Raw genomic sequence first — 110,414 nt, 5'->3', positions numbered from 1 at the left:
TTGGCCTGCAGCTCGATCTGGCCTCCGAGTATCGGCGTGTCGGGTCGCCAGCGGACGTCGAGCACCGGCAGCGCGATCGGCACTTCTCCCTGCGGCTGATTGAGGCGCAGCGTCTGCGTGGCCCAGCCGGCGAGCGAGAAATAGGTGTTGCTGCCGATCCGCTCGAGCTCGAGCGTGGAGCGCAGACGGTCGTCGCGGCTGATATCGTAGCGGCGCAGGAATGTGCGATCGGTTGCGCGGCGGATCGACCCGGTCAGGCTCCAGTCGGGCGTCAGCTGGAACTTGCCGTTGGCGAATAGGTAGCCGCGAAATTCCTCTTCGCTGGTCGACACGCCCGTCAGGCTGGAAATGCGCTGGCTGTGCGTTGCAAAACCGGTGATCTGGTAGGCGCCCCGCTCTGTCAGGTGACGCCACTGCGCGGCCACCATGGGTGCCGCATCGGTATAGACGTGGGTGGTAACCGTCAGGTCGCGGTTGTCGGCAAAGCGGATGTAATAGCTGCCCGATACCTCCACACCATTACTCTCCGAGACGCGAAGATCAGGAACGAGGAAACCGGAGACCGCGCCCCCATCGGTGCGGACGGTCAGTCCCGGGAGAGGCAGGACGCGCGCACCGAAAATCTCCAGGAAGGCGCCCGAGAATCTGATCCGCCGTTCGTCGGGGCTGTAGATTACGCGTTCGGCGGTGATCCGCCAGCTCGGGTCCCGGGGGCACCCTTCGGGATCGACCACCGAACACCCGCTATAGGCGGCCTTCTCAAGCGCGACCGTCCCGTCGCTTTCGCGAATCCCGCGATTTGCGGCAAGCCTGCCGCCCTGGCGCAGCGCAAGCAGGAGGTTGTCCATTGCGCCCGCTTCGAACTCGTCGGTCAGCTCGATCCGTTCGGAAAAGAGCTGGTTGCCGTTTTCGTCGACGAAGCGGACGCGACCCGATGCGACGATCTCGCCGGTACGCTGACTCCAACTGACCGAATCGGCGCGCAGACTGCGATCGCCACTGCGCAACACGACATTGCCGCTGGCGGTGACCATGTCGTTGTCCGAACTGTATTCGAGGATGTCGGCCTCGAAGGCAATTTCGCGGTTTCCCTCGGCATCGATTTCGTCGTCGCCTGTCGGCGGTGGCGGGGTATCGAGGTTCGTGTTGGGATCGGGAACCGCGAGCAGTTCGTCGACATCGGCGGCATTGTCGACGGTCGGCTTGTCGGGCTGAGGATCGCCTGGCTCGCCCTGCGGATCGATCACGGTGCCGACGTCGTCTGCGGCTGCTTGCGCGGCAAGCGGCGCAGCGGTGACCAGCGCCAGAGTGGTCGCGGTCAGGATTACGGGACGAATGGCCTCCCGGCCGGCGTGCAGGGCTGTCTCGACAGGCGGGAGCATGGCTTGCCTATCGCACCGGCCACGCCTAATCGCAATCGCCATCCTTGCAGGGCGCGCTTTGCCTGCGCCGCCCCGTCCGACAAATGTTTCCGGAGATCCCATGAAGATTCAGTTCAGCCAGTCCCGCCCGCAGGTTGCGCGCCTTGTTGCGCAAGTCACCGACAAGGGCAAGGTTCCCGCGGGGCTCGACAAGGCGATGACCGAAGGCATGGAATCGGCGCGGTTCAAGGGCAATGCCGGTCAGGTCTTCGAAGGTTTCGTCGAGCGTGAGGGACAGGTTCTGCGCCTCGCTATCGTCGGTGTCGGCGACAAGAATGACGAAGCACGGTTGGCCAATTGCGAAAAGGCGGGTGCTGCGCTGGCGGCGAAGTACCAGACAAGCGGCGTGAAGCAACTTGAACTCGACCTTTCGGACAGTGGCCTCTCGTCCGAAGAGGCAGCCAGCGTTCTGCTTGGCGTGCGGCTGCGCAACTGGCGCTACGATATCTATCGCACGAGAATGAAGGACGAGCAGAAGGTGACGCTGGAAAGCGCCACCGTGGTCGGCGCGCCCGAAGGTACCGAGGCGGCGTGGGGCGACATGGCGCATGTCGCGACCGGCGTAGAATTCACCCGCGAACTGATCACCGAGCCGGCCAACATCCTTTATCCCGAAAGCTTCGTCGCCCGCTGCCAGCAGCGCTTCGAAGGAACGGGTGCCGAACTGATCGTGCTCGACGAAGCAGAGATGGAAAAGCTCGGCATGGGCTCGTTGCTCGGCGTCGGCCTCGGTTCAGAACGCGAATCGCGTATCCTGGCCATTCGTTGGAATGGCGGCAGTTCGGGCGAGGCGCCAACCGCCTTCGTTGGCAAGGGCGTCACCTTCGATACGGGCGGGATCTCGATCAAGCCGGGGCCGGGCATGGAAGACATGAAGTGGGACATGGGCGGCGCCGGTGCGGTTGCCGGAGCCATGCTCGCCCTGGTCTCGCGCAAGGCGAAGGCCAATCTCGTCGGCGTGATGGGCCTCGTCGAGAATATGCCCGACGGCAAGGCTCAGCGTCCGGGTGATGTGGTCACCTCGATGAGCGGGCAGACCATCGAAGTGCTCAACACCGATGCCGAGGGCCGTCTGGTGCTGGCCGATGCGCTGCATTGGACGCAGGAGGAATTCCAGCCGGCGCGGATCCTCGACTTCGCTACCCTGACCGGCGCCATGATCGTTGCGCTGGGCCACGAATTCGCCGGCGTTTTCGCCAATGACGACCAGCTTGCCAAGGATCTGCACGAGGCTGGCGAGGCTACCGGCGATCGCAACTGGCGCATGCCGATCGGTCCTGCCTACGACAAACTGATCAATTCGCCGATCGCGGACATGAAGAACATCGGCGGCAAGGCGGCCGGGTCGATCACCGCCGCGCAGTTTCTGCAGCGCTTTATCGCCAACGGCACGCCCTGGGCGCATGTGGATGTGGCGGGCATGGTGTGGTCGGACAAGCCGGGCCGCACATGGGGCAAGGGCGCCACGGGTTATGGCGTGCGGCTCCTGGACCGCTTCGTACGCAACACGCTGGAAAGCTGACGCGGCGCGGTGGCCAAGGGTACGGGCAAGATGCGGCGCAAGAGCGATCTGCCCACCAAGATCTGCCTGACCTGCGGTCTCGAATTCGCCTGGCGAAAGAAGTGGGAGCGCGACTGGGACGAGGTGAAATACTGCTCGGAACGATGCCGCCGGAACAAGCCGTCCTCAAGTAGCGAAGCGGTAGGACAACACATATGACCACCCGGGTCGATTTCTACCAGCTCAGCCGCGATCCGGTGGACGTCACCGTTGCCAAGCTCGCGCGCAAGGTGTTGCAGGCGGGCGAGCGTCTGTTGGTGGTGAGCGCCGACGAGGCGCAGCGCTCGCATCTATCCAAAGCGCTTTGGGAACAGGGCGGGGCGGCCTTCCTCGCCAATGGAATGGCGGGCGGTGCACACGAGACCCGTCAGCCGATCCTGTTATCCGAAGGCTGCGCTGCGCCCAACGACGCACGCATGGCGTTGATCGCCGATGGCCGGTGGCGCGAGGAGGCGCTCGGTTTCGACCGTGTGCTGTTGCTATTCGATGCAACGCAGCGCGATGCCGCAGCCGAGCTATGGCGACGCTTCGCGAAGGACGAAACAGTCGACAATCGGATCAACAAGCAGGACGAGAACGGCGCCTGGCGCGAAGGAGCCTGACGGAACCACTGCAGGCTTTGTGGGTCGAGTGGTTATGGCCCGCCCTTCATCCGCCGCCCGCCTTGCCGCTCTTGTCGGCGCCTCGCTCGCCATCGCGGCTTGCAGTGCCGGCGGTGCGGATGACAGCGCCGACGCGCCAGACAACGAGATCGAACCGCGCGGAACCTACGATATCGACCGGGCGACGGGCGAAACGCGCGCTCGCTATACCGCCGATGATGGCACGACCACGACCATGCGCTCGGGCGAGAATGTCCCGGTGGCGCTCCCGGCCGGTTTCACTGTCTTTCCCGGCGCGAAGGTGACCAACAACACCCGAGTCGAACAGGCCGATGGCCTCTTGGTTCTGCTTGCACTCGAGAGCGAGGCTGAGCCGGAAACCATGATCGCGCATTACCGCGCGCAGGCGGAGGCTGCCGGGATCGACGTCGCCATGGCGCTGGAAACCGGCGCAACGCAGATGATCGGTGGCGAGGCCCCCGACGGCACCAGCTTCTCCTTTACAGCCACGCGCGAGGACGACCTGACCGAGGCCCAGCTTTCCATTGGGCGCGGTCTCGAATGAATCTTGCCCGCGCGCGCGCGCGGCGCTAGGGGCGCGCGCGAGAAATCTCTCCCCCGCATAACCCACGCAAGGAATTCACCATGGCGGTTACCCGCACCTTTTCGATCATCAAGCCCGATGCCACTCGCCGCAACCTGACCGGTGCGGTCACCAAGATGCTGGAAGACGCCGGTCTGCGCGTCGTCGCGTCGAAGCGCATCCAGATGACCCGCGAGCAGGCCGAAGGCTTCTACGCGGTTCACAAGGAACGCCCCTTCTTCGGCGAATTGGTCGACTTCATGATCTCCGGCCCGGTCGTGGTGCAGGTGCTGGAAGGCGAAGACGCCGTGAAGCGTAACCGCGACGCGATGGGCGCCACCAATCCGGCCGATGCGGATGAGGGCACCATCCGCAAGACCTATGCCGAATCGATCGAAGCCAATTCGGTCCACGGTTCGGACAGCGACGAAAACGCCAAGATCGAAATCGATTTCTTCTTCGACGAAGACGAAATCGTCGGCTAAATTATTGGATCCCCTGCAAGTCCAGGGACGACAATGATTATTTCCAACGGGGGTGATCTGCGCTAGGATCGTCCCCGTTGTGCTGACCAGCCTCCTTCCCGGCCGGCGCCGCAAGCGTGAGAGAATTGCGGCGACACGCGCATTCGTCGATGCGATGAATGCGCGCAACCACGCCGATGCTCGGCCGATGATGGCACGGGATTTCACCTTCGTCGACGCGGGCGGCACGAGCGTGAAGGGGCGCGACGAGGTACTCGCCAGCGACAGCGCCTTTCGTGACGCCAACGCCAATGCGCAGGTGCGCATCCTGACGATCGATGCGCATGACGAATCGGTGCTGGTGCGCGGCTATCTCGAAAGCCGGATGGCCGAACTGGCCGGCGAGACCCTGTGGCGGGTTGAATTCGAGGAGCGGAAGATTTCTTCGATCCACGTTACCCGCGCCGGCTATGCCGTGACCCTGCCGAAATTCGCGGGGCTCGGCCCGGCATAGCGCATGTCTTTGGGCGGCTATCCCAAACCGAAACCGGCAAGCTGTGCGCGATGATGATGGTGCGCGCCCGCGTCGGCTGAGTTCTGTTCGGTGCGCATGGCAGTAAGCGCGTGATCGGTCAGTTCAAGCCCCAGCGCGGCATAGGTGCGGGCGATCTCTGCCTCCCAATTTCGGCCAAGCGCATCGAAATCGACATAGGCGACGGAGCCGGCAAAGTCCGCGAGCGCCGCATCGATCCGCGAATCGCGCATGGCCAGCTTGCGGCGCCACTCGGCCTCGATCCTGGGCAGCTCGGAATGGTCGCTCTGGAAGGCCATCTGGCTCGAAACGAGCGATACCGAACTCGACAGCACATCCGCATGATCCCTGAGCGTCACGACCAGGCGCGCTTCGGGGAATTGCCGGAGCAGGGCGGGCAGGTCTTCGGAAAATTGCGGGCATTTGAGCACGCGGGGCCGGTCGGCATCGCCCATCGTCGCCGCATCGGTGCGCAGGACTCGCGCGAATTCGGCATAGACCGGCGCGGCATCGCGCGCCTCGCTCCAGGCAACGAAACCGGGCACTTGCCACTGGGCCTCGAAGGTCGCGGGAGACAGTGCGCCCGACAGCCAGCCGATCTCCTCGTCGATCCGCGTCGCACCGAACGGATGAAGCGCATCGAGCCAGGGATTGATCCGTCGCGCGATGGCCAGCGCCGCGCCTGCCTTGAGCGGTCGCCAGTCGGGTGCGGCAGGTACGGGATCGTGGCTGTTGCAAAAGCGCGTGCCGGTATGCCGCGGATCGGCGGCTAGCAGGCGGTGCATCCGGGTCGTTCCGGCACGCATCTGGCCGACCACGATGATCGGATGTGCGATATCGGCGTGGGCCAGCGCCGGATCCTCGCGCCAGGCACGCCCCAGCGCATGGCGTTTGCGGATCGCCGAGGTCAGTTGGCCATAGGCCATGGTGTGGCCGAGCGCATTGAGCTGTGCTTCATCGCGCAGGCTGGCGCACAGCCGGTCCAGCCGCGCGCGAAAATCGTCCACCTCGGATTGTGTCCGGATCGAGCGCTCGTCGTCGGGCTCGAACCCGCGGCTGCCCACTTGCCAGAGAAACTCGGGCTCGAGTGGCGGTTTAGGCGTGACGCCGCGATCCCACAGGGCCTGAACCGCGCGATCGGCCCAGGCGGCGGTCTTGGCGCGGGCCAGCGGGTGCGGGCGCGGGGGCACGGCCATCCGCGCTAGAACTCGTCCGCTGCGTCGAGCAGCTTGGTCGCGCTCTTGGGAGCGACCAGCCGCCAGCTGCGCTGCAGCCAGTTTGCAACATCGCCCCAATCGACACCCGGACGATTGAGGATCACGCCGATCCAACCGCTCGCGCCGTAATAGGCGGGCTTCTGATAGGCATGCGGCTGCGCCTCGACGAGGTTTTCGAGCTCGTCCTGGCTCGCGCATTTCACCAGCAGCGAGATGTGCTCGACCCCGTGGTGCCGGTCGGAGAAATAGGCGAAGAACTTGCCCGACTTGGGCGTTCCGACGCGAAACCCCGGCGCGCCGTGGCTGTCGCGCTCGTGGGTCCGTGGCAGCGCCAGCGCATGCTCGCGCACTCGTGCCAGCAGCCACTCGGGATCGCTCCCGCGCGCAACATAGTCCGAGAGCACCCGCGGGTAGAGCTGATGTTCGGCCACGCGGACGCGATTGGCGAGCTTTTCGGGCGTGTCGCCGGGCCAGATCGCGACGTGGGCACACCCCAGCGCCTCGCCCGAATCGAGCTCCTCGGTAACCAGGTGCACCGTCGCGCCGGCGTGTTTGTCGCCCGCCTCGATCGCGCGCGCATGTGTGTCGAGACCGGGATACTTCGGCAGCAGCGAGGGGTGGATATTGAGCATCCTTCCCTCCCAGCGCCGGACGAATTCGGGCGTGAGAATGCGCATGTAGCCGGCCAGCGCGATGTACTGCGCGCCCGCGTCGAGCGCGGCCCGTTCCATCGCTGCATCGTGATCGGCGCGCGCCATGCCCTTGTGCGCGAGGGCAAAGGTCGCAACGCCCTCAGCCTGTGCCAGCGTGAGCGCTTCCGCCTGCGGATCGTTCGCCGCGACCAGCACGATTTCGTAGGCGGCGCCGGGCAGACGGCTGGCATAGAGCAGTGCGGCCATATTGGTGCCCTTGCCGGACACGAACACTGCGACTTTCGCCTTGTCGGGCGCGCGGTCAGGCAAGGTGCCTCGCCGTCCAGTCCTCGCGCGCGGCCCAGGTGCCCGCCGATCCCTGAACGGTGCAGCCCTTGTCGCCCTCGACGATCCGGCCGACCGCCAGCACCGTCTCGCCAGCGTCTTCCAGACGGCTGCGCACGATCTCGGCATTGGCGGGTTCGACCGCCAGCACCATGCCCGCCCCGCAATTGAAGGTTCGCGCCATTTCGCCCGGTTCGATATTGCCCTGCGCCTGCAGGAAGGCCATCAGCCCGGGCTGTTCCCAGCCATCTGCATCGACTTCGGCATGCGCGCCTGCGGGCAGCACGCGCGGGATGTTCTCGAGCAGGCCGCCGCCGGTGATGTGTGCAAGCGCGTCGACCAGCCCGTCGCGCACGACCGGCAGCAGGCTCTTCACGTAAATCCGCGTGGGTTCGATCAGCGCGTCGATCAGCAGGCGGTCGCGGTCGAACAGGGCGGGGCGGTCGAGCTTCCAGAGCTTGTCCTCGGCCAACCGGCGAACCAGCGAATAGCCGTTCGAATGCACCCCCGAACTCGCTAGGCCGAGCAGGACATGGCCGGGCGCGACGCGTTCCCCAGTCAATTGCTCGCCGCGCTCGACCGCGCCGACGCAGAAACCGGCCAGATCGTAATCGCCCTCGGCATACATGCCGGGCATTTCCGCGGTTTCACCGCCGATCAGCGCGCAGCCGGCCTGCTTGCAGCCCTCGGCTATCCCTGCGATCACGCGTTTGGCAACGCCGTTCTCGAGCTTTCCGGTTGCGAAATAATCGAGGAAGAACAGCGGCTCGGCGCCCTGGACGATCAGATCGTTGACGCACATGGCGACGAGGTCGATACCCACCGTATCGTGCTTGTCGCTGTCGATGGCGAGCTTGAGCTTGGTGCCCACGCCGTCATTGCCCGCAACCAGCAGCGGATCCTTGTAGCCCGCCGCCTTGGGGTCGAAAAATCCGCCGAAACCGCCGATCTCGCCATCCGCACCCGGGCGCATCGTCGCTTTCACCAGCGGGCCGATCGCCTTGACCAGCGCATTGCCTGCCTCGATCGAGACGCCTGCCTGTTCGTAGGTATAGGAAGGCGTATTCTGGCGCGGTTCGTCATTCATCCCAACCGCCTTACGCATTCGCGCTTGGATTTCCAGTTGCGTTTCGGCAAAAGGCGCCCTGTTTTCCCCATGAGCCACGCCCTTTCCCTTCGACCTGCCCTGCGCCGTCCCGCCTTGCTGCTGCTGGCGCTCGCCGCGCTGTGCGCGCTGGGAATGGCGGTGTGGGCGCAGGTCGGCGGCGATCGCGGCATTGCTCCGGTTGCCTCGACCAGCGATATCCAGGTCACGGGCATCGAGGTGGACGTGCGCGCGGACACGGGCGCAGAAGCGCGCGAACAGGCGTGGGAGGAAGCGCAGCGCCTCGCTTGGGAACGGCTCGACGGGCCGGAGCTGAGCGATTCGCAGATCGAGGGGCTGGTTTCGGCCATCGTGATCGAGCGTGAACGCCTCGGGCCCAAGCGCTATATCGCCACTCTAGGCGTGGTCTTCGACCGCCAGCGCGCCTCGCGTTATCTCGGCTCGGAAGGTGAAGCCACGCGCTCGGCGCCCATGCTGCTGTTGCCGGTGACCGTCTCCGCAGGCACGCAGATGGTCTATGAGCAGCGCAACCCGTGGCAGCGCGCATGGGCCGAATACCAGGCGGGGCAGAGCCGCATCGATTACGTTCGGCCAACGGGCGCAGGCGGCGATTCGCTGCTGCTGACCTATGGCCAGACCGGCCGCCGCAGCCGCACCTGGTGGCGCAATGCGCTCGATCAGTTCGGTGCAGCCGACGTAATCGTGCCGATCGCCAGCCTGCGCTACACCTATCCCGGCGGTCCGGTCGAGGGCACTTTCACCGCGCGCTACGGACCCGACAACACCTATCTCGACGGTTTCGAAATGACCGCCGCCACGCCCGCGGAACTGCCTGCCATGCTCGAGCGCGCGGTTGTCCGGTTCGACCGGATTTTCGAACTGGCCCTGGCCGATGGCAAGCTGCGGCCCGATCCCACGCTCAATATCGGCACGCCCGAACTCGACCCGGCGCTCCAGCGCTTGCTCGAACTGGGCCGCGCCCTGCGCGCACAGGATCAGGCGGCGGCCGCGGCCGCTTCGGAGCCGACGGCGGAAAGCGGCGATACGATCACGGCGGCACCGGTCCTTGCTCCGCCGCCCGAAGGATCGGTTGCGCTCTATACCGTACAGGTCGCGACGCCCGACGCCGCCGCTTTCGACGGTGCGGTGAGCGCGGTTCGAGGCACGCCCGGTGTCCGCAGCACCGGCATCCGCAGCACCGCTATCGGCGGGACATCGGTAATGACGGTAAGTTACTCGGGGTCGATCGGAGAGCTTGCCGAGGCGCTGCGGGCACGCGGCTTCACCGTGACCCAGGGCAGCAACGCGCTCGCCATCAGCCGCTGAGGCGCGCCCGCGATGACCTCGCAGATCGCCCTCCCGCTGATTCCCGCCGGTTCGAGGCAGCCGACCAGTATCGTGGTGGGATCGGGCAACCGCGCGGTTGCCGAAGCGCTTGCCACCCCGGAGACCTGGCCGTTTCGCACCGCGATCCTTCACGGTCCGGCGCGGTCGGGCAAATCGCTGTTTGCGCGATGGTTTGCAAATAGGCATGCCGGGGGCACGATCGACGGTGTCGAGGCGCTGGAAGAGACCGAAATCTTCCACCGATGGAACCGTGCGCAGGAAGACGGCTTCCCCCTGCTGTTGGTGGTCGACGGCGCCAGCTGGGACATCACCTTGCCCGATTTGCGCAGCCGCATGGGCGCCGCGCTGCAGCTCGAGATCGGCCCGCCCGACGATGCATTGGCGAGCGAGTTGATGCTGTCGCACGCCGCCCAGCGCGGCCTGGCACTGGGCGAAGGCGCACCCGCCTATCTCGTCCCGAGAATGGAGCGCAGCTATGCCGCAATCGAGAAAATCGTCTCCACAATCGACCGGCTCAGTCTTGAACGGCAGGTTCCGGCAACCCTATCTATCTGGCGGGACGCGCTGGAGGCGGTGGAGGGGCCAGACCAGGGCCGCTTGCTTTAATCGCTTCCAAATGGGAGAATAGCGCCAATGTTCGAACGGCTTATCGCCTATCTCGACAGCGTCAAGGCACGCGATCCGGCTCCCCGCAGCCGTTGGGAGGTGCTCACCTACCCCGGCGTCTGGGCGGTTTTCTACCATCGCATTGCGCACTGGCTGTTCGAAGCCGAACTGTTTTTCCTGGCCCGGCTGGTCAATCACTGGAGCCGCTGGCTGACCGCGATCGACATCCACCCCGGCGCGAAGATCGGCAAGAACCTGTTCATCGACCACGGTTTTTCGGTGATCGGCGAAACCGCCGAAATCGGCGACAACGTCACCATTTATCAATGCGTCACGCTGGGCGGAACCAATCCCACCAATGGCAAGCGCGGCAAGCGCCATCCGACGGTGGAGGACAATGTCATCATCGGCTCCGGCGCGCAGATCATCGGCCCCATCACTGTGGGCGAACGCGGCCGGGTTGGTGCCAATGCGGTGGTCATGGACGATGTGCCCGCGGGAGCTACCATGGTGGGCCTCAAGGCGCGCTCGACGCTGGTTCCTGCAGAGGAGTGGATCAAGGAATTCATCCCTTATGGCACGCCGAATTGCGAAGATGCCGAAGGCAACCGCATCGATTGCATCGAGAAGCTCGAGGCCGAATTGAAGTCGCTTCGCGCCGAGGTCGAATCGCTGCGCGCCGAGCGTGAACCGGCGCGGCGTAGCGGGACCGAGGATTGATGAGTTTTCTCGGCGAGACGGTCGTCGCATTCCCGGGTCGCCAGCCGCAGCAGGTCGGCTTCGACCGTGAGGAACTCAACCGTATCCTCGATCTTTACGGGCGAATGGTCGCCGCCGGACAGTGGCGCGACTATGCGATGGACTTTACCCGCGACGTCGCCGTTTTCGCCGCCTTCCGCCGCGCTGCCGAACGCCCGCAGGCGCGGATCGAGAAACGGCCTGCGCTGCGCAACAAGCAGGGCATGTGGACGCTGTTCGGCGAGCACGGCCAGGTCCTGAAGCGCGGGCATGAATTGCCCGGCGTGATCGCCCCGGTCGAGCGGCGCCTGCTCAAGGCGATCGACGAGTAGCGGGAATGCAAAAAGGGCCCGCACCGCCGTGCGAGCCCCCTTACAGCAATCAGGGCCGGGATCAGCCGCGTGCCGACGAAGGGCCGCCTCCGGTCACCTTCTGCATCGCCGTCAGGATCGCGCCCGACTGCTCGCTGCCCGATTGCGGGGCCTTGAGGTTCGAAAATTCGCTGATCTTGTCCCAATTGGCGGCGAAGCCTTCGACCGTGCGGTCCTCATCCTTGAGCCAGACGGCGTCGTTCATGACGGTCCAGGCGCTATGGAAGCCGCCGGCGCCCGCGCCGACGATGGCATTGGTCGGCGCATCCTCGCTGACGAGGAAGAGAGCGGCCGGGACCACGTTGACCGGGTCGAACAGCTTGAAGGCTTCTTCGGGGAACAGGTCTTCGGTCATGCGCGTGCCGGCGACCGGCGAAATCGTGTTGACCTTGATATTGTACTTCGCGCCTTCGAGCTGGAGCGTCTTGGTGAGGCCTGCGAGGCCGAGCTTGGCCGCGCCGTAGTTGGCCTGGCCGAAATTGCCGAACAGGCCGGTCGACGATGCGGTCATGAGGATGCGGCCATAGGCCTGCTCGCGCATGGTTTCCCATGCGGCCTTGCTGACGTTGGCCGACCCGTTCAGGTGCACGTCGACGACGAACTCGAAATCGTCCATCGTCATCTTGGCGAAGGTCTTGTCGCGCAGCACGCCAGCATTGTTGATGACGATATGCACACCGCCCCACTTCTGCTTGGCGTCGGCGACCATCTTTTCCATCTGCTCGAATTCGGTGACCGAGCCGCCGTTCGACATCGCTTCGCCGCCAGCCTTCTCGATTTCCTCGACCACCTGCAGCGCCATGTCCGAATGGCCGGTGCCGTCGCGCGCACCGCCGAGGTCGTTGACTACGACTTTCGCGCCGCGGCGGGCGAGTTCAAGCGCGTATTCGCGGCCCAGACCGCCGCCCGCGCCGGTAACGATGGCTACCTTGTCCTTGAAATCGATGCTCATGGGGGTGCTCCTGCTTTATCGTTTACGTAAGGGTCAATTGGCGCGTGGGGTGGCATGTTCCCTTCGCACTTGCAACAGGCGGTACGGCGCGCCGCCATTCCGTAGCGGCGGGGCGGTGTGCCGAGTCCCCGCGTAGGCGGAGACCTCAGCCCGTCAGCGATTCGCCGCTGCACGAGACCCTAGCCTTCGCGGGGGTCAGAGCCTCGCCAGTGCGGGGATCAGCTCTGCCAGCGAATCGATCTCGGCATCCGCACCCAGTTTCCCGCGCGGCTTGTCGCAATATCCATATCTTGCGCCGATTACCGGGACCTCCGCGGCGCGTGCCGCCCTGACGTCATAGGAACTGTCGCCGACGAAAGCGAGGTTTCCGCCGCCGCCGCGCCTGATCGCTTCGAAGATCGGGTCGGGCGCGGGTTTGGCGCGCCCCTTGCCCATCGTATCGCCGCCGATGATCGCGACGAAGTGCTGCGCAAGGTCCAGCGTATCGAGAATCTGACGGGCGAAACTCTCGAATTTGTTGGTCACCACCGCCATGGCGATCTCGCGCTCGCCAAGCTCGGCCAGCACCTCGCGCGCATGCGGATAGGGCTGTGTGTGGACCGCGTTGTGCTCGGCATAATAGGCGAGCATCCGCTTGTAGAGCTTGCGGAATTCCTCGTCCGGCAATCCACCTTGTTCGTCGACCGCCTGTTTGAGCATGATCTTCGCCCCGCCGCCGATCAGATCGCTGGCGTGATCCGCAGGGACCGGGTCGAATCCCCCCAGGTCCAAGGCGTGATTTACGGCAGCGCCAAGATCGCGGTGCGTTTCGAGCAGGGTGCCATCGAGATCGAAGCCGATTATGGCGAAGGGCAGATCGGTCATATACCCGAAGCGGTGGCGGATGGTTCTTCAAACTGCAAGCGATTGGTGGCAAGGCGCTTTGCCATGAACACGAACCGCGAATTCGCCGCCGTCATCCTTGCCGCGGGCAAGGGCACCCGCATGAAGAGCGACCTGCACAAGGTCCTGCATCCGATCGCCGGTCGGCCGATGCTGGATCATCTGCTGGCTACGGTCGATAGTCTGAAACCGGCGAAAAAGGTCGTCGTGGTCGGCGCCGGTCGCTCGCAGCTCGAAGAGGCGCTCGGTGAACGCGCAGAGACCTGCCTGCAGGAACCGCAACTGGGCACCGGCCATGCGGTGCAGATGGCGGAAGAGGGGCTCGTAGGCCACAGCGGCGACGTACTGGTGCTCTATGGCGACGTTCCCTTCGTGAAGGGCGAGACGATGCAGGCCATGCTCGACCGGCTGCATGCGAACGACAAGCCTAAGGTCGTCGTGCTCGGCTTCGAGCCCGAGGATCCGGGGCATTATGGCCGCGTCATCGCCGATGCCGACGGGCGGATCGCAAAAATGGTCGAATACAAGGACGCCAGCGAGGAAGAGCGCGCCTGCCGCCTGTGCAATTCGGGCGTGATGGCCGCGCGCGGGGCCGACATGTTCGACCTCTTGCGGCGCGTCGGTAACGATAACGCGCAAGGCGAATATTACCTCGTCGACATCGTCAACATCGCCAATGCAGATGGCGATACCTGCGCGGTGATCGCCACTGACACGCCCGAAGAGGTGACCGGCATCAACAGTCGCGCCGAGCTCGCAGCCGCCGAAGCGCAGTGGCAGGAACTTAAACGTGCCGAGGCGATGGCCGGCGGCGTCACGCTCAAGGCACCGGAGACCGTGTTCTTCAGCTGGGACACCGAAGTCGCGAACGACGTCACCGTCGAGCCCCATGTGGTCTTCGGCCCCGGCGTGACGATTGCGCGCGGCGCGGTGATCCGCGCGTTCAGCCATCTCGAGGGGGCGACGGTCGGTGAAGATTGCTCCGTCGGTCCCTATGCCCGCCTGCGTCCCGGTGCAGTCATGGAAAAGGACGCCAAGGTCGGCAATTTCGTGGAGATGAAAAAGGCCACGCTGGGAGAAGGCGCCAAAGCGAGTCACCTGACCTACCTCGGCGATGCCGAGGTGGGCGCAGGTGCCAATATCGGCGCGGGCACGATCACCTGCAATTACGATGGGTATTTCAAGTACAAGACCGTGATCGGCGAGCGCGCCTTCATCGGCTCGAACAGCGCGCTGATCGCCCCGGTGCGGATCGGTGCGGATGCGATCGTCGCGGCCGGCAGCGCGGTCAGCCGCGATGTCGGCGATGGCGATCTGCGCATGGTTCGCGGCGACCAGGTGGTCAAACCGGGCTGGGCCGACCGCTTCCACGATACGATGAAAAAGAAGAAGGCGACGGAGAAGAAGTGAAGCCGCTGCTCGCTCTCGCCTTGCTGCTCGGCGGATGCGCGGGCGAGGGCGGGAGCGGTATGGTTCCTGCCCTCTCCTCGCAGGAAGAAACGGTCGATACTGCGGCACCTACCGTCCAATCGCGAGCCGTTGCCTGCGCGGCCGCCGAGGAAACGATCTTCACTTGCAAGACTGCAAACGGTCGACGCATCTCCGTCTGCGCCGATGAAATCGAGCGGACCTTTTATCGGTTCGGCGGTGACCGGCTCGAACTGGAGATCGAGGGCGGAGAATGGGCGCAGGTCGCTTACTCGGGTGGCGGCGAGGCGCAGATAGCCTTCGCGAATGCAGGAACACGCTACATCGTGTTCAGCCGCATGGTGCGCACCAACTTCGCGCCGGGCGAACCCAACGATCCTGCGATCAGCGACGGGGTGATCGTGCTGGATGGCGCGGAAGTCGTAGGACTTCGGCTCTGTCGCGATCCCGATACCGTGCCAGTCCAGTACGACCTGGCCGAGCGGCATTTCACGCGAGTGGAAGAGCTGTTCACCTATGAGACCGAGCGCGCCGACCGCGATGAATGAGAGCGCGCTGTGCTGGCTGTGCGAGCGCCCGCTGGGCCGCAAAGTGCAGCAGCATCATCCCGTGCCCAAGGCCAAGAAGGGGCGCGAGACCGTAGCCGTCCATCCGATCTGCCACCGGACGATCCATGCCAATTTCACCAATGCCGAGCTGGCGCGCATGGGAGAGGATCGCGCGGCGTTGCTGGAGGACGAGGCGGTTGCGAAATTCATCCGCTGGGTGAAGCACAAGCCTCCGGACTTCCACGCGCCGACGCGCAAGGGGAGATGACCCCGACCTCGGAACGGGCGCCACCCAATCCGCGTTTGCTGTCCATACGAAGGAGCAGCGTTCTCATGAAAATCTGGAAAGGCATCGCGATCGGTGCGGCGATCCTCGCCATCGGCGCGGGTGGCGCATATGCCTATTACCGCGCCGCGGTCGACGAACCGGAATACGCGCTGCTAAGCAAGGATGGCGATTTCGAACTGCGCCGCTACGCCCCGATGATCGTGGCCGAAGTCACGCATACGGGAGAGCGGCGCCCCGCGCTCACCGCCGGGTTCCGCCGCCTTGCCGCCTATATCTTCGCCGAGGATCGTCCGGGAGAGAGCATCGCTATGACCAGCCCGGTCATGCAGGACCAGGACGAGAAAATCGCGATGACCGCACCGGTTTTGCAAGACCAGGGCGCGGAAATAGCCATGACCGCGCCGGTGCTGCAGGATGGCGGCGACGCATCGCGTAGCTGGCGGACCCGCTTCGTCATGCCCGCGCAATACACCATGGAGACGCTGCCGATCCCGCCCGAGGACATTACGCTCACCGAACTGCCTGAGCGGCGTATCGCCGCGGTGCGGTTCTCGGGCAATGGCACGAACGAGGACCTGGCCGAAAACGAGGCGCGGCTGCGGGATTGGATCGGGCAGCAGGGGCTCGAAATTACCGGCCCGGCGGAGTTCGCCTATTACGATGCGCCTTCGGTTCCCTCGCCGCTGCGCCGCAACGAGGTGATGTATCCGGTTGTGACCCGCTGACCGGCAGACGGACATCGTCCAAAGAAAAAGGGCGGCCCGCGAGCCGCCCTTTCACATTTGGAGCCACGCTGAGGGTTATTCGCCCGCGCTGTCGTCGGCCAGGCGTTGAAGCAGGTAGATCATCTGCAGCGCCTGGATCTTGGCGCGCTGTTCGTTGTCGACGCCGCCCGAATGGCCGCCGGTCATGTCCTCGAAGTAGAAATACTCCTGCCCGAGTTCCTTGACCCGCGCCGCGCCCTTGCGGGCATGGGCGGGGTGCGTGCGATCATCGGCGGTCGAGGCCCAGAAAAAGGGCGAGGGGTAATCCTTGCCCTCGAGCAGCTTCTGGTAGGGTGAATAGGGTTCGATCCAGGCGCGTTGTTCGGCAATGCGCGGGTCGCCATATTCGCCGGTCCACGAAGCGCCGCGGCCGATCACGTGATAGCGCAGCATGTCGAACAGCGGGATCTGGACGATCGCGGCATTGAACAGTTCTGGCCGCTGGGTGAAGGCGGTGCCGACAAGCAGGCCGCCCTGGCTGCCACCCTGGATGCCGAGATGCTCGGACGAGGTGATACCGCGCGCGATCGCATCTTCGGCAATGGCCAGAAAATCATCCCAGGTGCGCTGCTTGTTCTCGCGGATCGCGCTCTGGTGCCAGCCGGGGCCGAACTCGCCTCCACCGCGCATGTTGCCGAGGATGTAGGCCCCGCCGCGTTCGAGCCAGATCTTGCCGATCGAACTGAGATAGCTAGGCAGGCGCGGGACCTGGAAGCCGCCGTAACCGGTCAGCAGCGTGGGGTTTGTCCCGTCCATCACCATGCCCTTGGGCTTGACGAGGAAGTAGGGGATCTTGGTCCCGTCGGCGCTGGTCGCCTCGAACTGTTCGACCTCCATACCCTCGGCATCGAAATAGTCCGGCGAGGTCTTGATCACCTCGGGCGCGCCATCGCCATTGGCGTAATAGAGCGTCGAGGGCGTCAGGAAGTCGGTGACCGAGTACATGATCTCGTCCGACCCGTCCGAGGCCGCGGCAACGCCGAGCGTCGAATTGTCGGGCAGGTCGATCTCGCTCGAAACCCATTCCCCGTCGACATGGTCGAATTTGAGCACGCGCCCGCGGACATTGTCGAGCAGGCTGACATAAAGGCTTTCGGCGGTGTTCGAGGCGCCGCGCTTGGTCTGCTTGTCCTGCGGCGCCCAGACCAGCGTCTTGGCCGCGCCATTAGGATCGGCCTTGAACTCTTCGAGATCGACCGAGACGAGCGCATCGGCGGGGAATGTCTGTCCCTGCGTTTCCCAGTCGACATCGGTCGAGAACAGTAGCTGCCCGTCGATCAGCCCGTAGGGCGAGGCCTTCAGCGGCATGTCGAGACGGAGCCACTCGCCGTCCTTCTGCCAATAATATTCGGTCTCGTGGAAGCTGGTGGCGCGGAAGGCGTAATAGCCGTGTGCGGTGCCCGTGTGGTCGCGCAGCAGCGTGGCCGCCGACCATACGTCGGCTTCTTCGCCGCGCCAGATTTCCTGCGCGTCTTCGTTCGGCGTCCCGCGCTTCCAGATACGCGTAGTGCGCGGATACTGGCTCTCGGTGAGCGTGCCTTCGCCGAAATCGCGGCTGACGAGGAGCGTGTCCTGATCGACCCACTGGATCCCGCCCTGGCTTTTTTCGTCGAGCACGAAGCCGTTGTCGACGAAGCTCTTGGTCGCCATGTCGAATTCGCGCAGCACGGTGGCATCCTCGCCCCCGTCGGACAGCGAAATCATGCACAGGCGCTCTGCGGGTGGCAGGCATTCGTAGCCTTTGTAGACCCATTCGCGCCCTTCGGCCTCGGCCAGCGCATCCACGTCGAGCACGGTTTCCCATTCCGGATCGTCGCTGCGATAACTTTCGAGCGTGGTCCGGCGCACGAGGCCGCGCGGATTCTGCTTGTCCTGCCAGAAATTGTAGAGGCCGTCCGGGCGGATCGAGACATAGGGAATCCGGTCCTCGCTGTCGTAGATCGCCAGCGCTTCGGCCTTGACCGCTTCGAAGCGCGGATCGCCCGCGAGCAGGTCCATCGTCCGCTCGTTCTCGGCGCGCACCCAATCGAGCGCGCGATCGCTGCGCGCTTCCTCGAGCCAGATATAGCTGTCGTCCTCGGGGCCGGAAATGCCGTCCTGCGCGGCGGCGGGGGTGTTGGTGGCAAGCGTCATGGCGGCGGCCATGGCCAGCGCGGATGTGAGTTTCAAGCGTGATCTCCTTCGTCTTCGCAACCATATTGACGAAGGCCTAGCCGCCGGACAAGTATTCAGGTGCCTCTGATCGACATAGTAATACGAGCAATTTTCAGTCGTCGGCGCGAGTGGCGTCGCGATGAACCCAGACCGATATCGTACGGGCCTGGATTCCTGCTCGCAGAGCGAGTTCGTATTCGGTGCTCACCGTCTCCGTGACGAGCGCCCTCACGTCCTCGTTCTGGGCAGTGAAGGGAATGTCCGCGGTCACGATGGCCGGAGGGCGCTGGGCCAGTATCCGGCGAACCTCGTCGATCTGCCGGATCCCCAGGGCATCGCGTTCAAGTGCGTTGTTGAGATGATCGGGATAGATGAAGCGCGTGGGCAGGCAGCTGCCGGTCTCGCGATAGAGTGCCGTCGGCCCGTCGAACACCCACAGGCAGCGAGACTTGTCGTCAACCAGCGGGGCGATGGTTTCGGAAAGCTGCGCCATGCCCGTGCGCGAGCGCTGCGTCGCATCGATCCGCGTGCCGTAATAGAGCAGCGAGAAAAACAGTGCGGTTACGACGGCAAGGGGGCCAAGCCGCAGCGGCTCGCGTCGGTCGAGAAAGGGCATGCCGAGCAGGATCGCGGGCGAAACCAGAGCAGCATAATAGTAGGCATAGACCGTCGATGGCAGGAACACCGTGGCGAGGCAGGCCAGCAGCCACGCGGCGTAGAAGGCGTAGCTGCGCTTATCCACGGGTACGCGCAGGCGCAGGGCGGCGTAGGCTCCCAAAGCCACGAGTGCGGCGAGGGGGAGAAGGAACAGCGCATCTGCCGCGACAAGGCGACCCGTCGGGGACGGTAGCCGGTCGAAGAAGCTTTCGAAGTTCGCGAACCAGAAGGCATCCCATTCGCCGATTGCCAGGTAGAACAGTCCCACCAGGGCGGTGGGGAGGATGCCGAGCGCGGCAAATACGGCTCCGAGCTTGGCAATCCGGACTACCGAACCATGTTGCCGGAACTGGCCCCACAACGCCCAGAGCCCGAAGAACGCACATTGGGGAAGGACAGTGTATTTGACCTGCAGCGCCAGGCCGCCGATCAGCATTGCGGCAAGCGCGCGGCCGATTGCTTGGGGATGTTCCGAGTCGCGGACCAGCAGGGCCATGGCGAGCATGGCCGGGACATGGAAGATTTCGGTCTGGCCCGAATGCGGGCCGTAGATCGCCATCAGAATTACATAGAGCACGGCCGCGCCCATCGCGGTCGCCCGGTCAACCAGCGTCAGTGCCAACTGACGCGTCAGCATGGCGCCGAGCACTGCAAAGCCCGTCGCAAAGAGCTGGTAGGCGAGCGGAGAGGGCCCGCCGATCGCATGCGCAAACGCATAGAGCAGGAACAGGCCGAACGGCTTGCGATCCCACAGGTCGACAAAGGGAAGCTTGCCGTCGAGCATGGCATTGCCGATCAGCGAATAGAGCTGTTCGTCGATGTCGGCATTGGCGTCGCCGAGATAGGGCAGGCGCACGACGAGCGCGCAGGCTGTCAGCAGCACCACCACGCTCAGCGCGTCGCCACGCGAGCGGAAACGGCCGCTACTTTCGGCGATCAAGATAGGTTCCATCTTCATGGCGCGCAAACACCCCACATCATGGGGTGATCTGTGACCGATCATGGTAAATTTTGGCTTAAGCAGGACCGGCTCGCGCCTAGTAGAAACAAAAAAGGGCGACCCGTGGCGCCGCCCTTCGCGTTTCCGGATTGTTCCGTGAAGGCCGTTAGCCCTCGACGTGCTCCGCAAGGACCGTGAGGCCCTTGTCGCCGACTTCGGCGAAGCCGCCCCGGACCTCGATGGTTTCGGGGGCAGCGCCTTCGGTCTTGTAGACCTGGACTTCGCCGTCGCGGATCGTCGACATGAAGGGCGCGTGGCCCTCGAGCACGCCGAATTCGCCTTCCGCCCCGGGAACGACGACCATGTGGACGTCTTCGGAGCGGACCAGCTTGGCCGGCGTGACGAGTTCGAAGTGCAGGGCCATGCTCAGTCTTCTTCCGCCAGCTTCTTGGCCTTCTCGACCGCCTGGTCGATGCCGCCGACCATGTAGAAGGCGGCTTCCGGCAGGTGGTCGTATTCGCCGTCGACGACGGCCTTGAACGATTTGATCGTGTCTTCGAGCTGGACGAACACGCCCGGGATGTTGGTGAACACCTCTGCCACGTGGAAGGGCTGCGAGAGGAAGCGCTGGATCTTGCGGGCGCGGGCCACGGTCAGCTTATCTTCTTCCGACAGTTCGTCCATGCCGAGAATGGCGATGATGTCCTGCAGGCTCTTGTACTTCTGCAGCGTTTCCTGGACCTTACGAGCGGTCTCGTAGTGCTCCTGGCCAACCACGCGCGGTTCGAGAACGCGGCTGGTCGAGTCCAGCGGATCGACGGCCGGGTAGATACCCAGCTCCGAGATCGCGCGGCTCAGCGTGGTCGTCGCGTCAAGGTGGGCGAACGAGGTTGCAGGCGCCGGGTCGGTAAGGTCGTCGGCGGGAACGTAGATCGCCTGGACCGAGGTGATCGAACCCTTGGTGGTCGAGGTGATGCGTTCCTGCAGGTTACCCATGTCGGTCGACAGGGTCGGCTGGTAGCCCACTGCCGAAGGAATACGGCCAAGGAGTGCCGACACTTCCGAACCGGCTTGCGTGAAGCGGAAGATGTTGTCGACGAAGAACAGGACGTCCTGGCCTTCCTGGTCGCGGAAGTACTCCGCCATGGTCAGGCCCGACAGGGCAACGCGGGCACGCGCGCCCGGAGGCTCGTTCATCTGGCCGAAGACGAGAGCCACCTTCGAGCCCTCGGAAATGGCATTGCCGTCCTCGTCCTTCGCGATGACGCCCGCGTCGAGGAATTCGTGGTAGAGATCGTTACCTTCGCGGGTACGCTCACCCACACCGGCGAAGACGGACACGCCGCCGTGGCCCTTGGCGATGTTGTTGATGAGCTCCTGGATCAGCACGGTCTTGCCCACGCCGGCGCCGCCGAACAGGCCGATCTTGCCGCCCTTGGCATATGGCGCGAGCAGGTCGATGACCTTGATGCCGGTGACGAGGATGGCCGCTTCGGTCGACTGGTCGACGAACAGCGGGGCTTCGGCGTGGATCGGGGAGGTGCCTTCCGCCCCGATCGGGCCGCGTTCGTCGATCGGCTCGCCGACGACGTTCATGATGCGGCCGAGCGTTTTCGGACCGACGGGGACCGAGATCTGCGCACCGGTGTTGACGACTTCCTGGCCGCGGACGAGGCCGTCGGTGCCGTCCATCGCGATGGTACGCACGGTGTTTTCGCCGAGGTGCTGCGCGACCTCGAGAACCAGCGTGTTGTCGCCGTTCTTGGTCTCGAGCGCGGTCAGGATGGCGGGCAGTTCACCTTCGAACTGCACGTCGACGACGGCGCCGATGACCTGGCTGATGGTGCCGTTGGGCGATTGATTGAGTACGGGTGCGGTGGCCATGATCTATGTCCTGACTTGGGGTTTATCGCGCCTTAGCCGACGCAAACGTTTTCCGGATCGGCAAAGGTCCATTCGCCTTCGCCTGCAGTGAGGGTCGCTTCGTTGCGCAGATATTCATCGTCGCCGAGGCCGAATTCGCAGATGACGTCGGGCGAACCGAGGCCGGCACGCTTGCAAACGGCAGTGTTGACCGCATCTTCCTCGGGGCAGGCTTCCGCATACATCTCGGTCACCAGCGCCTGATCGGGCGCGGGCAGCGTTTCGATGGGCTCGGGCGTCGCGGCCTGTTCGGGCGCGACCTGCGCAGCGGGTTCTTCACCGCAGGCGGCGAGCAGGGCGAGGGGGAGGAGGAGGGCGAGGTTCTTCACGTCATATTCCTTAGAGGGCTTCGGCACCGGCGATGATTTCGATCAGCTCGGTGGTAATCGCGGCCTGGCGGCTGCGGTTGTACTGGATTGTCAGCTTGTTGATGAGATCGCCTGCATTGCGCGTGGCGTTGTCCATCGCGGTCATCGAGGCACCCTGTTCGGAAGCCTCGCGTTCGAGAAGGGAAGCGAACAGCTGCGTCTTGACGTAGCGCGGCAGGAGTTCCTCGAGGATTTCTTCTTCGCCCGGCTCGTATTCGACCACGGCATCGCCGCCGCTACTTTCGCTTGACGGCGCGGGGACGGGGATCAGCTGGTCGACGGTCGGGTCCTGCGCCAGCGCCGATTTGAAAATCGGATAGACGAGATGCGCGACATCGAACTCGCCCTTCTCGAACCGCTCGATCAAATCGTCGGCAATCGCCTCGGCTTCCTCGAAACCGGGGTTGCGCACGTCGGAGGTGTCGAAGTGCTTTTCGATCCGGTCGGCATAGTCGCGCTTGATCGGCGCGCGGCCTTTCTTGCCAACGAGATAGAACGTCACGTCCTTGCCCTCGGCGATCAGCGCCTTGGCCTTGGCCTTGGCGGCCTTGACGATGTTGGCGTTGAGACCACCGCACAGGCCCTTGTCGGTGTTGACCACAACCAGCAGGTGGCGCTTGTCCGATCCGGTGCCCGCGAGCAGCTTGGGCGCGCTGTCGCCGCTGACCTTGCCGGCAAGCGAAGCCATCACGCCCGACAGCCGCTCGGCATAGGGGCGCGCGGCTTCGGCCGCGGCCTGCGCACGGCGCAGCTTGGCCGCTGCGACCATCTGCTTGGCCTTGGTGATCTTCTGGGTCGACTTGACCGAGTTGATCCGGCCCTTGAGTTCCTTGAGGCTAGCCATTTCGGCTCCCTATCTTCGTGTCTCTTGGGGCTCAGGCGAACTGCTTGGCGAAGGTCTTGAGCGCGTCGACGACCTTGGCCTTGGTGTCGTCTTCGAACTTGCCGGTGGTGCGGATGGTTTCCAGCACGTCGGCGTGTTCGGCACGCATGAAGCTCAGCATCTGGGCTTCGTAGTCGGTGACGCGGTCGACCGGCACTTCGTCGATATAGCCATTGGTGCCGGCGAAGATCGACACGGTCTGCTCTTCGAACGGCATCGGCGAGAACTGCGGCTGCTTCAAGAGCTCGGTCAGGCGCGCACCGCGGTTCAGCAGCTTCTGCGTCGCGGCGTCGAGGTCCGAGCCGAACTGCGCGAACGCAGCCATCTCGCGGTACTGCGCGAGGTCGAGTTTCATCGAGCCCGAGACCTTCTTCATCGCCTTGGTCTGGGCGGCACCGCCCACACGGCTGACCGAGAGACCGACGTTAATCGCCGGACGGATGCCCTGGTAGAACAGGTCGGTTTCGAGGAAGATCTGGCCGTCGGTGATCGAGATCACGTTGGTCGGGATATAGGCCGACACGTCGCCCGCCTGCGTTTCGATGATCGGCAGCGCGGTCAGCGAACCGCCGCCATTGTCGCCATTCATCTTCGCCGCGCGCTCAAGCAGGCGGCTGTGGAGGTAGAAGACGTCGCCCGGATAGGCTTCGCGGCCCGGCGGGCGGCGCAGCAGCAGCGACATCTGGCGATAGGCGACGGCCTGCTTCGAAAGGTCGTCGTAGACGATCACGGCGTGCATGCCGTTGTCGCGGAAGAATTCGCCCATCGCGCAGCCGGTATAGGGCGCGAGGTACTGCAGCGGGGCGGGCTCCGACGCGGTCGCGGCGACCACGATCGAATATTCCATCGCGCCGTTTTCTTCGAGCTGCTTGACGATCTGCGCAACGGTCGAGCGCTTCTGACCGACGGCGACATAGATGCAGTAGAGCTTCTTGCTCTCATCGTCCGACGCATTGACTTCCTTCTGGTTGATGAAGGTGTCGATGGCGACGGCCGACTTGCCGGTCTGGCGGTCGCCGATGATCAGTTCGCGCTGGCCGCGACCGACGGGGACGAGCGCGTCGATGGCCTTGAGGCCCGACTGCACCGGCTCGGAAACCGATTCACGCGGGATGATGCCCGGCGCCTTCACTTCGACGCGGCGACGCTCGGTCGATTCGATCGGGCCCTTGCCGTCGATCGGATTGCCGAGAGCGTCGACGACGCGGCCGAGCAGGCCCTTGCCCACGGGGACGTCGACGATGGTATTGGTGCGCTTGACGCTGTCGCCTTCGCCGATTTCCTGGTCCGAACCGAAGATAACGGCACCGACATTGTCGGCTTCCAGGTTCAGCGCCATGCCCTGAACGCCGTTGGCGAATTCGATCATTTCGCCCGCCTGGACGTTGTCGAGGCCGTGGATGCGGGCAATACCGTCACCCACCGACAGCACGGTGCCCACTTCGCTCACTTCGGCTTCGGTACCGAAATTGGCGATCTGGTCCTTGATGACCTTGGAGATTTCTGCGGCGCGGATATCCATGATGTGTGTCCTTTAAGCCTTCATGGCCTGGGATAGCGAATTGAGACGGGTGCGGATCGATGCGTCGATGCGCTTCGAACCGATGGTGACGACGAGGCCGCCGAGCAGATCGGGGTCGACCTTCGTGGAAAGCTTGACCGTGCGGCCTTCGCGGGCCGTCAGCTTGGCCTTGAGATCGGTGAGCTGGGCGTCGGTCAGCGCATGCGCGCTGGTCACTTCGGCGGTGACTTCGCCGCGCTGGGCGGCGGCGATCGCGCGGAAGGCGCGAATCACGGCCGGCAATTGCGACAGGCGGCGGTTCTGCGCCAGCACGCCGAGGAAGTTCTGCGTCAGCTCCGATACGCCGAGAATGGCGGACACGCGCGACAATGCCTTCTGCGCGTCGCCACGCGATATCTTGGGATTGGTGGTAACGGCGGCGAATTCGTCCGATTCGTCGAGCGCAGCCTCGACCTTCTCGAGGTCCGATTCGACCGCGGTAACGGTTCCGTTTTCGCTCGCGAGATCGAACAGGGCGGAAGCGTAACGCCCTGCCAGGCTAGCCTGAATACCGGCGGAAATATCCACGCGCTTGAGGTCCTCTCGGGTCCGGAAGAAAAATCTGTGCGATCCATGCCGCGTGCGGGCGGACAAGAGTCGCCCCGGCAAGGTCGGCGCGCGCCTAGCAAAGCCCCCCCGCAATGGCAAGCCGAGTCCGGACAGGGAATCTGGACTCCGCTCCACTCTCGCGTAGAATGCGTGGCATAAAGCAACCAATCGCGCGGGAGAGAGGCGATGGAGATGGTGCCGCTGGCCCCCAAATGCGGGGTCGAGATTACCGGGATAAGCCTGGCCGAAGCGGAGGGCGACACGCTCGACGCGATCAAGCAGGCGATCTACACCCACGGCGTCGCGCTGTTTCGCGGGCAAGGGGACTTCACACCCGAGGCCCATATCGCCTTTGCCAGGCGCTGGGGCGGGATCGACATCAACAATTACTTCCCGTTGACCGACGAGCATCGCGAGATCGCGGTGGTACGGAAGCGCGCCGATCAGGTCACCAATATCGGCGGCGGGTGGCATACCGATCATTCCTACGACCAGGTACCCGCGATGGGCTCGATCCTTGTCGCGCGCACATTGCCACCCACGGGCGGGGACACTTTATGGGCGCATATGGGCGAGGCCTACGACGCGCTGCCCGACGATCTCAAGAAAGAGATCGAGGGGCTGGAAGCCTATCACACTGCCGACCATATCTACGACGAAGGCGGGCTCTACGCGAAAACCGACATGGGCGGCGATCTGCGGGGAAAGGCGCTCAAGACCGGCGCTACGCACCCCATCGTGATCCGCCACCCGCAGACCGGGCGCAAGCTGCTCTATGTCAACAGCGCCTTCACCGTGAACATCGTCGGCCGCACGCGCGAGGAGAGCCTGCCGCTGCTGCAGCAGCTCTATGCCGCTGCAACTGCGGCAGACAACACCTGCCGCGTGGCGTGGGAACCGGGTTCGGTGGCGATCTGGGATAATCGCACGACCTGGCACCTGGCGATGAACGACTACCAGGGCCACGCCCGCGAAATGCACCGCATCACGCTGACCGGCGAAACGCTGGCGGCGTAGTCTGTCGGACCATCGCTCCGCTACTTGATGCCGTTTCTTTTCGGCCCGTCGCTGCGTTGTTCGATGTCGATCAGCCTAGTGTGCGCGCGGCCCAGATGATCGGCGAAAGCGCAAGGAAGGCGAAGCCCACCGCCACCACTGACCAGCGCTTGGCGAAGATCATCGCGATGAACAGCAGCCCGAACATCGTGTCGGGCCCGGCGCGCAGAAAGACGTCGCTGGCAGTATCGGAGGTCGTGAAAACGTGGCCTAGATAGCCGATATGGATCGACCAGAAATATAGGCTGGCGAGCAGCCACTGGTACCGGCGGTTGCGTTGATAGTAGTCGGCCAGATCGACACCTTCCTCGCCCACCTTGTCGGGCAGCGATACGGCGGCTAGCAGCACCAGCATGACCAGCTGGAACATGACCGGCAGGAACTGCGCGAAGGTGATTTGTCCGTCGGGTTGCGAGGCCGCGCCCCACCAATAGGCGATGATGCTGAGCAGAATGAACAGCGCGAAGGCAGGCTGTGCCCAGTGCCAAGTCACCTTGTCGGAGCGCAATACGCGGTTGAGGTTTTCAAGCTCGAACGCCACCGCTACGCCGAGCACGATCGAAGCGAAGACGAGGGCCTGCTCCATCAGTCGCTGCCCGTCCGCGCGCTACATTCATAGACCAGCCGCTCGTTGGCCTGGCGTGGCAATTGTCCGAGGACTTCGCCTTGCAACTCGCCAAGCCGGGCGGCTGCATCCGTGGTGCCGCATTGGGGCGCTTCGTATTTGCCGCGGGCCTCGCGCGCCTCGATCATCGCGCTGCGCGGGAGCAGGAAGCGCTCGACCCGGAAGATCCGCCGGTCGGGATCGAAGCTGTTGACCGAAACCGCATCTTCGGAATTGGGCACGAACACGCGGCTCCAGGTTCCTCCGGCAAAACCGTATTGCGTGCGTTCGTTGATGCAGCCATCGGGGGTCCAGTCGAACGCGAGATCCTCCGCCTTGGCGTTGGTGATGCGGCTGCGTTCGGGGATCAGCGTGCATTGCAGCGCGAGTTCGCTCGGCTCACCGGGATCGGCGACATCGGGCATTTCGTCGTCTTCCTGCATGGCGGCGGCCACACGGCGGTCGATTTCATCGAGACCGGGACGGGTGAGATAGGCGGCGAGCGCGGCCAGCACGACGACGATGGTTGCGCCGCCTGCGATCCGCAGCCGCGTATCGTCGCGCTCCTCTTCCGGCTGCCGCCACAGCGAAAGCGCCCACTGGCCAAGGCCGAAGGCGACCAGCAGCAAGACGAAGGCGAGAAAAACACGATCCTCGCGTTCGAGAATGACGCCCTGTTCGGCCTCGAGCAGCGCGCGTTCCCGCTTTGCGCGCTGCGCTGCCGAGCGTTCGGCCAGATCGGCGCGCGCGGCTATCTGCTCGCGCTGGAGCCGCTCTCGCTCGGCCTCGTCGAGGTCGGCCATCGAGCGGCATACCGAACTGTTGACGCGGGGCTCGACATCGTTGGCGCGCAGGAACGGCAGCAGCTCGCGGTTCGACACCGCAAAGAAAAATTCGGCATCGCCGCCGTCATTGTCCGCGCCGAAACTGTTTACCCCGACCACTCGACCGCAGGGATCGAGCAGCGGGCCACCCGAACTGCCGCGCGCGATGGGGGCGGTGTGAAGAATGGTGTCGAATTGGCGGCTGGGGCGCGTGCCCGATACGAAGCCGCGGCTCTTGACCGGCGGCTGGCTGCGAAAGATGTCGCTGAAAGCGAGCCCCTGCGCGCGGTCGACATTCATCGGGTAGCCGACGCTGGTCACTTCGCCGCTGTCGGGAGGCACGCCGCCTACCAGGGCCAGCGGGGGCAGGCGCAGCTCGCCGGTAATGCGGATCAAGGCGAGATCGTTACGCGGACTCACGGCGACCGGCTGGCCATAGACCGCTTCGCCTCCACCGCTGGGGATGATGCCGATTCTGAGCTCGTCGTCGCGCAGCGCGTCGCGTAGCACATGCGCATTGGTCACCACCTGGTCGCCCGCGACCGCGAATCCCGTGCCATGGCTGATCGGGATCAGCTCGCCGCTTTCCTCGCCGATGATGACCACGCGCACCACGCCGCGCGCGGCGGCATCGATATCGGCCGGTTCGGCCTGCGCCAGCGTGGGCGTCAGCAGCGCGAGCATGACGGCGAGGAGTGCAGGAAGGCGTCCCATCGGGGCCGTCTTGTGACGATCATTGGCTTTGATCGCAAGCCGCGGGATGAAAGCTTGCCGAGACGGGCGCAAAAGAGGGCCACATACGCTATGGAGGCAATCGTGAGCATCACCGAAGACACTGCATGGGCCGCCGTTCTGCGCCGCGACCGCGCTTTCGACGGGCGTTTCGTCACCGGCGTCATGACTACGGGCATCTATTGCCGCCCGTCCTGCGCCGCGCGGCACCCCGCGCGGGGCAATGTGCGCTTCTTCGCCGATGGCGCGGCTGCGCGCGCGGCCGGCCTGCGCGCCTGCAAGCGCTGCCGGCCCGACGACGTGGGGCGCGACGAGGCGGCTGTGCTCGCCGCGATCGACGAGATCAGGCAGGCGGAGGACGCACCGACGCTCGGCACGCTGGCACAGCTCACCGGTTATTCGCCGAGCCATTTCCAGCGCGTCTTCAAGCGCGCCATCGGCCTCTCGCCCGCCGCCTATGCCCGCGCGCTGCGCGAGGAGAGGGCGCGCGATGCGCTGTCGCAGGGCGACAGCGTGACCGGCGCGATTTACGAGGCGGGCTATGGCTCGGCCTCGCGTTTTTACGACGGCACGAAGGGACGATTGGGAATGACGCCGAGCGACTGGCGCGATGGGGGCAGAGGCCGCACCATCCATTGGACTCTCGTCGATACGACGCTTGGCACCATGCTGGTTGCCGCCACGGAAAAGGGCGTGTGTTGCCTGTCTTTCAACGAGGGCGAGAAAGACTTGCGCGCGCGTTTCCCCAATGCCGAGCTGGTGGAAGGCGGCGGGGAATTCCGCGCGCTGTTCGAACAGGTGACCGCAGCCGTCGAACAGCCGGTCGATGCCACCACGGCCGAGATCCCGCTCGATGTGAAAGGCACCGCCTTCCAGCAGCGTGTGTGGGAGGCCCTGCGCGCCATTCCGGCTGGCGAGACACGCAGCTACGGAGAGCTGGCCGCCGCGTTGGGCAATCCCAAGGCGAGCCGCGCGGTCGGCGGCGCAAATGGGGCGAACAACATTGCGGTCCTCATCCCGTGCCACCGCGTGATTGCCGCCGATGGAGGGCTGGGCGGCTACGCCTACGGCACCGAAATCAAAGCGGAATTGTTGAGGCGCGAGCAGGGTTCGACCAAGAGCGGAAGGTAGTATCGGGCGGAGTTCGGTATTGATTGACAGCGCGTTAAGGCTCTTGGCCTATGCTGGCGGCCGCACCTGGGGCTGAATCATTCGACTGTAGGGACGGGATATTGAGAATCGCAATCGTTTCGCTGGTCGCGATCGCGGTCGGACTTGCCGCGATCCTGGCGGCCCTGCTCGTCCATCCCTATTACGCGCACCGGCTGGCCGATATGGTCGGTTCCGACCACCGTGGCTATCGTTCGATAGTGCATTCCGACACGATGCAGTCGGTCAATGCGGCTCGCCTGAGCCAGGGAGAGGAAACCGCGCTTGCCTTCTTCGGTGCGAGCACGATCGAAAGGCTGGATATCCGTCGCTTCGGATCGACTGCGGTAAACCTCGCCTATGGCGGTTGGACTTCGCGCGATGTGCTACAATACGCTCGCGGCAATGCGGCCTTCGCCGAAACACGAACCGTGGTGGTGCTGGCCGGCTTCAACGATCTCGCGGCGGGCCGATCGCCTCGGGAAATAGCGGATGACATTGCGGCCCTGCTTGCGTTGCGCCTGCCGTCCAAGCCGGTGCTGCTGGTGGGTGTCCTGCCGGTCAATCCCGCGAATCTCGGCACGGCGTCCGTCTCCAACGAGGCGATCGAAACGCTCAACGACTATCTCGAGGCGACCTGCCGTGAGGCAGCCAATTGTCGGTTTGTCGATCCGGCGAAGGGGCCTCATGCCTTTTCCGCACCGCTGCCCGCTTCGCTCGATTCCGGAGACGGGATTCATCTCAATGGCGCCGGCAACCGGCAACTGGCCGATCTTGTCGAGATGTATCTGGATCAGAGCGCCCGGACGCGCGACGATGGCTGAAACTCCCGCCGCGGCGCCGCGGCTCTATTATGGCGACCTCGATGTCGCGCGCGGAATCCTCATGGCACTGGGCGTGTTCCTGCACAGTGCCGTTCTCTTCAGCACCGATGTCTTCGCGAACTACGGTGCCGATTCCAACCCCGGACCCTATCGCTTCCTGGTCGATGCGATCCACCTGTTCCGGATGCCCGCGTTCTTCGCAGTTTCCGGCTTTTTCTGCGCCATGTCACTGCGCCGCCAAAGCGTGACCGCGTTTCTCAGGCTCAAGAGCCGGAGGATAATCGTTCCGCTGCTCAGCGTGCTGCTGACGTTCAACATGATCGAACTGTGGCTGAGGCAGGCAGCCAGATCGGAGCCGGAGATCCACGCCGGCGCGGCCTTCCGATTTCCGTTGGATCCGACGCTGTTCGGCGAGCTGTTGCTGCACCTGTGGTTTCTTGTCGTTGTCTTCATCTATTTCCTCCTTGCCATGCTCGTAGCGGCTTTGGTTGCGGCGGTCGGAGAGCGCCGCCACAAGATTGCGCGGGGGGCTTTCGCCAGGATCGAGCGCATGCCGAACGTGGCGATCGGCGTCTGGTTCTTGGTTGCAATCGCGCTTGCCTATGCCCCCCATGCTGCGGGAAGCCTGGGGCCGGAACTGATCTATCCGCAATGGGTGTTCGGTATCGCGCCGTTCACGATCCTCTACTATGCACCCTTCTTCGCATTCGGCGCTGCGCTGCACTTCATGCCGCAACTCACCGAACGCTGGCGGCAATTCAGTCTTCCCAAACTGCTCGGCTTTTCGGCAGCGATCGTGTTGGTCCCGGCCGTGTCGGCGAGTGGCTGGTTCGGCGAGACCGCGATGGTTGCCGTTTCGGCGATCGGCGCGTGGATTTGCGTATTGAGCATCTTCGGCCTGTTCAACGCGGCCATGCGGCTGGTGGGAGATCGGTCGCGCGCCTTCGCGGAGCCTGCCTATACGATCTACCTCCTGCACCACATTCTCGTGTTTCTCATCGGTTGGCTATTGCTTTCCCAGGGCATCGATGGGGCACTGGCCTTCGGCCTGATTGTGGCGATCACGCTCGGCCTGACTCTGACAACTCATTATGCCGTCGTTCGCAAGTCGGCTGCCATGCGCTTGCTGCTCAACGGGAAGTAGGAAACCGGGCGGATCAAGGCCCGCCCCGCCGAACTGTCGACCGGGATCGCTTCGAGTGCCGCGAGCGGGGCATTCGATCGCGCTCTATCGACCTTGCCGCGGAAATCGGATGACAGCCCAACCTTCGGTTCTTTCCGGGAAAAGCGCGGACGATTTGCCAGTCGCGCAGGCTGAGCCTAGATCAAGGCATGCAATTCTCGATCGTTTTCGCGATTTCATGGGTTCTGATCCTCGCTGTGGGCGGCGGGCTGCTCACGAAAACCGGCTCATGGTATCGAAATCTCGAGAAGCCTTCCTGGCAGCCTCCCGACTGGCTGTTCGGCCCGGCCTGGACCGTGATACTGGGGCTGGCGGGCTGGGCCTTCGTGCTGAGCTGGGACGGCGCCGCCAGCGGCGACGAGCGAACGCTGCTGATCGGCCTCTACCTCGCCAACGGCCTGTTCCATTTCCTGTGGTCGCCGCTGTTCTTTACCGCGAAGCGACCCGACTGGGCTCTGCTAGAGGTGCCGTTCCTGTGGCTGTCGGTACTCGCGCTATGCGTTTTTCTGAGGGACTGGTCGGTACTCGCGAGCTGGTTGATCGTGCCCTATCTCGCGTGGGTCAGTTTCGCATCGATCCTGAACTGGAAGATCGTCCGGCTGAACGGCCCGTTTCCCAAGCCGGCCGGCTGAACGGCCCTGCCGTCAGGGGCCAAAGAAAAGGGGCGAGCGACCAATGCCGCCCGCCCCGCCGAGTTTGCGTTGCATTCGGCCCTAAAGCCCGCTGGCCATCCCGTCGACGCTCTTGCTGACGAGGATGTTGACCGCCACGCGGCGGTTCTGCGCCTTGCCCTGCTCGGTCGAATTGTCGGCTGCCGGATCGGCCTCGGCCATGCCGGTCGGGACCATCATGCGATAGGGCTTCCAGCCACACTCCTGCTGGAGGAAGTTGACCACGCGCGTCGCGCGCTTCTCGCTCAGCTCCTGGTTGTATTCGTAATCGCCAACGGAGTCGGTGTAGCCGACCACCAGCAGCAGCGCATTGTCGGTCGCCTGCGCCTGCTGGGCAGTGCGGCACAACTCGTAACGCGCTTCCTGCGAGAGGTTGTAGCGGGCGGTGTCGAAATAGACGTTGGTCGTGCCCTTGATATTGTATTCGTCGATATTGGCGACGCGGCCGCGCAGCGCTTCGGTCGCAGCCTCGTTGGCGGCGAAACGCTGGTCGGTGCCGGCGTGGATCATGCGCGCGGTCTTGAGGTCGCGCGACTTCACGGCGACTTTGGTGGCGATCAGGCCGCGATCCGCCCACTGGACGGTTTCGACATCGACCGGCAGGCCGTTCAGCAGGTCGGCTTCGCTGAGCGCATCCTTGTCGAGGCCGAGAAAGCCGCCGCTGCTGCGGATTTCGGTGGCTGGGCTGATCGTGATCACGGTCCGCGTGCCGTCCATGCCGGTGACCTGGATCCGGTTATCCTTGCGCGCCGAAATGACGCCTTCGAATTCGGGGCCTTCGGGCAGTTCCGATAGATCGCCCGGCATGGTGCCGGTGACCGTGATGTCGTTTGCCTGCGCTTCGTAGCCCGATTGCGCATCGAGCTCCTGCGCAGTCGCCGGGGCGGCCAGCAGGCCGATCGCTGCAAGCGCGGCTGCGCTGGTGGAAATCTTGTTCATCTGCATACTCCTGAAATCTGGTGTGCCGCTTCGCGGCAGCCGGAGCCGGGCCGACCCGACCGGGCGTAGACGGAAGTCAGAGTTCCCTTCGTCCTCGTGTTGTAATCGCGCGGCGGGATTGCCGCAGGTGCGCGCCGGGTGTTCGCCGAGACCTGTCGGCCCGATGAACAATTGCGGCGAAATCGTGGCATTGTTGGGTGGCGCGGGTAGTCGCTGCGACGAACCGTTGCAATCGCTCAGTCGGCGCGGGCCCATCCGGCGGATGCTGGCGTGAGCGAGTCGAGGAAGGCATCTGCGCTGTCGAGATATGCCTGCTTGCGGTCCTCGTCCATCCGGTCCCAGGTCGAATAGATCCGCCCGATGCGCGGGTTCTTCTCCAGCCGTTCGCGGTGGCGGTCCATGAAATGCCAATAGAGCGGGTTGAAGGGACAGGCGCCTTCGCCGGTCTTCTTGTTGGGTGAATAGGTGCAATCCGCGCAGTAATTGCTCATCTTGTTGATGTAGTTGCCGCTTGCCGCATAGGGCTTGCTGGCCAGCTTGCCGCCATCGGCATAAAGGATCATCGCGGCGACATTGGGCAGTTCGACCCATTCGTAGGCGTCGGCATAGACAACGAGATACCAGTCCTGCACCTCGCGTGGATCGATGCCAGCGAGCAGCGCGAAATTGCCCAGCACCATCAGCCGCTGGATATGGTGTGCGTGGGCGTTGTCGCGCGTGGTGCGGATGCAGTCGGCAAGACAGGCCATGTCGGTCTCGCCGGTCCAGTAGAATTCGGGCAGACCGCGCTGCGCGTTCAGGGCGTTGGCCTTCTGCAGATGCGGCATCTGATGCCAGTAGAAGCCGCGCACATATTCGCGCCAGCCGATGATCTGGCGGATGAAACCCTCGACCGAATTGAGCGGCGCACTGCCGTCTTGGTAGGCTTTCTCGGCGCGCCGGCACAGCTCGAGCGGGTCGAGCAGGCCGAGATTGATGCTGGTCGAGAGCATCGAATGGAACAGATCGTCCTCGCCCGCGACCATCGCGTCCTGATAGGGGCCGAAGCATTCGATCCGTTCGGCGAAGAAGGCATCGGCGGCTTCCTCTGCCTCGGCGCGCGTAACGGGCCACTGGAATGTCTCTAGACTGCCGAAATGGTCGCCGAACCGGTCCTCGACCAGATCGATCACTTCCTGCGTGATGTCGTCAGCGTCGAACTTGGGGCGTTCGGGCGCCGATAGGCCTTTCTTGGGCGGTTTGCGGTTCTCGCTGTCGTAATTCCACTCGCCGCCTTCGGGCTTGCCGTCGTCGTCGACAAGCAGACCGGTCTTGCGCCGCATCTCGCGATAGAAGAACTCCATGCGGAGCTCTGTGCGATCCTCTGCCCATTTGTCGAACTCGGCCTGGCTACAGATGAACCGGTCGTCGCGCAGGATTTCGATCTCGCAGGCGAACTTGTCCGCCCACTGGTCCATCGCCTCGCGCACGCGCCATTCGCCCGCCTCGACCACGCTGACGAGGCGCGGGGAGTGCTGCTCGATCGCGCGCGCCACCTCGCCGGTGAAGCTGCCCGCATTGTCCTCATCGTCGAGCTTGATGTAATCGACCGTCCACCCCGCATCGCGCAATTCTTCGGCGAAGTGGCGCATGGCGGAAAAGACCAGCGCTATCTTCTGCTTGTGGTGCCTGACGTAGGTCGCCTCGTCCCACACCTCCATCATCAGGATGATTGTATCATCCTTGGTGCGCCCGCGGATCGAGGCGAGGTCGCGGGTCAGCTGGTCGCCGAGGATGGGGACGAGTACGGGATTGTCGCTGGGGCCGGGCATTGCGTTTTCAATGCCCGGCCCGCGCGATCGTGCCTCACAGCTTGGCGATTTCTTCCTTGGCGGCTGCCAGGCCGGCCTCGATCGCCTCCGGACCGTAGCCTGCCTTCTCGACGCGCACGAACTGGAGGTCGTCCACGCCGACGAAGCCGAAGAAGGTCGTCAGCAGGCTCTCCTGATTCTCGGCCATCTGGTCGTTCGAATATTCGCCGCCACGCGCCGAAGCGACCACGACCTTGCGCCCGCCGGCCAGACCCTCGGGGCCGTTCTCGGAATATTTGAAGGTCACGCCAGGCACGCCCAGCCGGTCGAGCCAGGCCTTGAGCTGCGAGGCAATCGAGAAATTGTACATTGGCGCGCCCACGATCACGATGTCGCTGGCAAGGAATTCGTCGAGTACCGCGCGCTCGCCGGGATAGGCGGCGGCAACGGCTTCCTCGTGCGTTTCCGGCGGCGTGCGGATCGCGCTGGTGGTGATCGGGTCGATATGCGGCAGCGGCTCGGCCACCAGGTCGCGTGTCACCACCTTGGCATCGGGGTGCAGGTTGGTGAAATGGGCGAGCAGCTCGTCGGTCAGCTTGCGGCTGATCGATTGATCGCCCGTGGTCGAACTGTCGATACGAAGGATTTGCACGTGGGAAACTCCATAGTTACTATCGATAACCTGGAGGCCATATGGAAACTGCACCCCAAGTTGCGCAAGAAGGCACTTTGCCGTCAGATAGGGACACCGGTGTTACTCTCGAAGTGCACGACGCACCGCAGTGCAGCGCGGTCAATGACATCCTCGCGCGGGTGGGCGACAAATGGTCGGTGCGGGTGGTAATGGCGCTTGAAGGCGGATCGCGCCGGTTCAATCAATTGCGGCGCGAGATTTCCGGTATTTCGCAGCGCATGCTGACCCGCACGCTGCGCGGTCTCGAACGTGACGGCCTGGTCAGCCGGACGGTGACGCCCAGCGTCCCGCCGCGAGTCGACTATGCCCTTACGGCGCTCGGTAGATCCCTGTGCGATCCCGTGGCGCGGCTGGGCAATTGGGCGATCGCGAACATCGACAAGGTCGAAGCGGCGCGTGCCACGTTCGACGGCGAAACGGACCAGGCGCGCTAGACGAAACTGTAGGGATCGATGTCCACCGCCACGCGCACGCCGGGCGGGTGGTCGACCGCGCCGAGCCAGCGGCGGATGACGTCCTGTAATTGTACGCTGCGCCGGGCATTGATGAGGAAGCGATAACGATAGCGGCCGCGCAGCAGCGCCATCGGCGCAGGCGCTGGGCCGAGGATCAGGCAGTCGGCCACCTCTGGCCGGAACGCGCCGAGGCGATTGGCGGCCTCGCGTGCTTCGGCATCGTCCTCGGAGCTGATGATGATCGAGGCCCAGCGGCCGAAGGGCGGGGCACCTGCCTCGCGGCGCATTTCGGTTTCGGCGGAATAGAAGGCGTCGCGGTCCCCGGCAGCAAGCGCGGCGATCACGGGCGCTTCGGGATGGCGCGTCTGGATCAGCACCTCGCCCGGTTTCGAACCGCGCCCCGCGCGCCCGGCAACCTGCGCCACCTGCTGATAGGTCCGCTCGCCCGCCCGCAGATCCCCGCCTTCGAGCCCCAAGTCCGCATCGACCACGCCGACCAGCGTCAGCTCGGGAAAATGGAATCCCTTGGTGACCAATTGCGTGCCCACGATCACGTCCACCTCGCGCGCCTCGACCGCTGCGATGAATTCGGCGGCACGGCCGGGGGAATTGAGCGTGTCCGAAGTCGCCACGAACACCCGCGCCTGCGGCAATCGCTCGGCCACCTCGTCGGCGATGCGCTCGACGCCCGGCCCACAGGCGACCAGGCAATCGGGCTCGCCGCATTCGGTGCAGGCTTGCGGGGCAGGGGCCTCGTGGCCGCAATGGTGGCAGGCGAGGCGTTGGGTAAAGCGGTGTTCGACCAGCCAGGCGCTGCAATTGGGGCACTGGTAGCGAAAGCCGCAATTGCGGCACAGGGTCAGCGGCGCATAGCCGCGACGGTTGAGGAACAGCAGCGACTGCTCGCCGCGCTCGAGCCGTTCCTCGATCCCGTCGACCAGCCGCTGGGCCAGCCACATGCCGTGCGGGGGCTTTTCCTCTGTCAGGTCGATCGTGTCGATGCTGGGTAATTGCGCTCCGCCGAAACGGCTGGGCAGGTCTACCTTGGTATAGACCCCGCTCTCGGCCATCTGCAGGCTTTCGAGCGCGGGCGTGGCGCTGGCGAGCAACACGGGCAGCTTTTCGAAATGCCCGCGCATCACCGCGACGTCGCGCGCGTTGTAGCGCACACCGTCTTCCTGCTTGAAGCTGGTCTCATGCGCCTCGTCGACCACGATCAGGCCGAGCTGCGCGAAGGGCAGGAACAGCGCCGAACGCGCGCCGACGACCACCTGCGCGCTGCCGTCCGCCACGGCACGATAGGCGCGGCGGCGCTCGGTCGATTTGAGCGAGGAATGCCACAGCACCGGGGCCGCACCGAAACGCTCCTCGAAGCGGTGGAGGAAGTTTTCGGTCAGCGCGATTTCGGGCAGCAGCACGAGCACCTGGCGGCCCATCCGCAGCGCCTCTGCCACCGGTTCGAAATAGGTTTCGGTCTTGCCCGATCCGGTCACACCATCGAGCAGGAAGGGCGCGAATTTGGCCTTGCGCACGGCGGACGAGAACACCGCCGAGGCCTCGCGTTGTTCCTCGCTCAGCTCCACCTGGGCGAAGTCCGGTCGCGCTTCGTCATAGGGGCGGTCGCAATCGACCTCCACCGGCTCGAGCACGCCCTGATTGACCAGCCCGCGCAGCACGCCTTCCGACACGCCTGCGATACCCGACAGCTCGCGGATGGTCGCCTGCTCACCCTCCAGCGCCTCCATCGCCGCTTGCCGCTGCGGAGTCATGCGTTCGGGCATGCCTCCGGTCAGCCGATATTCGGTCAACGTCGCCGGGCCCTTGAGCGCGCCGCCCGAAGACAGCGCCATGCGTGCGACGCTCGCCAGCGGGGCGACGTAATAATCGGCGGTCCATTCGATCAGGCGCCGCAGCGCTGCCGACAGCGGCGGGATGGGCAGTATCCCCCTGAGGTTGCGCAGCTTCTCCGCCGGAACCTCGGTGCCGGGCAGCCGTTCAGCCTCCCAGACGATCCCGATCACGGTGCGCGGCCCCAGAGGGCACTCGACCACCGAGCCGGGCTCGACTGCGAGCCCTTCGGGCACCTTGTAATCCAAGGGGCCGAGAGCGGCATTGAGGACGAGGCAGCGCACGCGGTTCATGGCCGGGCCATATGGGCGGCGCGATGGGCGTGAAACAAGGGTGGGATGCAAGAGGACTGACGATATGACCGATATTCTCGTGAAACCCACCGGACGGCGCGCCTTTCTAGGCGGCATGGCGGCTTCGGGCGGCCTGCTGATGCTGCCGGCCTGCTCAAGCCTTCCCGGCTTCGGCATGGTCGATGCGGTCCAGCGCATCCTCTTCCTGTCGAGCGAGCGCGCCTTTGCCCGCATGCTTCAGGGCGATGGTTTCTGGGACCAGCAGGTCGCGCAGCTTGGGCTGGGCAATCTGCTCGGCACGCGCGGCGACGTAATGACCCGCATCCTCACTTCGGCGCTGTTCAAGAGCCGCTTGGAGGACGCCTTCGCCGATATCGCCTATGAAGGCGCCGAGCGCGCGGCCCCGCTGGTGACCGAGGCCGTGCGCACCATCGGTATCCAGAACGCGATCGACCTCGTGCGCGGCGGGCCGACGGCGGCGACCGCATTCCTGCGCGGATCGATGGGCACCACGCTGGTCGAGGCCATGGTTCCCGAACTTGGCACCGCCATGCGCGTGGCGAGCGATCCGCTGGTCGGCGAGTTGCTGCGCGGTCTTACCGGCGTCGACTTGGCCAGCGCGACCACGCGTTTCGCCGGGAATATCGACGACACCATCTGGCGCGAAATCGGCGTGGAAGAGGCTGCCATCCGCCGCGACCCGCGGGCCACGCGCGATCCGCTGATCATAGGTGTGTTCGGGGCGGGCGGGCAGGTCTAGCCGCACCGCCCCTGCATCGCTAAGGCTCTGCGGGAATCGCAATTCCCCCGGAGCCCGCACTCATGAAATTCTTCGTCGACACCGCCGACATCGCCGACATCAAGGAACTGGCCGAAACCGGCCTGCTCGACGGCGTCACCACCAATCCCTCGCTGATCGCCAAGTCGGGTCGCGACTTCATGGAAGTGACCAAGGAAATCTGCGATATCGTCGATGGTCCGGTCAGCGCCGAAGTGGTCGCGCTCGATCACGAGACGATGATGAAAGAGGCCGAGGTGCTGCGCAAGATCGCGGACAATGTCTGCATCAAGGTGCCGCTGACGATCGACGGGCTGAAGACCTGCAAGAAGCTCACGGGCGACGGCACGATGGTCAATGTGACACTCTGCTTCTCTGCCAACCAGGCGCTGCTTGCGGCCAAGGCGGGGGCGACTTTCGTCTCCCCCTTCGTCGGTCGACATGACGACAACGGCTTCGACGGCATGGCGCTGATCCGCGATATCCGCCTGATCTACGACAACTATCCCGGCTTCACGACCGAGATCCTCGTCGCCAGCGTCCGCAATCCGGTGCATGTGCTCGAGAGCGCGCGGATCGGCGCCGATGTCGCGACCATGCCGCCGGGCGTCATCAAGGGGCTGTTCAAGCACGTCCTGACCGACAAGGGCATCGAGGGCTTCCTTGCCGACTGGGAAAAGACCGGGCAGAGCATACTTTAAGCATGCCTCCCAGCGCAGGCTGGGACCTCCTTCGGCTTCGCGCCAAACCGCACGAGACCCCGGCCTTCGCTGGGGATCGGGAGATAGATGACCGACCAGACTCCCCTCGACCGTTTCAAGCAGGCGCTGACCGGCGCGGCTCGCGCGCTCGCGCACGAGCCCGAGGTCGAAGTCGCCTGGAGCGCGGATGCGCCGGCGCAGAGCGGCAAGAATTTCCGCGTGCCGCTACCAGGCCGCAACCTGCCGCGCGAACAGGCGGTCGAGGCGCGCGGCTTCGCCGACAGTTTCTCGCTCCGCCTGCGCCACCATAACGAGGCGCTGCACAGCAAAGGCGCGCCGCCCGAACCGATCGCGCGCGCCTGCTACGATGCGATCGAGCAGGTTCGCTACGAGGCGATCGGGTCGAACCGCTATGCGGGGATTCGCGACAACCTCAATTCCGCGGTCGAGATGCGCACCGCCTCGGACTCGATCGTTCGCGCCGAGGACGCGAGCGATGTCCCGCTGCCCACCGCGCTGTCGCTGATGCTGCGCGAGGCGCTCACTGGCGAGGAAATTCCGGAGCGCGCCCGCGCGGGCGTCGATCTGGTGCGCGAGGACATCCTCGCCAAGATCGGCACCGACATGGATGGCCTGGCCGACGTGCTCGACGATCAGCGCGCGTTCCAGGACCTGACGCTCGATATGCTGCGCGATCTCGATCTCACCTTGCCCGACAGCCCCGAACCGACCGATGCCGAGGATGGCGAAGACGACGACGGCGAAACGCCCGAGGAGCAGGAAAGCGACGAGGAAGACGAGGGCGGTGCCGAACCCGATGCCGCCGATGCGCGCAGCGAGGTTAGCGACGGCGAGGCCGAGGGCGATGCCGACCAGGAGGTCGAAGGCGAACAGCAGATGTCCGACGGCGATCCGGCGGACGATGGCGAGGAGGGGATGCAGCCCGTCCGCCCGAACCGCCCCTGGACCGATTTCCCCGAAACCTTCGAATACACCGCCTACACGACCAAGTTCGACGAGGAGATCGAAGCGGGCGAGCTGTGCGATTTCGAAGAGCTCGAACGGTTGCGCACCTATCTCGACAGCCAGCTCGCCGGGCTCCAGGGCGTCGTCACGCGGCTTGCCAACCGGCTGCAGCGCCGCCTTATGGCGCAGCAGAACCGCAGCTGGGATTTCGACCAGGAAGAAGGCCTGCTCGATGCCGCGCGCCTGACCCGCGTGGTGGTCAGCCCCGGCCATGCCCTAAGCTACAAGATCGAGCGCGATACCGAATTCAAGGACACGGTGGTCACGCTGCTCATCGACAATTCGGGCAGCATGCGCGGGCGGCCGATCAGCATTGCCGCGATCAGCGCGGATATCCTTGCGCGTACTTTGGAGCGCTGCGGGGTGAAGACCGAAATCCTTGGTTTCACCACCCGCGCCTGGAAGGGCGGGCAGAGCCGCGAGGCCTGGCTCGCCGATGGCCGCCCGGCCAATCCGGGCCGCCTCAACGATCTGCGCCACATCCTCTACAAGAAGGCCGACGAGCCCTGGCGCCGCGCGCGCCGCAATCTGGGCCTGATGATGCGCGAGGGCCTGCTCAAGGAGAACATCGACGGCGAGGCGCTGCTATGGGCGCACGACCGCCTGCTCCGCCGCCCCGAGGATCGCCGCATCCTGATGGTGATCAGCGATGGCGCCCCGGTCGACGACAGCACGCTCAGCGTCAACCAGGCGGGCTTCCTCGAAAGCCATCTGCGCAAGGTGATCGACTGGATCGAGAAGCAGTCGCCCGTGCAATTGGCCGCGATCGGGATCGGGCATGACGTGACCCGCTATTACAAGCGCTCGGTGACGATCATGGACGTGGAGCAGCTTGGCGGGACGATCATCGAACAACTGGCCGATCTGTTCGAGGTGGAATGACGGGGTGTCGAACGCGGCATTGGACATCCGTTTGCTCGGTCCCGACGACTACGCGCTCGTAAATGCCGCGGAAGAAATCTTCGACGATCGCCCGATTGCCAAACAGACACACGCTTTTCTGAATAGCGACCGCGATTTTCTCTGGTTGGCGCTTATCGATGGGCAACCGGTGGGCTTTGCCAGTGCGACAATCGTGCTGCATCCAGACAAGTCGCCGCACCTCTTCGTCAACGAACTCGAGACGCGGGACGGCTTTCGCCGTCGCGGAATCGCCACGCGCTTGATGCGCACGGTACAGCAACACGGAAAAGCCAACGGCCTGTGGCCGATCTGGCTTGCTGCCGAAGGGGATGACGATAGGGCGATCGCCTTCTACCGCTCGCTGGGTGACATGGAGGAACGCGGCGCGGTCGTGTTCGAATGGGAGTGACAATGAACGTATCCGACGCCGTAGCCAGCCGCCGCTCCGTCCGCGCCTTCACGCGGCAGCCGGTCGAGCGTGAGGTGCTCATCCGCATCCTCGAAAAGGCGCAGCGCAGCCCTTCCGGAGGCAACACGCAGCCCTGGCACGGCATCGTCCTCACCGGCGAACCGATGCAAAAGCTGTTCGCGCGCGTCGCGCAGGATTTGCCCAAGGGGCGCGAGGCCTTCGCGCCCGAGTACCACGTCTATCCGCCCGAACTCGACGGGGCCTATGAGCAGCGTCGCCGCGGGGTGGGCGAGGACATGTATGGCGCGCTCCAGATCTCCCGCGAGGAGAAGGGCAAGCGGCTGATGTGGTTCGCCAACAACTTCCGCGCGTTCGGGGCGCCGGTGCTGATGCTGGTCCATACGCCCAAATACATGGGCCCGCCGCAGTGGAGCGATATCGGCATGTGGCTGCAGACCATCGGCCTGCTGTGCCGCGAGGAGGGGCTCGATACCTGTTTCCAGGAAGCCTGGGCGGTCTACTCGCCGCAAATCCGCGAGGTGGTCGACATCCCCGAGGATCACACGTTCTTCTGCGGCGTCGCGATCGGCTACCGCGACGAAGATGCGGCGGTGAACAATTTCGCGGTCAAGCGCGCCGCGCTGGACGAAAGCGTGCGCTGGGAAGGGTGGTAATTTCCATCGTCATCCCAGCGCAAGCCGGGATCGGGTGCAATTCCGCGCCAAACCGGCAGCGATCCCAGCTTGCGCTGGGATGACGGGATAGTATCAGGCCCCGCATGACCGACACGCCGCTCAAGCTGTTCAACTCGCTGACTCGCGCAATCGAAGTCTTCGAGCCCGTCCACGAGGGCGAGGCGCGCGTCTATTCCTGCGGGCCGACGGTCTACAACTACCCCCACATCGGCAATATGCGCGCCTATGTTTTCGCCGATGTGCTGGGGCGCACGCTGAGCTGGAAGGGCTACGACCTCACGCACATCATCAACATCACCGATGTCGGCCACCTGACCGACGATGCCGATGCGGGCGAGGACAAGATGGAGAAGATGGCTGCGGAGAAGGCGCAGTCGATCTGGGACATCGCGAGGCACTATACCGAGGCCTATTGGGCGGACGTGAAGGCGCTCAACATCCGCCAGCCCGCCAAGTGGTCGGTCGCCACCGATTACATCGACGAGATGATCGAATTCGCGAAAGGCATCGCCGACAAGCACTGCTACGAGCTCGACAGCGGGCTCTATTTCGACGTCTCGACCGTCGGCGATTATGGCAAGCTCGCGCGCGCGGTCACCGAAGAGGGTGAAGGCCGGATCGATACGGTCGAGGGCAAGCGCAACGCCGCCGACTTCGCCATCTGGCGCAAGACCCCGATAGGCGAGACCCGGCAGATGGAATGGGACAGCCCGTGGGGCAGGGGCGCGCCCGGCTGGCATCTCGAATGCTCGGTCATGGGCGAGAAGCTCTTGGGCTTTCCCTTCGACATCCACACCGGCGGAATCGATCACCGGGAGATCCACCACCCCAACGAAATCGCGCAGAACCAGGCCTATTGCTGCACTGGCGGGCTGGACGACGCCGCCCACTCGGGCGCGAAGATCTGGATGCACAACAACTTCCTCGTCGAGCGGTCGGGGAAGATGTCGAAATCGTCGGGCGAGTTCCTGCGGCTGCAACTGCTGGTCGACAAGGGCTACCACCCGCTCGCCTACCGCATGATGTGCCTCCAGGCGCATTACCGCAGCGAGCTGGAGTTCTCGTGGGAGGGGCTGGGCGCAGCACTCACGCGGCTGAAGCGCATCGTGATGGCGGTCGAGCGGTTGAAGGACGCACCCGCAGGCGATCCCTCGCACCAGAAGTTCGCTCCCATGCGCGCAAAATTCGCCGAGGCCGTTTCGGATGATCTCAACACGGCTGTCGCGCTGGTCGCTCTCGAAGAGGCGCTCGCGGTCAAGAAGGTCGATGCGGGCATCAAGCGCGCGGTAATCGAGGAGATGGACGCGGTCCTCGGTCTCGACCTGTTTGGCCTGACCCGCACCGATCTGCGTATTCGCCCCAAGGTCGCGCAAATCACCGAAGCCGAGATCGTGGCCGAGCTGATCCGCCGCAAGGAGGCGCGCATGGCCAAGGATTTCGCTACTTCCGACGCGATTCGCGAAAGCCTTGGGGAAAAAGGCGTGGAGGTGATGGACGGCGACCCGCTCGGTTGGGAATGGAAGCTCTGACCATGGCCGATCCGCAGACCCTCCTCTGGCAGCATCTCAAGGATACGCCGAAGGGCTTGCAATTCGTCCGCGACCATGAAGCCGGGGGTTTCGTCCTCCCGCTCTACTGCGCCGAGGCGCATCTCGCGATCGAGGTCGACGACGATCCCTTCAAGCCGAAGAACGACAGCGAGCGCGAACGCTGGCAGGAACAGCACCGCGTCGACATCATGCAGGTCCCGCCCAGCCATGTGCTGCGCAATGCCAGCGAAGTGGCCGCGGCGATCCTCGACATCGCTGGTCGCCGCAAGGAACGGTTTGCGAAAATCGGCTGAAGCGGCAACAGGTGGCATCGAGGAGAAATCGATGACCAAAGCCGTATTGTCCGCCCTCATCCGCCCACTGGTCGAGCCGCGCCTGCCCGATTGGGTCGAGCCGCTGTGGTTCGCAAGCAAGGAGCAGGCGCTGGAGTTCGCGCCGGAAGCGGAGATCGGCTGGTTCGACCTCAACGAGAAAGAGCCGATGATCGAAATCGCGCAGGCCGCGACCAGGCTCGAATGGATGAACTCGATCTATGCCGGGCTCGATTTCATGCCGCTCGATCTGCTCAAGCAGCGCGGTGTCACCGTGACCAACGGCGTCGGCATCAATGCCATCACCATCGCCGAATATGTCGTCATGCTGATGCTTGCCCATGCCAAGGGCTACCGCGAGGTCGTGCGCGCGCAGGAGCGGCACGAATGGCTGCTCGACAGCCCGGGCAAGCGCGAATTGTCGGGCGAGCGCGTGCTGCTGCTCGGCCTCGGTGCGATCGGCCGGCTGGTCAAGACGCGGCTCGAGGCGTTCGATATGAAGGTCGTGCCCGTGCGCCGGTCGGGTGCCGACGGGGCCCTGAAGCCCGGCGAATGGCGCGAAAAGCTGGGCGAGTTCGACTGGGTCGTGCTCGCGGTTCCCTCGACTCCCGAGACGAAGCACATGATCGGCGCGATGGAACTTGCCGCAATGCGTCCCAACGGCGTGCTGGTGAACATCGCGCGGGGCGACGTGGTCGATCAGGAGGCGCTGGTCGAAGCTCTCAAGGAGAAGAAGATCGAGGCCGCGCTGCTCGATGTGACCGATCCCGAACCGCTGCCCGAAGACCACCCGCTGTGGGACCTCGACAATGCGCAGATCACCATGCACCTGTCGGGCCGCGCGCAGACCAAGATGTTCCAGCGCAGTGCGGATCGCTTCGTCGAGAACCTCGAACGCTGGCACCGGGGCGAACCGGTCGAGCCGCAACTGGACCTCGACCTCGGCTACTGACTTGGACCCGGCGGTCTGTTAGTTCGCAAGCCGACGTGTAACGACACGCACGGCGGTCGCGAAAGGGTCGATGTCCTTGCCGGATATCGCAGGTGGAGAATCGCGTAGCATGGCCGATACCAGGAAAGCGTCCGACCTGTTCGTGGAGTGCCTCGAGGCCGAGGGCTGCGAATATATCTTCGGCGTCCCGGGCGAGGAGAATCTCGACTTTCTCGACAGCCTCAGCCGGTCGAAGCAAATCAAGCTGGTCCTGACCCGGCACGAACAGGGCGCGGGTTTCATGGCCGCGACCTATGGCCGCCATACCGGCAAGACGGGCGTGTGCATCGCCACGCTGGGTCCGGGCGCGACCAATCTCGTCACTGCAGCCGCCTATGCCCAGCTGGGCGGCATGCCGATGATGATGATTACCGGGCAGAAGCCGATCAAGAAGTCGAAGCAGGGCCAGTTCCAGATCCTCGACGTGGTCGCGATGATGGACCCGCTGACCAAATATACCCGCCAGCTGCACGCGGGCGACAATATACCGAGCCGCGTGCGCGAGGCCTATCGCCTGGCCGAAGAGGAGAAGCCCGGCGCGGTGCATCTCGAGCTGCCCGAGGACATCGCCGCGGAGCCGACCGCTGCGACGCCGATCCCGCGCAGCGTTGCGCGCCGACCCAGCGCCGAACCCAAGGCGGTGGGCCAGGCGGTCGCGGCGCTGGAAAAGGCGAGCAAGCCGATCCTCGTCATCGGGGCGGGCGCCAATCGTACCATGACCGGTAAGATGCTCGCCGAATTCGTCGAGAAGACCGGCATCCCCTTCGTTCACACGCAGATGGGCAAGGGGGTACTCGACGAGCGGCACCCGCTGTTCCTCGGCTGCGCGGCGTTGAGCGCGGGCGATTTCTGCCACCGCGCGATCGAGGAGGCCGACGTGATCGTCAATGTCGGCCATGACGTGATCGAGAAGCCCCCCTTCTTCATGCATGACGACGGACACACCGTCATCCATGTCAGCAACAAGAGCGCCGAGGTCGACCCGGTCTATTTCCCGCAGATCGAAGTGATCGGCGACATCGCCAACGCGATCTGGCAGATCAAGGAAAGCATCCAGAAACAGGATCATTGGCGAAGCGGCGAGCTCACGCGCTACCATCAGGCGGAACTCGACCATACCGCGACGCTTGCCGACGATACGCGCTTCCCGATCTTTCCGCCGCATCTGGTGAAGCAGGTGCGCGCGAGCCTGCCCGAGGACGGGATCATCTGCCTCGACAACGGAATCTACAAGATCTGGTTCGCGCGTTGCTACTGCGCTTCGCAGCCCAATACCGTGCTGCTCGACAATGCGCTCGCCAGCATGGGCGCGGGGCTGCCCTCCGCGATGATGAGCGCGATGCTCTATCCCGACCGCAAAGTGATGGCGATTTGCGGCGATGGCGGGTTCATGATGAACAGCCAGGAGCTGGAGACCGCCGTGCGGCTCGGCCTGAACCTTACGGTGCTGATCCTGCGCGACGATGCCTATGGCATGATCCGCTGGAAGCAGGCGCACATGGGCTTTGCGGACTACGGCCTGACCTATGGCAATCCCGATTTCGTCGCCTATGCGAAGAGCTATGGCGCGCAGGGCCACCGGGTGGAGAGCAGCGATCATCTGCGCGACCTGCTGGCCCATTGCCGCGACGCGCCGGGCGTCCATCTGATCGACTGCCCGGTCGATTATTCGGAAAACGACCGCATCCTCAACGAAGAGATCAAGGAACTGAGCGCAAAGCTCTAGGATTGACCGGGTGAAGGAGACGCCATGCCCACGCTCAAGGATACCTACCCGCTCTACCTCAACAACACAGCCGCGCAGCCCAACACCGATCTGGAAGTGACCGACAAGTTTACCGGCGAGGTCGCCTTCCGCACCGCGCTGGCCAGCCCCGAGGTGATCGACGCGGCGATTGCGGGGGCGGTCAAGGCCACGGAGCCCATGGCGCGGCTCGCGAGTTACGAACGCAAGGCCGTGCTCGACCATTGCGTCACGCGCTTTCGCGAACGGTTCGACGAACTGGCCTATGCGCTGTGCGTCGAGGCGGGCAAGCCGATCAACGATTCCGAAGGCGAGGTCACCCGGCTGATCGACACCTTCCAGATCGCCGCCGAGGAATCGACCCGCATGTATGGCGAGGTCATGCCGCTCGATATCTCGCAGCGCGCGAAGGGCTATCAGTCGATCTGGAAGCGCTATCCGATCGGGCCGTGCAGCTTTATCTCGCCGTTCAACTTCCCGCTCAATCTCGCCGCGCACAAGATCGCGCCCGCGATCGCGGTCGGCTGCCCCTTCGTGATGAAGCCCGCGAGCAAGACGCCGCTCGGCGCACTCATCATCGGCGAGATCCTCGCCGAGACCGACCTGCCCGAGGGCGCTTTCTCGATCCTGCCCGCAAGCCGCGACGGGGCCGACCTATTCACGGTGGACGAGCGATTGAAGCTGCTGAGCTTCACCGGCTCGCCCGCGGTAGGCTGGGACCTCAAGGCGCGCTGTGGCAAGAAAAAGGTCGTGCTCGAACTCGGCGGCAATGCCGCAGTGATCGTCGACCACGACGCCGATCTGGACGATGCTCTCGAACGGATCATCTTCGGCGCCTTCTACCAGAGCGGGCAGAGCTGCATCGGCGTGCAGCGCATCCTGATTCACGAGGATGTCTATGACCGGTTCAAGGACATGCTGGTCGAGAAGACCAAGGGCCTCGTTGCAGGCGATCCCAAGGACCGGGATACGTTCATCGGCCCGATGATCTCCGAAGGCGAGGCCAAACGTCTCAAAGGCTGGATCGACGAGGCGGTCGAGGGCGGGGCGAGCCTGCTCACCGGCGGTGGATGCGAGGGCAACATGCTCGAGGCGACGCTGCTCGAAGACGTGCACAAGGATGCCAAGGCGCTGAACGAGGAAGCCTTCGGCCCGCTCGCGATCCTGCAGAAATTCAGCGATTTCGACGCTGCGCTCGCCGAGGTGAACCGCTCCACCTTCGGCCTGCAGGCGGGCATCTTCACGCGCGACCTGTTCAAGATGTTCGACGCCTGGGACCGGCTCGAGGTCGGCGGCGTGGTGATCAACGACGTCCCCAGCTACCGCGTCGACAACATGCCCTATGGCGGGGTGAAGGATTCGGGGTTGGGGCGCGAGGGCATCAAGTTCGCGATGGAGGACATGACCGAAATCCGGAACCTTGTGATCCGGCGGGACTGATTAGGGGCGGGAGAGGGCAGTTTCTCGCTCGGCCTACCGGAAAGCATACGGTCCGTAAACGACCCGATTGCTGACATTCTGAGTTACTTAGCTGATTGCTCTACCTGCTCTACTTGGCTCGCGAAATACTGCGCCAGCACCTCTTCCCGGCGACTGACATCCGAGATGTGGAGGATGATTGTTTCGCTCAATTCCAGATCGGGATGGTCTGCACAAAAACCGGCAAACCAGAAGGCCTCAGAAAGTGGCTCCTTGTCGTGCCATGTTGTCATGATGTAGTCTTTATCCGGCACCTTACCGAAATCGAACGCTTCTAGATTGGCCCAATCCACACTGTCGTGCCATGCTTCGCACGAGCAACCCCACGCAATGACGTAGCGCGCTCCTATTGACCAAATCCAGTTCGCCACCCGGTTGCGCCACTCATCTGGCACTTCTTCGTCAGCAACAATAATCAGCCGATAAGGCTTCGCTTCGAGCGAAGGGGGCTGTTGGCCTGGTCCGAGTTGTAAGTATCTTGGATCCATCGCTCTGTCATATCAGAGGAATGGAGCGCAGCAATGTCCGCTTCCCCCCCAACCCCAGCCGTTCCCACAATGCGTAACGTGTGACGAAAGCTGCCATGCGTACTGCCTCATCCCTCCTCGAGCAGCAGCAGTTCGCAGCGAACCACCAGCCGCGGCTCGGGGATCAGGCGATGTTCGACCTCGACCACGCCCGCATCGGCCACGAGCTGGCCGGGGATGGCGAATTCGTGATCGGGCAGATCGGCGACGAACTGCTCTCCTGCCTCCACCGCATCCTCGCCCGCGAACAGGATTGCGAGGCTGTGGCGCGTGCCGGCGAAGGTGATGCTGGCCCAGGCCTTCTCGGTATGATTCAGCACCTGTCCCCGATGCGCGTGGAGGTCGGCCAGCGCGGCGCGCAGGCGATCGGCGGCAGTGCGGCGTGTGCGCGGCGGGCGGGGTGGGGTTGCTTCATCCGACATGCGCGGTCTCCTCTTCGCGGACGACCTCGCGCGCAGCGGCGTATCCAGCCATGAACCCCTGGATCCGCTGCTCGGTCCGGTCGCGTGGCTCGCGGCCCATGCGCAGGTCGAGCACGAAGCGCGGATCGTGCGCCGCGAGGCGGCCGAATTTCGTTGCCGCCATCTCGTGCTGGCGGAGGAATCTCTCGATGGAACGGATCAGCATGTCGGGCTCCCCTGATGATGGCCGGAAGTGGCGATTCGCTGTATCTGTTCCGCTTATGTTCCAACTCAAATCCTACTTGTCTAGGAAAAATCCTATGCTATAGGAATTTTCTCGCATGCTTGGCTTTCGTGTCCTTTTGGCAGGGTACGGATGGAGTGGCAGGAGGTGTCGATATGGGTGACGTCATGACCCCCGAACGCGCTCGGCTGGTCGAGCTGGCCGAGGCTGGGCGAACGAGCCTTGCCTCGCTTTCTACCATGTTGGGACGCAATCCCAGCTATTTACAGCAATTCGTCCGCAAGGGCAGCCCCCGCAAGCTGGAGGAGGCCGACCGTCGCCGCCTGGCCGAATTCTTCGGCGTGAGCGAGGTCGAGCTGGGGGCCGATCCCGACCATGCACGCTCGCGCGCTGCGGACGATTTCATCGCCGTGCCGCGCCTGCCGCTGGATGCCTCGGCGGGACCGGGCGCCTTTTCGGCGGAGGAAATATCTTTCGACAGCTATCGCTTCAGCCGCCGCTGGCTGCGCGAAATGGGGCTGGAGGGCGCCGATCTCACCGCGATCCGGGTGGAGGGCGACAGCATGGAGCCGACCCTGCGCAGCGGCGACGAGATTTTCGTCGATCGCAACAAACGCCAGGGCGAGGGCATCCACGTCGTGCGCATCGGCGACGCGCTCCACGTCAAGCAGGTCCAGGCCAGCGCGCCGGGCCGCATCACGCTGATCAGCGCCAACGACAGCTACGCCCCGATCGACCTCGCGCGCGAGGAGGTCGAGGTGATCGGACGCGTGGTGTGGAAAGGGGGGCGGGTGTGATGTTGCGCCGATTACGACGCAAACTCATGCCGAGGATCATTGCTTGGCGGCGAGAGGCAATGAAGCCGCGAAGGCTGCTAACAGATGTGATCTGGGATGTCTCTGAAGCGTGGGAAGAACGATACACGCATGAATGGGATCACAAGGACGCCGAGTGCCCAAGCCAGCCAGAGCGGATGGAGTTGGCGGAGCAGCTGGCAGAAACCGATCCGGCGGGTGCGCTCGAGCTTTATATACAAGCGGCGGCGGACGGGAGTGTCTGGTCGATGTGGATTGTCGGTTGGCACCACGACGGTGGCTGTGCCGTCCCTCGAAACGATGAATTGGCGGAGCAGCATTATCGTATAGCTATCAATCACGGTTCAATGCGAGCCAACATCGATTGTGCGAAACTCCTTAAAAGGCAGGGGCGGTTAGATGCCGCGTTGCGGATTCTCGAAAGGCCGGTTGAACAGGGTTACGTGCCAGCACTGTTCTGGAAAGCATATTACACCTATTGGCGCGATTCTTCGCGCAGGACCGCGCGCCGCGTAGAACCACTATTGGTTTGCGCGATTGACGCTGGTCATCCCTACGCGCGATATTTCCGCAGCTGGCTCGAAATGAAAGGCAAGTTGGGCCTTCGGCAGGTTCGGTCGGGATGGCGGGATTGGTGGCAACAATTGGATGAGTATCGAGACGCCTGCGACGGAAAAGGTAGCGGTGAAAGCCCTAACCCGGCCGCTTGATGTAATCCTCCGACTGCAAGGTCAGCATGTAGTCGGCGATTACCTCGATGTCCTCCTCCACCAGATCGACATCCATCTGCATGGGGTAATTGTGCGCATCCGACAGGAAGGTGACCAGCGTGTCGCGCGTCAGGCCCGGGCTGTTGGCGATATCGGCGAAGCCGGGCGCCTGCGGATTGGGCGAGACGGCATTGTCGATCACCGCGTGGCACTCGCCGCAGATCGCGGTCACATAGGTGGGGGCTGCGCTTTCGCTGGCCGTCGCCGCTGCCGCATCCGCCACCGGGATCGGTTGGGCATCGTAGGTCTGGCAGGCTGTCAGCATCAGCGGGGCCGCAAGAATCGCTGCGATTTGTCTCATCCGTTCGCTCCTTCGCGCGTATCGCGGCATTGTGCCGCAGATGCGCCTTGTTTTCGATGACGAAGCCGACCATTTTCCCCGGCAATGGAAAACAGCAAACAAACTCCCGCCGCACCGCCGATGAAAGCCGGCATCGTGCCTGTGACTCCCTTGCAGCAGAACTGCTCTTTGATCTGGTGCACCGCGACCAACAAGGGGGCACTGGTCGACCCGGGCGGCGATCTCGACAAGCTGAAGGCGGCGGTCGCCAAGACCGGGGTGGAACTGGAAAAGATCCTCATTACGCACGGTCATATCGACCATTGCGGCGAGGCAGGCGTGCTGGCGAAGGAACTAGGCTTGAGAATCGAGGGGCCGCAGGAGGCCGACCGCTTCTGGATCAGCCGCCTCGACGAGGACGGACGCAAATATGGCGTCAACGGGCAAGTCTTCGAACCCGACCGCTGGCTGGAGGATGGTGACACCGTCACCGTGGGCGACCTCACCCTGGAGGTCATCCACTGCCCAGGCCACACGCCCGGACACGTGGTGTTCTTCCACCGGCCGAGCAAATTCGCGATCGTCGGCGACGTGCTGTTCCAGGGCAGCATCGGCCGGACCGACTTCCCGATGGGCAACCACCAGGATTTGATCGACGCGATCACGCAGAAACTCTGGCCGCTGGGCGACGACGTCACCTTCATCCCCGGCCATGGCCCGACCAGCACTTTCGGGCAGGAACGCAAGACCAACGCCTTCGTGAGCGATTACGCGTTGAGTTGATGGCGTCTGTCCGCGGTTGACTGCGTCACCCGCAGCGCCCTGTTCCTTCCCTCTCCCCCGCCCGGCCACCCACGGCACGGTATCTTATGGGTGGCCGGGTGGGGGAGAGGGAAGGCCAGGCAAGGGCCGGACGGAGGTCCGGCACGTATGCAACAAAGACTCCGGGTGGGGGAGCGGGACGGAACAGCAAGCCTTCGACGGATGTCGAAGGCGCAAGCAAGAAGAGAATCCCTACATCACCCCCATCGCGATCAGCACGGCAACGGCCGCCAGACCGAGCAGTGTCAGCATCGTAGTCAGCACGCCGATCATGCGCGGCTTGGTGCCGGTTTCGGCGTCCATGCCGAAGCCATGCGCCACGCGTCCCAGCATGTAAATGCCGGCCACCCAGGCGAGCCAGGGATTTCCGCGGCCCGACAATTCGATCACCGCGATCAGCACGAGCACGAAAGGCGTGTTCTCGACGAAATTGAGCTGCGCGCGCATCCGGCGGGTCAGCGGTCCCCCGGCATCGTCGCCATGCACGGTCTTGGTTGCCTGGCGCATCTGGCCGACGCGCAGGCTGAGCCAGATGTTGATGATGGCGGCGGCTGCCGCGGCGGTCAGTGTTACCGGCAGGATAACGCCCATGCCTCTCCCTCCCTTGCGATCTCTCGAATGACGACCCATCTGGAGTGCTAGGGCGATGCAGTAGACCGCGCAATGCCACCTGCATGGCGGGTAGTGGGTCAGTTTGAAATCTTCTTGTAAGGGCCACGCTTCGTCGGCTTCTCGGCTTCGGCCTTTTCCAGCAGCCTCACAATATCCGCAATATCCCAAAGACGGTCGCTAACGCCAGCGGCCATCGCAGGCGACATACGCAGCGTCTTATGGCGGCGGACGAAGTTGTAATAGACCATGTGAAGCGCGACCGCGTAGGTGTGGTTTTCGATCTTCTTGCTGAAAGCGTTGGTTAGTCGGGTGAAGCGGCGCATGTGCATACGCATGGTGAGATTGCTGCGCTCTACGTGTGAAGTCGAAACATGCGTATCGTCGGGATTGCCCTCCACCCGGCGCTTGCGAATGCCAGTGCATTCGGCGGGGCTGTAGCGGACTTCGGCACTCTTGCCGCCCATGCTGCCATAGAGCTTCACAAGCTGCGCATAGTCCACATCACCGCCGAACGCGCCTTCGACCGCTTCTAGGTAGGCCTTGTGACCATCGGTGGTGAGTTGAACGCGGTTGGCGAGGCGGGCGCGCAGATCATCCATAAGGTCGATTGCCGCTTCGCCCGAACGATCCCCCACCAGATACGAGACGATCAGCTTGCTATCGGCGTCGAGCGCGGTCCACGTCCATACGTCGCCAGCGCCTTCCGGCGCGCCCTTCGCGGTCGCCACGTTCTTCTGTTTCGCATAGCAGAACGACCAGATTTCATCGCACTGGATGCGCGAAGCCTTCACGTCTCGCACCGCTTCGTCGTGGAATTTCATGCACGCCTTACCAGCGTCCACCAGAAGCTTGGACACGGTGTTCTTGCTGACCCCGGTGATGCGGGCAATCGCGCGAATGCTGCTGCCCTCACAAAGCATGTGGAGGATCGTCGAGCGGGTCTTGGCGTCGAGCTTGTTCATGCACATTCCATACCTGACCCTTTTTCCTTGGTCAAGCATAACAGTCAGTTTAACTAGGTGCGTTAAGTCATGTATTGACTGCGAATCCCAACCCTGATAGGGGGATTCGACATGAAGGTGGAGTATGCAGACAAGCGCCTCGCAAAGATCAAAACCGACGAAGCCCACAAGCTTGGTCTGCCGATTGCGGTTATCACCGCCGCGAGGAAGAAAATCCATTATCTTGAGCAGGTTCCAGACGAGCTAACGCTCCGGAACTTGCGGTCGCTGCAATACAAGAAACTGAAAGGCGAAAAGGAGGGTAGGAGGTCAATCAGAGTGAACGACCAATATCGGATCGAGTTCACACTGGACAACGATGAGCACCCGCCCGTGATCCGAATTACGGAGATTGGCGATACACATTAGAGAAAGAGATATATGAGCAACGCATCGAGCATGATCGAAGTCCCGCACCCCGGCGAGTTTCTCGCCGAGGAGCTGGAATGTCGTGGTTGGTCGCAGCGTGATCTTGCCTATATTCTGGGCGTTTCCGAGCAGGGCATCACACAGATTGTGAACGGTCGGCGCGGGATTAGCCCGGAAATGGCGAAGGCGCTGGGGGACGCCTTCGACGTGAACCCCGAGTTTTTCACCAACCTACAGAAAGCATATGACCTATCGCGGGCGAAGGAGCCCGATCCTGGCATTGCGCGGCGCGCGCAGTTCCAGAGCGTGTATCCTATTCGAGAAATGATCCGCCGGGGCTGGCTGGAGGATACGGACGTGCCGATGCTGGAAGGGCAGCTTATGCGCTTTTTCCACACCAATGACATTTCCAGTATTCCGCACCTCGCTCATGCGGCGAAGAAGAAGTCTTATGACGTAGATACGCCGGAACAACTCGCATGGCTGTATCGCGTTCGCCAGATTTCTAGTGAGATCGTGGTCCCGCGCTACTCCAAGAAGGCGCTGGAAGAGGTAATCAAAGATCAGCTTCCCGCCCTCATGACCGATCCCGAAGAGGTGCGGCATGTTCCTCGACTACTTGCAGAATGCGGCATCCGCTTCGCCATCGTTGAGCATTTGGATAAAACGCATATCGACGGCGTCTGTTTTTGGGATAGCGGCCAGCCTGTCGTTGCCATGACGACGCGCTTCGATCGGATCGATAATTTCTGGTTCGTCCTCTGGCACGAGCTTACCCACGTCCTCAATGAGGACGGGAAAAAGAAGGGCACGCGCGAACGGGTGGACGCGAACCTCAAGTATGAAATTTCCGATGATCTCCCTCCCGAGGAAAAGCGAGCGAATAAGGCCGCTGCGGACGCGTGCGTTCCTATTCGAGAAATGGATTCTTTTTATGCACGGAAAGCTCCTTACATTTCCGAAAAGGACGTGCTTGGATTTGCGCGCCGAATTAAGCGGCACCCCGGCATTGTTGTGGGGCAACTGCAATACCGAATGGACCGGTATAATTGGCTACCTAAATACAAGGTCGCTGTAAGGAAATTCATCGCGCAAAGTGCGGTGATGGACGGCTGGGGCAATCCGGCTCCTGTCTCCCTTTAAGGAACTGAAAATGGCATCATACAACGAGCAACTGCAGCAGGTCTGGCACGAATACGAGAAGGAAAAGGGCTATCTCCCCTCGACCGCTCGTGATGCCTGTATGTGGGGCGTAGAGCGCGGCATGATCGCAATGCCGGAACTCGATCCCTTCGACGAGCTTGCAAAGGACATGTCCAGGGCGCTGCGGGAAGAATACGGCACCGACAGGTATGGGCGGCGCTATCGCAAGAACCACGCCGTGCGGGTCACAAAGGGTGGCGTCCAGTATACCATGTGGGCGATCATGGGGAATGCCCCGCTGGATCACATGCGGAAAGCGTTCATCCAGCGGCGACAGCAGATCGTCGGTGACTGCGTGCAGCTCGATACGGACGTGAGGGTTTACAACGATCTGAACCCCGAACAGGAGCCGATCCAAGTGCCGTTCGATTTCAGCCCTGACGTTGAAGAGAGTAGGCTAATGATCGAAGGTGAGGCCGCCTAGCCCTTCTTCTTCCATCGGGCCTGTGCGGCGATGCTAGCGATCTCTGACCGCTCCTTTGGCGTCAACGCTTTGGCGCGCGCCTTACCGCCTTTCTTGCCACCTTTCGCCGCTCGCTTTTGAGCATCGGTCGGCTCGTCGTCTTGCTCTTCGCCAGACGCAATATCGACCATTAGCTTCGCAAGCTGGTTGGGATCGCGCGGGCGTTTGGGCTTCTTCTTTGCGATTTTGTCTTGCATACGCAGTCGTTCAATCTCGGCTTTCGCTGCAGAAGTAGCCTTTGATTCCGCGCCTTTCACCTCGCCACTGGAAACTGGATCAAGGGTATCCTCTCCGTAAACGGACCATTCCCAAATGGCTGCTTTCCCGATCCCGCCCCGCGAACGGATTTCATACGTGTAATCGCTCATGCAGTGCATATAGCCCGGTCTGCGATCAAATGCAGGGGCTAGATTTCAAACTGACCCACTACCGCATGGCGACACGGCTTGCATCCCCCGTGAAATTCGCTATAGCGCGCGCCTTCACCGCCACGGTCGGGATATTCGGGTTCACGCGCTCTTGCGGCGTGCCGGACCTTCCCCTAGGGCGGCCACCGAAATTGATTGTAATTGTTTGAGGAACAGGTGCCGCCATGGCCGTCCCCAAGAGGAAAGTATCGCCCCACCGTCGCGGCAACCGCCGTGCGCATGATTCGCTCAAGGTCGAAGCGCATCACGAGTGCTCGAACTGCGGTGAGCTCAAGCGTCCGCACAATCTGTGCCCGCATTGCGGATACTACAACGGCCGCGAAATTATCGCCGTCGGTCTCTAAGACCGTCAGCCAAGCCGGAGAAAGCGCATGAGTTTGCCGCGTATCGCCGTCGATGCGATGGGCGGGGATGAAGGCGTGCGCGTGATGGTGGACGGGGCCGCGATGGCGCGGCGCCGCCACGACAAGTTCAAGTTCCTGCTGGTCGGCGACGAGACGCGGATCAAGGCCGCGCTCGAAACGCATCCCGGCATGGCCGGGGCCTCCGAAATCCTGCATTGCACCGACGTGGTCGGCGGCGAGGAGCTGCCGAGCCGCGCATTGCGTCGTTCGAAGACCACCAGCATGGGTCTGGCCGTCAACGCGGTGAAACAAGGCGATGCGGGCGCCGCCGTCTCTGCCGGCAATACCGGCGCCCTGATGGCAATGAGCAAGCTCGCGCTGCGCACCATGCCGGGCCTCGACCGGCCCGCGCTCGCCGCGCTGCTGCCGACGCTGACCGAAGACGATGTGGTCATGCTCGACCTGGGCGCCAATCGCGAGTGCGACGCCCGCAATCTCGTCCAGTTCGCGATCATGGGCGCGGCCTACTCGCGGATCGTGACGGGGCGTGAGCGTCCGCGCACACGCCTGCTCAACATCGGTACCGAGGAAAACAAGGGTACCGAGGATATCCAGATCGCCGCCGAAACCTTGCGCGCCGCCACCGGGCTGGCGATGGATTTCGAAGGTTACGTCGAAGCCGACAAGATCAACCGCGGCGAATGCGACGTGGTCGTGTGCGACGGCTTTTCAGGCAATATCGCACTGAAGGCGATCGAAGGCGCGGCGCGCTTCGTCACCGATTTGCTGCGCAGCGCCTTCACGTCCAGCTTCCGTTCGAAAGTCGGCTTCCTCGTCTCGCGTCCCGCGACCGAGCTGCTCAAGCATCACCTCGACCCCAACAATCACAACGGCGCGGTCTTCCTCGGCCTCAACGGCGTGGTGGTGAAGAGCCACGGCAGCGCCAATGCCAAAGGCGTCGCCAATGCGGTCGAAGTTGCCGCGCGCCTGCTGGAAGACGATATCACCAACCGCATCAAGCGGGACCTCGGCGAAATCGAACCGGCCAGCGTGGCGGCGAAATGATTCGCGCGGTCATCACCGGGACGGGTTCGGCGCTCCCCAGGAATTGCGTCACCAATGCCGACTTGGCCGAAAAGGTGGATACGAGCGACGAGTGGATCGTCGAGCGCACCGGCATCCGCCAGCGCTACATTGCGGACGATGGCGAAACGACATCCAGCCTCGCGATCGATGCTGCGCGCATGGCTCTCGATGCCGCCGGTATCGATGCGGGCGAAATCGGGCTGATTATCCTTGCCACCGCGACGCCCGACCACACCTTTCCCGCCACCGCGACGCAGGTCCAGGCCGCGCTCGGCTGCGGCGGCGGGGTGGCCTTCGATGTCCAGGCGGTCTGCTCGGGCTTTCTCTATGCACTTGCCACCGCCGACTCGCTGCTGCGCACCGGCATGGCGAAAAAGGCGCTGGTGATCGGCTCGGAAACCTTCAGCCGTATCCTCGACTGGGAGGATCGCACCACGTGCGTGCTGTTCGGCGACGGCGCGGGCGCGGTGGTGCTCGAGGCGCGGGACGTGGCCGAGGACGGCCCCGGCATTCTGGCCAGCCGCCTCCATGCCGAGGGCGCGTACAAGGACATGCTCTATGTCGACGGCGGCCCCTCGACCACCGGTACGGTCGGCAAGCTGCGCATGAAGGGCCGCGAGGTTTTCCGCCATGCGGTGGTCAACCTTGCCGACGTGCTCAAGGAAGTGCTCGACGATACCGGCCAGAATGCCGAGGACATCGATTGGGTGGTGCCGCACCAGGCCAATGCCCGCATTCTCGATGCGACCGCGCGCAAGCTCGACCTGCCGGCCGAAAAGGTCGTCGTCACGGTCGATCGGCACGCCAACACTTCCGCGGCTTCGGTTCCGCTGGCGCTCGATACGGCCATGCGCGACGGGCGGATCAAGCCGGGCGACCTGGTCATGTTCGAGGCCATGGGGGGTGGCTTTACCTGGGGTGCCACGCTCGCGCGGATGTGACGATTGTTCGAAAACGTCGGCCATGGCGTTGCGAAATCGCGCAAATCCCTCTATTGCTTGGGTTACTTCGAAAAGGGCCGCCAATTCGCTCAGGGTCGTATCTGGGGGAAGGAAAGAATGGATATGATGCGCTCCGTGGGCACGCTCACCCGGGCCGATCTGGCCGAGACGATCAACCGCAAAATGGGCCTCAGCCGTGCCGATTCGCTCGACATGGTCGAAGCGATTCTGGCGAAAATGTCGGATGCGCTGGCGAATGGCGAAAACGTCAAGATTTCCGGTTTCGGCAGCTTCGTGCTTCGCGACAAGAAGGAACGCGTCGGTCGCAATCCCAAGACCGGGGTCGAAGTGCCGATCACACCGCGCCGCGTGATGACCTTCCGCGCCAGTCAGCTGCTCAAAGAGCGTATTGCTAACGGCTGAGGACGAATATGGCGACCTTCGACGACGGCAAGGACAAAGACGCGCTGCGCACCATCGGCGAGGTCGCCAAGGCAACCGGAATAAAGGCGCATGTGCTGCGCTATTGGGAACAGCAATTCCCGACCCTCAAGCCGCTGACCCGCAGCGGAGGCCGGCGCTATTACCGCCCCGAAGATGTCGAACTGATCGAACGTATCGACCGGCTCGTGAACCAGGAAGGCTATACGCTGAAGGGCGCCAAGTCGGCGCTCAAGGGCACGTCCGACCCGCAGGCAGCGGCCGGGGAAGCTGGCGTTGCGGAGGCGGTAGACGAGGATGTGCTCAAGCGATTGAAGGCCATTCGTGCGGATCTGAAAGCCGCACTTGCCTAAGCCCCTTCAGCCGTGGCGGATCGCGGCCGATTCTTCTTCCGCTGCCACCGCATATTCGGTGCGGTTTCTGCCCAGCGCCTTGGCACGATAAAGGGCCGTATCGGCATCGTGCAGTGCCTCGTCGAGCGTCTGCAATCGGTCGGTAACCACCACACCGAGCGATGCGGTCGTCACGAGTCCGTCGACATTCAATTCCTTGCCGATCGCGGCGATCCGCCGGTGTAGCGCCTCGGTCGTACGCAGGTGTTCGCCGATCGAGCGGTAGGGAAACATCACCGCGAATTCCTCGCCCCCCAGGCGCGCGGCGATATGATCGGGTCCCATGTGCCGGTCGAGAACGCCTTTGATCGCCGGACCCACCCGCTCGAGCACCAGATCGCCCATCGCATGGCCGAACCGGTCGTTGATCCGTTTGAAGTGATCGATATCGATCATCACCACCAGGCGCCTCGTCCATTCGGCCTGCTTGGCATGGCCGAAGAACGCCCTGCGATTGAGCAGTCCGGTAAGGCTGTCGTGATCCGCCATATACATCGCTCGCTCAAGCGAGGTGCGCAGGCTGTCGCCGAGCCGGCGATTTTCGACCAGCAACTGCGCCGAGCGTTCATGGCCGAAGGTGGACGCGTGCGAATAGGCGATGAAGATCAGGAACAGAATGGTCATCCCGGTCATCAGTGCCAGGCTCTCGCTTGCTCCGGTGATCAGCAGACCCGCGCAGAACGCAGCAAGAAATCCGATCACGAAAGCAGTCGCAAGCGTGCGGACGGGTGACAGCATTGTGACGACGATACTCATGCCGACGAGCGTACCGCCCCCGACCAGCAGCCGGGCGGGGTGCAGGGTGGGGAAGGCGAGCACGGGTACCATGGTCGCGCCCCAGCCGGCACCGCCGATCACCAGCGAGGCGACCAGCCAGCGATACTCGCGTGCTACCGGACGCTCGTCGCTCAGAGCCGCGCGCATTCGCGCAAAGGCGGTGCGCGTCCCGACCATGGCGATCAACCGGAAAACCAGCGGAAAGATGAAATAGGCAGCGGTCGGTAGGACGCAGGCAGCGACAGCCGTTACGAACCAGCAGGACAGATTGGCGAAGATCGACCGTTTCTCGGTGTCGACGATGCCCTTGAGGATCTCGCGTTTTACCTCGCGGTCATTGCATATCCGGGGGTTGGCGGTGAGTTGCTGCTCGAATTGCTTCTGCGTCGCTCGTGCAATCATCCACCGGTCCCACGTCATTTATGGTTGACGAAACCTTAGGCGGTACAGTTTGGAACGGGCCTAACCCGGAGCTAAGGGGAAACCCTTACTCTTTGCACGATGTTAACGATGCAGGACACGCGAATCACTCGGCAGCCAGCAATTCCTCCGCTCCGCCAAGGTCGACGCTGACGAGGCGGCTGACGCCTTTTTCGATCATGGTCACGCCGAACAGGCGGTGCATGCGGCTCATCGTGACCGCATTGTGGGTGACGATCAGATAGCGCGTTTGCGTCTCGCGCGTCATCGCATCGAGCAGGTCGCAAAAGCGGTCGATATTGGCATCGTCCAGAGGCGCATCGACCTCGTCGAGCACGCAGATCGGCGCGGGGTTGGTCAGGAACAGCGCGAAGATCAGCGCGGTTGCGGTCAGCGCCTGCTCGCCGCCCGACAACAGGGTGAGCGATTGCAGCTTCTTGCCCGGCGGCTGGGCGAATATCTCGAGGCCGGCCTCGAGCGGGTCGTCGCTGTCGATCAGCGCCAGATGCGCCTCGCCGCCTTCGAACAGGCGCATGAACAGCCGCTTGAAGTGCGCATTGACCTGTTCGAAGGCCGCACGCAGCCGCTCGCGACCCTCGCGGTTGAGATTGCCGATCGACCCGCGCAGCCGGCTGACCGCCTCGCGCAGCTCCTCCTGTTCGGCCGCGTTGGAACCGTGTTCGCTCTCGATCCGCTCCAGTTCCTCGGCGGCGACCAGATTGACCGGCCCGATCCGCTCGCGGCTGGCGGTGAGACGGTCCATTTCCTCGCCTTCGCCCTCGGCCGAGCCGATTGCTTCCTCATCGAATTCGAACCGCGTCGGCAGCAGCGGGGGCGGGCACTGGAAACGCTCGCCCGAGATCCGCGCCATTTCGATCCGGCGTCCGTCCTGGTTCTCGGCCCGTTCCGTCAGACCCGCGCGGCTTTCGCGCGCCTCGGCCAGCCTCTCATTGGCGGCTGCGAAGGCATGGTCGGCCTGCTGCGCGGCGGCGTCGGCCTCGCCGACGGCTTTCTCGGCTTCGGCAAGGTCGCGCGTCAGGCGCTCGCGCACCTGGTCGCCTTGTTCGATCTCGCGCATCAGGCCTTCGGGCTTGGCGGCGGTGATCGCGCGCTCCTGCTCAATTTCTTCGGCGCGGATCTCCATTTCGGACAGGCGCCGCGCCGCATCGCCGCTGCGCGCCTGCCAATTGGCCATGTCGCTGCGCTGCGCCGAGGCCCGTTCGCGCGCGACCGCGAGTGCTTGATCGTGGCTGGCAAGTTCCGCCGCTCGCGCCTGCAAAGTGCTCCGCGCCGCCTCGTTCTTCGCCCGCGCGGCTTCGAGCGAGGCGCGACCGGCTTCGGGATCGGGCAGGGCATCGCGCTTGGCTTCGGCAGCGGCGAGGTCGGTCTTGGCCGAGGCAATGACCTCGCCATGCTCGGCCTCGCTGCGCGACAGCTCCTCCAGCCGCGCGGCAAGGCGTTCGCGCGCCGCTTCGGCCTGATCGAGCGCGCGCAGGGCCTGGCGTTCGGCATCGGCGGCCCCGACGAGCTCGCGGTCAGCGCCGACAAGATCGCGCTGGAGCTGCGACAATTCCTCGCTCGCGGCATCGAGCGAAGCCTGTGCCGTATCGGCAGCCTGGCGCAAGGCGGGCAGGCGCTGCTCGAGTTCGGCGAAGCGGTTCTCGGCTTCCAGCCGGGCCGCCTCCGCCGCGCCTTCGCCGCGCACCACCAGCCCGTCCCAGCGGCGCAGTTCTCCCCGCGGAGTGACCAGCGAGTGACCCGGCGCAAGCGTGCGTCCGTCGTCAGTCTCTGCGATATGGACCAGCGCCAGAAGCGCGCGCAATTCTTCGGGGCAGGTCTCGACATGGACCGAGAGGCTGTCGGCCACGGCAGCCGGCGCGTCCGCCCCGGTCCAGTAGCGCCCTTCCGCATCGGCCTCGGGCAATCCGAGCAGGGCTTTGCCATCGCGGCCCAGTGCGGCGGCGACCGCGCGTTCGTAACCCTTGGCTGCGCGCACGCCGTCGATCGCCTGCTGGCGCCCGCTGCGTTTCGATGCGGCCCGCTCGCGTGCTTCGCGGTCACGCTTGAGCGCTTCCCATTCGCGCTGCACGCCTGAAAGTTCGGCCTTGGCCTCGGCCAGCGCGGAAGAGGCTTCGTCGCGCGCGGCCTGCAGCTGCGTCTTACGCGCCTGCATCTTCTCGAGCTGTTCGCGCAGTTTTGCGAGCGTGCGTGCTGCCTCTTCCGCTGCCGTCTTGGCCGCGTCGACATCGGCATCGCGGTCCTCGCCCCCCAGCGCCGCGCGCTGTTCGGCCATCCGGCGCCCCTCGGCTTCCACGCGATCGAGCCGCGATTTGGCCTGTGCGATCGCGGCTTCGGCCACGCGCCATTCGGCTTCGACCCCGGCATTGTCCGCGGTTGCCTTGGCCAGCGCGAGTTCGGCGGCGCGGCTGTCGCGCTCGGCCTGCTCGCGCGCGCGTTCGAGCGCGGGGCGCTTTTCCTCGTCCGCTGCCAGCGCCTTTTCGCTTGCCGCCAGCTCGCGTTCGAGCCGCGAGAGCGCCTCGGCCGCATCCTTGGTCAGCCGGTCGGCATCGCCCCGGTCCGCTTCGAGGCGCGCCTTCTGCCGGTCGAGATCGGCGAGGCGCTGCTCGGCAGCTTCGAGCTGGCTGGTGAGCGCAGCCATACGGTGGCCATGCGCGCTGGCATCGTCGCGCCGGTCGGCCTGTTCCTCGCGCGCTTCGGCCAGCGCTTCGGCGGCCGCGCGCTGGGCTTTCTGCGCTTCGTCGGCGTCCTTTTGCGCTTCGGCAACGCGAGCCTCGGCTTCCCCCGCCGCCTTCTTCGCCTCCTCGGCAGCCGCTGCGGCATCGCGCCAGCGGGCGAACACCAACCGCGCCTCGGCGGTCTTTATCTGGTCGGACAGCTTCTTGTAGCGCTCGGCCTGCTTGGCCTGCCGCCTCAGCGAGGCGATCTGGCTGTCGAGCCCGGCCATGATATCCTCGAGCCGCTCGAGATTGGTCTCGGTCTGCCGCAGCTTGCTTTCGGCATCGCGGCGGCGCACGTGGAGGCCCGCGATCCCCGCGGCTTCCTCCAGCATCTGGCGGCGTTCGGTGGGCTTGGCGGCGATGACCTGTGCGATCTTGCCCTGGCTGACCAGCGCCGGGCTGTGCGCGCCGGTGGCCGCATCGGCGAAGATCAGCGCCACGTCCTTGGCGCGCACATCGCGCCCGTTCAGGCGATAAGCGCTGCCCGCGCCGCGCTCGATCCGGCGCACGACTTCCATCTCATCGCCATCATCGTCCTCGCCATGGAGGACGACTTCGGCGAAATCGCGTTGCGGGCGGCTTTGCGTGCCCGCGAAGATGACGTCTTCCATTCCGCCCGAGCGCATCGACTTGGGCGAGTTTTCGCCCATCACCCAGCGGATCGCTTCGAGCAGGTTGGATTTGCCGCAACCATTGGGACCGACGACGCCCGTCAGTCCCGGCTCGATAAACAGTGTGGCAGGTTCGACGAAGCTCTTGAAGCCACTCAATTTGAGCTTCGTGATGAGCATCGCCGCCGTGTTCCCCCCTAGGCCGACATTACCGGGCGCCGGCGCGCTGCAGGATCGGCTCGAGGGCGGCCCAGGTATTGGCATCCACGTCGCGGCCGTTCAGCTTGAAGGTCGGTGTGCCGGCAATGTTGTACTCGCTGCCGTAGCGCTGGGTGTGGTTCGCCATTTCTTCGAGCTTGGCGACATCGGCAAGGCACTGGCGGCCCTGATCTTCGCTGATCCCGCGCGCGGCGAAGAAATCGAGATAGCCCATCTGTTCGGCGGCGACCACGAAACGTTCCTCGATCGGGCGCTGCATCGCCGCTTCGAATGTCGCCTGGTTGGTCTGTACCGGCTGCATGATGGTTTCGAAGTTCTGCCACACCTGATCCGACAGCGGGACTACCGCTTCGACCGGCCCGCATTGCGTGAGTCTGCCGAGCAGCAGATCGATCGGACCGTGAATGGCGAATTGGCGCAATTCGAAGCTGACCACACCGCTATCGACATATTCCATCAGCGGCTCGGCGCCTTCCATCGAGAAGCGCGCGCAGGTGCCGCAGGTGAGGGAGCCGTATTCGACCAGCTTGAGCGGCGCATCGGGATTGCCGACCAGCGTGCCGCCTTCTTCGGTCATCACCGCCGTGCTGCGCCATTCGGTGCCTTCCGGCGCGGGGATGGCGGCGATCGCTTCGCCTTCGATCTCGCCGGTTTCTTCCACTCCCGATCCGCAGGCGGCGAGCGCCAGGGCAAGCGGGGCGGCAAGGGCGAAACGCAGGGTCTTGATCATCGGATTCCTCGTATCTTGACTGGTGAGGCTAGGTCAGCGGATGCGGCCAAGGGAAGGCGTGGGGGAGCGTATCCACAAGGCTTTCCCCGGAAAAAAGCGCTAATCGCGCGGTCAGAAGACATCCTTGAGGCGTTTTTCGAGTGTCGGCCAATCATGCGTCGCTTCGAGCAGCTCGCCGTCGAGCACGAAGCTGGGCGTGCCGGTCAGGCCGTATTTCTGCACATCGGCGGCCGATTGTTCGGCCATTTCGCGCGCCTTGGCCTCGTCCGACAGGCAGCGATCGATCTCGACGCGCGAATAGCCGCGACCTTCCATGATCTCGTAGAAATCGAGATCGCTGGCGATCGCCTGGAGGCGAGCGGGAAGCGAGCCGAACTGCCAGCGCGAGCGTTGCGCCTGGGTGGCCTTGCCCGCCTTTTCCATCCATTCGTCGAAGCGATACATGATCGCCTCGTGATTGCCGCCGAACTTGTTCGCATCGCCGCAATGGGTGAGCAACGCGGCGGAAAGGTCCACCGGATCGCGAATCAGGTGCCGGATTTCGTAGCTGATCCGCCCGGTCGGGACATAGGCGACCTTGATCGCGCCTTCGCCGGTGCGGGCGAAGGTGGCGCAGTGCGAGCAGGTGTAGCTCATGAATTCGATCAGCCTGGTTTCGGCTTCCGGATTTCCGAAGACGTGCCCGCCATCGGATTCGGCGAGCATTCCGCCCCAGTTGCCGCCGGGCAGCATCAGGCGTTCCTGCGCGCTTGCGCCCAGTGCCAGCGTTCCGACGCCGACCAGGGCAAGGGCCTTCACCATCATCGACTTGATAATCACCTGTCCTCGTTCCCGTCTTCTTGCGAATTCATACTGCGCGCCAGCGATTCCAGCACCGTCCTGAGTTCCGGATCGCCGATATCGCGCAGGCTGTCGCCCAATTCCATCGGAATCGGCTTGAGCGACGGCGGCGCCTTGGGCTTTTCCCTGCCGGGCGGTGGCTTAACCTCGCCTTGCCGCAGCTTGATACGGGCCACCGCGCGATAGCCGAAAAAGCGGTTCACCCGATCGATGATTTCGGGGATCACCTGCTGCACCAGCGGCGCATGGGCAGGCTTGACCACCAGATGCATGATGCCTTCGGATTTCTCGCCCCGGGGAAAACGGATCATCTCGGGCGTGCAGGTGCGCGCATGCACCTCGCCGACGATTTCGGGCCAGCGGCTGACGACCGAGCTCTGCACGAAGCCGAAGCGGCGAAAGGCGCTGCGTCCGATCTGCGGCATCAGGTCGCTGATCGGTTTCGCCCCACCGCCGCGCGGGCGCTGGTATTTCTTCGATCCGGATCCGGTCTTGTCGCTTCCCATGGTGGGAGCGCTCATGCCATAGGCCAGGCGTGGCCGCCACCGTCTCCGATCAATTGCTCGACTGGTACGATGCGCATGCGCGCGTCCTGCCGTGGCGCGCGCGGCCCGGTGCGCCCCCGCCCGATCCCTATCGCGTGTGGCTGTCGGAAGTGATGTTGCAGCAGACCACCGTGGCGGCGGTGAAGCCCTATTTCGAAGCCTTCACTTCGCGCTGGCCGACCGTCGAAGCGCTTGCCGCTGCGCCCGAAGAGGACGTGATGGCGGCCTGGGCGGGACTCGGATATTACTCGCGCGCGCGCAATCTGGTGAAATGCGCGCGCGAGGTGGCACGGCGCGGCGGCTTTCCCGAAACCGAGGCTGCCTTGCGCGAATTGCCCGGGCTGGGCGCCTATACCGCGGCCGCCGTGGAGGCGATCGCATTCGACCGCCGTGCCGTAGTGGTCGATGCCAATGTCGAGCGAGTGGTTGCGCGGCTGTTTGCGATCGAGGATCCGTTACCGGGCGCGCGCAAGGCGATCCGCGCGGCAGCCGAGTCCATTACCCCGAACCGGCGCGCAGGCGATTTCGCGCAGGCGATGATGGATCTGGGTTCCTCCATCTGCACCGCGCGCGATCCCAAGTGCCTGCTTTGCCCGCTATCCCAAAGCTGCGAGGGCAGGGCGGCAGGCGATCCGGCCCGTCTGCCGGTGAAGGCTCCGAAGAAGGCGAAACCGGTGCGGCAGGGCAGCGCCTTCTGGATCGAGCGCGAGGGGGCGGTGTGGCTGGTCAGGCGCGAGGGGAGGGGCATGCTCGGCGGGATGCGCGCGCTGCCCGATGACGGCTGGAGCGCGCGCGGCGACGGCACGGGAGAGGCTCCCCTGGCGGGTGGATGGGAAGCTGGCGGCGTGGTGCGCCACACCTTCACGCATTTCGCGCTGGAGCTGTCGGTGCACATGCAGCGCGACGCGGCGCAGCCAGCCGGCGAGGGCGAATGGTGGCCGCTCGACACGCTCGACGACGCAGGCCTGCCGACCCTGTTCGCGAAGGCAGCCCGGCTCGTCATGGCGTGATTCCCCGCGCAGGCGGGAAATCACGGGCACGATGCGCTAAATCGCCCGGGGCTCCCGCCTTCGCGGGAGAGCGGTCGTCAGAAAATCCCGCCGCCCAACGTCAGCCGCACCGCCGCGATCAGCAGCACGATCAGGCAGAAATTCCGCCCGCCATTGCTCGACGACAATTGGCCGAGCACCACGCCGATCACGATCAGCGGCAGCGCGAGCCAGTTGGCCCAGCCGAGGAAGGGAATGGTCGCCGGAATGACGACCACGAGCGAAACGATCCCGAACAGGATGGAGAGGAAATTGAACATGTGTCCTATATGGATAGGACACCGGGCCATTGCAACAGTTTCGATTCGCAATTGACGCCCTCCCGCCTCTCCCGCACAAACCCGTCAAACGGAATTCGGAGAGACTTGGATGGCCTATCGCAGCTTCGGCACCCCGCAAATGTCCCGTCGCGCGCTGCTGCGTGGGGGTGCCTGGCTCGCCGCCGGTGCGGCGCTGGCGGGGTCGCCGATGGGGCGGATGGCCACCGCCCGCGACTATGGCGCGAACTGGCGCAACGTCACTGCCATGGTCGATAGCTACGTCGCCGAGCGCAAGGTCGCCAACATGATCGCCACGCTTGGCTGGGGCCGCTCCGATCCGCTTCATATCGCGCGCGGCACGCTGGCGCTGGGCGGACCGAGCAAGGTCGATGCCGACAGCCTCTATCGCATCTATTCGATGACCAAGCCGGTCACCGGCATGGCCGCGATGATGCTGATCGACGAGGGCCGCCTGGGCCTCGACCAGCCGATCGCCGAACTGCTTCCCGCCTATGCGAATATGCAGGTGCAGAGGACCTATGACGGGTCGCTGACCGATCTGGTGCCCGCCGAGCGCCCGATCACCGTGCGCCAGCTTCTCACCCATACCGCAGGGCTGGGGTACAATATCGTGCAGAAGGGGCCGATCAGCGCCGCCTATACCGAGCGAGGACTGGTGCCGGGGCAGGTGAGCCGATTGCCGATCCCCGGTCTTGGCCGTGGGCAGGCGGTCACCGGACTCGATACCTTTGCCGATCGCCTCGCCGAACTGCCGCTGGTGCTGCAACCGGGCACCAAATGGAGCTATTCGGTCAGCCTCGACCTGCTCGGCCGCGTGATCGAAGTCGCCAGCGGCATGGCGTTCGACGAATTCCTGCGCACGCAGATTTTCGAGCCCGCGGGCATGACCAGTACCTGGTTTACCGTTCCCGAAAGCGAGGTCGGGCGCTTTACCACCAATTACGGCATTATGAACAACACCCCGCTGCCGATGGACCCGGCCAGGGCCTCGATCTATCTCGACGAGCCGCCGTTCCCCTTCGGCGGTGCGGGGCTGGTTTCGTCCGCCCGCGACTACGATCGCTTCCTCACCATGCTGCTCGGCTACGGCACGATCGATGGCAAGCGCGTGATGGGCGAACTTGCCGTGCGCGTCGGCACGTCGAACCTGCTACCCTCGACCGCGACCACCGAGGGCACCTGGGTCGAAGGACAGGGCTTCGGTGCGGGCGGCCGCGTGACCGACGGCGCCTATGGCTGGGGCGGGGCGGCGGGCACCGTCGCCTTCGTCAATTTCAAGGCCGGCCTGCGCGCGACCCTGATGACGCAATATATGCCGTCCGAAGCCTATCCGATCCATACCGGCTTTCCCGCTGCGGTGGGCAAGGATCTGGCCGCGATGCAAGCCGCGAAGGCGTAAGCCATGCTCGCTTTTACCGGCTCGCGCCTCGACCGCGCCGACCACGTGCGTGCCGACCCCGAACGGTTGGCTGGATACATGAACTGGAAGGCGCGGTTGCTGGCGCTGGACGGGCTGATGCCTTCGATCGGCGACGATGGCGGGCTGATCTGGGGCACGCTCGCCGATGCGCCCGAGGATGCTGAATTGTGCTTCCTCGGCCTCGACGACGGCAAGCCCTGTTTCGCCGCCGTGCCGCCTAAGGGCGATGCCAGCCCGCGCATGGCCAATCCGCAGTTGTGGTCGCTGATGGCGACGCTGCGGCCAGACGACCTGGCGATCTACGGCGGCGCGCGCAGCCTGACCGACTGGCATGCGCGGCACCGTTTCTGCGCGCAATGCGGCGGCGACACCAGCATCGCGAAGGGCGGCTGGCAACGCGAATGCAGCCGATGCGGGGCAAGCCATTTCCCGCGCACCGATCCGGTCACTATCATGCTGGTCGAGTATGACGGCAGGCTGATGCTGGGGCGCGGCCTCGGCTGGCCCGAAGGCGCCTTCTCCGCGCTCGCCGGTTTCGTCGAACCAGGCGAGAGCATCGAGGAAGCGGTGAACCGCGAAGTGCTGGAAGAAGCGGGCATCACCGTGCGCGATGTGTCCTATATCGCCAGCCAGCCCTGGCCTTTCCCCAGCCAGCTAATGATCGGCTGCCATAGCCATGCCAACAGTGACGAATTGACCATCGACGAGACCGAGATGGCCGAGATCAATTTCTACACGCGCGAAGAGGTGGAAGCCGCGCTGGCCGGGAACGGTCCTTTCCGCTGCCCGCCGCGCCATGCTATTGCGCATCACCTGATGCAGTGGTGGGTGAAGAGATGAGCGAACCGAGAACCTTGCGGATCGATATCTGGTCCGACGTCATGTGCCCCTGGTGCCTGGTCGGCTGGGGGAGCCTGCAGAAGGGGCTCGAACAGCTCGAAGGCGAGATCGAGGCGGATGTCCGCTGGCATGCTTTCGAACTCAACCCCGATATGCCGCCCGAAGGCGAGGAAAGCACCGCGCATATCGCGCGTAAATACGGTTCCACCCCCGAACAGTCCAAGGCGGTGCAGGGCCGTATGCGTGAGGCTGCGCAGGGCGCGGGCGTATCGCTCGATTACGAGGGGCCCGATCCGGAACCGCAGCGCTGGATGTGGAACACGTTCGATGCGCACAAGCTGCTGACCTGGGCGGGCGAGGAGCACGGCCCCGCCAAGCAGACCGAGCTCAAGCTCGCGCTGTTCCGGGCGCATTTCAACGAGCGGCGCAAGATTGCCGATCACGCTGTGTTGCTCGATGTGGCGCAAAGCGTCGGGCTGGACCGCGCCGCTTGCGAGGCGGCGCTCGCGAGCGAGGAACTTGCCCACAAGGTCCGCGCCGAGGAGCGCGCCGCCTGGGATCTCAACATCACCGGCGTGCCCGCCATGGTGGTCGAGAACAAATTCATGATCCCCGGCGCCCAGCCGCCCGAAGCCTATGTCGACGCGCTGCGGCGGGTGGCGGAGAAGGTGCCGGCGTGAGCGATTGGGTCCCGGCAAACGCGGTCATTACCGGCGGCGCTTCGGGGATCGGATTCGCAATTGCGCAACGGCTGGCGGGGCGCGGCGTGCGGGTAATGCTCGCCGACTTGCCGGGCGAGAGGCTGGACGAAGCAGCGGCGGGCATCGAGGGCGCGCTGGCACAGCCGTGCAATGTCTCCGACCCGGCGCAGGTCGATACCCTGGCGGATGCGGCCTTCGACCGGCTCGGCACGGTCGAACTGCTGCTCAACAATGCCGGGGCCGGCGGCCCGCGTGGCAAGCTGTGGGAGATCGACCCGGCCGATGTGCGGCGCCATTTCGACGTCAATTTCTGGGGAGTCTGGTACGGCTGCCGCGCCTTCGCGCCGCGAATGATCGACCAGGACGTGCCGGGCGCGATCTACAACACCGGCAGCGAGAACAGCTTCTTCTGCGCTGCGCCGCAGACCGCCGCCTATATTGCGGGCAAGCATGCCGTGCTCGGCCTTACAGAAAGCATGCGCGAGGACCTGCCCGATCATGTCCATGCAGGCACGATAGTTCCGGGCTGGGTCTTCACCCCGTTCGGCGATGCACGGGTCATGCAGCATGGGATGGATGTCGGCGAATATGCCGACCTCGTCATTCCGCAACTGCTTGCTCGGCGGCGCTTCGTCGTCAGCCATCGCTCGAACCTCAAGCGGATCGACGAACGCATGGACGTGCTGCGCGCCAGCTATTCCGAATTCGGCAGCGACGACGACAACGACGTTCGCGATGCCATCGCTCGCCTGACCGGCGGCTAGCTGCCGCGGGAATCCTGCATTGCGGCGATTGTCTTGTCGCCCTTCTTCGCATCCTGCCGTGGGTTGTCAGAACCGACTTCGGGCTCGCGATTGTCCGGGTCCGTGGCGCGGTTTTCCTCACCGCGCTTGCCGACCCGGCGATTGACCTCGCCGCCGGCCGAACCCTGCTGGGAAGGCGTGGCACCTTCGGTGATTTCCTCGATCAGTTCGTTGTCGGGATGGCGCGATTGGCGTTCGGGCATGGTAGCATTCTCCTTTGCCCGACCAACGGTTCTCTCATGGGGCGAGTTCCGAATTTGCGCCCCGTGTTCAGGCCGCGCGAACCGAGTTCACGAACTCCTGCGAGCGGGCATCGAGATCGCGCGCCGTGCCGTCGAGCGTGTCTGCCGATGCGAGCACTTTGTCTGCGGCCGCCCCTGTACTGCGCGCCATATCGCCGATCTGCGCGATGCCGCCCCCGATGTTCTCGACGCCATTGGCGGCGAGGTCGAGATTGCGGGCCAGTTCGCGGCTCGAAACCGATTGTTCATCGACCGCCTGCGCGATTGCGGTCGCGGTCAGTTCGACTTCGCGGATGCGCTCGCCGATCCGGGTCAGCGCGTCCACGCTTTCGCGAGTCATGACCTGCATTCCGACGATGCGCGAGGCGACATTGCCCGTGGCCTCGCGGGTCTGCCGGGCGAGCTCCTTCACTTCCGAAGCGACCACGGCGAAGCCGCGCCCCGCCTCGCCGCCCCGCGCTGCCTCGATCGAAGCATTCAGCGCGAGCAGGTTGGTGCGGTCGGCGATCGCGCCGATCAGGTCGACGACTTCGCCGATTTCCTCGGCCACGCTGGCAAGCTCGGCCATCTTTCCATCGGCCACTTCGGCGGACTGCCGCGCGTCCTGCACCACGCTTGCCGAATTGCCCGCCTGGCGACCGATCTCGGCCACCGACATGGCGAACTGGTCGCTCGCCGCGGCGGCCGCGGTGACGCCGACCTGCGTTTCCGACATATCGCGCGAGACCTGTTCGACGAAGCCGATGGTCTGTGTCGCAGCCCCGGCCATGTCGCTCGATGTCGACTGCAACTCGCGCGAGGCCTGCGCGACGCCGCCGACCACTTCGCCCACACCGCCCTGGAAATTGTCGACCAGCCGGCGCAGGATCGCATTCTGCTCCTCGCGCGCCCTGCGCTGCAAATCGGCCAACGCATCGGCGCTCTTGCGAAACACCACCAGCGCGCGGGCCATTTCGCCGATTTCGTCCGCGCGGCCCGTGCCGGGGATCGCGATCGAACGGTCACCGCTCGCCAGCCGGGTCATGGCCCCCGTAATTTCCGCGAGCGAGCCCGAAACCTGGCGGGAGAGCGCCTGCGCGCCGAAATGAACCAGCGCAATGCAACCCGCGATCAGCCCCAACGCCACGATCATAGTCCAGGTCTTGAAAGTGTCGAGCGACCGCTGGGCCGCGTCGGATTGCGCCACCAGCGCTGCCTCGATGCCGGCGGCCTGCTGCGCCAGCTGGTCTCCGCTGATGTCGATCGCATCGGCCAGCGCGTTGCCGGTGGCGGAGGGGCCGTGCGCGTTTATCGAGGATTGCAGGGCGCGCAATTCGGGCTCGAAGCCCTCGACCTGCGTCACGAGCCATTCCATCTGCTCGCGCGAGTCGCTGCCACCGCCCTCGAGCGCGATCGCGGCATCGATCTCCTCGCGCGCCTGGGCCAGCGTCGCAAAGGCGGAGGCGATCGTCGCGGGTTCGCCATCGGCGGCATAGCGCGAGGCGAAATAGCGGCTTTCGGCAATCGACGTGGCCAATTGCGATGCAGCCATGGCACGCGACGCGGTAACCGCAGCCCGATCGGATCGTTCGGTAAGCACCGCCTGTGCCACGCCGAGTATGGTGCCGAGCAGCATGAGGATCAGCGTGAAGGACAGGGCGAAAACCCGAACCTTGCCCGAGATACTGGCGCGCATGAGGCCGAAGCGTTCGAAAGCTCCGCCGCCTCGCCGCGCTTCGATTGTGGTTTCGGACTGGATCGGTTCGGCAGGCTCGACCGAAGGCTTCGGATCGGCTTCGCGAATGAATGCGTCGGCGAATTGCGGGTGGAGGGACATGGGGAAACGCTGCGCTGTTGAAGTCAGCCGCGATCTAGTCGGCAGACCTTGCCAAGGCGTAAAGCATAATCAGGAAAAACTTTCAAAAGCAGTGACTTAATTCAGAAACCTAACGGTCGCACTTCAGTCGCAAATACGCGAAAACAAGCACTTGTGTACTGCAGCGGAAAACTCAGATCAGGCCGAGCCGTTCGAGCTTGCCCGCCAGCTTGCCCGGCAGCGCGTCGCCGATGTCTTCGCCCGGCGCCAGATCGCGCGGCGGATCGCCCTTGAGATAGCGCCAGCCCTGGTGCGCACGCTTGGGGCGGGGGTGGACGCGCACCAGTTCGGGCTTGAGGTCGATCGACCAGCGCCCGTCGTTGGTTTCGCTGAAGCCGAGGATCTCGCTGCGCGCGACGATGGCGTGCTGGTGGATCCAGTAGAGAGAACCGCCGATGCACTGTTCCCACTTGGTCGGGCGATAGCGTGTGGTCAGGTTGGGGCTGCGCCGCTGCGCATACCAGCTTTCGATATCGCCATAGCTTTGCGCGCCGAAGGCGATCTTGGTCAGGTTGAGCGGCATGGGAGTGAGATAGGGTTCTGGGCAGGCAATGGAACCCCTGACGTTACCCACGCAGCAAGACAACTCCACATCGTCGCCCCGGACTTGATCCGGGGCTGGTGCTACGGGCGGCCTTTCGCTTCGTCTCAAAAAGCACCGACCCCGGATCAAGTCCGGGGTGACGTTTGGGTGGGGACACACAGGATGGAAGCGACGCTGCTGAAACCGCTTTCCTACACCCGGGCGACCGATGCAGACCTGTGCCCATGCCGTCGGCCCACACCTTCGAACCCGCACGAAACCGCTATCTTGCAATAGAAATCGGGCCCGCAGCTTTTTCCGCCCTGGACCGTGTAACACCCGGTCCATGTGTAGGATGGCTAGCCGACGATCCCGCTCGCCACGGCCAGGCCGAGGAAGGCGAAGAAGCCCATCGAATCGGTGATCATCGTCACGAATACGCTGCTGGCCACCGCCGGGTCCTGATCGAGCCGGTCGAAGGCCACCGGCACCAATACGCCAGCGAGGCCTGCAACGACCACGTTGATCACCATCGCCAGCGCGATCACGCCGCCGAGCATGGGGGTGAAGACCAGCCCCGTCGCGATGCCGATCAGCACCGCGATGGTCATCCCGTTGAGCACCGCCACGCGCATTTCGCGCAGCAGGATGCGCCGCGTGTTGCTGCGCGTCAGCTGATTGGTGGCGATCGCGCGCACGGTCACCGCCATGGTCTGCGTGCCCGCATTGCCGCCGATGCTGGCGACGATCGGCATGAGGATGGCGAGAGCGACCAATTGCTCGATCGCCGCGCCGAACATCGCGATGATGAGGCTGGCGACCAGCGCGGTGCCGAGATTGGCGACCAGCCAGCGCACGCGCGCCGAGTATGCCTCGCGGATCGGCTCGTTGATGTCGCCTTCGCCCGCACCCGACATCAGCAGCGCGTCCTCGCCCGCCTCTTCGGAGATGATGTGGACCACGTCGTCCACCGTCATCTGGCCGACCAGCCGCTCGTTCTCGTCGACCACGGCGGCGCTGATGAGGTTGTACTTCTGGAACATCAGCCCGACCTCTTCCTGGTCGAGCATGGCCGGGATCAGCGTCTGGTCGCGCTTCATGACATCGGCCAGCGCGACCGCGCGCGGGGCGCGCATGATCCAGGAGAGCGCGCATGTACCGACCGGATGGTGCTTCTCGTCGACCACGAAGATCTCGTAGAACTCGTCGGGCAGGTCGGATTGATCGCGCAGGTAATCGATCAGGTCGCCGACGGTGAGATGTTCGGGCACCGCGACGAGGTCGCGGCTCATCAGGCGGCCGGCGGTCTCTTCGGGATAGGACAGCGCGGATTGGATCGCGATCCGGTCCTCGAGTTCGACCTCGGCGAGGATCGCGCGCTGGTCGGCCTCGTCCAGATCCTCGATCAGCTGGACGGCATCGTCGGTCTCGAGCTGGTCGACGATCTGGGCGACGGCTTCCGCAGGCAGCGCCTCCATCATGTCTTCGCGGACGTAGTCGTTGAGCTCGGCAACGACCTCGGAGGTCATCAGATCGGTGATCGCCTCGGCGAGCTGGTAGCGCTCCTCGCGTTCGAACAGTTCGAGCAGGTCGGCAATGTCGGCGGGGTGGAGCGGCTCGACCAGTTCGTAGACCGCCTTGGTGTCGCCCTCGTCGAGCGCATCGGCCACCGAACGGACGAATTCGGGCTTGAGCGTGTTCTCCTCGTCCATCCGCTCGTCGTCGATACGGTCGTCGGGGCGCGCCTCTTCGACCGGCTCACGCGCCAACAGGATACCGTCTTCGTCGACAGGGCGGTCGCTCTCGCTCATCGGAGCGGGTCTAGGCACACGGCATGGGAATGCAAGCAGAGGGTGACACTCGACTGGTGACTCTCAGGCCACAATCCCTATGTAGGCGCCAATCGAATTGCAGGAGACATCGAACAATGGCCGACAAGCTGACCTTCACCCTCGACACCGGCGACGGCGACACCAAGGATGTGGTGATCAAGCTGCGTCCCGACCTCGCGCCTGGCCATGTCGAGCGGATCACCACGCTGGCAGGCGAAGGCTTCTACGACGGCGTGGTCTTCCACCGCGTGATCCCCGGCTTCATGGCGCAGGGCGGTGATCCGACCGGCACCGGCATGGGCGGCAGCGACAAGCCCGACCTCAAGGCCGAATTCAACAGCGAACCGCACACGCGCGGCACCTGCTCGATGGCCCGCACCCAGGTGCCCGACAGCGCCAACAGCCAGTTCTTCATCTGCTTCGACGATGCCGAATTCCTCGACGGCCAGTACACCGTCTGGGGCCAGGTCGAGAGCGGCATGGAACACATCGACGCGCTGCCCAAGGGCGAGCCGCCCGCAAACCCGGGCAAGATCGTGAAGGCGACTGTTTCCTGATGTCCTTCGATCCCGCCAACCTGATTGAGGATTGGCGGGAAAGCCCTTGGGCTGATTTCCCCACGGCCTGGGCGCTTACCACCGATGCGCCCCGCGCGGTGGCGACCCAGATCGCGGGTTTGGGATCTGACTATCGGGTTTGCGAAGGGGTTGCCGTCCATCGCAGTGCGACGGTCGAGGAGCGGGCGGTCCTCAAGGCTCCGTGCATGGTCGGGCCAGAATGCTTCGTTGCGCACAACGCCTATTTGCGCGGCGGAGTGTGGCTGGCGGATCGCGTGATCGTAGGCCCATCGTGCGAGGTCAAGACATGCTTCCTGTTCCCGGGCAGCAAGATTGCCCACCTCAGTTTTGTCGGTGACTCAGTGGTGGGCGGTTCGGTAAACATCGAGGCTGGCGCGATCGTCGCCAATTACCGAAACGAGAGCGCCAACAAGGCGGTGCGTATAGTGTTCGAGGGTGATACGGTGGAAACCCGCAGCGACAAGTTCGGTGCGCTTCTCGGGGATCGTGTGCGGGTCGGCGCAAATGCAGTGATCGCGCCCGGGGCCATAATCAAGCCCGACACAGTCTTGCCGCGCCTCTCGCTTCACGATCAGTCACCCGAGGCGAGCGGCGATGATTGAATTTCACCCGCCAATCGCCTAAAGCGCCCCCTCTCATGAAACCGACCACTTCCCCCAAGACCTACCGGGTCAAGAGCTTCGGCTGCCAGATGAACGTCTATGATGGCGAGCGCATGGCCGAGATGCTGGGCGAGCGCGGCATCGTGCCTGCGCCCGAGGGCGAGGATGCGGACCTCGTCGTGCTCAACACCTGCCACATCCGTGAGAAGGCGGCGGAGAAGGTCTATTCGGATATCGGCCGTATTTCCAAGGCGGGCACCGAGGCTGGCAAACAGCCGCTGATCGCGGTCGCTGGCTGTGTGGCTCAGGCCGAGGGCGAGGAGATCATGAAGCGCTCGCCTGCGGTCAGCATGGTCGTCGGCCCGCAGGCCTATCACCGCCTGCCCGAAATGCTCGACAAGGCGGTGAAGGGCGAGCGCGCGACCGATACCGACATGCCCGCAATCGCCAAGTTCGCCGCGCTGCCCGAGCGCCGCCGCACCGCTCCGGCGAGCTTCCTCACCGTGCAGGAAGGCTGCGACAAGTTCTGCACCTATTGCGTGGTGCCCTATACCCGCGGCGCGGAAATTTCGCGGCCTTACAGCGATTTGGTGACCGAAGCGAAGAATCTGGTCGATGCTGGCGCGAAGGAAATCACGCTGCTCGGCCAGAATGTCAGCGCGTGGAGCGGCGAGAACGACAAGGGCCACCCGGTCGGCCTCGCGGGCCTGATCCGCGACCTTGCCAAGGTCGATGGCCTCGCGCGCATTCGCTACACCACCAGCCACCCGGCCGACATGGACGACGATCTGATCGCCGCGCATGGCGAGATCGACAAGCTGATGCCCTTCCTCCACCTGCCGGTGCAGGCCGGCAGCGACCGGGTGCTTAAGGCCATGAACCGCAGCCACACGGCGGAAAGCTATCTGAGGCTGCTCGAAGCTTTTCGCGCCGCGCGGCCCGACCTTGCGCTGTCGGGCGATTTCATCGTCGGCTTCCCCGGCGAGACCGATGCCGAGTTCGAGGAGACGCTCGCGCTGGTCGACGAGGTCGGTTACGCACAGGCGTTCAGCTTCAAATATTCGCCGCGGCCCGGCACGCCCGCTGCGACGATGGACGGGCAGGTGCCGAAAGAGGTCATGGACGAGCGCCTCCAGCGCCTCCAGGCCGCGCTCAATCGCGACCAGCTAGCCTTCAACAAGAACACCGTCGGCCGTACCTGCGAAGTACTCGTCGAGCGCAAGGGCAAGCATCCGGGCCAATGGCTCGGCAAGTCGCCCTGGCTCCAAAGCGTGTGGTTCGAAGGCGGGGCGCAGATTGGCGATCTGGTGCAGGTCGACCTGGTCGAGGCCGGGCCCAATTCGCTCGCCGGCAAGCTGCGCGAGGCGGTGGCGGCCTAGCTCTTGCACGTCATCCCAGCGGAAGCCGGGATCGGTATCGGCCTAGCGCCATGCCTCGGGAGAGCCCAGCTTTCGCTGGAGTGACGGCAGGATGGCAACGTGTCTGCTGCGTGACTTTCCACCGCCATCACGCGGTGCCCAACTTGCGCGCCTCGCGTTGAAGCCTAAACTCCGACTCGCAAGCGAAAGGAGCATATGGCTCGCAAACCCGCACAGAAGGACGTGTCTGCCTTCACCCAGCCACCCTCACCGCAGCGCGAAGTGCGCCGCGCTCAGGTCGATATCAGTTTCGACAACCAGAGCCTGCTCGGCGCGCTTTTCGGACAGTTCGATGCCAATCTCGTCCAGGTCGAAAACCGCCTCGGCGTGTTCATCGCGGCGCGCGGGAACGAGCTGCATATCGAAGGACCGGAGGACAGCGTTGCCCGCGCGCGCGACGTGCTCAAGGCGATGTACGACAAGCTCGCCATCGGACAGGATCTCGACCAGGGCGCGATCGAGGCGCTGATTTCCATGTCGGACGAACCGACGCTCGACGGGATCGTCGATGCGGAGCCCAAGGGTCCGCCGATCATGATCCGGACGCGGCGCAAGACCATCGTGCCGCGCAGCGCGATGCAGGCGACCTACATGCGCTCGCTGGTGCGCGACGACATCATCTTCGCGCTGGGCCCGGCGGGCACGGGAAAAACCTATCTCGCGGTTGCGCAGGCGGTCAGCCAGCTGATCAATGGCAGCGTTCAGCGGCTGATCCTGTCGCGACCGGCGGTGGAAGCGGGCGAAAAGCTCGGCTTCCTGCCCGGCGACATGAAGGAGAAGGTCGATCCCTATTTGCGTCCGCTCTACGACGCGCTCTACGACTGCATGCCGCCCGAACAGGTCGAACGGCGGCTGGCGAGCGGGGAGATCGAAATCGCGCCGATCGCCTTCATGCGCGGACGCACCTTGGCCGATGCCTTCGTGATCCTCGACGAGGCGCAGAACACCACGCGCGAGCAGATGAAGATGTTCCTCACCCGCTTCGGCCAGAACAGCCGCATGGTGATCTGCGGCGATCCGCGGCAGGTCGACATCCCCGGCGGCGACGGGATGAGCGGTCTTGCCGATGCGGTCGGCAAGCTGGAAGGCGTCGAAGGCTTCGGCACGATTCGCTTCACCGCGGCCGACGTGGTCCGCCATCCGATCGTTGGGCGGATCGTGGAGGCCTACGAAGGGCCGAGCGCATGAACCCGCATTCCGCGTCACCCCCGCGAAGGCGGGGGTCCCGCTACTTGCTGGCGTGACTTTCGAGAAGGGCGGCTTCGTCTACATCATGACGGACCGCTATCGCGGCACGCTTTACATCGGAGTGACCGCGGACATAGCCGCAAGAACGGTTCAACATCGCGCAGGGAAGGGTGGGAGTTTCACCGCTCGCTACGATCTGGCACGGCTTGTCTATGTCGAACACCATGACGATATCGAGGATGCTATCGCTCGGGAAAAGGCGATGAAGAAATGGAACCGCGCCTGGAAGATCAGGCGGATAGAAGAACAAAATCCCGATTGGGATGACTTGTTCGAGACCTTGAACATGTGAAAGGGAGCGGGATCCCCGCCTGCGCGGGGATGACGAGGCATTGCCGTTTGGAACTGGATATCGACATCGAAGGCTGGCCGGAAGGCGACTGGGACGCGCTGGCCGAGCGAGCGCTCTCGGCGACTGCGCAGGTGGAACCTGCAATCGCCAACCCGCGCCTATCGACCTCGCTACTCTTCACTTCGGACGAGGAAGTCCACGCGCTCAATCGTGAGTGGCGCGGCAAGGACAAGTCCACCAACGTGCTGTCCTTCCCCATGCTCGAGCGGCAGGACCTGCTCGCTCTCGCACCGGACGGCCCGCCCGAGATGCTCGGCGATCTGGCGCTTGCCTGCGGGACCTGCGAGCGCGAAGCGGCGGAGAAGGGCATCGCGCTCGGGGATCACGCTACCCATCTGATCATCCACGGCCTGCTCCACCTCGCAGGCCACGATCATGTCGAGTCCGACGCCCAGGCCGAGGCGATGGAGGCGCTCGAAATCGCAGCGCTTGCAAAACTGGGTATCGCCGACCCATATGGGGACCGCAACTGATGGGAGTGCATTGTTAGGGCCATGCCCGATTCGTCATCACCCGCGGGAGACGCGGAGAGTAGCAGCGGGCTGATGCTCGCGATCCGGAAATTCTTCGACCCCGATTTCGGCGAACGCTCGCTGCGTGCGCAGCTGGAAGACGCCATCGACGAGCATGAGGGCGAGAACGGCGAGGAGGCGCCTGAGCACAGCGGCACCGGCGACCTCTCGCTGGTCGAGCGGCAGATGCTGCGCAACCTCCTGCATTTCTCCGAGCACGATGCCGACGACGTCGCGGTGCCGCGCGGCGAGATCATCGCGATGAATGCCAGTGCGAGCTGGGACGAGCTGGTCGAGACCTTCGCCGAGCACGGCCATTCGCGAATGCCCGTCTATCGCGAGCAGCTCGACGATGTGATCGGCATGATTCACATCAAGGACGTCTTTACGATCCTGGCGCGCGAACAGACCCCGCCCAAGGACTGGACCGTGTTGATGCGGCAGCCGCTTTATGTGCCACAAACGCGCAATGCGTTGGATGTGCTGGCCGACATGCGCGCGCAGCGCATGCATCTGGCGGTGGTGGTCGACGAGTTTTCGGGCACCGACGGTCTCATCACGATCGAGGACCTTGTCGAAGAGATCGTCGGCGAGATCGAGGACGAGCATGACGAGGCGCCAGAGGAATGGATCGTCGATATCGGCGAGGGGATGTGGGATTGCGATGCCCGCGCCGAGCTCGATGATGTCGCCGAACACGTCTCGCCTGCTCTGGCCGAGGTCGAGGAATCGGTCGACACTCTGGGCGGACTTGCCTTCGTTCTGGCCGAGCAGGTGCCCGAGGTCGGGCGTATGCTGGAGCACCCCAGCGGTTGGAAGATCGAAGTCACCGATGGCGACGAAACGCATGTGAAACGGCTGCGCCTTCATTCGCCCGAGGAAACTGTGACAGCTGCGTGACCGCAGTTGCAGTTTTTCGCACATACACCCTCGACAGGTGCGATACACGCTCATAGCGTGCAACTCTCATGGCAACCCGCAGACTTCCCCCCTTGCGCGCCCTCGAAGCGTTCGTGCGTACGGTGCGGCTTGGCTCTGCGCGTGCCGCGGCCGATGAACTCGGGCTGAGCCCTTCCGCGCTGTCGCGGCGGATCGGCAATCTCGAGGAATTCGTCGGCAAGAAGCTGTTCACCCGCGCGCGCCAGTCGATGCAATTGACCGACGATGGGCATGCCTTTTTCGAAGCGGTCAATCCGCAGCTCGAAGCGCTGGCGCGGGCGGTCGAAAGTCAGTCGGAAAATCTCTCGCTGCTGCGCCTGCACCTGGGTGTCCTGCCGCTGTTCGGGACGCAGCGCCTGTTCCCCCGCCTTGGCGAATTGCGCGAGCGGCATCCGCTGCTGCATATCGACATCGACACGGGGGCGCATCTCGAGGACCGCGTGGGCGATGTGCTCGATGCGGCGATCATTCTCTCGCGCGGCCCGTCGCGCGGGCTCCACGCCGTTCGGCTGGATTACAACAAGGTCCACGCGATCTGCAGCCGCGACCTCGCCGGAAAGCTCGGTTCGAAGCCGGACCCGGACCAGCTCGCGCGGCAGACCTTCCTGATCCACAACGAATTGCCCGAAAGCTTCACCGCCTGGCGCGCCGAAATCGGCATGGCGGATCTGGAACCGGCGGCGATCGACCATTTCGATTCGGGCCAGATCATGCTCGAGGCGGCGGCGCAGGGCCTGGGCATTGCGATCATGCATGACGATCACATGCGCCGCGCCGCGGACAATCGACTGGCCACCCTGTTCGATGTCGAGGTCGAGAGTCCATACAGCTACTGGTTCGTATGCAAACCGACAGCGCTCGAGGAACGTCCGGTGCGGTTGTTTCACGACTGGTTGGTGAACGCCGGGCTCTAGCTTGCTTCTGTATCGGCCGGCTTGGGCCGATAACGCACTGCGTCGACGACATGCTGGAAGTCGCGCAGCGGCTTGCCGAGATTGGCCACGAGCCGTTCCTCGATTTCTTCGCGCGCCTTGGCGGCAATGGCCTTGCGGCCGCGATATTCGACCGGGCTGAACGGCTCGAGATAGTGGAGAGTCAGCAGGAAAGTGCCCCTGCGCGCCATGATCCGCATAGCATTGTGAAGCCCGGTTTCCTCACCGACCCAACCGATTTCCTCGGAGTTTTCGCCGTAATCGAGCACCACCGGCTGGACCATCACTCCCGGTGGTGGCGGGTCGAGAACCGAGATCATGCTCGACTTGAACGGCAACAACGAATGTCCGTCGGTTACGGTGCCTTCGGGAAAGACCGTGACGGACCAATTGTCGGCGAGCGCTTCCTTGAGAGCGTTGATCTGTTCGGCGACCCCGAGGCGATTCTCCCGTTTGACGAAAACGGTCCGGTTCAGGCGGCACAGCCAGCCGATCACCGGGACTTCGGAGAGCTCCTGCTTGGCCACGAAAGCGGTCCCGCTGGCGCCTGCCATACTGAGAATGTCGACCCAGCTGATGTGGTTGGCGATGAAAAAGACGTCGCGCCTCAAGGGTGTGCCGACGACCTTCACCCGCGCCCCCACGATCCGCGCGGTATAGCGCAGGAACAGCATGGGGAAGGGCGATCCGTAGGCGAAAACCCGGTAGAGGTAGTGCAGCGGAACACAGACAATGAGCAGCAGCAGTATCGCAAGCGTCCGGAGCACAAACCGGATCCAGCCGGCGGGGCTGAGCGGCACCGTCTCGCCGCGCGCGGCGGCCAGCCGCCGTGCCGTGTATTTCGCGAGCCTGCGCTCAGTCTTCGCGGTCGAGGCGGACGCCATAAAGTTCCAGACGGTGATCGACGAGGCGATAGCCGAGCTTGGCGGCGATCTGCTTTTGCAGCGCTTCGATTTCAGGATCGACGAACTCGACCACCTTGCCCGTCTCGACATCGATCAGATGATCGTGATGCGCTTCGGGCGCCGCTTCGTAGCGTGCGCGCCCATCGCCGAAGTCGTGCCGGTCGAGGATGCCGGCCTCTTCGAACAGACGCACGGTGCGGTAGACCGTGGCGATGGAAATACCCGAGTCGATCTTGTTCGCGCGTTCGTGCAGCAGCTCGACATCGGGATGATCGTCGCTTTCCGACAACACGCGAGCGATCACGCGACGCTGCTCGGTAATTCGCAGACCCTTGTCGGCGCACAATTGTTCGAGGTCGATCTTCTGGTGCAATTTCGCTTCCTAATGAAAAACGCCCCGTAGCCTTACCGGCCCGGGGCGTCTTCCTCAAGGCGAACCGAAGGGCTTTAGGCAGCCTTCTTGTTGCGTCCCCGCTTTTGACCGGGCTTGCGGCCCAGGCCGATCTTGACCGCGAGCTCGCGCCGCTTCTCGGCATAGCTCGGTGCAACCATCGGGTAATCGGCCGGAAGGTTCCACCGCGCGCGATACTCGTCAGGAGTCATGTCATAGGCGGTCTTGAGATGACGCTTGAGCATTTTCATCTTTTTACCGTCTTCGAGGCAGACGATGTAATCTTTTTTCACCGACGAACGGATGGGGACTGCCGGCTCGGGGACCTCTTCTTCGGCTTCATCGCTGCCGAGACCCGAAAGCGCGGTATAGACGTTGCTAATCAAGGTCGGGACGTCCGCAACATCAACGTTATTGTTGCTCACATGAGCCGCGACGATGTCCGAGGTAAGGGTAATCAGCGTCTCGGTCATGTCGGATTCCAAATTTTCCATTACTTGCCCTTTTGAGTTGAGGGAGATCACTCGCGATGCGACCCGCTCTACGGCTCATTGTATAAAATCGACAAGAAATTGCAACATTTGTTGATTAGAGCTATTTTTGACGCATTCCTACAACTCGCGTGCAAAGGTAATTGCATCCAGTTGAGTGCCGTCCAGCGTGCGATAATAGGCGCTGCGACGACCGATCGGCGCGAAACCGCAGGCGCGGTAGAGATGCTGCGCCGGATTGTTTGCCCGCATTTCTAGAAAGATGCGCTCGGCCCCCGCTCCGCGCGCCAGCGTCGCGAAAATCTCGATCAGCGTGCGACCGAGGCCCCTTCCACGCGCTTCGGGTCGCACGCCGATGAGAAGTAGTTCTTCTTCGCCCGGGGCTCGTCTTGCGAGCACAAATCCTGCGGCAGTATTCTCGCCCGAAATTCTGTGGCCATTCTCATCGACGAGAATGGCGTAGGTATGCGGCATGGCCAGCGAATTGGCGACCTGCTGGCGGGTCCAGGCTTCGCGCCAATGCGGGTCGAACGCGGCCTCCATCACGGCCATAACCTGGTCGAGCTCGCTCATCGGCCCGGCAGTTTCGCATCCGGTGGGCGACCGTAGAGCGGGGTGAGGCTTTCGCTCAGACTATCGGGCTGTAGATTCAGGACGTAGCGCGCTTCGGGCAGGCGGATGGCGCTGGGTGCAACGCGTTTTCGCGTCGCCAATTCCTCCGCCTTCGACCCGGCCAATACTCCGGGCAGCTCGCGCGCGCTGGCAAGCTCGGGGGCGAGCGAGGCCACATCGTCCATCGGCCGCCCGTCGCTGCCGAAATCCTGTACGAACCATTCGCCATGGCCCCCGGTCATGCAGACCGTGACCGGCACCGCGTCATCGCCGCGTGCCATCGCGGCCACCAGCGCAAGCGTGGGATAGCCGCGGACCTGAGCCCGCCAGGCAATGCCCAACGCGCGCGCCACGGCCAGGCCGATGCGCACGCCGGTAAAGCTGCCCGGCCCGAGCGAGACGCGAATCTCTTCCGCGCGGCCCTTGTCCGGAAGTTCGGCAATCATCGGAACCAGCCGCTCGGCATGGCCGCGGCCGAGAATTTCATGACGCGAGTCGAGCAGCGCGCCATCCTCGAACAGCGCTACCGAACAAGCCTCGGTTGCAGTTTCAATCGCCAGCATCCGCATGAGGGCGCACTGCCCCAGCGGAGGCGAGGCTGCAAGTCAGGCGATACGGTTGAATGTGTCGAAGTCGGGGCGCGGGCTGCGATCGAAGATGCTCTTGGGATCGCCATGGCCGATCGCACAGATGAAGTTGCTCCTGTGCTTCGGATCGTCGCCGAAGAAGGCCTTGTCGACCGCCGCATTGTCGAAGCCCGACATCGGCCCGCAATCGAGCCCCAGCGCGCGGGCGGCGATCATCAGATAGGCGCCTTGCAGCGAGGAGTTGCGAAAAGCGCCCTCCTTGCGACCCTCTTCGTCGCCCTCGAACCAGCTTTTCGCATCGGTGTGGGGAAACAGCCAGGGCAGTTCCTCGTGGAAGTCGATATCGTAGCCGATGATCGCGGTGACCGGCGCAGTCAGGATCTTGTCCCGGTTGCCCTCCATCGCGCAGTCGGCGAGCTGCTGCTTGGCTTCGTCCGATTTCACCCAGACGATCCGCGCGGGCTGCATATTGGCCGAGGTCGGCGCCATCTTTAGCAATTCGTAGATCGCGTGGATCTGCTCGTCGCTTACCGGCTTGTCGAGCCAGCCATTGTAGCTGCGCGCTTCGCGGAAGATGATGTCGAGGGCGTCGGCGGAAAGCGTATCGGCCAAAATCGTGTCCTTCGGTTTGCGGGGAGAAGTCAGGCTGCGCGGACTTCAACGACCTCGGGCACGTAATGTTTCAATAGACCCTCGATACCGTGTTTGAGCGTGGCGGTGGAGGAAGGGCAGCCCGAACAGGCACCCTGCATCTGCAGGTGAACCACACCGTCGCGATAGCCGCGATACTGGATGTCGCCGCCGTCGCCGGCAACCGCCGGGCGCACGCGCGTTTCGAGCAGTTCGTTGATCTGCGCGATGATATCGGAATCCTCGTCCCGCTCTTCGACCATCATGCTCTCGTCCTCGGACGGGACAGCGATGCCGCCAGCAGTACCCGGCGCGAACAGCGGAGCCTGCGACACGAAATGGTCGAGCAGGATTGCCAGGACCTGGGGCTTGAGGTCAGTCCAGCCGACCCCGGGCGCCGCCGTAACGGAGACGAAATCGGAACCGAAGAAGACGTTCACGACCTCGCCCGTGTCGAAGATCGCCTGCGCCAGCGGGCTCGCCTCGGCAGCTTCGGGAGTGGCGAATTCGCGGGTACCCTGACCCATGACTTGCTGGCCGGGCAAGAATTTGAGGCTTGCCGGATTGGGCGTGGTTTCGGTCTCGATGAACATAGGACGGATGTAGGTGCCGCAAGCCCGCGGGGCAAGGAAGTAACGCTTGGGGCGGGAACATTCACCTAGCCTTCACGCATTGCCCGCCTATATGCCCTGCATGACCCAATTCACGCGTGCCATCAGGCGTCTCGCGCTCGTCCTTCCCGCTGCGCTGCTCGCTCCGCAGCCCCTGCTCGCGCAGGAGCCCGCAGCACCGACGCCCGAGTATCTTACACCGGCCGATGGCACGCCATGGATATACGAAGGCAGCGACGTCCCGCGCGACGAGGAATGGACCTTCGGCGAATTGCCCAACGGTCTGCGCTATGCCGTGCGCAGAAACGCCGTCCCGCCCGACCAGGTTTCGGTGCGCGTGCGGATCGATGCGGGATCGCTGCACGAGGAGGAATCCGAGCTGGGCTATGCCCATCTGCTCGAACACCTGCTGTTTCGCGAGAGCAAGTATCTCGGCCCGGCCGAGGCCATTCCGACCTGGCAGCGGCTGGGCGCGACCTTCGGCAGCGACACCAATGCCGAGACCAGCCCGACGCATACGGTCTACAAGCTGGACCTGCCCAATGTCGACGAGGCCAAGCTCGCCGAGAGCATGAAACTGCTGTCGGGCATGGTGCGCAGCCCGGTGCTGAGCGATGAAAACATCCGGGCCGAGGTGCCGATCGTATTGGCTGAAAAGCGCGAGCGCGCAGGCCCCTCGGAACGTGCGGGCAATGCCAGCCGCGGCGTGCTGTTCGCCGGGCAAAGGCTCGCCACGCGCACACCCATCGGCACCGAGGCCACGCTGAGCGCCGCCACGGGGGCGAGCGTCAGCGCCTTCTACAACCGCTGGTACCGCCCGGAAAACGCGGTGGTCGTGGCGGCGGGCGACATGGACCCGATGCAGCTGGCCGCGGAGATCGAGAAATGGTTCGGCGACTGGCAGGGCGAGGGCGCGCATGTCCCGGCGCCCGATTTCGGCGACCCGATTGCGCCCGCAGGAGCAAATCCGGAAAATCCGGTCGGCGAAACGGGGGTCATCGTCGAACCCGACCTGCCACGCTCCTTCTCCTATGCGATAATGCGTCCATGGCGTCCGGTGCTCGACACGGTAGCCTATAACGAGGGCCTGCTGCGCGATGCGCTGGCGCAGGCGCTGATCAACCGTCGGCTAGAGGCGCGCGCGCGGGCGGGCGGCAGCTATCTCTATGCCCAGGTCGCGCAGGACGATGTCAGCCGGTCGGCGGATATGACCTTCGTCACCTTCGCCCCGCTGACCCCCGACTGGAAAGCCGCGCTCGACGACATTCGCGGCGTGATTGCGGACGCGCTGGCGACGCCGCCCTCGCAGGAAGAGATCGATCGCGAGCTCGCCGAATTCGAGATCGTCTTCCAGAGCCAGGTCGAACAGCGCCGCGTGCTGCCCGGTCCGCGCCTGGCAGACGATATCGTCAATGCGGTCGACATCCGCGAGGCGGTCGCCGCGCCCGAAACCGTGCTGATGGTCTTCAATTCGATGAAGGAAACGCTCACGCCCGAACGCGTGCTCGACCACACCCGCGCGCTGTTTTCGGGCGATGTGATCCGTGCCGCCTATGTCACCCCGGCGACGGGCGAGGCGAGCGAGCAGGCGATCCGCAACGCACTGCTGGAAACGGCCGATGCCGATGCGGATGCGCGGCTCGCGGCGCAATCGGTTTCCTTCGACGAGTTGCCGCCTCTCGGCGAGCCCGGGCAGATCACTGCGCAGGGGCCGATAGGCGTGCTCGATATCGAACAGGTCGAATTCGCCAATGGCGTGAAGGCAATCCTGTGGGCCAACGATGCCGAGCCGGGCCGCGTGGCCGTAAAGGTGCGCTTCGGTGCAGGCTATCGCGCCATCGATCCCGAAGACGCGGTTCATGCCAATCTCGGCTATGCTGCGCTGATCGGTGCCGGAATCGGCGAACTGGGCCAGGAGGAACTCGACCTTCTCTCGACCGGACGCAAATTCGGCTTCGACTTCGAAACCGGCGATGGGGCCTTTACCTTCTATGCCCAGACGCGCGAGGCCGATCTCGACGAACAGCTCTATCTCTTTGCCGCCAAGCTGGCGATGCCGGGCTGGGATCCCAATCCCGTTGTCCGCGCCAAGGCGGCAGGCAAGCTCGCCTATGAAAGCTATTCCGCGAATCCCGGCGGCATCCTGCAGCGCGATCTCGAATATCTTCTGCGCGACAGCGACCCGCGCTTCCGCACGCCGACTCCCGAGATGTTCGACGCGGCGACCCCGGAAGATTTCCGCGAGGTCTGGGAACCGCTCTTGAAACAGGGGCCGGTCGAAGTGCTGGTCTTCGGCGAATTCGACAAGGCGGCAACGATCGAGACGCTGCGCGAGACCTTCGGCGCCCTGCCCCCGCGCGAGGCGCCTTCGGCCGAGGTCTTGAACCGCCCAGTCGATTTCCCCGAGGCCGGCGAGACGGTGGTGCGTCATCATCGCGGCGATGCCAACCAGGCCGCCGCCGTGGTCGCCTGGCCGAGCGGGGCGGGGGTCGAGAACCTGCGCGAATCGCGCCGGCTCGACGTGCTCGCCTCGCTGTTCAACAACAGGCTGATGGACGCGATGCGCGAGCATGCCGGCGCGAGCTATTCGCCGGTTGTACGCTCCGACTGGCCGAGCGACGTGAACAGCGGCGGACGGATCGCCGCGCTCGCGCAATTGCGCCCCGAGGACGTGCCCGTGTTCTTCGCCGAAGCGGAGCGCATCGCCAAGGACCTGGCCAGCGCTCCGGTAACCGAAGACGAATACAATCGCGTGGTCGAACCGCTGCGCCAATATGTCAGCCGCGCGTCGACCGGGAACCTGTTCTGGCTCTACCAGCTCGAGGGTGCGTCCGTGGACGATCGCCGGATTGCGCTGCTGCGCTACCTGCTGGCCGATTACACGCAGACCCCACCGGCCGAATTGCAGGCGCTGGCGCAGAAATACCTCGGCTCGCGCGAGGGGTGGAAGCTGGCGGTGATTCCGCAGGGCCAGGACCTGGCGACGTCGGCAAGTGCCGGTGCGGCCGTTTCCGGGCGCTGAGCCGGACACTGCAATCGGCTTTTTAAGCTGGCCAAGCAAATGCTGCTTGCGACATGATGCGCGCTCGTCTGCTACAGGTGGGCAATCAGGCGCCAATTCCGGCGCCGCAGACGGAAGAGACAATGGCGACGAATTGGGCACCCGATAGCTGGCAGGGATTCGAGGCGAGGCATTTGCCGACCTATCCCGACGCAGCCGCTCTCGAGGCTGCCACCACTTCGCTCGAAACGCACCCCCCGCTGGTCTTTGCGGGCGAGGCGCGCGCGCTGAAGGCGGACCTCGCCGATGTGGCGGAGGGGCGGGCCTTCCTGTTGCAGGGCGGTGACTGCGCCGAAAGCTTCGCCGAGTTCCATCCGAACAACATCCGCGATACATTCCGCGTGCTGCTGCAGATGGCGGTCGTCATGACCTTTGCCAGCAAGAAGCCGGTGGTGAAGGTCGGGCGCATGGCGGGCCAGTTCGCCAAGCCGCGTAGCTCGGATACCGAAACGCAGGGCGACATCACGCTGCCGAGCTATTTCGGCGACAATATCAATGGCATCGAGTTCGAAGAGGCCGCCCGCACCAACGATCCGCAGCGCATGGTGCGCGCCTATTCGCAGGCCGCCGCCACGTTGAACCTGCTGCGCGCCTTCGCGACCGGGGGCTATGCCAATCTGCGCCAGGTCCACCAGTGGACGCTCGACTTCATGGGGCGCAGCCCCTGGGCGGACAAGTTCACCGACATTGCCGACCGCATCGGCGAAGCGCTCGACTTCATGGAGGCCTGCGGGGTCGATCCGCAGGTGCTCCCGCAATTGCAGCGCGCGAGCTTCTATACCAGCCACGAGGCGCTGTTGCTGCCCTATGAGCAGGCGCTGACCCGGCGCGACAGTCTGACCGGCGAGTGGTACGATACCAGCGCGCATATGGTGTGGATCGGCGACCGCACCCGCTTCGAGGGCAGCGCGCATATCGAATTCGCGCGCGGGATCGGCAATCCGCTGGGCATGAAATGCGGGCCGAGCCTGGAAACCGATGCGCTGCTGAAACTGCTCGACGCTCTCAACCCCGCGCGCGAGCCGGGCCGGATCGTGCTGATCAGCCGCTTCGGCCACGACAAGGTGGAAGAGGGCCTGCCGCGCCTGGTGCGCGCGGTGAAGGCCGAAGGGCATCCGGTCGTGTGGAGCTGCGACCCGATGCACGGCAATGTCGTGAAATCGGAAAGCGGCTACAAGACGCGGCCCTTCGACCGAATCCTGACCGAGGTGAAAGGGTTTTTCGCAGTGCATCGCGCCGAAGGCACCCATCCGGGCGGCATCCATGTCGAGATGACCGGGCAGGATGTGACCGAATGCGTGGGCGGCGCGGTGGCGATCACCGACGATGCGCTGGGCGATCGCTATCACACACATTGCGACCCGCGCCTCAATGCGGCCCAATCGCTCGAACTGGCTTTCCTCATCGCCGAAATGCTCAACGAGGAGAATAGCGTGCGACAGGCCGACGCGGCCTGACGCGAGCCCCTATCGTCCGCAGGATCGCGCCCTTTGGCGGCACCTGCGGACGATCTCCGGATTGTTGCGGGATCGCGCCATTCACTTGTTCGCAGACGGTTTTTTCCCTGCGCTCTTTAAACGGTCATGGAATTGCGCCATGGTAAGAGGTGGTTGCCAAGTTCCTGCGACTGCCACGAAGGGGGGATAGCGATGTCCCGAGCCCAGCCTCGATCACGGCCCGCGCTCGGCGAAGCGCTGGCGGCCCGGTACGCATCGGTCCGCAGCCTGAGCAACAGCCTGGCGGACCCTCTCAGTGACGCCGATGCGACCATCCAGTCGATGGAGGACGCGAGCCCCGCCAAATGGCACCTCGCGCACACAACCTGGTTCTGGGAAACGTTCCTGCTGCGCGACAAGCACGGCGATTATGAGCTGTTCGACGAGGACTGGCCCTTCGTTTTCAACTCCTATTACGAGACCGAAGGTGAGCGGATCGCGCGTTTTTCGCGCGGGATGCTGTCGCGTCCGACGCTCGAGGAAATTCTCGCATGGCGTGCGCATGTCGACGCGGCAATGGCGCCGCTGTTCGAGCGCGAGGAATGCGTACCGCTGATCGAGCTCGGCCTCGCCCACGAGCAGCAGCATCAGGAATTGTTGCTCACCGATATCAAGCACGCGCTGTTCCAGAACCCGCTGGACGCGGGGATGTGGGATGCTCGGAGTTCCCGCGAAAGCGGGAATCTCAGGCTGCAAGAGCGGAACAAGGCCGACCGTGGTTCCCGCCTGCATGGGGAGCCGGATTGGCACATGCACCCGGGAGGAATCGCGCGGATCGGCCATCAGGGAGAGGGCTTCGCCTTCGACAACGAAGGTCCTGCGCACCGCGTGTTGCTCGAACCCTTCGCGCTTGCCTCCCGGCTCGTCACCAATCGCGAATGGGACGCCTTCATTGCCGATGGCGGCTATGAGACGGCGACCTTGTGGCTGTCCGACGGTTGGGCCTGGGTGTGCGAGAACGGTATCGCGGCGCCGCTCTATTGGCGCGAGGGCGAGCATTTCACGCATTGCGGCTGGCAGGAACGCGATCCCGACGCGCCGGTCACGCATATCTCCTATTTCGAGGCCGATGCCTTCGCTAGCTGGGCGGGCAACCGCCTGCCGACCGAATTCGAATGGGAGGCCATAGCCCGGGGCCAGGAAGGGGAGATGCAGGCACATGACCCGCAGGGCGGAAACCAGCTCGACGATGCGACACCGCCACTCCCCGTCGGCGGCGAGGGATTGTTCGGTGATTGCTGGCAGTTCACCCGCTCGGCCTACTTGCCCTATCCCCGGTTCCAGCCAGCCGCAGGCGCGGTGGGCGAATACAATGGCAAATTCATGAGCGGCCAATTCGTACTCAAGGGCGCCAGTTGCGCCACCGTGCGCGGCCACTCGCGGCCCAGCTACCGCAACTTCTTCTACCCACACCAGCGCTGGCAATTCACCGGACTGCGGCTGGCAAAGGACATCTGATGAAATCCGATACCGGAATAGCCCTCGTCGACCTGGACGAGGATGGGGTCGACCGCGCTTTTCGCGCCGACGTGCTCAAGGGGCTGCGTCAAAGGCCGAAAGCGATCCCGGCACGCTGGTTCTACGACGAGGAAGGCTCGCGCCTGTTCGAGCAAATCACCCAAGTCGAAGAGTACTACCCGACCCGTGCCGAAAGGGAGATCCTCGAGGCGCGCGGTGCGCAATTCGCCGAACTGATCGGGCCGGGCAGGGCGGTGGTCGAATTCGGATCGGGCAGCTCGGTGAAGACGCCGCTGCTGCTCGAGTCGATCGATCCGGCGGCCTATGTCCCGCTGGACATCTCCGGCGATTTCCTGCGTGAGAGCGCCGCTGCGCTGGCAGAGAAGTTCCCCGGCCTGCCGGTCCACCCGGTCGAAGCCGATTTCATGCGCCGTGTCGCGCTTCCCGACGACGTCGTGCCGCTCAAGAAGCTCGGTTTCTTTCCCGGCTCGACCATCGGCAACATGGTTCCGCGCACCGCGGTAGACTTGCTGCGCTCGATGCGCGCCACGCTGGGCGCGGAAGAGGGTGAGAGCCCGATGCTGCTGATCGGCATGGATCTGGTGAAGGATCGCGAGGTGCTCGAGGCCGCCTATGACGACGGCGAGGGCGTGACGGCAGCGTTCAACCTCAACCTTCTCACCCGCATCAATCGCGAACTGGATGGCACGATCTCCGTCGAGGCACTCGCGCATGAAGCGGTGTGGAACGACAAGCTCGGCCGGATCGAAATGCACCTCAGGGCCACACGCGACATCGATTTCGAGGTTTCGGGCGAGCGCTTCTCGATGGCCGAGGGCGAGACCATCCACACCGAGAACAGCCACAAGTTCACGCGCCGGGGTGCCTATACGCTGCTGTTGGCCGGCGGCTGGACCCCGGTGGAGCGCTGGCTCGATGCACAAGAACGCTTCTCGGTCATCCTCGCTCGCGCCACAGAGCAACGCGAGGCGCCCTGACCGAGGTCCATATTCATGGACGCGTCACCGGCGCGTTCCTATATGCAGTCAATGGACCTCGAACCCGTCTTCAGCGCCGCAGCCGATACGCTACGGGCCATCCCCCGCTCCGAACTGCTTATCGCGGCGATGGCGGCGATGGTACTGGGCTGGATCGGTGCGGTCGTCGCCAGGCGCTCGGCCCTCGGTGGTCTGCTGCGCGTGGCAAGTTCGCTGGCGCTTGGCCTGATCCTGCTCACGGTCGTCCTGCAGCTTTCGCGCTTCGATCCGCGATTCGATGTTGCGGTGCCGCAGATCGGCTTGCCCGAACAGGTGGTCGCGGGTGGGGAAACGCGCATTCCGCTCTCGGCCGACGGGCATTTCTGGGTTCGCGCCGAGATCAACGGCGAACCGGGCAATTTCATGATCGACACCGGCGCGACACTTACCGCGATCTCGGCACCGCTCGCCGAACGCGCCGGGCTTGAACCGCGCAGGGGTGGCATTCCGATCATGCTCGGGACCGCCAACGGGACGGTGCAGGCCCATGTCGCGACCGTCGACAGCCTCACTTTCGGAAACGTCAGCGCCAGCGGAACCGACGCCGCGATTGCCGAAAGTTTCGGTGATTTCAACGTCATCGGGATGAATGTGCTCGCCCGGCTCGGCTCCTGGCGGGTAGAGGACAACACGTTGATCCTCGTCCCCCGCGCCGAGGATACGATTTCATGAAATCCATCGTTGGACCGTGCGGCGCAAGCCGCTAGGTCCGTTCGCGATGGACGGTAAGAGAACGCTCCCGCCCCCGCCGCCGCTTGGCGACCTGTTCGCCGGCAGGCCGGCGGCGCTGTTCCTCGATTTCGACGGAACGCTGGTTGAGATCGCGCCGCGTCCGGGAGACATTCATGTGCCCGACCACCTTCTCGCGGCACTCCATGCCCTGCGCGACCGGTTGCATGGCAGGCTGGCGCTGGTCAGCGGGCGGGCACTCGACGATCTGCATATGCATCTCGGCGAGCTGGCGATCTGCCGTGCGGGATCGCATGGCGCCTCGCGTTTCCTTGCCGACGGCACGCGATTGGGCGAGGAGCCGCGCGGCCTGTCCGACGCCTCGATTGCGGAGCTCAGGAGCTATGCCGAGCAAAACGGCCTGTTCTACGAAACAAAGGCACATGGCGGCGCGCTGCATTTTCGCGGTCAGCCGGAAAAGCGCGAAGCAACGCTCGCCTACGCGCAGGAGTTCGCCGCCTCGCGCGAATTGTGCGTGACCAGCGGCAAGGGAGTGGCCGAACTGGTGCGCCCCGGCGCGACCAAGGCCGCGGCGGTGGAGGCGTTCATGCAGACGGCCCCCTTCGTGGGTGCGGCGCCGGTCTTCGTGGGCGACGACGTAACCGACGAGGATGGCTTTGCCGGCGCCGAACGGCACGGAGGTTTCGGTATCGCTGTCGGTGAGAGACCCAGCGAGCGGGCACGATACCGGCTCGACAATGTTGCTGCAGTGCACCATTGGTTGGAGTTATGATGCAGGCGGATCTCGAGCTTTCCCCCATAGGCAATTGCCAGGTCAGCGCCCTTGTCGACCGCGAGGGCGGTTTCGTGTGGGGCTGCGTCCCGCGGGTCGACGGCGACCCGGTTTTCTGCTCGCTGCTCAATCACGATGTGCGCGATCGGGGGATCTGGCGTTTCGAGCTCGATGGGCAGGTCGACGCAAGCCAGCATTACGAGCGCAACACAGCGATCCTGGTCACACGTCTCGAAAGCGAGGATGGCAGCGCGGTCGAGATTCACGATTTCGCCCCGCGTTTCGAACGCTCGGGGCGCATGTACCGCCCCGTCGCCTATGCGCGCATCGTGCGCCCCGTCGCAGGTGCGCCGCGCATGCGAGTGGTCCTCACGCCGATGAAGGAATACGGCGCGAAACTCGCCACCACCACCAACGGTACCAACCATATCCGGTATCTGATCGGCCCGCAGGCGCTGCGACTGTCGACCGATGCTCCGATCGGCTACGTGCTCGAAGGCCGCAGCTATCGCGTGGAAAGCGATCAGCATTTCTTTCTCGGGCCAGACGAGCCTTTCGTCGGCAATATCCGCAGCGAAGTGCGGCGGATGGAGGCGATGACCGCGCGTTATTGGCAGCACTGGGTACGCGGCCTGCATATCCCGCTGGAATGGCAGGAAGAGACGATCCGTGCCGCGATCGCCTTGAAGCTGTGCCAGCACGAGGAGACCGGCGCGATCGTCGCCGCGCTCACGACTTCCATTCCCGAGGCGGCCAACAGCGAGCGCAATTGGGATTATCGCTACTGCTGGATCCGCGACAGCTACTATACGGTTCAGGCGCTCAACCGCCTGGGCGCGCTCGATGTGCTCGAGAAGTACCTCGCCTATCTGCGCAATATCGTCGACCAGGCGCGCGGTGGCCAGATCCAGCCACTCTATTCGGTGATGGGCGCGGACCATCTGTACGAATTCGAGGCCCAGCATCTCGCAGGCTATCGCGGCATGGGGCCGGTGCGCGTGGGCAATGCCGCCTACAAGCAGGTACAATACGACTGCTACGGCCAGATCGTCATGCCGACCGCGCAGGCCTTCTTCGACACGCGCCTGCTGCGCATGGCCGACGAGCGCGATTTCGCGCATCTGGAAGAGGTCGGCGAAGCGGCCTGGGCCAAGCATGACAAACCCGATGCGGGATTGTGGGAGTTTCGTACCCGCCAGGAGGTGCACACCTATTCGGCGGTCATGTGCTGGGCCGCCTGCGACCGGCTGGCCAATGTCGCGGCGCGGCTCGGCAAGGACGAGCGGGTGGCATTGTGGAAGCAGCGTGCCGAAGCGATCCGCGAAAAGATCGACGCGGAAGCCTGGAGCGAGGAGGGTGGCCATTACGGCGCGAGCTTCGAAAGCGATTATCTCGACGCCAGCCTGCTGCAGATGGTCGAATTGCGCTATCTCAAGCCCGACGACGAGCGGTTCCTCAAGACCTTCGCTGCCATCGAGCGCGACCTGCGCCGCGGCGACCACATGCTGCGCTATGCGGCGGAGGACGATTTCGGCGCGCCCGAGACCGCCTTCAACGTGTGCACCTTCTGGCTGATCGAAGCGCTCGCGCTGGTCGGCAGGCGCGATGAAGCGCGCGAGATCTTCGAGGCCATGCTCAGTCATACGACGCATTCGGGCCTGCTCAGCGAAGACCTCGATTACGAAACCGGCGAGTTGTGGGGGAACTTCCCGCAGACCTATTCGCTGGTTGGTATAATCAATTGTGCAGGCCTTCTGAGCAAACCCTGGAGCGAAGTCCGCTGACTTCCGATCCCCGCCTTGTCGTCATTTCCAACCGCGTCGCGGTACCCAAGGCGCGTGGTGCGGCAGGCGCGCAAGGCGGCCTCGCCGGCGCGCTCCATGCCGCGCTAAAATCGCGCAAGGGCCTGTGGTTCGGCTGGTCGGGGCAGGAAAGCGAAAGTGGGCGCACCGGTCATATCGACACGCAGACGAACGATGGCGTGACCACGGCCACCATCGACCTGTCGCAGCGCGACATCGACGAATATTACAATGGCTATGCCAATTCGACGCTGTGGCCGCTGTTCCACTATCGCCTCGACCTCGCCGAATACGAGCGCGAGACGGGCAAGGGGTACGAGCGGGTCAACGAGCGTTTTGCCGACCAGTCCGCGCCGCTGATCGAACCCGACGATGTGGTCTGGGTGCATGATTATCACCTGATCCCGCTGGGCGAGCGGCTGCGTTCCCGTGGCCTCAAGAACCGCATCGGCTTCTTCCTGCACATTCCCTGGCCGCCGACCCGACTGTTCGTCTCGCTGCCCTATCACGAGCGGTTGGTACGCACGCTGCTCTATTACGATGTGGTCGGGTTCCAGACCGAGGAATGGCTCGCGAGCTTCCTGCACTACTGCGAGAACGAGCTTGGGGCCCAAGTCGACAAGGCAAGCGGCGCAGTCAGCTTCGAGGGGCGCACGACCATCGCGCGTGCCTATCCGATCGGTATCGACTGGGATCACTTTTCGAATCTGGGCGACACCGGCGAGGCGCGCCAGGCGGAGCAGCGGTTGCTCAGCTCGACCCGGCGCCGCACGGCGATGATCGGCGTCGATCGGCTGGACTATTCGAAGGGCATCCCCGAACGGATCGACGGGATCGGGCGGTTCTTCGACAGCAACCCGGAGGGTATCAATGACCTGGTCTTCATCCAGATCGCTCCGCCCAGCCGCGAGGATGTCGACAGCTATCAGGCGATCCGCGCGGAGCTCGAGCAGAAATGCGGCCAGATCAACGGCGCGCGGAGCGAAGTCGACCTGGTGCCGATCCGCTACGTCAATCGCGGCTACAGCCATGCCGAGCTGTTCGGCTTTTTCCGGGCCGCCAAGATCGGACTCGTGACTCCATTGCGCGACGGGATGAACCTCGTCGCGAAGGAATATGTCGCGGCGCAGGATCCCGAGGATCCCGGTGTCCTGATCCTTTCGCGCTTCGCCGGGGCCGCGGCGCAAATGCCCGACGCGGTGCTGGTCAACCCGCACAGCCCCGACGACATCGCGCATGCCATCCGCACCGCGCTCGACATGCCGCTCGACGAACGCAAGGCGCGTTACGAAAAGATGATCGGGACTGTGCGCGACGACAATGTGCAGGACTGGACGGCGAGCTTTCTGCGCGATTTGGTCGAGGGCTGATCCGCCGCGCGCGATTGCGCATGAGTTGTTGGGCTGCCACCGTCGCGCGCATGATTCGCGACGCATTTCTCGACACTCAGGGCATTCACAATTTCCGCGATTACGGCGGCTGGAAGACGCAGGCCGGCGGAGCAGTGCGCACCGGGCTGCTTTTTCGTTCGGGCCATCATGTCGAGGCGACCGACGCGGACCTTGCCGCCATCGCCCCGCTGGACATCCACACGGTGATCGATCTGCGTGGGCAGAGCGAACGTTCCGCCCACCCTTGCCGCCGGGTCGAGGGGTTCGATGGCGAGGTCGTATTTTACGAAGGAGAAACCAGCTCCAGCCCGCCGCATATGGACATCGATCCGGATATGGCCGCATCGGATTTCGCGCGCGAGCGGATGCTCGCGGTCTATACGCGCATGCCCGACAACCCGGCGATGATCGCCATGTTCGGCCGCTATCTCGGCATCCTTGCCGAGCGCGAAGGGGCGAGTCTGGTGCATTGCTATGCCGGCAAGGATCGCACCGGCGTGGCTGCGACCATGTTGCTGCATATCCTGGGCGTATCCGAAGAGGACCAGCGGCGCGAATTCCTGCGCACCAATGACAGCCCGACTTTCGATGTCCTCGCGCGTCAGTCGCTCCCCGGGATCGAGGCGCGGCTGGGCCGCACGCTAGACGAAGGCGCGGCGAAGGACCTGCTCGGTGTGCGCGAGGAATATCTCGACCGCTATCTCGAGATCGCCAGCCAGCGCCACGGCAGCTTCGATGGCTATCTCGAGAAAGCGATAGGTGTGGATGACGCATTGCGCGATGCGCTGATTACACGCTTCGTGGCGTGACTCCGGGCCACAGGCTTCCCATATAGCCGCGACACCTGTTTCAGACTGACGGAATTGACGACATGACCACCCATCGCACCAAGATGCTCATCATCGGTTCGGGCCCCGCGGGCTATTCTGCCGCGATCTACGGCGCGCGCGCTATGATGGAGCCGGTCGTGGTGCAGGGCCTCCAGCCCGGCGGCCAGCTGACGATCACCACCGATGTCGAAAACTATCCCGGCTTCGCCGACGTTATCCAGGGCCCCTGGCTGATGGAGCAGATGCAGAAACAGGCCGAACACGTCGGCACGCGGATGATGTGGGACACGATCGTCGATGTCGACCTGTCCAAGGGTTCGCCCTTCAGGGCGGTGGGCGACAGCGGCGACGAATATATCGCCGACGTCATCGTGATCTGCACCGGTGCGCAGGCCAAGTGGCTGGGCGTTCCGGGTGAACAGGAATTGGGCGGCAAGGGCGTGTCCGCCTGCGCGACCTGTGACGGGTTCTTCTATCGCGGGAAGAAGGTCGCGGTGATCGGCGGCGGCAACACCGCAGTCGAGGAAGCGCTCTATCTCACCAACCATTCGGATGACGTCACGCTGATCCATCGCCGCGACGAGTTGCGTGCGGAAAAGATCCTGCAGGAACGCCTGCTCAATCATCCCAAGATCAAGGTTATCTGGAACAAGACCGTCGAAAGCTTCGAGGCCGGTCCCAATGGCGCGCTCGGCCATCTCGTCCTGCGCGACACGCAGACGGGTGAGGACAGCACGTTGGAAGTCGACGGGGCCTTCGTCGCGATCGGCCACGCGCCCGCGACCGAATTGTTCAAGGGCAAGCTGGAGATGGACGATGGCGGCTATCTGTTGACCGAGCCCGGTTCGCCCAAGACCGAGATCCCGGGCGTATTCGCGGCGGGCGACGTCACCGACCACACCTATCGCCAGGCGGTGACTGCGGCGGGCATGGGCTGCATGGCCGCGCTCGATGCCGAGCGCTTCCTAGCCACGCTCGAAGTGGTCGAGCGCGAAGCGGCGGAATAGGCCGCGCGAAGGCGGGGACTTCAGGCCGAAAGCACCATTCTACTCCGGCTGAGGCCCCCGCTCGCGCGGGGGCCAATCACCGTCACAAGTGGATGTCGAACACCACGATGGCCGCGTGGAAGATCAGCACCATCAATGCCACGCTCGACAGCGCGTAGAGCACGAAGCGCACCATCACGACATTGGCGGTCGCCTGCACCAGCGAGTGGATGATCCGCAGGCCGACATAGATCCACGCGATCAACGCATTCATCCCGTCGCCCGAGCCGACTATCGCCAGCAGCAACGCCACGGCGTAAAAGACCGTCGGCGCTTCGTGCAGATGGTTGTAATTATGCGCTTTCCACTGGACTTCGGCGGGCAGCGCCTCGTCGAGTGCCTTGGTCCGGCGCGCGTCATTGGACTCTATCCCCGCTTCCGACATCGCGGGAATGCGTGTGGCGTACATCCACAACCACATGATCATGGTCCAGGCCATGAGCACGACGACGGGTTGCAGGATTTGCGATTCGATCATGGCTCTCTCCCTCAGGCCGGGGCGAGGCCCGGATCGAACAGCAGCGTAGCCATGAGCGCACGAATGGCCAGAACGATGAGTGCGATTGTCGACAACAGGAAGAAGATGAAGCGGATGCGGACGACGTTGACGGTCGCCTGATAGACCGAATGGATGATCCGCAGGACGACATAGAGCCATGCGAACAGCACATCGATAGCCCCTGCGCCCATCACCGCCAGGATGATGACCGTCGGATAGAAGATCGTCGGCTGTTCCATCAGGTGAGTGTAATTGTGCGCCTTCCAGTTGACCTTGTCGTCGATCAGGCCCTCGAGATCCTGGCCGCGACCGCCGGGCTTGCCCTTGGACACACCCGATCCGAGCTTGCTCATCGCCGGCACGCGGGTGAAGGCCATCCAGAACAGCATTACGATCGACCAAGCGACCAATACGGCGGCGGGTGCCAGAATCTGGGCTTGCATTGTTATCTCTCCCCTTACGAACCAGTGCCTGCGTACCTGATCGGATGAAATCCGATTGTCAATTGCAACCTATCTTCGGAATCAGGGACCAATCGATGGTGCCGCGATCACCCGCGCAGCATCTCGGCGAAGCTCGCCGCATCGGTATTGCCGCCGGTAAGCATGATCACCGTGTCTGCGTCGATGGGCACCTTTTTGGCGAGCGCCGCCGCCAGCGCAGCCGCGCCGCCGGGTTCGGCGACGAGATTCAGCCTGGCGAAGGCGAAGCGCTGCGCCGCGCGCACTTCCTCGTCGGTGACGGTAACGCCCGGCTCGGCGCGCCCTTGCAATACCGACAGGTTGATCGGCTTTGTCGCGTCAGGTTGGAGCGCGTCGCAGACGGTGACGGGCGGATTGTCGCCCACGCGGACCACTTCGCCGGCCTTGAGGGCCTGGCCGACCATATCCCATCCAACCGGCTCGACCACATGGATAGCGCTGTCCGGGCAGGCGAGGGCGAGGCCGGCTGCCAACCCGCCGCCGCCACAACACACCACGAGGCGCGAGGGGCTGCGGCCCAGTTGCGCCTCGATCTCGACGCCGGCGCTGCCCTGACCTTCGATCACCCAGGGATCGCCGAATGCGTGCACCAGCACCGCACCGCGTCGTTCGACTTCCCTCGCGGCCACTTCGTCGCGATCCTCGCCGGGACGGTCGTAGAGCATTATGTCCGCGCCCAGCGCGCGGGTGGCCTCCAGTTTCACTTGCGGTGCGTTGCGCGGCATGACGATTGTCGCCTTGATACCCAGCCGCCGCGCCGCCCAGGCAACTCCCTGTGCGTGATTGCCGGAGGATACCGCGACGACGCCGCGCGCCTTTTCCTCGTCGGTCAGGTTGGAAAGCCGCCACCAACCGCCGCGGATCTTGAAAGCGCCTATCGGCTGCAGGCTTTCGGCCTTCACATGGCAGCGCACCCCGTCGATCTCGACGGGCAGCAGCGGTGTCGACGGCAGGAGGCGGCCGATGGAATCTGCGGCGGCAAGCACGCCCTGCCGGGTCGGCATGCGGATATCGTCTCGGATCATTGGCGCACCTAACGCATTTCGCTAGGGGGCGCGCAAGATTCGAATTTTCACGAAAGAGGTTTTGCCCATGTCGACAGTCCTGGTGATCGGTGCCGGCGGCGTCAGCAGCGTCTGCGTCCACAAGATGGCGATGAACAAGGATATCTTCACCTACATCCATCTCGCGAGCCGCACCAAGTCGAAATGCGACGCGATCGCTGCGAGCGTGAAGGAGCGCACCGGCGTGGACGTATCCACCTACGAAATCGATGCGGAAGAGGTCCCCGCGATGGTCAATCTGATCAAGAAGACCAAGCCGAGCCTCGTCGTGAATCTCGCGCTGCCGTACCAGGACCTGCCGATCATGGATGCCTGCCTAGAAGCGGGCGTCGATTATCTCGACACTGCCAATTACGAGCCCAAGGACGAGGCCAAGTTCGAATATAAGTGGCAGTGGGCCTATCACGACCGCTTCAAGCAGGCCGGGCTAATGGCGCTGCTGGGATCGGGCTTCGACCCGGGCGTCACCAGTGTCTTCACCATGTGGCTGAAGAAGCACAAGCTCAAGACGATCCGCCAGCTCGACATCCTCGATTGCAATGGCGGCGATCACGGCCAGGCCTTCGCGACCAATTTCAACCCCGAGATCAACATCCGCGAAGTGACCGCGCCCGCGCGCCACTGGGAAGGTGGCGAGTGGGTCGAGACCCCGGCGATGGGCAAGAAGGTCGAGTTCGATTTCGAGGCCGTCGGCCCCAAAAACATGTACATGATGTATCACGAGGAGCTCGAAAGCCTCGCCAAGTTCAATCCCGAGCTTGAGCGCGCGCGCTTCTGGATGACTTTCGGCGATGAGTACATCAAGCACCTCACAGTGCTGCAGAATGTTGGCATGACCGGGATCGAACCGATCAAGTACCAGGGCAAGGAAATCATCCCGCTGCAGTTCCTCGCCGCCGTGCTGCCCAAGCCGGAAACGCTGGGCGAAACCACCAAGGGCAACACCAATATCGGCGTGATCGCAACCGGCGAGGCGCTCGATGGGGCGGGCGAGAAGACCTTCTACATCAACAATATCTGCAGCCACGAGGCGGCCTATGAGGAGACCGGCAACCAGGCGGTTTCCTATACCACCGGCGTCCCCGCCATGATCGGCTCGGCGATGATGGTGACCGGCAAGTGGGCGGGCGACGGCGTGTTCAACATGGAAGAGATGGACCCCGACCCGTTCATGGACATGCTCAACGATCACGGCCTGCCGTGGCAGGTCAAGGAACTCGACGGCCCGGTGCAGTTTTAGGTTCTCGCAGAGACGCAGAGAAAAGGGAGGCGCGGAGAGGGGTGGAAAATGGAGATCGACGAGATTTCTGGGACCGTCATTGACGAGTGCATCGCCCTTCACCGTGAACTTGGTCCCGGACTATTTGAAAGTGTTTACGAAGCCGTCCTTGCGGGACGGCTTGAGAAGCGTGGATTGCGGGTTGCGCGGCAGGTTCCCGTGCCGGTCGAAATCGATGGACAGCTCTTCGATCCCGCCTTTCGCGTCGATATCCTTGTCGAGAACCGCTTGGTTCTCGAAGTCAAAGCGGTCGAGCGCCTTTCTCAATCGAATATCCGCCAGATATTGACCTAACTTCGCTTGCTCAAACAGCCCGTAGGGCTGCTACTCAACTTCTCACACGCTACAATGAAAGACGGCATTCGTCGCGTCGCCAACGATTACAACCCGCGCTAGTCTCCTCTGCGCCTCTCTTCACTCTGCGTCTCTGCGAGAACCCAATAAAGGCAGACCGAACACCATGGAAACCAAAGCCGGCGATCCGGGCGCCTTCGCCCATTTCGATCTGAACCGCGTCGACAGTCCCGCCTTCGTGGTGGACGCCGCCAGGCTGCGCGCCAATTGCCAGGTGCTGGCCGATATTCGCGACGCGGCGGACATCAACGTGCTGGCCGCGCTCAAGGCCTTCTCCATGTGGTCGACCGCGCCGATCATCGGCGAATATCTCGACGGCGTGTGCACTTCCGGCCTGTGGGAAGCGCGGCTGGCGAGCGAGTTCTACGATGGCGAGATCGCCACCTATTCTGCGGCCTACAAGCCCGAAGAGCTGGAGGAAGTCTGTCGGCTGTCCGACCATGTCATCTTCAATTCGCCCGGCCAGCTCGAACGCGCGGCGCTGATCCTCGATGCGGCGCGCGCGGCGGGGCAGGACTTCGATGTCGGCTTGCGGATCAACCCCATGCACGCGACCGGCGAGGTGCCTCGCTACGATCCCTCGAGCCCCGGCAGCCGGCTGGGTTTCCCGATCGACCAGCTGACGCCCGAAATCATGACGCAGGTCGACGGGATCCACTTTCACAATCTGTGCGAGCAGGATTTCGAGCCGCTCCACGCGACCTGGGACAAGGTGTTCGACGCGATCGAACCGTGGTTCGGGCACCTCAAATGGATCAACATGGGCGGCGGCCACCACATCACCCGCGCCGATTACCAGCGCGAGGAGCTGGTCGAGTTCCTCAAGGATGCCAAGGACGATACCGGCGCGGAGATCTACCTCGAACCGGGCGAGGCGGTGGCGCTCGACGCGGGGATACTCGTTGGCACCATCCTCGACACCGGCTTCAACCAAGTGCCCATCGCGGTCGCGGATGTTTCGGCCACCTGCCACATGCCCGACGTGATCGAGGCGCCCTATCGGCCCGCCATGCTGGGCGAGGCGACCGATCACGAGGTGCCTGCTGTCCGCATCGGCGGCCCGTCCTGTCTCGCGGGCGATGTGATCGGCGACTACCGCATCCCCGGCGGAGCGGAAGTCGGTAAACGCTTCGCCTTCCTCGATCAGGCGCATTATTCGATGGTCAAAACCAACACATTCAACGGGGTGCAACTGCCCAGCATCTACCTCTGGGACAGCGAGACCGACCATCTCGAGCTGGTCAAGGAATTCGGCTACGAAACTTTCCGCGACCGGCTGAGCTGAGCGCGCGGCAGTCTCTCGGAACGCCTGCCGGCCTCGCGGCTTGATAGGATACGTGCAGACAATGCCATGCGCGGCGATTGTGCTTGCGTTCTTGCGCATATCCCCTATGTGCGCGCCTCCGCTGCCCCAAGGGGACTCGAACCGCAAGGCAGCCTTGTCTGAAACCTAACCGTTTTGGGGGTCCCTTGAGTTGCACACATTTCCTGACGCCCGGTCCGTAGTTCGCGCCCTCGCGCCCGACGAACCCGTAATTCTCAATCGTCCGCATGCCGCCGCGCGCGCCGCCCGTTTCTTCGTCGAGAAGTTTCCGGGCAAGTCGCTCTATGCGGTGAAGGCCAATCCTTCGCCCGATCTGCTGCAGATCCTGTGGGACAATGGCGTGACGCATTACGACGTCGCCTCGATTGCCGAGGTGCGTCTCGTCGGCGCGACGCTTCCGCAAGCGGTGCTGTGCTTCATGCATCCGGTCAAGGCACCCAGCGCGATCCGCGAGGCCTACCACACGCATGGCGTGAAGACCTTCAGCCTCGACAGTCTCGAAGAGCTGGAGAAGATCGTCGAGGCCTGCCGCGACGAAGACGGCGAACCGGCGCAGGATCTGCGCCTGTGCGTGCGGCTGCGCGTGTCGAGCGAATATTCCGAACTCAGCCTCGCCTCGAAATTCGGTTGCGACCTGACCGAGGCACCCGAGCTCTTGCAGACCGCGCGCCAGCATGCCGACTGGCTTGGCGTGTGCTTTCACGTGGGCAGCCAGGCGATGACGCCGTTTGCCTATGTCCAGGCGCTCGAGCGCGTGCGCGTCGCCATCGGCGAAGCCTCGGTGGTGATCGACATGATCGATGTCGGGGGCGGGTTCCCGAGCGTCTATCCGGGGATGGAGCCTCCGCCGCTGGAGGACTATTTCCAGATCATCCACCAGAACTTCTACAACCTGCCGATCGCCTACAACGCCGAGCTGTGGTGCGAGCCGGGCCGTGCGCTGTGCGCCGAATATTCGTCGTTGATCGTTAAGGTCGAGAAGCGCCGCGGCGAGGAACTCTACATCAACGACGGCGCCTATGGCGCGCTGTTCGATGCCGCGCATGTCGACTGGAAATTCCCCGTCCGCGCGCTCGAGGACGACCTCATCAAGCCCGAGATGGATTTCGCCTTCTATGGGCCGACCTGCGACGATGCGGACTACATGCAGGGCCCCTTCGTCTTGCCGGAGGACATCCAGGCCGGCGATTACATCGAGATCGGCATGCTCGGCGCCTACGGCGCGGCGATGAAGACCGATTTCAACGGCTTCGGCGCTGCGATGCGCATCGTGGTCGAGGACGAGCCGATGGCCAGCCTCTACGACGGCAGCCGCCAGCGCCCGGCCGCGGACAATGTGGTGAACCTGCGCTGATACCGGCTTTCTACCGCAGCGTGGCGCTGCGTTAGAACGTAACATACTTGCCTGCGATCTTCCTTGCTGTATTAATCATACAATACACAAGGGAGACCGCCATGAAGTTCCCTCCGTTGATTGCCGCTCTCGCGGCCATATTCTCCTCGCCAGCTCTGGCGGAAAGTGAGTCCCCCGAGACCGCGCCGGTGCAGGTGATGGTTCTGGGGATGTATCATTTCGCCAATCCCGGCCGCGACGTGGCCAACATCGAGGTCGACGATGTATTGGCGCCGCGAAGGCAGGGCGAGATCGAGACATTGGTCGATACGCTCGCCCAGTGGCGCCCGACGCGCATCGCGGTCGAGAACATGGCCGAGGCACCCGCGCTGGAAATGGCCGACTTCGACCGGACCGAAGAACTGCTCAAAACGAAGCGGAACGAGAGCATCCAGGTGGGCTATCGTCTGGCACGCAAGCTCGGCCACGAGGCGGTCTACGGCTATGACGAGCAGCCGGGCGAGGGCGAACCGGACTATTTCCCAATGGGCAAGGTCCAGGCTTTCGCCAGCGAACATGGCGGGCAAGATCTCCTCGCTTGTCTCTTCGCCGAAGTCCAGGCCATGGCCGCGGAAGAGCAGGCACGCTTGCCCGATCAGACGATCGCCGAATCGCTGCTGACGCATAACGATCCGGCCCGCGTGGGGGCGATGCACGACAGGCTCTATTATTCGCTGCTCAAAATCGGCGATGGCGACACGCAACCGGGGGCCGAACTCAATGCCTATTGGTACATGCGCAATGCCAAGATGTTCGCCAAGATCGACATGATCGCCGAGCCGGGCGATCGCGTGCTGGTGCTTGCCGGGAGCGGCCATGCGACATGGCTGCGGCACTTCGTGCGCCGTATGCCGGGTTACGAGCTGGTCGAAGCCCTGCCCTATGTCGAACGGGCGGCGGGCCTCTAAGGGCAACGGTCACGCCGCAGGGGCGGTCTCCGGGAGCGCGGATTGACCCTTCTTGGGTACCCGATACTATTCGATCCACGGAGAATTATTGATGATTTTTGAGAAATTGATCGCATTCGTTGGGCTCGCTTGCGCGATGCCCCTCTCGGCGCAGATGCCCGATGCCGAAGCGATGCGCGCCGAACAACGCGCCGCGATGGAAGCCTTCGCATTCATGGACGGCGAGTGGCGCGGGACTGTGACTTCGCAGGGACCGGAGGGCGAGACCGTGCTGACCCAGACCGAACGGGTAGGCACGATGGCAGGCGGCGTGGTCCGCATCGTCGAGGGACGTGGCTATGCCGACAATGGCGATCTGGAATTCAACGCGGTTGCCATGATTGCCTACGATCCCATGGCCGACGAATACGTGATGACCTCGACCGCGCAGGGCTTTACCGCGCGGCCGTGGTTCAGGCCGACCGAAAATGGCTTCGAGTGGGGCCTGACGAGTGGGCCGGTGACCTTCACCTACGAGGCGGTGGTCGAGGACGGTCGATGGGCCGAGGATGGCTACATGCAGTTCGGTGAGGAACCACGCCGGAAATTTCTTGAGATGCGGCTCGAAAGGGTCGCTGACAGCGATTGGCCCGGGGCCGGAGTTGTAGGGCCGGAATAGGATACAATTTCAGGCGAAGGGGAAGTCGTCCCGGCGCGCGATTGCGGCGATTTCCCAGTAGTTCAGCCGATGATCGCCGGTCTTCTCGCTTTCATACGCATTGCGCTTGTCGGCGGGCAGCAGCATGATGTCGCGGACCAGTTCGGCCAGCGATCCGTGTAGGATACTCTTCAACGGATCGAGCAACCCTCCGCCATCGTCGGCCCTGTGTAAGGTGTAATGCGCCCAGTTCACTGGTTCGGTCATCGAGTCATCTCCCCGTAGACTCCTTGACGCAGGATATTCCTCTTTGGGGTTACGTGGCAGGCGAGCCTAGTCGAACCCCACGAACCGCGCGGCCTCGTCCACCGGCTTGCGTTTGCTGACCACCGCATTGGCGGGGAAGCTTTCGTCGGGCCAGCCCATCGCGACTGCTTTCATGATGACCTGATCGTCGGGGATTCCGGCGTGCTCGCGCACCACCGGGCTCTGCATGATGCCTTGGCTGTTGATCACGCAGCCGAGCCCGCGCGACCAGGCCGCGTTGACCAGTGCCGTTGTCACCGCGCCGCAATCGAACGGCGTGTCGTCGCTGCCAGAGAGTTCCTTGTCGTAGGTGACGATCACGCAGACCGGCGCGTCGAACTGACGGAAACCGCGCAACACCCAGTCCTGCCGCCCCTCCTTGTCCTCGCGTTCTATGCCCATCGCGCCGAACAATTGCTTGGCGACGCCGACCTGGCGCTCGCGGTGGACCCCGGCAAAGGGCTCGCCACGGCGGAATTCGCGGCTGTCCGGCACGCCCGCGAGGATATTCTCGGTATTGCCCTTGCGGATCCGGTCGAGCGGTTCGCCGGTGATGACGTGGAAGTGCCAGGGCTGCGTGTTCATCGAGGTGGGCGAGCGCATGGCGAGCGTCAGGATTTCCTCGATCAGCTCGCGCGGCACCGGCTTGTCGAGATAGCCCCTGATCGAGCGGCGATCCATCACCACCTCTTCATAGGTCATGTCCCGGTTGCCGCTCATTCCACTCTCTCCCTTGTCGATGGCGGGAGGCTTAGCGCGCCGACTCGGTGGCGCAAAATCCCCTACGGCCTCGCGGGCAGGCAGGTGCCGATCGCGGGTGCGGGGAACAGGCGACAATCGAGAAACACCGCCTCTGCCCCTCCGGTGCCCGCTGCGACGAAGCTGAAGCGCAGCGCGCGGCGTGCGTCCTCGGTCAGCGGAAGGCCGCTCGGGACGGCGCTGGCATCGCTCCAGCCCTGCACGCGGCAATAGCCTTCGCCCGAGCACAAGCCGCGTGCGCGCTCGACCAGCGCCTGTGGCGAATCGCCGGGTGCGACGAGGACGAAATGCACGCCCGCACCGGGAGAGGAGCGTTGGTGCGTGCTTCGATCCTCGCGTTCGATGGTGTCGCGGGTGATGCTGCGCACGCTCTCGCCGCTTT

Annotated in this window: 120 protein-coding genes (1 of these 120 running past the window's edge); 70 read left to right on the top strand and 50 right to left on the bottom strand. The window is 64.1% G+C overall.

Going from position 1 to position 110,414, the window contains the following annotated elements; all coding sequences use genetic code 11:
* Positions 1–1,382, bottom strand: partial view of an LPS-assembly protein LptD gene (locus ACQY4G_RS00600; protein ID WP_421992286.1) — the 5' portion only. 1,015 nt of this gene lie to the left of the window's left edge; 1,382 of the gene's 2,397 nt are visible here — the first part of the coding sequence; its start codon is at positions 1,380–1,382; the stop codon falls past the left edge of the window.
* 100 nt (positions 1,383–1,482) lie between these two features.
* Between ACQY4G_RS00600 and ACQY4G_RS00595 the strand changes: the two genes are divergently transcribed.
* The 6 genes from ACQY4G_RS00595 to ACQY4G_RS00570 all read left to right on the top strand — a co-directional run bounded on the left by ACQY4G_RS00595 (position 1,483) and on the right by ACQY4G_RS00570 (position 5,145).
* On the top strand, positions 1,483–2,943 hold the full coding sequence (locus tag ACQY4G_RS00595) for a leucyl aminopeptidase (RefSeq protein ID WP_421992284.1): 1,461 nt from the start codon (positions 1,483–1,485) through the stop codon (positions 2,941–2,943).
* 30 nt (positions 2,944–2,973) lie between these two features.
* Positions 2,974–3,141 carry a DUF2256 domain-containing protein gene (locus ACQY4G_RS00590; RefSeq protein ID WP_421993530.1) on the top strand — a complete coding sequence of 56 codons (168 nt, stop codon included), beginning with the start codon at positions 2,974–2,976 and terminating at the stop codon, positions 3,139–3,141.
* A complete protein-coding gene (locus ACQY4G_RS00585) occupies positions 3,138–3,584 on the top strand; it encodes a DNA polymerase III subunit chi (RefSeq protein WP_421992282.1) in 447 nt (148 codons plus the stop codon). The genes ACQY4G_RS00590 and ACQY4G_RS00585 overlap by 4 nt, the downstream gene beginning before the upstream one ends.
* A gap of 34 nt (positions 3,585–3,618) precedes the next feature.
* The gene (locus ACQY4G_RS00580; protein ID WP_421992280.1) at positions 3,619–4,149 is read left to right on the top strand and encodes a hypothetical protein; all 531 of its coding nucleotides are present in this window, start codon (positions 3,619–3,621) and stop codon (positions 4,147–4,149) included.
* A gap of 80 nt (positions 4,150–4,229) precedes the next feature.
* Positions 4,230–4,652, top strand: coding sequence for a nucleoside-diphosphate kinase (ndk, locus tag ACQY4G_RS00575; RefSeq protein WP_421992278.1), 423 nt, complete (start codon positions 4,230–4,232; stop codon positions 4,650–4,652).
* 79 nt (positions 4,653–4,731) lie between these two features.
* Positions 4,732–5,145, top strand: coding sequence for a nuclear transport factor 2 family protein (locus tag ACQY4G_RS00570; RefSeq protein ID WP_421992276.1), 414 nt, complete (start codon positions 4,732–4,734; stop codon positions 5,143–5,145).
* A 17-nt stretch (positions 5,146–5,162) separates the two neighbouring features.
* Here ACQY4G_RS00570 and ACQY4G_RS00565 read toward each other — a convergent pair whose 3' ends face one another.
* From ACQY4G_RS00565 to purM, 3 genes are read right to left on the bottom strand one after another with little or no spacing between them, the layout of a single operon-like run.
* The gene (locus ACQY4G_RS00565; protein ID WP_421992274.1) at positions 5,163–6,359 is read right to left on the bottom strand and encodes a sulfotransferase; all 1,197 of its coding nucleotides are present in this window, start codon (positions 6,357–6,359) and stop codon (positions 5,163–5,165) included.
* Positions 6,360–6,364: 5 nt separating this feature from the next.
* Complete coding sequence (purN, locus tag ACQY4G_RS00560) at positions 6,365–7,279, bottom strand: phosphoribosylglycinamide formyltransferase (protein WP_421993528.1); 915 nt, start codon at positions 7,277–7,279, stop codon at positions 6,365–6,367.
* A 55-nt stretch (positions 7,280–7,334) separates the two neighbouring features.
* Positions 7,335–8,444 carry a phosphoribosylformylglycinamidine cyclo-ligase gene (gene purM / locus ACQY4G_RS00555; RefSeq protein ID WP_421992272.1) on the bottom strand — a complete coding sequence of 370 codons (1,110 nt, stop codon included), beginning with the start codon at positions 8,442–8,444 and terminating at the stop codon, positions 7,335–7,337.
* A 69-nt stretch (positions 8,445–8,513) separates the two neighbouring features.
* On the opposite strand from purM, the gene ACQY4G_RS00550 reads away from it, so the two are divergent.
* From ACQY4G_RS00550 to ACQY4G_RS00535, 4 genes are read left to right on the top strand one after another with little or no spacing between them, the layout of a single operon-like run.
* The gene (locus tag ACQY4G_RS00550) at positions 8,514–9,788 is read left to right on the top strand and encodes a heavy-metal-associated domain-containing protein (RefSeq protein WP_421992270.1); all 1,275 of its coding nucleotides are present in this window, start codon (positions 8,514–8,516) and stop codon (positions 9,786–9,788) included.
* A 12-nt stretch (positions 9,789–9,800) separates the two neighbouring features.
* Positions 9,801–10,415 carry an HdaA/DnaA family protein gene (locus ACQY4G_RS00545; RefSeq protein ID WP_067694585.1) on the top strand — a complete coding sequence of 205 codons (615 nt, stop codon included), beginning with the start codon at positions 9,801–9,803 and terminating at the stop codon, positions 10,413–10,415.
* A gap of 27 nt (positions 10,416–10,442) precedes the next feature.
* Positions 10,443–11,135, top strand: coding sequence for a serine O-acetyltransferase EpsC (gene epsC, locus ACQY4G_RS00540; protein WP_291169551.1), 693 nt, complete (start codon positions 10,443–10,445; stop codon positions 11,133–11,135).
* Entirely contained in the window at positions 11,135–11,485 is a 351-nt protein-coding gene (locus tag ACQY4G_RS00535) for a DUF2794 domain-containing protein (RefSeq protein ID WP_291180612.1), read from the top strand. Before epsC ends, ACQY4G_RS00535 begins: the two co-directional genes overlap by 1 nt.
* 61 nt (positions 11,486–11,546) lie before the next feature.
* Here ACQY4G_RS00535 and ACQY4G_RS00530 read toward each other — a convergent pair whose 3' ends face one another.
* A complete protein-coding gene (locus ACQY4G_RS00530; protein ID WP_421992268.1) occupies positions 11,547–12,476 on the bottom strand; it encodes an SDR family NAD(P)-dependent oxidoreductase in 930 nt (309 codons plus the stop codon).
* A 195-nt stretch (positions 12,477–12,671) separates the two neighbouring features.
* Positions 12,672–13,340, bottom strand: coding sequence for an HAD-IA family hydrolase (locus ACQY4G_RS00525; RefSeq protein ID WP_421992266.1), 669 nt, complete (start codon positions 13,338–13,340; stop codon positions 12,672–12,674).
* A 63-nt stretch (positions 13,341–13,403) separates the two neighbouring features.
* On the opposite strand from ACQY4G_RS00525, the gene glmU reads away from it, so the two are divergent.
* The 4 genes from glmU (at position 13,404) to ACQY4G_RS00505 (ending at position 16,348) form a co-directional block, all read left to right on the top strand.
* The gene (glmU, locus tag ACQY4G_RS00520; RefSeq protein WP_421992264.1) at positions 13,404–14,768 is read left to right on the top strand and encodes a bifunctional UDP-N-acetylglucosamine diphosphorylase/glucosamine-1-phosphate N-acetyltransferase GlmU; all 1,365 of its coding nucleotides are present in this window, start codon (positions 13,404–13,406) and stop codon (positions 14,766–14,768) included.
* The gene (locus ACQY4G_RS00515) at positions 14,765–15,334 is read left to right on the top strand and encodes a hypothetical protein (protein ID WP_421992262.1); all 570 of its coding nucleotides are present in this window, start codon (positions 14,765–14,767) and stop codon (positions 15,332–15,334) included. The genes glmU and ACQY4G_RS00515 overlap by 4 nt, the downstream gene beginning before the upstream one ends.
* The gene (locus ACQY4G_RS00510) at positions 15,303–15,602 is read left to right on the top strand and encodes an HNH endonuclease (protein ID WP_421992260.1); all 300 of its coding nucleotides are present in this window, start codon (positions 15,303–15,305) and stop codon (positions 15,600–15,602) included. The genes ACQY4G_RS00515 and ACQY4G_RS00510 overlap by 32 nt, the downstream gene beginning before the upstream one ends.
* A gap of 65 nt (positions 15,603–15,667) precedes the next feature.
* Positions 15,668–16,348: an SOUL family heme-binding protein gene (locus tag ACQY4G_RS00505; protein WP_421992258.1), complete on the top strand. Its 681-nt coding sequence runs from the start codon at positions 15,668–15,670 to the stop codon at positions 16,346–16,348.
* Positions 16,349–16,423: 75 nt separating this feature from the next.
* Here the strand turns inward: ACQY4G_RS00505 and ACQY4G_RS00500 are convergent, their stop codons facing one another.
* The 8 genes from ACQY4G_RS00500 to ACQY4G_RS00465 form a co-directional block, all read right to left on the bottom strand.
* Positions 16,424–18,556: a prolyl oligopeptidase family serine peptidase gene (locus ACQY4G_RS00500; protein WP_421992256.1), complete on the bottom strand. Its 2,133-nt coding sequence runs from the start codon at positions 18,554–18,556 to the stop codon at positions 16,424–16,426.
* A 97-nt stretch (positions 18,557–18,653) separates the two neighbouring features.
* Positions 18,654–20,156, bottom strand: a complete 1,503-nt coding sequence (locus ACQY4G_RS00495) for an ArnT family glycosyltransferase (protein WP_421992254.1) — start codon at positions 20,154–20,156, stop codon at positions 18,654–18,656.
* A 148-nt stretch (positions 20,157–20,304) separates the two neighbouring features.
* Entirely contained in the window at positions 20,305–20,562 is a 258-nt protein-coding gene (locus tag ACQY4G_RS00490) for an ATP synthase F1 subunit epsilon (protein ID WP_067694614.1), read from the bottom strand.
* A 2-nt stretch (positions 20,563–20,564) separates the two neighbouring features.
* Positions 20,565–22,022 carry a F0F1 ATP synthase subunit beta gene (atpD, locus tag ACQY4G_RS00485; protein ID WP_067694617.1) on the bottom strand — a complete coding sequence of 486 codons (1,458 nt, stop codon included), beginning with the start codon at positions 22,020–22,022 and terminating at the stop codon, positions 20,565–20,567.
* Between the two features lie 32 nt (positions 22,023–22,054).
* The gene (locus tag ACQY4G_RS00480) at positions 22,055–22,390 is read right to left on the bottom strand and encodes a hypothetical protein (protein ID WP_421992252.1); all 336 of its coding nucleotides are present in this window, start codon (positions 22,388–22,390) and stop codon (positions 22,055–22,057) included.
* Positions 22,391–22,400: 10 nt separating this feature from the next.
* Entirely contained in the window at positions 22,401–23,273 is an 873-nt protein-coding gene (locus ACQY4G_RS00475; RefSeq protein WP_421992250.1) for a F0F1 ATP synthase subunit gamma, read from the bottom strand.
* A 31-nt stretch (positions 23,274–23,304) separates the two neighbouring features.
* Positions 23,305–24,834, bottom strand: coding sequence for a F0F1 ATP synthase subunit alpha (gene atpA, locus ACQY4G_RS00470; RefSeq protein ID WP_067694625.1), 1,530 nt, complete (start codon positions 24,832–24,834; stop codon positions 23,305–23,307).
* A 12-nt stretch (positions 24,835–24,846) separates the two neighbouring features.
* Positions 24,847–25,401, bottom strand: a complete 555-nt coding sequence (locus tag ACQY4G_RS00465; RefSeq protein WP_067694628.1) for a F0F1 ATP synthase subunit delta — start codon at positions 25,399–25,401, stop codon at positions 24,847–24,849.
* A 207-nt stretch (positions 25,402–25,608) separates the two neighbouring features.
* Between ACQY4G_RS00465 and ACQY4G_RS00460 the strand changes: the two genes are divergently transcribed.
* Positions 25,609–26,439 carry a TauD/TfdA dioxygenase family protein gene (locus tag ACQY4G_RS00460; protein WP_421992248.1) on the top strand — a complete coding sequence of 277 codons (831 nt, stop codon included), beginning with the start codon at positions 25,609–25,611 and terminating at the stop codon, positions 26,437–26,439.
* A 70-nt stretch (positions 26,440–26,509) separates the two neighbouring features.
* Here the strand turns inward: ACQY4G_RS00460 and ACQY4G_RS00455 are convergent, their stop codons facing one another.
* Together ACQY4G_RS00455 and ACQY4G_RS00450 are read right to left on the bottom strand one after the other, a co-directional pair.
* Positions 26,510–27,064, bottom strand: coding sequence for a hypothetical protein (locus tag ACQY4G_RS00455; RefSeq protein ID WP_067694635.1), 555 nt, complete (start codon positions 27,062–27,064; stop codon positions 26,510–26,512).
* Positions 27,064–28,620, bottom strand: coding sequence for a S1 family peptidase (locus tag ACQY4G_RS00450; RefSeq protein ID WP_421992246.1), 1,557 nt, complete (start codon positions 28,618–28,620; stop codon positions 27,064–27,066). The genes ACQY4G_RS00455 and ACQY4G_RS00450 overlap by 1 nt, the downstream gene beginning before the upstream one ends.
* A 90-nt stretch (positions 28,621–28,710) precedes the next feature.
* Between ACQY4G_RS00450 and ada the strand changes: the two genes are divergently transcribed.
* From ada to ACQY4G_RS00430, 4 genes are all read left to right on the top strand, one after another.
* On the top strand, positions 28,711–29,769 hold the full coding sequence (gene ada / locus ACQY4G_RS00445) for a bifunctional DNA-binding transcriptional regulator/O6-methylguanine-DNA methyltransferase Ada (RefSeq protein WP_421992244.1): 1,059 nt from the start codon (positions 28,711–28,713) through the stop codon (positions 29,767–29,769).
* A gap of 101 nt (positions 29,770–29,870) precedes the next feature.
* Entirely contained in the window at positions 29,871–30,611 is a 741-nt protein-coding gene (locus tag ACQY4G_RS00440) for an SGNH/GDSL hydrolase family protein (RefSeq protein ID WP_421992242.1), read from the top strand.
* The gene (locus ACQY4G_RS00435) at positions 30,604–31,755 is read left to right on the top strand and encodes an acyltransferase family protein (RefSeq protein WP_421992240.1); all 1,152 of its coding nucleotides are present in this window, start codon (positions 30,604–30,606) and stop codon (positions 31,753–31,755) included. Before ACQY4G_RS00440 ends, ACQY4G_RS00435 begins: the two co-directional genes overlap by 8 nt.
* 188 nt (positions 31,756–31,943) lie before the next feature.
* On the top strand, positions 31,944–32,426 hold the full coding sequence (locus ACQY4G_RS00430) for a TspO/MBR family protein (RefSeq protein ID WP_421992238.1): 483 nt from the start codon (positions 31,944–31,946) through the stop codon (positions 32,424–32,426).
* A gap of 81 nt (positions 32,427–32,507) precedes the next feature.
* Here the strand turns inward: ACQY4G_RS00430 and ACQY4G_RS00425 are convergent, their stop codons facing one another.
* The 3 genes from ACQY4G_RS00425 to ACQY4G_RS00415 all read right to left on the bottom strand — a co-directional run bounded on the left by ACQY4G_RS00425 (position 32,508) and on the right by ACQY4G_RS00415 (position 35,846).
* On the bottom strand, positions 32,508–33,404 hold the full coding sequence (locus ACQY4G_RS00425; RefSeq protein ID WP_421992236.1) for an OmpA family protein: 897 nt from the start codon (positions 33,402–33,404) through the stop codon (positions 32,508–32,510).
* Positions 33,405–33,640: 236 nt separating this feature from the next.
* On the bottom strand, positions 33,641–35,215 hold the full coding sequence (locus tag ACQY4G_RS00420; RefSeq protein ID WP_421992234.1) for a cryptochrome/photolyase family protein: 1,575 nt from the start codon (positions 35,213–35,215) through the stop codon (positions 33,641–33,643).
* 34 nt (positions 35,216–35,249) lie between these two features.
* Complete coding sequence (locus tag ACQY4G_RS00415) at positions 35,250–35,846, bottom strand: FMN-dependent NADH-azoreductase (RefSeq protein WP_421992232.1); 597 nt, start codon at positions 35,844–35,846, stop codon at positions 35,250–35,252.
* A 113-nt stretch (positions 35,847–35,959) separates the two neighbouring features.
* Between ACQY4G_RS00415 and ACQY4G_RS00410 the strand changes: the two genes are divergently transcribed.
* A complete protein-coding gene (locus ACQY4G_RS00410) occupies positions 35,960–36,322 on the top strand; it encodes a winged helix-turn-helix transcriptional regulator (protein WP_421992230.1) in 363 nt (120 codons plus the stop codon).
* Here the strand turns inward: ACQY4G_RS00410 and ACQY4G_RS00405 are convergent.
* The gene (locus ACQY4G_RS00405) at positions 36,319–38,484 is read right to left on the bottom strand and encodes a primosomal protein N' (RefSeq protein ID WP_421992228.1); all 2,166 of its coding nucleotides are present in this window, start codon (positions 38,482–38,484) and stop codon (positions 36,319–36,321) included. The two genes, ACQY4G_RS00410 and ACQY4G_RS00405, sit on opposite strands and share 4 nt — an antisense overlap.
* Positions 38,485–38,548: 64 nt before the next feature.
* Between ACQY4G_RS00405 and ACQY4G_RS00400 the strand changes: the two genes are divergently transcribed.
* The 10 genes from ACQY4G_RS00400 to ACQY4G_RS00355 all read left to right on the top strand — a co-directional run bounded on the left by ACQY4G_RS00400 (position 38,549) and on the right by ACQY4G_RS00355 (position 49,032).
* Positions 38,549–39,244, top strand: a complete 696-nt coding sequence (locus ACQY4G_RS00400) for a DUF4197 domain-containing protein (protein ID WP_421992226.1) — start codon at positions 38,549–38,551, stop codon at positions 39,242–39,244.
* Between the two features lie 62 nt (positions 39,245–39,306).
* Positions 39,307–39,963: a fructose-6-phosphate aldolase gene (fsa, locus tag ACQY4G_RS00395; RefSeq protein ID WP_421992224.1), complete on the top strand. Its 657-nt coding sequence runs from the start codon at positions 39,307–39,309 to the stop codon at positions 39,961–39,963.
* A gap of 87 nt (positions 39,964–40,050) precedes the next feature.
* Positions 40,051–41,871 carry a cobaltochelatase subunit CobT gene (cobT, locus tag ACQY4G_RS00390; protein WP_421992222.1) on the top strand — a complete coding sequence of 607 codons (1,821 nt, stop codon included), beginning with the start codon at positions 40,051–40,053 and terminating at the stop codon, positions 41,869–41,871.
* 4 nt (positions 41,872–41,875) lie between these two features.
* Positions 41,876–42,301 (top strand): GNAT family N-acetyltransferase, encoded by a 426-nt coding sequence (locus tag ACQY4G_RS00385; protein WP_421992220.1) that lies wholly within the window; start codon positions 41,876–41,878, stop codon positions 42,299–42,301.
* A gap of 2 nt (positions 42,302–42,303) precedes the next feature.
* On the top strand, positions 42,304–42,975 hold the full coding sequence (locus ACQY4G_RS00380; RefSeq protein ID WP_421992218.1) for a nitroreductase: 672 nt from the start codon (positions 42,304–42,306) through the stop codon (positions 42,973–42,975).
* Between the two features lie 104 nt (positions 42,976–43,079).
* Positions 43,080–44,525, top strand: coding sequence for a cysteine--tRNA ligase (gene cysS, locus ACQY4G_RS00375; protein ID WP_421992216.1), 1,446 nt, complete (start codon positions 43,080–43,082; stop codon positions 44,523–44,525).
* A gap of 2 nt (positions 44,526–44,527) precedes the next feature.
* Positions 44,528–44,839 (top strand): endonuclease domain-containing protein, encoded by a 312-nt coding sequence (locus tag ACQY4G_RS00370; RefSeq protein ID WP_067694684.1) that lies wholly within the window; start codon positions 44,528–44,530, stop codon positions 44,837–44,839.
* Positions 44,840–44,870: 31 nt separating this feature from the next.
* Complete coding sequence (locus tag ACQY4G_RS00365) at positions 44,871–45,809, top strand: D-2-hydroxyacid dehydrogenase (RefSeq protein WP_421992214.1); 939 nt, start codon at positions 44,871–44,873, stop codon at positions 45,807–45,809.
* A gap of 109 nt (positions 45,810–45,918) precedes the next feature.
* Positions 45,919–47,574: an acetolactate synthase large subunit gene (locus tag ACQY4G_RS00360; protein ID WP_421992212.1), complete on the top strand. Its 1,656-nt coding sequence runs from the start codon at positions 45,919–45,921 to the stop codon at positions 47,572–47,574.
* A gap of 24 nt (positions 47,575–47,598) precedes the next feature.
* Entirely contained in the window at positions 47,599–49,032 is a 1,434-nt protein-coding gene (locus ACQY4G_RS00355) for an aldehyde dehydrogenase family protein (RefSeq protein WP_421992210.1), read from the top strand.
* A gap of 83 nt (positions 49,033–49,115) precedes the next feature.
* Here the strand turns inward: ACQY4G_RS00355 and ACQY4G_RS00350 are convergent, their stop codons facing one another.
* From ACQY4G_RS00350 to ACQY4G_RS00340, 3 genes are all read right to left on the bottom strand, one after another.
* Positions 49,116–49,559 carry a DUF7684 family protein gene (locus ACQY4G_RS00350; RefSeq protein WP_421992209.1) on the bottom strand — a complete coding sequence of 148 codons (444 nt, stop codon included), beginning with the start codon at positions 49,557–49,559 and terminating at the stop codon, positions 49,116–49,118.
* 107 nt (positions 49,560–49,666) lie between these two features.
* Positions 49,667–50,020, bottom strand: a complete 354-nt coding sequence (locus ACQY4G_RS00345; protein ID WP_421992207.1) for a hypothetical protein — start codon at positions 50,018–50,020, stop codon at positions 49,667–49,669.
* Positions 50,010–50,225, bottom strand: a complete 216-nt coding sequence (locus ACQY4G_RS00340) for a hypothetical protein (RefSeq protein WP_421992205.1) — start codon at positions 50,223–50,225, stop codon at positions 50,010–50,012. Before ACQY4G_RS00340 ends, ACQY4G_RS00345 begins: the two co-directional genes overlap by 11 nt.
* 173 nt (positions 50,226–50,398) lie before the next feature.
* On the opposite strand from ACQY4G_RS00340, the gene ACQY4G_RS00335 reads away from it, so the two are divergent.
* Together ACQY4G_RS00335 and ACQY4G_RS00330 are read left to right on the top strand one after the other, a co-directional pair.
* Positions 50,399–51,040 carry a S24 family peptidase gene (locus ACQY4G_RS00335; RefSeq protein WP_421992203.1) on the top strand — a complete coding sequence of 214 codons (642 nt, stop codon included), beginning with the start codon at positions 50,399–50,401 and terminating at the stop codon, positions 51,038–51,040.
* 86 nt (positions 51,041–51,126) lie between these two features.
* Positions 51,127–51,768, top strand: a complete 642-nt coding sequence (locus ACQY4G_RS00330; RefSeq protein ID WP_421992201.1) for a hypothetical protein — start codon at positions 51,127–51,129, stop codon at positions 51,766–51,768.
* Here ACQY4G_RS00330 and ACQY4G_RS00325 read toward each other — a convergent pair.
* Positions 51,752–52,129: a hypothetical protein gene (locus ACQY4G_RS00325; protein ID WP_421992199.1), complete on the bottom strand. Its 378-nt coding sequence runs from the start codon at positions 52,127–52,129 to the stop codon at positions 51,752–51,754. The two genes, ACQY4G_RS00330 and ACQY4G_RS00325, sit on opposite strands and share 17 nt — an antisense overlap.
* Before the next feature lie 120 nt (positions 52,130–52,249).
* Here ACQY4G_RS00325 and ACQY4G_RS00320 point away from each other — a divergent pair, with 120 nt between their 5' ends.
* A complete protein-coding gene (locus tag ACQY4G_RS00320; RefSeq protein ID WP_291170248.1) occupies positions 52,250–52,891 on the top strand; it encodes an MBL fold metallo-hydrolase in 642 nt (213 codons plus the stop codon).
* A gap of 231 nt (positions 52,892–53,122) precedes the next feature.
* Here ACQY4G_RS00320 and ACQY4G_RS00315 read toward each other — a convergent pair whose 3' ends face one another.
* A complete protein-coding gene (locus ACQY4G_RS00315; RefSeq protein ID WP_421992198.1) occupies positions 53,123–53,521 on the bottom strand; it encodes an MAPEG family protein in 399 nt (132 codons plus the stop codon).
* A gap of 98 nt (positions 53,522–53,619) precedes the next feature.
* A complete protein-coding gene (locus tag ACQY4G_RS00310; RefSeq protein WP_421992196.1) occupies positions 53,620–54,504 on the bottom strand; it encodes an IS1 family transposase in 885 nt (294 codons plus the stop codon).
* Positions 54,505–54,615: 111 nt separating this feature from the next.
* Between ACQY4G_RS00310 and ACQY4G_RS00305 the strand changes: the two genes are divergently transcribed.
* The 3 genes from ACQY4G_RS00305 to ACQY4G_RS00295 are packed head-to-tail and all read left to right on the top strand — an operon-like array spanning position 54,616 to position 56,539.
* Positions 54,616–54,912 (top strand): type II toxin-antitoxin system RelE/ParE family toxin, encoded by a 297-nt coding sequence (locus ACQY4G_RS00305; protein WP_421992194.1) that lies wholly within the window; start codon positions 54,616–54,618, stop codon positions 54,910–54,912.
* A 30-nt stretch (positions 54,913–54,942) separates the two neighbouring features.
* Positions 54,943–56,055 (top strand): HigA family addiction module antitoxin, encoded by a 1,113-nt coding sequence (locus ACQY4G_RS00300; protein WP_421992193.1) that lies wholly within the window; start codon positions 54,943–54,945, stop codon positions 56,053–56,055.
* Positions 56,056–56,065: 10 nt separating this feature from the next.
* Positions 56,066–56,539 carry a hypothetical protein gene (locus ACQY4G_RS00295; protein ID WP_421992191.1) on the top strand — a complete coding sequence of 158 codons (474 nt, stop codon included), beginning with the start codon at positions 56,066–56,068 and terminating at the stop codon, positions 56,537–56,539.
* Here the strand turns inward: ACQY4G_RS00295 and ACQY4G_RS00290 are convergent.
* A complete protein-coding gene (locus ACQY4G_RS00290) occupies positions 56,536–56,946 on the bottom strand; it encodes a hypothetical protein (RefSeq protein WP_421992189.1) in 411 nt (136 codons plus the stop codon). The genes ACQY4G_RS00295 and ACQY4G_RS00290 overlap by 4 nt on opposite strands.
* A 224-nt stretch (positions 56,947–57,170) precedes the next feature.
* Here ACQY4G_RS00290 and rpmF point away from each other — a divergent pair, with 224 nt between their 5' ends.
* The 5 genes from rpmF to ACQY4G_RS00265 all read left to right on the top strand — a co-directional run bounded on the left by rpmF (position 57,171) and on the right by ACQY4G_RS00265 (position 60,171).
* Complete coding sequence (rpmF, locus tag ACQY4G_RS00285) at positions 57,171–57,350, top strand: 50S ribosomal protein L32 (RefSeq protein ID WP_067464131.1); 180 nt, start codon at positions 57,171–57,173, stop codon at positions 57,348–57,350.
* Positions 57,351–57,377: 27 nt separating this feature from the next.
* Positions 57,378–58,415: a phosphate acyltransferase PlsX gene (gene plsX / locus ACQY4G_RS00280; RefSeq protein ID WP_067691191.1), complete on the top strand. Its 1,038-nt coding sequence runs from the start codon at positions 57,378–57,380 to the stop codon at positions 58,413–58,415.
* Positions 58,412–59,377: a beta-ketoacyl-ACP synthase III gene (locus ACQY4G_RS00275; protein ID WP_421992187.1), complete on the top strand. Its 966-nt coding sequence runs from the start codon at positions 58,412–58,414 to the stop codon at positions 59,375–59,377. Before plsX ends, ACQY4G_RS00275 begins: the two co-directional genes overlap by 4 nt.
* Before the next feature lie 123 nt (positions 59,378–59,500).
* Positions 59,501–59,800 carry an integration host factor subunit alpha gene (locus tag ACQY4G_RS00270; protein ID WP_198147667.1) on the top strand — a complete coding sequence of 100 codons (300 nt, stop codon included), beginning with the start codon at positions 59,501–59,503 and terminating at the stop codon, positions 59,798–59,800.
* Positions 59,801–59,808: 8 nt separating this feature from the next.
* Positions 59,809–60,171, top strand: a complete 363-nt coding sequence (locus ACQY4G_RS00265; protein ID WP_291170258.1) for a MerR family transcriptional regulator — start codon at positions 59,809–59,811, stop codon at positions 60,169–60,171.
* Between the two features lie 6 nt (positions 60,172–60,177).
* Here ACQY4G_RS00265 and ACQY4G_RS00260 read toward each other — a convergent pair whose 3' ends face one another.
* The 5 genes from ACQY4G_RS00260 to ACQY4G_RS00240 all read right to left on the bottom strand — a co-directional run bounded on the left by ACQY4G_RS00260 (position 60,178) and on the right by ACQY4G_RS00240 (position 67,066).
* Positions 60,178–61,389 carry a GGDEF domain-containing protein gene (locus tag ACQY4G_RS00260; protein WP_421992185.1) on the bottom strand — a complete coding sequence of 404 codons (1,212 nt, stop codon included), beginning with the start codon at positions 61,387–61,389 and terminating at the stop codon, positions 60,178–60,180.
* Positions 61,390–61,513: 124 nt separating this feature from the next.
* The gene (smc, locus tag ACQY4G_RS00255) at positions 61,514–64,936 is read right to left on the bottom strand and encodes a chromosome segregation protein SMC (protein WP_421992183.1); all 3,423 of its coding nucleotides are present in this window, start codon (positions 64,934–64,936) and stop codon (positions 61,514–61,516) included.
* Between the two features lie 28 nt (positions 64,937–64,964).
* Positions 64,965–65,705 (bottom strand): thioredoxin domain-containing protein, encoded by a 741-nt coding sequence (locus tag ACQY4G_RS00250; protein ID WP_067691179.1) that lies wholly within the window; start codon positions 65,703–65,705, stop codon positions 64,965–64,967.
* Positions 65,706–65,816: 111 nt separating this feature from the next.
* A complete protein-coding gene (locus ACQY4G_RS00245; protein ID WP_067691174.1) occupies positions 65,817–66,524 on the bottom strand; it encodes a thioredoxin domain-containing protein in 708 nt (235 codons plus the stop codon).
* Positions 66,521–67,066, bottom strand: coding sequence for a DUF721 domain-containing protein (locus ACQY4G_RS00240; protein WP_421992181.1), 546 nt, complete (start codon positions 67,064–67,066; stop codon positions 66,521–66,523). Before ACQY4G_RS00240 ends, ACQY4G_RS00245 begins: the two co-directional genes overlap by 4 nt.
* 14 nt (positions 67,067–67,080) lie before the next feature.
* On the opposite strand from ACQY4G_RS00240, the gene ACQY4G_RS00235 reads away from it, so the two are divergent.
* Positions 67,081–68,100, top strand: a complete 1,020-nt coding sequence (locus ACQY4G_RS00235; RefSeq protein ID WP_421992179.1) for an A/G-specific adenine glycosylase — start codon at positions 67,081–67,083, stop codon at positions 68,098–68,100.
* 77 nt (positions 68,101–68,177) lie between these two features.
* Here the strand turns inward: ACQY4G_RS00235 and ACQY4G_RS00230 are convergent, their stop codons facing one another.
* On the bottom strand, positions 68,178–68,399 hold the full coding sequence (locus ACQY4G_RS00230; protein ID WP_421992177.1) for a hypothetical protein: 222 nt from the start codon (positions 68,397–68,399) through the stop codon (positions 68,178–68,180).
* A 109-nt stretch (positions 68,400–68,508) separates the two neighbouring features.
* On the opposite strand from ACQY4G_RS00230, the gene ACQY4G_RS00225 reads away from it, so the two are divergent.
* From ACQY4G_RS00225 to ACQY4G_RS00210, 4 genes are read left to right on the top strand one after another with little or no spacing between them, the layout of a single operon-like run.
* A complete protein-coding gene (locus ACQY4G_RS00225) occupies positions 68,509–69,819 on the top strand; it encodes a serine hydrolase domain-containing protein (protein WP_421992175.1) in 1,311 nt (436 codons plus the stop codon).
* Positions 69,820–69,822: 3 nt separating this feature from the next.
* On the top strand, positions 69,823–70,680 hold the full coding sequence (nudC, locus tag ACQY4G_RS00220) for an NAD(+) diphosphatase (protein WP_421992173.1): 858 nt from the start codon (positions 69,823–69,825) through the stop codon (positions 70,678–70,680).
* Positions 70,677–71,360, top strand: a complete 684-nt coding sequence (locus ACQY4G_RS00215; RefSeq protein ID WP_421992171.1) for a DsbA family oxidoreductase — start codon at positions 70,677–70,679, stop codon at positions 71,358–71,360. The genes nudC and ACQY4G_RS00215 overlap by 4 nt, the downstream gene beginning before the upstream one ends.
* Positions 71,357–72,145: an SDR family NAD(P)-dependent oxidoreductase gene (locus ACQY4G_RS00210; protein ID WP_421992169.1), complete on the top strand. Its 789-nt coding sequence runs from the start codon at positions 71,357–71,359 to the stop codon at positions 72,143–72,145. Before ACQY4G_RS00215 ends, ACQY4G_RS00210 begins: the two co-directional genes overlap by 4 nt.
* On the opposite strand, the gene ACQY4G_RS00205 is transcribed toward ACQY4G_RS00210, so the two are convergent.
* From ACQY4G_RS00205 to mgtE, 4 genes are all read right to left on the bottom strand, one after another.
* The gene (locus tag ACQY4G_RS00205) at positions 72,142–72,387 is read right to left on the bottom strand and encodes a hypothetical protein (protein ID WP_421992167.1); all 246 of its coding nucleotides are present in this window, start codon (positions 72,385–72,387) and stop codon (positions 72,142–72,144) included. The two genes, ACQY4G_RS00210 and ACQY4G_RS00205, sit on opposite strands and share 4 nt — an antisense overlap.
* A 67-nt stretch (positions 72,388–72,454) precedes the next feature.
* Positions 72,455–74,242 (bottom strand): methyl-accepting chemotaxis protein, encoded by a 1,788-nt coding sequence (locus tag ACQY4G_RS00200; protein WP_421992165.1) that lies wholly within the window; start codon positions 74,240–74,242, stop codon positions 72,455–72,457.
* A gap of 172 nt (positions 74,243–74,414) precedes the next feature.
* A complete protein-coding gene (locus ACQY4G_RS00195; RefSeq protein WP_421992163.1) occupies positions 74,415–74,804 on the bottom strand; it encodes a DUF1489 family protein in 390 nt (129 codons plus the stop codon).
* 359 nt (positions 74,805–75,163) lie between these two features.
* Positions 75,164–76,615: a magnesium transporter gene (gene mgtE / locus ACQY4G_RS00190; protein WP_067691133.1), complete on the bottom strand. Its 1,452-nt coding sequence runs from the start codon at positions 76,613–76,615 to the stop codon at positions 75,164–75,166.
* Positions 76,616–76,731: 116 nt separating this feature from the next.
* Here mgtE and ACQY4G_RS00185 point away from each other — a divergent pair, with 116 nt between their 5' ends.
* From ACQY4G_RS00185 to ACQY4G_RS00150, 8 genes are all read left to right on the top strand, one after another.
* Positions 76,732–77,193, top strand: coding sequence for a peptidylprolyl isomerase (locus ACQY4G_RS00185; protein WP_421992161.1), 462 nt, complete (start codon positions 76,732–76,734; stop codon positions 77,191–77,193).
* Positions 77,193–77,816: a transferase gene (locus tag ACQY4G_RS00180; protein ID WP_421992159.1), complete on the top strand. Its 624-nt coding sequence runs from the start codon at positions 77,193–77,195 to the stop codon at positions 77,814–77,816. The genes ACQY4G_RS00185 and ACQY4G_RS00180 overlap by 1 nt, the downstream gene beginning before the upstream one ends.
* Positions 77,817–77,851: 35 nt before the next feature.
* Entirely contained in the window at positions 77,852–79,195 is a 1,344-nt protein-coding gene (gene miaB, locus ACQY4G_RS00175; protein ID WP_421992157.1) for a tRNA (N6-isopentenyl adenosine(37)-C2)-methylthiotransferase MiaB, read from the top strand.
* Positions 79,196–79,390: 195 nt separating this feature from the next.
* Positions 79,391–80,422, top strand: a complete 1,032-nt coding sequence (locus ACQY4G_RS00170) for a PhoH family protein (protein WP_421992155.1) — start codon at positions 79,391–79,393, stop codon at positions 80,420–80,422.
* Positions 80,423–80,507: 85 nt separating this feature from the next.
* On the top strand, positions 80,508–80,774 hold the full coding sequence (locus ACQY4G_RS00165; protein ID WP_067691615.1) for a GIY-YIG nuclease family protein: 267 nt from the start codon (positions 80,508–80,510) through the stop codon (positions 80,772–80,774).
* 47 nt (positions 80,775–80,821) lie between these two features.
* Positions 80,822–81,307 carry an rRNA maturation RNase YbeY gene (ybeY, locus tag ACQY4G_RS00160; RefSeq protein ID WP_421992153.1) on the top strand — a complete coding sequence of 162 codons (486 nt, stop codon included), beginning with the start codon at positions 80,822–80,824 and terminating at the stop codon, positions 81,305–81,307.
* Positions 81,308–81,379: 72 nt separating this feature from the next.
* Complete coding sequence (locus tag ACQY4G_RS00155) at positions 81,380–82,246, top strand: hemolysin family protein (RefSeq protein ID WP_291175817.1); 867 nt, start codon at positions 81,380–81,382, stop codon at positions 82,244–82,246.
* A 68-nt stretch (positions 82,247–82,314) separates the two neighbouring features.
* The gene (locus ACQY4G_RS00150) at positions 82,315–83,199 is read left to right on the top strand and encodes a LysR substrate-binding domain-containing protein (protein WP_083508200.1); all 885 of its coding nucleotides are present in this window, start codon (positions 82,315–82,317) and stop codon (positions 83,197–83,199) included.
* Here the strand turns inward: ACQY4G_RS00150 and ACQY4G_RS00145 are convergent.
* The 7 genes from ACQY4G_RS00145 to ACQY4G_RS00115 all read right to left on the bottom strand — a co-directional run bounded on the left by ACQY4G_RS00145 (position 83,196) and on the right by ACQY4G_RS00115 (position 87,426).
* Positions 83,196–84,101, bottom strand: a complete 906-nt coding sequence (locus ACQY4G_RS00145; RefSeq protein WP_421992151.1) for a lysophospholipid acyltransferase family protein — start codon at positions 84,099–84,101, stop codon at positions 83,196–83,198. The two genes, ACQY4G_RS00150 and ACQY4G_RS00145, sit on opposite strands and share 4 nt — an antisense overlap.
* Positions 84,073–84,495, bottom strand: coding sequence for a Fur family transcriptional regulator (locus tag ACQY4G_RS00140; RefSeq protein WP_067691114.1), 423 nt, complete (start codon positions 84,493–84,495; stop codon positions 84,073–84,075). Before ACQY4G_RS00140 ends, ACQY4G_RS00145 begins: the two co-directional genes overlap by 29 nt.
* Positions 84,496–84,569: 74 nt before the next feature.
* Entirely contained in the window at positions 84,570–85,007 is a 438-nt protein-coding gene (locus tag ACQY4G_RS00135) for a MucR family transcriptional regulator (RefSeq protein ID WP_067691113.1), read from the bottom strand.
* Positions 85,008–85,124: 117 nt separating this feature from the next.
* The gene (locus ACQY4G_RS00130) at positions 85,125–85,577 is read right to left on the bottom strand and encodes a GNAT family N-acetyltransferase (protein WP_291170302.1); all 453 of its coding nucleotides are present in this window, start codon (positions 85,575–85,577) and stop codon (positions 85,125–85,127) included.
* Positions 85,574–86,185 carry a tRNA (adenosine(37)-N6)-threonylcarbamoyltransferase complex dimerization subunit type 1 TsaB gene (gene tsaB, locus ACQY4G_RS00125; protein WP_421992149.1) on the bottom strand — a complete coding sequence of 204 codons (612 nt, stop codon included), beginning with the start codon at positions 86,183–86,185 and terminating at the stop codon, positions 85,574–85,576. The genes ACQY4G_RS00130 and tsaB overlap by 4 nt, the downstream gene beginning before the upstream one ends.
* Before the next feature lie 36 nt (positions 86,186–86,221).
* Complete coding sequence (locus ACQY4G_RS00120; protein WP_067691110.1) at positions 86,222–86,815, bottom strand: malonic semialdehyde reductase; 594 nt, start codon at positions 86,813–86,815, stop codon at positions 86,222–86,224.
* Positions 86,816–86,844: 29 nt separating this feature from the next.
* The gene (locus ACQY4G_RS00115) at positions 86,845–87,426 is read right to left on the bottom strand and encodes a NifU family protein (protein ID WP_291175829.1); all 582 of its coding nucleotides are present in this window, start codon (positions 87,424–87,426) and stop codon (positions 86,845–86,847) included.
* A 100-nt stretch (positions 87,427–87,526) separates the two neighbouring features.
* On the opposite strand from ACQY4G_RS00115, the gene ACQY4G_RS00110 reads away from it, so the two are divergent.
* The 10 genes from ACQY4G_RS00110 to trxB all read left to right on the top strand — a co-directional run bounded on the left by ACQY4G_RS00110 (position 87,527) and on the right by trxB (position 100,988).
* Positions 87,527–90,466, top strand: a complete 2,940-nt coding sequence (locus ACQY4G_RS00110; protein WP_421992147.1) for a M16 family metallopeptidase — start codon at positions 87,527–87,529, stop codon at positions 90,464–90,466.
* Between the two features lie 122 nt (positions 90,467–90,588).
* Positions 90,589–91,962: a class II 3-deoxy-7-phosphoheptulonate synthase gene (locus tag ACQY4G_RS00105; RefSeq protein ID WP_291175835.1), complete on the top strand. Its 1,374-nt coding sequence runs from the start codon at positions 90,589–90,591 to the stop codon at positions 91,960–91,962.
* A gap of 192 nt (positions 91,963–92,154) precedes the next feature.
* Positions 92,155–93,459 carry an ergothioneine biosynthesis protein EgtB gene (gene egtB, locus ACQY4G_RS00100; RefSeq protein WP_421992145.1) on the top strand — a complete coding sequence of 435 codons (1,305 nt, stop codon included), beginning with the start codon at positions 92,155–92,157 and terminating at the stop codon, positions 93,457–93,459.
* On the top strand, positions 93,459–94,457 hold the full coding sequence (gene egtD / locus ACQY4G_RS00095; protein ID WP_421992143.1) for an L-histidine N(alpha)-methyltransferase: 999 nt from the start codon (positions 93,459–93,461) through the stop codon (positions 94,455–94,457). Before egtB ends, egtD begins: the two co-directional genes overlap by 1 nt.
* A 51-nt stretch (positions 94,458–94,508) precedes the next feature.
* Positions 94,509–95,168, top strand: coding sequence for a retropepsin-like aspartic protease family protein (locus tag ACQY4G_RS00090; RefSeq protein ID WP_067691103.1), 660 nt, complete (start codon positions 94,509–94,511; stop codon positions 95,166–95,168).
* Positions 95,169–95,214: 46 nt separating this feature from the next.
* A complete protein-coding gene (gene otsB / locus ACQY4G_RS00085) occupies positions 95,215–95,958 on the top strand; it encodes a trehalose-phosphatase (RefSeq protein WP_083508215.1) in 744 nt (247 codons plus the stop codon).
* Positions 95,955–97,742: a glycoside hydrolase family 15 protein gene (locus ACQY4G_RS00080; protein ID WP_421992141.1), complete on the top strand. Its 1,788-nt coding sequence runs from the start codon at positions 95,955–95,957 to the stop codon at positions 97,740–97,742. The genes otsB and ACQY4G_RS00080 overlap by 4 nt, the downstream gene beginning before the upstream one ends.
* On the top strand, positions 97,700–99,130 hold the full coding sequence (locus ACQY4G_RS00075; RefSeq protein ID WP_421992139.1) for an alpha,alpha-trehalose-phosphate synthase (UDP-forming): 1,431 nt from the start codon (positions 97,700–97,702) through the stop codon (positions 99,128–99,130). The genes ACQY4G_RS00080 and ACQY4G_RS00075 overlap by 43 nt, the downstream gene beginning before the upstream one ends.
* Positions 99,131–99,180: 50 nt before the next feature.
* Positions 99,181–99,960, top strand: coding sequence for a tyrosine-protein phosphatase (locus tag ACQY4G_RS00070; RefSeq protein WP_421992137.1), 780 nt, complete (start codon positions 99,181–99,183; stop codon positions 99,958–99,960).
* A gap of 62 nt (positions 99,961–100,022) precedes the next feature.
* Positions 100,023–100,988: a thioredoxin-disulfide reductase gene (trxB, locus tag ACQY4G_RS00065; protein WP_421992135.1), complete on the top strand. Its 966-nt coding sequence runs from the start codon at positions 100,023–100,025 to the stop codon at positions 100,986–100,988.
* Positions 100,989–101,070: 82 nt separating this feature from the next.
* On the opposite strand, the gene ACQY4G_RS00060 is transcribed toward trxB, so the two are convergent.
* The 3 genes from ACQY4G_RS00060 to ACQY4G_RS00050 form a co-directional block, all read right to left on the bottom strand.
* The gene (locus ACQY4G_RS00060) at positions 101,071–101,505 is read right to left on the bottom strand and encodes an MAPEG family protein (protein WP_421992133.1); all 435 of its coding nucleotides are present in this window, start codon (positions 101,503–101,505) and stop codon (positions 101,071–101,073) included.
* Between the two features lie 11 nt (positions 101,506–101,516).
* A complete protein-coding gene (locus ACQY4G_RS00055; protein WP_067691095.1) occupies positions 101,517–101,969 on the bottom strand; it encodes an MAPEG family protein in 453 nt (150 codons plus the stop codon).
* A gap of 107 nt (positions 101,970–102,076) precedes the next feature.
* Entirely contained in the window at positions 102,077–103,033 is a 957-nt protein-coding gene (locus ACQY4G_RS00050; RefSeq protein ID WP_421992131.1) for a threonine ammonia-lyase, read from the bottom strand.
* Positions 103,034–103,100: 67 nt separating this feature from the next.
* On the opposite strand from ACQY4G_RS00050, the gene ACQY4G_RS00045 reads away from it, so the two are divergent.
* From ACQY4G_RS00045 to ACQY4G_RS00020, 6 genes are all read left to right on the top strand, one after another.
* Positions 103,101–104,312 (top strand): saccharopine dehydrogenase family protein, encoded by a 1,212-nt coding sequence (locus tag ACQY4G_RS00045; RefSeq protein WP_421992129.1) that lies wholly within the window; start codon positions 103,101–103,103, stop codon positions 104,310–104,312.
* A gap of 48 nt (positions 104,313–104,360) precedes the next feature.
* On the top strand, positions 104,361–104,645 hold the full coding sequence (locus ACQY4G_RS00040) for a GxxExxY protein (protein ID WP_421992127.1): 285 nt from the start codon (positions 104,361–104,363) through the stop codon (positions 104,643–104,645).
* A 166-nt stretch (positions 104,646–104,811) separates the two neighbouring features.
* Entirely contained in the window at positions 104,812–105,990 is a 1,179-nt protein-coding gene (locus tag ACQY4G_RS00035) for a carboxynorspermidine decarboxylase (protein WP_421992125.1), read from the top strand.
* Between the two features lie 190 nt (positions 105,991–106,180).
* Entirely contained in the window at positions 106,181–107,383 is a 1,203-nt protein-coding gene (locus ACQY4G_RS00030) for a type III PLP-dependent enzyme (RefSeq protein ID WP_421992123.1), read from the top strand.
* Between the two features lie 101 nt (positions 107,384–107,484).
* The gene (locus tag ACQY4G_RS00025) at positions 107,485–108,330 is read left to right on the top strand and encodes a DUF5694 domain-containing protein (protein WP_421992121.1); all 846 of its coding nucleotides are present in this window, start codon (positions 107,485–107,487) and stop codon (positions 108,328–108,330) included.
* Between the two features lie 91 nt (positions 108,331–108,421).
* Positions 108,422–108,988, top strand: coding sequence for a hypothetical protein (locus tag ACQY4G_RS00020; protein WP_421992119.1), 567 nt, complete (start codon positions 108,422–108,424; stop codon positions 108,986–108,988).
* Between the two features lie 9 nt (positions 108,989–108,997).
* Here ACQY4G_RS00020 and ACQY4G_RS00015 read toward each other — a convergent pair whose 3' ends face one another.
* From ACQY4G_RS00015 to ACQY4G_RS00005, 3 genes are all read right to left on the bottom strand, one after another.
* Positions 108,998–109,234, bottom strand: a complete 237-nt coding sequence (locus ACQY4G_RS00015) for a hypothetical protein (RefSeq protein ID WP_421992117.1) — start codon at positions 109,232–109,234, stop codon at positions 108,998–109,000.
* Positions 109,235–109,300: 66 nt separating this feature from the next.
* Positions 109,301–109,993, bottom strand: a complete 693-nt coding sequence (locus ACQY4G_RS00010; protein WP_083508199.1) for a nitroreductase — start codon at positions 109,991–109,993, stop codon at positions 109,301–109,303.
* Positions 109,994–110,055: 62 nt separating this feature from the next.
* On the bottom strand, positions 110,056–110,400 hold the full coding sequence (locus ACQY4G_RS00005; RefSeq protein ID WP_428483111.1) for a hypothetical protein: 345 nt from the start codon (positions 110,398–110,400) through the stop codon (positions 110,056–110,058).
* Positions 110,401–110,414: the final 14 nt, after the last annotated feature.

The sequence above is a fragment of the Qipengyuania sp. genome, from assembly GCF_965277845.1.
Classification (GTDB): Bacteria; Pseudomonadota; Alphaproteobacteria; order Sphingomonadales; family Sphingomonadaceae; genus Qipengyuania.
Note: the sequence above shows the minus strand (reverse complement) of the source record. Positions and strands in the feature narration are given on the sequence as shown.

Coding starts and splice junctions, on each gene's coding strand:
- ndk (WP_421992278.1), top strand. CDS start 4,230: ATGGCGGTTACCCGCACCTTTTCGATCATCAAGCCCGATGCCACTCGC.
- ACQY4G_RS00370 (WP_067694684.1), top strand. CDS start 44,528: ATGGCCGATCCGCAGACCCTCCTCTGGCAGCATCTCAAGGATACGCCG.
- ACQY4G_RS00035 (WP_421992125.1), top strand. CDS start 104,812: ATGGAAACCAAAGCCGGCGATCCGGGCGCCTTCGCCCATTTCGATCTG.
- ACQY4G_RS00145 (WP_421992151.1), bottom strand. CDS start 84,101: ATGGCGTCCGCCTCGACCGCGAAGACTGAGCGCAGGCTCGCGAAATAC.
- ACQY4G_RS00595 (WP_421992284.1), top strand. CDS start 1,483: ATGAAGATTCAGTTCAGCCAGTCCCGCCCGCAGGTTGCGCGCCTTGTT.
- ACQY4G_RS00130 (WP_291170302.1), bottom strand. CDS start 85,577: ATGAGCGAGCTCGACCAGGTTATGGCCGTGATGGAGGCCGCGTTCGAC.
- plsX (WP_067691191.1), top strand. CDS start 57,378: ATGAGTTTGCCGCGTATCGCCGTCGATGCGATGGGCGGGGATGAAGGC.
- ACQY4G_RS00400 (WP_421992226.1), top strand. CDS start 38,549: ATGACCGATATTCTCGTGAAACCCACCGGACGGCGCGCCTTTCTAGGC.
- ACQY4G_RS00080 (WP_421992141.1), top strand. CDS start 95,955: ATGATGCAGGCGGATCTCGAGCTTTCCCCCATAGGCAATTGCCAGGTC.
- miaB (WP_421992157.1), top strand. CDS start 77,852: ATGAAACCGACCACTTCCCCCAAGACCTACCGGGTCAAGAGCTTCGGC.
- ACQY4G_RS00165 (WP_067691615.1), top strand. CDS start 80,508: ATGACGGACCGCTATCGCGGCACGCTTTACATCGGAGTGACCGCGGAC.
- ACQY4G_RS00300 (WP_421992193.1), top strand. CDS start 54,943: ATGATCGAAGTCCCGCACCCCGGCGAGTTTCTCGCCGAGGAGCTGGAA.
- ACQY4G_RS00425 (WP_421992236.1), bottom strand. CDS start 33,404: ATGAACAAGATTTCCACCAGCGCAGCCGCGCTTGCAGCGATCGGCCTG.
- ACQY4G_RS00010 (WP_083508199.1), bottom strand. CDS start 109,993: ATGAGCGGCAACCGGGACATGACCTATGAAGAGGTGGTGATGGATCGC.
- ACQY4G_RS00380 (WP_421992218.1), top strand. CDS start 42,304: ATGAACGTATCCGACGCCGTAGCCAGCCGCCGCTCCGTCCGCGCCTTC.
- ACQY4G_RS00250 (WP_067691179.1), bottom strand. CDS start 65,705: ATGATCAAGACCCTGCGTTTCGCCCTTGCCGCCCCGCTTGCCCTGGCG.
- purM (WP_421992272.1), bottom strand. CDS start 8,444: ATGAATGACGAACCGCGCCAGAATACGCCTTCCTATACCTACGAACAG.
- ACQY4G_RS00040 (WP_421992127.1), top strand. CDS start 104,361: ATGGAGATCGACGAGATTTCTGGGACCGTCATTGACGAGTGCATCGCC.
- ACQY4G_RS00405 (WP_421992228.1), bottom strand. CDS start 38,484: ATGAACCGCGTGCGCTGCCTCGTCCTCAATGCCGCTCTCGGCCCCTTG.
- ACQY4G_RS00240 (WP_421992181.1), bottom strand. CDS start 67,066: ATGAGCGCTCCCACCATGGGAAGCGACAAGACCGGATCCGGATCGAAG.
- ACQY4G_RS00155 (WP_291175817.1), top strand. CDS start 81,380: ATGCTCGCGATCCGGAAATTCTTCGACCCCGATTTCGGCGAACGCTCG.
- ACQY4G_RS00265 (WP_291170258.1), top strand. CDS start 59,809: ATGGCGACCTTCGACGACGGCAAGGACAAAGACGCGCTGCGCACCATC.
- ACQY4G_RS00320 (WP_291170248.1), top strand. CDS start 52,250: ATGAAAGCCGGCATCGTGCCTGTGACTCCCTTGCAGCAGAACTGCTCT.
- ACQY4G_RS00455 (WP_067694635.1), bottom strand. CDS start 27,064: ATGGAGCAGGCCCTCGTCTTCGCTTCGATCGTGCTCGGCGTAGCGGTG.
- ACQY4G_RS00150 (WP_083508200.1), top strand. CDS start 82,315: ATGGCAACCCGCAGACTTCCCCCCTTGCGCGCCCTCGAAGCGTTCGTG.
- ACQY4G_RS00510 (WP_421992260.1), top strand. CDS start 15,303: ATGAGACCGAGCGCGCCGACCGCGATGAATGAGAGCGCGCTGTGCTGG.
- ACQY4G_RS00180 (WP_421992159.1), top strand. CDS start 77,193: ATGTCCTTCGATCCCGCCAACCTGATTGAGGATTGGCGGGAAAGCCCT.
- ACQY4G_RS00505 (WP_421992258.1), top strand. CDS start 15,668: ATGAAAATCTGGAAAGGCATCGCGATCGGTGCGGCGATCCTCGCCATC.
- ACQY4G_RS00260 (WP_421992185.1), bottom strand. CDS start 61,389: ATGATTGCACGAGCGACGCAGAAGCAATTCGAGCAGCAACTCACCGCC.
- ACQY4G_RS00055 (WP_067691095.1), bottom strand. CDS start 101,969: ATGCAAGCCCAGATTCTGGCACCCGCCGCCGTATTGGTCGCTTGGTCG.
- egtB (WP_421992145.1), top strand. CDS start 92,155: ATGTCCCGAGCCCAGCCTCGATCACGGCCCGCGCTCGGCGAAGCGCTG.
- egtD (WP_421992143.1), top strand. CDS start 93,459: ATGAAATCCGATACCGGAATAGCCCTCGTCGACCTGGACGAGGATGGG.
- ACQY4G_RS00335 (WP_421992203.1), top strand. CDS start 50,399: ATGGGTGACGTCATGACCCCCGAACGCGCTCGGCTGGTCGAGCTGGCC.
- ACQY4G_RS00495 (WP_421992254.1), bottom strand. CDS start 20,156: ATGAAGATGGAACCTATCTTGATCGCCGAAAGTAGCGGCCGTTTCCGC.
- ACQY4G_RS00565 (WP_421992274.1), bottom strand. CDS start 6,359: ATGGCCGTGCCCCCGCGCCCGCACCCGCTGGCCCGCGCCAAGACCGCC.
- smc (WP_421992183.1), bottom strand. CDS start 64,936: ATGCTCATCACGAAGCTCAAATTGAGTGGCTTCAAGAGCTTCGTCGAA.
- rpmF (WP_067464131.1), top strand. CDS start 57,171: ATGGCCGTCCCCAAGAGGAAAGTATCGCCCCACCGTCGCGGCAACCGC.
- atpD (WP_067694617.1), bottom strand. CDS start 22,022: ATGGCCACCGCACCCGTACTCAATCAATCGCCCAACGGCACCATCAGC.
- ACQY4G_RS00050 (WP_421992131.1), bottom strand. CDS start 103,033: ATGATCCGAGACGATATCCGCATGCCGACCCGGCAGGGCGTGCTTGCC.
- ACQY4G_RS00490 (WP_067694614.1), bottom strand. CDS start 20,562: ATGGCCCTGCACTTCGAACTCGTCACGCCGGCCAAGCTGGTCCGCTCC.
- ACQY4G_RS00195 (WP_421992163.1), bottom strand. CDS start 74,804: ATGCCGCTCAACCTGACCAAGATCGCCTTCGGCGCGCAAAGCTATGGC.
- ACQY4G_RS00170 (WP_421992155.1), top strand. CDS start 79,391: ATGGCTCGCAAACCCGCACAGAAGGACGTGTCTGCCTTCACCCAGCCA.
- ACQY4G_RS00060 (WP_421992133.1), bottom strand. CDS start 101,505: ATGATCGAATCGCAAATCCTGCAACCCGTCGTCGTGCTCATGGCCTGG.
- trxB (WP_421992135.1), top strand. CDS start 100,023: ATGACCACCCATCGCACCAAGATGCTCATCATCGGTTCGGGCCCCGCG.
- ACQY4G_RS00550 (WP_421992270.1), top strand. CDS start 8,514: ATGAGCCACGCCCTTTCCCTTCGACCTGCCCTGCGCCGTCCCGCCTTG.
- cysS (WP_421992216.1), top strand. CDS start 43,080: ATGACCGACACGCCGCTCAAGCTGTTCAACTCGCTGACTCGCGCAATC.
- ACQY4G_RS00475 (WP_421992250.1), bottom strand. CDS start 23,273: ATGGCTAGCCTCAAGGAACTCAAGGGCCGGATCAACTCGGTCAAGTCG.
- fsa (WP_421992224.1), top strand. CDS start 39,307: ATGAAATTCTTCGTCGACACCGCCGACATCGCCGACATCAAGGAACTG.
- ACQY4G_RS00360 (WP_421992212.1), top strand. CDS start 45,919: ATGGCCGATACCAGGAAAGCGTCCGACCTGTTCGTGGAGTGCCTCGAG.
- ACQY4G_RS00200 (WP_421992165.1), bottom strand. CDS start 74,242: ATGTCCCTCCACCCGCAATTCGCCGACGCATTCATTCGCGAAGCCGAT.
- ACQY4G_RS00580 (WP_421992280.1), top strand. CDS start 3,619: ATGGCCCGCCCTTCATCCGCCGCCCGCCTTGCCGCTCTTGTCGGCGCC.
- ACQY4G_RS00525 (WP_421992266.1), bottom strand. CDS start 13,340: ATGACCGATCTGCCCTTCGCCATAATCGGCTTCGATCTCGATGGCACC.
- ACQY4G_RS00020 (WP_421992119.1), top strand. CDS start 108,422: ATGATTTTTGAGAAATTGATCGCATTCGTTGGGCTCGCTTGCGCGATG.
- ACQY4G_RS00585 (WP_421992282.1), top strand. CDS start 3,138: ATGACCACCCGGGTCGATTTCTACCAGCTCAGCCGCGATCCGGTGGAC.
- ACQY4G_RS00530 (WP_421992268.1), bottom strand. CDS start 12,476: ATGAGCATCGATTTCAAGGACAAGGTAGCCATCGTTACCGGCGCGGGC.
- ACQY4G_RS00105 (WP_291175835.1), top strand. CDS start 90,589: ATGGCGACGAATTGGGCACCCGATAGCTGGCAGGGATTCGAGGCGAGG.
- cobT (WP_421992222.1), top strand. CDS start 40,051: ATGACCGACCAGACTCCCCTCGACCGTTTCAAGCAGGCGCTGACCGGC.
- ACQY4G_RS00310 (WP_421992196.1), bottom strand. CDS start 54,504: ATGAACAAGCTCGACGCCAAGACCCGCTCGACGATCCTCCACATGCTT.
- ACQY4G_RS00230 (WP_421992177.1), bottom strand. CDS start 68,399: ATGTTCAATTTCCTCTCCATCCTGTTCGGGATCGTTTCGCTCGTGGTC.
- otsB (WP_083508215.1), top strand. CDS start 95,215: ATGGACGGTAAGAGAACGCTCCCGCCCCCGCCGCCGCTTGGCGACCTG.
- nudC (WP_421992173.1), top strand. CDS start 69,823: ATGCTCGCTTTTACCGGCTCGCGCCTCGACCGCGCCGACCACGTGCGT.
- ACQY4G_RS00345 (WP_421992207.1), bottom strand. CDS start 50,020: ATGTCGGATGAAGCAACCCCACCCCGCCCGCCGCGCACACGCCGCACT.
- ada (WP_421992244.1), top strand. CDS start 28,711: ATGGAGGCAATCGTGAGCATCACCGAAGACACTGCATGGGCCGCCGTT.
- ACQY4G_RS00545 (WP_067694585.1), top strand. CDS start 9,801: ATGACCTCGCAGATCGCCCTCCCGCTGATTCCCGCCGGTTCGAGGCAG.
- epsC (WP_291169551.1), top strand. CDS start 10,443: ATGTTCGAACGGCTTATCGCCTATCTCGACAGCGTCAAGGCACGCGAT.
- ACQY4G_RS00090 (WP_067691103.1), top strand. CDS start 94,509: ATGGACCTCGAACCCGTCTTCAGCGCCGCAGCCGATACGCTACGGGCC.
- ACQY4G_RS00290 (WP_421992189.1), bottom strand. CDS start 56,946: ATGAGCGATTACACGTATGAAATCCGTTCGCGGGGCGGGATCGGGAAA.
- ACQY4G_RS00355 (WP_421992210.1), top strand. CDS start 47,599: ATGCCCACGCTCAAGGATACCTACCCGCTCTACCTCAACAACACAGCC.
- purN (WP_421993528.1), bottom strand. CDS start 7,279: ATGGCCGCACTGCTCTATGCCAGCCGTCTGCCCGGCGCCGCCTACGAA.
- ACQY4G_RS00135 (WP_067691113.1), bottom strand. CDS start 85,007: ATGGAAAATTTGGAATCCGACATGACCGAGACGCTGATTACCCTTACC.
- ACQY4G_RS00110 (WP_421992147.1), top strand. CDS start 87,527: ATGACCCAATTCACGCGTGCCATCAGGCGTCTCGCGCTCGTCCTTCCC.
- ACQY4G_RS00535 (WP_291180612.1), top strand. CDS start 11,135: ATGAGTTTTCTCGGCGAGACGGTCGTCGCATTCCCGGGTCGCCAGCCG.
- ACQY4G_RS00275 (WP_421992187.1), top strand. CDS start 58,412: ATGATTCGCGCGGTCATCACCGGGACGGGTTCGGCGCTCCCCAGGAAT.
- ACQY4G_RS00450 (WP_421992246.1), bottom strand. CDS start 28,620: ATGGGACGCCTTCCTGCACTCCTCGCCGTCATGCTCGCGCTGCTGACG.
- ACQY4G_RS00295 (WP_421992191.1), top strand. CDS start 56,066: ATGGCATCATACAACGAGCAACTGCAGCAGGTCTGGCACGAATACGAG.
- ACQY4G_RS00365 (WP_421992214.1), top strand. CDS start 44,871: ATGACCAAAGCCGTATTGTCCGCCCTCATCCGCCCACTGGTCGAGCCG.
- ACQY4G_RS00305 (WP_421992194.1), top strand. CDS start 54,616: ATGAAGGTGGAGTATGCAGACAAGCGCCTCGCAAAGATCAAAACCGAC.
- ACQY4G_RS00215 (WP_421992171.1), top strand. CDS start 70,677: ATGAGCGAACCGAGAACCTTGCGGATCGATATCTGGTCCGACGTCATG.
- ACQY4G_RS00025 (WP_421992121.1), top strand. CDS start 107,485: ATGAAGTTCCCTCCGTTGATTGCCGCTCTCGCGGCCATATTCTCCTCG.
- ACQY4G_RS00340 (WP_421992205.1), bottom strand. CDS start 50,225: ATGCTGATCCGTTCCATCGAGAGATTCCTCCGCCAGCACGAGATGGCG.
- ACQY4G_RS00015 (WP_421992117.1), bottom strand. CDS start 109,234: ATGACCGAACCAGTGAACTGGGCGCATTACACCTTACACAGGGCCGAC.
- ACQY4G_RS00115 (WP_291175829.1), bottom strand. CDS start 87,426: ATGTTCATCGAGACCGAAACCACGCCCAATCCGGCAAGCCTCAAATTC.
- ACQY4G_RS00350 (WP_421992209.1), bottom strand. CDS start 49,559: ATGGATCCAAGATACTTACAACTCGGACCAGGCCAACAGCCCCCTTCG.
- ACQY4G_RS00270 (WP_198147667.1), top strand. CDS start 59,501: ATGATGCGCTCCGTGGGCACGCTCACCCGGGCCGATCTGGCCGAGACG.
- ACQY4G_RS00460 (WP_421992248.1), top strand. CDS start 25,609: ATGGAGATGGTGCCGCTGGCCCCCAAATGCGGGGTCGAGATTACCGGG.
- ACQY4G_RS00420 (WP_421992234.1), bottom strand. CDS start 35,215: ATGCCCGGCCCCAGCGACAATCCCGTACTCGTCCCCATCCTCGGCGAC.
- glmU (WP_421992264.1), top strand. CDS start 13,404: ATGAACACGAACCGCGAATTCGCCGCCGTCATCCTTGCCGCGGGCAAG.
- ACQY4G_RS00430 (WP_421992238.1), top strand. CDS start 31,944: ATGCAATTCTCGATCGTTTTCGCGATTTCATGGGTTCTGATCCTCGCT.
- ACQY4G_RS00590 (WP_421993530.1), top strand. CDS start 2,974: ATGCGGCGCAAGAGCGATCTGCCCACCAAGATCTGCCTGACCTGCGGT.
- ACQY4G_RS00315 (WP_421992198.1), bottom strand. CDS start 53,521: ATGGGCGTTATCCTGCCGGTAACACTGACCGCCGCGGCAGCCGCCGCC.
- ACQY4G_RS00205 (WP_421992167.1), bottom strand. CDS start 72,387: ATGCCCGAACGCCAATCGCGCCATCCCGACAACGAACTGATCGAGGAA.
- ACQY4G_RS00070 (WP_421992137.1), top strand. CDS start 99,181: ATGATTCGCGACGCATTTCTCGACACTCAGGGCATTCACAATTTCCGC.
- ACQY4G_RS00225 (WP_421992175.1), top strand. CDS start 68,509: ATGGCCTATCGCAGCTTCGGCACCCCGCAAATGTCCCGTCGCGCGCTG.
- ACQY4G_RS00185 (WP_421992161.1), top strand. CDS start 76,732: ATGGCCGACAAGCTGACCTTCACCCTCGACACCGGCGACGGCGACACC.
- mgtE (WP_067691133.1), bottom strand. CDS start 76,615: ATGAGCGAGAGCGACCGCCCTGTCGACGAAGACGGTATCCTGTTGGCG.
- ACQY4G_RS00045 (WP_421992129.1), top strand. CDS start 103,101: ATGTCGACAGTCCTGGTGATCGGTGCCGGCGGCGTCAGCAGCGTCTGC.
- tsaB (WP_421992149.1), bottom strand. CDS start 86,185: ATGCGGATGCTGGCGATTGAAACTGCAACCGAGGCTTGTTCGGTAGCG.
- atpA (WP_067694625.1), bottom strand. CDS start 24,834: ATGGATATCCGCGCCGCAGAAATCTCCAAGGTCATCAAGGACCAGATC.
- ACQY4G_RS00435 (WP_421992240.1), top strand. CDS start 30,604: ATGGCTGAAACTCCCGCCGCGGCGCCGCGGCTCTATTATGGCGACCTC.
- ACQY4G_RS00325 (WP_421992199.1), bottom strand. CDS start 52,129: ATGAGACAAATCGCAGCGATTCTTGCGGCCCCGCTGATGCTGACAGCC.